Genomic DNA, 108,028 nt, shown 5'->3' with positions numbered 1-108,028 from the left:
CGGGGGTCGCCGCCGAGGCTCATGTTCCCACGGCGGGCCTTTACCAGGCGTTGCGGGTCACACCTTCGACGCCCGCGATCACCTGCTCGTACGTCCCTCCCTTCCCGTTCCTCGTCGAGGACACTGGACCGCGACCACCGAGGCCTGCCTTGGCCACCTTCCGTATGGTATCTGGACCAGCCCCGCCGCGGTGCAGCGAACGGTGGGTCCCGTAGTGCCTGTTGCCTTTCGTCGCGCCCTGCCGTATCCGTCAGTCGCGCGTTAGAAGCCGTACAGGGACCACCCCCTTCGACGTCCATCGGTGCTATCAGAATGTTCACGCCCCCCGTGTCGACCACGTACACCCGGTCACCAACTCCCAGCGCTCGCGCCGTGGTCCCCGGCTAGACGTGACGGTTTGTCGTTAAATTTTACTACCCGTATCATGAATATTCCCCAGAAAAGTTTTATGCGAGCGGCCGCCGGTGCCGGGATCGATCCGGTCCAGCCCAGGGAACGGCGCAGTCAGTTGATACTGCATGGCGTCACAGCTTCAACCCGCGGTCCTGGCCACGCTCGCGCCACCGCCGGTCGGCCGCCAGGCAAGCGGGCCTGACAGGTCGGTCAGCGCGCGCAGAGAAGGCTCGAGTTGCAGCGCGGAGTCGTAAGCTCCGCTTCACTGCCCGCACGTAGCGGGGAGGCACAGCGCCGGGGCCGCGAAGTCCCCGCGGACGCGCAGTCTCCTTGAGCAATCACCAGGTCAGCGTCCCGGCACTGCGTCGGACCGCCCCGCGTGCCGGACCCGCAGCCTGCCCGCTCGGCCGTGCAGGGCGGCGACCGCCCGCCACGACGCCCACCGAGCAGCAGCGCGGCCGCCGCGACCGGAGGCCGTGAACCGTCCGTACATCCGACAACCTCCCCTCGTCGGCCGCTCCGTGCCCACCTGTGCACCCGTCTCCCGAGGGTGACGTCGTCATCTCCGTACAAGCAGAGTCGAGTTGAAATACACCTCCCTCAGCGGAGAGGGTACGCGCACAGAGCGGCGTTACCACTCACGCATCAACCGCGCAGAGCGACCGCGTCGCCCGCTGTTCGTCTAACCAGCGCGACGCCTGGCCGCCCACGACCGACCCACGTAGCACATCGGTATGACGCGACCGGGCATCTCTCGAAAAAGACACGGGGATGCTGCCGCCATGGTGACCCCAGTAGTACGCGCCGCATGAGAGCGGCCGGCTCTCGACCAGGCGAGGCTACCGTACCGGGCGCCCGCGGTCGACGACGGCGTGCGGCCATCCTTCCTCAGTCGAAACGGTGGCGATGCGCATCTACCTCCAGCTGGCGGGACCGAGGAGCTTCGCCCCTGAGACAGGCGCGAGAGAAGAACGGTCCCAGCTCTGTGACGGGCCGTGTGGAGCGAGATCCAGATGGACAGGCGTCCGCTCAGAGGACCACAGGATAGTGCGGGTCGATGTACGGTGACCGTCCGGCGAAGGCTCGCCCGCCGACTCCCGGTGTAGCCCTGGGTAGTGCGGGCCCTCGATGGCAGCTCGCGAGGGCGGGGACTTAGTGGTGCGCGCAGGCCGAGCGGTGCAGCATGATCGTCGGCCAGCTCCGCGTGCCTAGCGGCCCGGCCCGCTCACCTTCTCCACCACCAGGTATCATAAACAGGGGCAGCAGCGTAGTTGGCTTGTTGCTGTACTTGTTTCTACGCCCACCTGCGATCCTCGGGACTAGCTGCCTGGATGGCCGGCGTGGCGAGCGCGAGCTGCGAGCAGCTCGTCCCGCTCGTAGGAGTGGCGATCTCATGCGGCAGGTGGCAGCTGTAGTTGGCAGCCGCTGAGTCTGCTGCAGCAGCGGCGCACCGTGATCCGGACGCCGTCGCCGCCGGGCGCGGGACCAGGCCCGGATGGTATGATGGTACGAGTGTCGCGGGTCCAGCTCGCATCCGGCGCTCGCGACGAGTTGGATAGAACCAACCGCGACGGCGACGAAGGTCTTGTGTTAGCTGCCGACGATCGCACGTCCGCGCGCAGTGTTCACCGGCCGCCGCCGTGTGAGCCAGGTCTTGCCCACCCGGCACGTGCGGCTCTCGTCCGCGGATCTCGTACTGCTCTCGAGTCCCGACTCGACGTTCACCAGTGGCATGTGCTTGCCAGTCGTAGCGCGTAGTACGCCAGCCGCCGGTCCACGAAGACGCCGCCGCGGGCGGAATGCTGAGGATGAGTCGGGCGTAGCCGTCGTCGGCGACCATCATGCGCGACTTCGCGCACGCCCGGCCGAAGGACTGTTAGTCGAGGGTCTCGCGCGTCCTCTGGTCACGCGGATCAGGTCTCTCCTTCGCAGGGGCGGTCCGCGAGCGAAGACCGGCGCGCCGCGAGATCCTCCTCGGCGCCGCGTGGTAACGGCTTCAGTGTTCGATCCGCACGTGTCCCTGGGGTCCGCACGAACGATGACCCGGCGTCTTCTGCGTCCGTCACGGCGCCCGCTCGTGATGTCACCCCGGGCGCGCGGGCGCGGCGCGGCAGAGCGGGCGCGCGGAGGCGAGGGTGAGGTGCGAGCGGGGCGAGACGGTGAGGTCTTGACGCCGCGCTGAGCGGATGGTGCGGAGACGCATCCACGGTGACGCCCCGTCACACACCAGTTTCCCCCTCGGCGTGAGCGCTGCCGTACTCCTCCGGCAGGCCCGGCGCCGCAGGCATCGCAGCACCCGCGGCGGGCCGGGGCAGTGCGTGAACACGCGTCCGCTGCTTTTGTCGCTCCGTGCCAGCAGTGGCGCGCCACTGTCGTACCGCCCCCGCGGGTGTCACCCGGTCGGTGGCGCGTGTCGATCATCGCGCAGCTGGGCAGCCGGTACAACTCGGCGGGCGATCGCAGACGCCCAGTTACGAAGACACTCCTGCGGATGTAGTTGCTCACCACCGTAAGACGGCCTACGGCCTGACTGAGAGGAGCGAACGGCATCCGGACGCGTCAGCGTCTTCGGCACCAGCTCCGTACGACCTGACCTTCCCGGCTTCCCCTCTGGTCACCACAAGGAAGGTGCACCTGAGTGTCCGTGGTCAACGAGCTCGATCTGGTTCCGCGACGGCGATTCCCACGTCGACTGGCTGCACGCAACGCGTAGCATCACTGGACGAAAGTTGGGCTGGCCGAGACAGAACGGCGAGCTCGGCCGGTCTACGGCGTGCAGGATGGCGCTCCTGGCCGAGCGCCGGACGGCCGCTGCGGCACACTCGCCCAGATCGCCCATGTGTAACTCGTACACCCTGCGCACCCGACCGCGGACTCCCGCCGGGCATGCTCGCGTCTCGCGTGGTAACGTCGCCGCAGCTGGATCGACGATGGCGCTCGCCCCGTGCCATGCGCTCTGTTCCATGCCAGCGTCGCCTGACGGGAAGAGCTCCTCCTGCCAGCTGTACACCAGCGCATAGTGCCGACCTGTTCCTCGGGTCCACATCGTTCACCATCGCCTAGCTACGCCACCTGCTCTACCGCACCATGCATGGTCGCGCTAGCATGCCGTCTGGCCTCGATCGTGTTGGGACGACTCACTACCTGGGCCCGGCGAGCAGGGACCGCCACGTCTACGACTGAACCACGTGCGAGCGAGGTTCTTGAGACGTCACCGAACAACTCTCCCGCACGCGCCTACGAGTTCCCCACCTAGCGCGTGCGCCGGCGGACTCCCTCCTTCGAACTACAGCCGTCTCCGACGTGGAGCCTGCTCTCGACTACCGGCACCACCCGCCATCAAGCGCACGGTTGGCGTTTAGCTGCAGCGTCGGGCTGATCGGCGCAGACGGTCGACGGGAGGTTGGTGATCTTGGCCGCGGACAAACCGCGATGCCATGGCAGCAATGCGGAGACACCTAGGCCCCTCAAGGCCACCACCCTCGCCGTCCGGAGTGTTGATGGGGAGCGAGTACGGACTGTGGGGTACGCGCTGTGCACCCGCGCTTGTCCGTCCGCGCCAGGGCAGGCGACGCGCAACCATCGTCGTCACTCGCGATCCGCAGTGGCCGGGCGTGAGGGTGCGGAGCGCGCCGGACGGCGGTCCGTCCGGAGGCCCTGGCGAGTGCGGCCCGAGACCTCTCCATCTGCTTCCGCCGATTCACTTGCCCACCTTCCTCACGACCGACATCGGCACTGGGTGATCGCGGCGGCATGCGCTCTACACGCGCCACCCTCTGTGCCGCTACGCCACGGTCGCCGCTCGGTTACGCTGATATCGACCTGCGTCGATGCAGGCGAGCACGCACACAGCTCTCCTGAACTGAGCCACGCCTGGCTCGGCGTCGCGTGACGAGGGACTGGCAGGTACCCGGTTCGAGGGGCACTGCGCGTACCGCGTGCTCCGGTACAAATACTCCGGTAACACCCGATCGTCGGGCTACGTGAGTCGAGCCTTCCGGACCTCCGGACGGTGGGCCGTCCGGCATCACAGCTGCCGGACGGGACCGCACTCCGATCCTCCCACCGTCGAGGTACGGTGCGCGGCTGCCTGGTGGGGAACTCCTTGTGACTTTCCTGGGACTTCCCTGAGGCTCGGCCGACGGCGGGAAGAAGACGACGAGGGCCGTCAGGGGCCTGCGGTGACCAGGTCGGCGGGTATTCGGGCGACCCGCACGAAGAGGGCCGCTGCTGGGCGAGGGCCGGTCGCCCGGGGCACAGGCGCGCAGGGTTGTCCGGGTCGGTGACGGTGGCGGTCGGTGCGCAGGACGGAGGCGGCGGCCTCGCGCAGCCAGCGGGGTGGGTTCTCGGCCCCGGCGAACGCGGCCAGGCGGGCAGCGAAGTGCTGCTCCGGGTCGTCGAGGAGCTCCTCGTAGGGAGAGGGCCATCCGCCGGTCGGTCGGGCCAGGTGGGTCAGCTCGTCGACGCCCATGGACGACGAGCCGGGACCAGAACCCGGCGAACGCGGGCCAGCGGGAACGGGGTGCGCACATCACGAGCTCGCAGTCCACGTCACCGGCGCGAGGTGGGCGAGGTGGCCGGGGAGTGAGGTGATGTGCTCGGGGCCGAGCTCGAAGGGGGAGCTCAGGCCGAGCAGGGTCATCGCCTGGTGTGCGCAGCAGGAGCGTGCGGAAGCGATGTGACGGTGCTCATCGGACAGCGCGACGGCACGGGCCCGGGAGCGCTGGCAGAGGTGCACGAAGCGGCCTCGGGGAACATGGCGCGCAGGGCGGGGAGGAAGGCGAGCGAGGCGCCCGAGCGCTCGTGAACACCACCGAGGGTGTCTCGCTCGGCACGCTGCCGCAGTTCCTCGAGAGAGCACGCGGTACTGCCCGGGCAGCGGGCGGGCCGGCCAGGTGGGCACGGCGGCGGCCAGTTCGTCCGTGCAGCGCGTCGGGGTCGGCGGTGAGGGCGGGCAGGGTCATGTGGAGACGGTGGGGCACGCCGGTCCCGGGCCCGGAAGCGCCCGCTGCCGTACGGGTAGAGCAGTTCCGCATGGGGTACGGGGAGGCCGCGATGGCGTCGAGGGGGCGGACGGGCCCGCCCAGGACCTCCCAGAACTCGCAGGCCGTCGACCGTCCGGCCGCCGAAGCCGAGGGTGCCCCGGCAGGCGAGGGAGGTGAAGAGCTCGTTCAGGCTCAGCACGTCGGGGTGGGCCTGGAGGGCACGGAGGAGCATGGTCGACCCGCACCGGCCCGGTCCCCACGACGAAGGTGATGCTCACATGTCCCTCATGCAGCCGAATGTCGTGCGCCGATCGCGGCATGACCGTACGTCGGCCACGGGGCGGCGGAGATCACGGGCGGTGGGCCGGTAGCGGGCCGGTAAGCCCCGGACGGCGGGCCGTCGGGTCCGGTGAGGAGGGTTCAGATTCACCCGAACGGACGGCCCGGCAGGACGGTCCCGCACGTGGAGGGCCGCCCGCCGGCGAGCGAGCGGACGGCCACGGTGTCACGGCGTACACTACCCGCATGTGGCGTGGGCGCCCCCGTTTGGGGAGCAGCGAGTCGCTGACCCAGCCGTAGGTCACTGTCGTGGGAGTTGTACAGGTAGGTCCAGTGGAGCCGCTGTCGTTGCGGTGTAACACCAGTACACGAGCGTGTCCTGGTTGTCGGCCCAGCCCTTGACGGCACAGCTGGTGCTCGAACCCGATCGCATGTTGGCGGCGACACCGGCGGTCATCGTGACAAGTGGTGCCGTCGCGGTACGCACCGGCCTGACCGCACGAGGCGGTCGCCGAAGCGTCCCCACGCCGACGGCCAGACCGGCCGAGCACGGCCAGCAGCAGGCTCGTCGCCGCGGCGGCGATCCTCGCGCGTCCTGTCAATCGCATCTCTGATTCCTCCCCGTCCCACGCACTCCTTGGCGTGGACACGCAAGAATGATGGAGACCGCGACCCTCGTCAGGTAGTCCAACTCGGTCAAATCACACGCCTTTCCGGCCAGCGGAGCCGCTGTCACCAGTCCCTCGGCATTCGCCCTGCGGCAGACCCTCGTCGGCAGTTGCCGCACGGTGGCCGAGCTGTCGCACATCCAGGGGAACGCCGTACCCCGTCGGCATCGCGGACGTCGAGGTCGGCTGGTGGATCGGGTGATCAGGCGCGGGTGGCGCCGCCGTCGGCGGACGGGCTTCGCGCCCTGCCTGCAGGTTGGTCAAGTGTGCTTCCTGGGAATGGAGTTGTGCACATCGACGTTCAGGCGTCACCCCGCGCGGGGGTTTCGGGCTCCGGGTCTTGACCGTCCGTCGGGCGGCGGAGACCGTGGGTCGTATGGTGGGGGATTCCTTGGCCCGGGGTGGTTGGGCGTCGGGCGTGCTGGGGCCATTTCGTGCTGAGCCTGGGAGCGGTGACCGGTCTGGTGCTTGGTGGCGCCTGGGTGTTGAAGGTGGCCGACCGGTGGAGCGGTGGGAATCCGCCGGTCCTGTTCGTGGTCGCGGTGGCGCTCTGGATCGGTCTGGCGCGGTGCGTCTACGTGAGCCTCCGGGAGGTGGAGTCCCACGACGTGGTGGTCTTCCTGGTCCGGGCGGTCGGCGTGGTCGCCGTGCTCGGAGGTGTGGTCTTCACGCTGCTGAGCCTGTTCTGGTGGGACCGCCAGGTGCTCCACGACCGGGGGGGTCACCCTGACCGGTGTGGTCGGCCGGCACTGGGAGGTCGGGACCGGGGCGGGCCTGGACCCGGGGCCGATCCCCTACTACGACGTGGTCGGCCCCGACCGGCGCGAGCGGTGGGCCTTCTGGTCGGCGGAGGCCAAGGACCGGCCGGGGATCGGCACCCCCGTCACCATCACCGTCGACCCCGAGGAGGAGGCCCAGCCGCAGCTGGGCGGTCGCCCGGGTGCACCGCCCTGGCAGGTGGCCACGGTCGCCCGCGACGTCGCCCTCGTCAGTGCACTGGTCGTGGCCGCTTCGGGAGCCGCTGCCCGGCGATGAACGGCTCGGTGCCGGTCGTGTGTCGCGAGGACGTCCGAGCCGCGCTCGGCGGCCGGGCGGCGGCCGGGCGGCTGACGGGCGGTCACCCTCCCCGGACCCGGGGGCCCGTCGGGGTCGAAGCTGCGCTTCCTCGCCGCCGGCTCCGGAGCTTCTTCGAGCGCCGCCTCACGCTGACCACGACCTGGAAGCCGCCGTGGTCGACCTACCTGCCGTTGGCGGAGGGGTACCTGCGGCAGCGGCCCGAGCTCCCCGGCCTGCTGATCAGCCATCACCTGCGGGTGGAGGAAGCGGGATCGGCCTTCCGCCTGGCCGGGTCGAAGCACCCCGGCAGGCGCAAGGTCGTCCTCTCCGCCGAGCTCTGACCGACCCGTCACCGGTGGCTCGGCGCAGCGCGGCGCAGCACGGTGCGGGCCCGGCCGTCGGTCGGCCGGGCCCGCGCCGGAGAGCACGCCGGGGGCGCTCCTGAGGGAGGGTCAGACGGCGAGGACCTGGCCCGGGTAGATCAGGTTCGGGTCGGAGCCGACGACCTGGGCGTTCGCGGCGTAGAGGGCCTCGGTGCTGGTGCCGTTGGCGGCGGCGATGCCGCCGAGGGTGTCGCCGCTCTGCACGGTGTAGCTGCCGTCGGAGGCGGTGCCGGTGGAGGACGAGGTGCTGCTCTTCGAGGAGCTGCTGCCGGTGCCGGCGGAGGTGCCGGCGGAGGTGGAGGAGCTGGTGGCGGAGGAGCTGGTGTCCACGTTCGCGGCGGTGCCGCCCGAGGTCAGCCCGGCCACGCCGCTGCACACCGGCCAGGCGCCGGGGCCCTGGACGGCGAGGACGTTCTCGGCGATGTCGATCTGCTGGGCGCGGGTGGCCTGGTCGGCGCTGGGCGCGTACTGGGTGCCGCCGAACTCCGCCCAGGTGGACGGGGTGAACTGGAGTCCGCCGTAGAAGCCGTTGCCGGTGTTGGCGCTCCAGTCACCACTGGACTCGCACTGCGCGACCTTGTCCCAGGTGGAGGTGGTGGCGGCCGAGGCCGAGGTGGCCGTGGCGAGTCCGGCGAACGGGAGCACCGCGACGGCCAGGGCGGCCATGCCGAGACGGGCGCGCTTGGTGCGCTTGGTGACGGTGGGGGCGGTGGCGGCGGACTCGGCGGCGGCGTGACGGGTGCTCATGCGGATCCTCTCGGACGCCCCGGGCAGGCAGGCGGAACCAGGCCCCGGGGAGGGGCCGGTCCGTCCGACTAGGTCGTCGCGGTCGGTCCGGTAGGCGTCTGGCGTACCGGCTCCGACCCGCTCACCCCGGCCTGCGGCGCCGGGGTGAGCCGGTGCGCCGTGCCTCGGGGGTGAACCCGGGAAGTGCTCGTTGCACTGGTTTCGAAGCTAGGAGCGAGCTGGTGCGATCTCCAAGGGTCTCGGAGAAGTCCCAGCTCAGCGCGGTATTACCGCTGGTATCGATCACGCCGGGAGCTGATTCGCGGTCACCGTCCGGCTCCCGGGCGGCCCGCAGCAGGGCGGATTCGTGGCCCCGGTCACATCCGGGCCGCTGTGAGCCCGGGCACACGGCCACCACAGCGCTGCCCTGCGGCCACCCTGCGCGTACGTCGCGCCCCGGATGCTCATCCGCCGTTTACGGCGGGGGTGTTGGCGGCCACAGAGATGAGCGCGGCGTTAGGCACTGTCCTGGCGATCACAAGCGGAGCCAGATCAGCAGCGCCGCGGCGGTCACAGTGCCGAGGTAGACGTAGGCGCGCTTGTCGTATCTGGTCGCGACCGCGCGGAAGTTCTTCAGCTTGTTGATGGCCCGCTCAACGGTGTTGCGCTTCTCGTAGCGCTCCTTGTCGAAGCCGGGTGGTCGGCCACCGACGCGTCCGCGCCGGATGCGGCCGGCCGCCTGGTCGGCCTTCTCCGGGATGACGTGGCGGATCCCGCGTCTGCGCAGGTAGGCGCGGGTTTGGCGGTTGCTGTAGCCCTTGTCGGCGCTGACGCTGTCGGGTGTCGTGCGGGGTCAGCCGGTGGCCAGGCGGGGCACTCTGATCCGGGCCATGACGGCCTCGAACTGGGTGCAGTCGGCCTGCTGACCGGGTGTCAGGACCAGTGACAGGATCCGGCATCGGCCGTCCGCGCTCAGGTGGACCTTGGTCGTGAAGCCGCCGCGTGAGCGGCCGAGCGCCTCACCTCCCGCACCACCTCCACCAGCAGGGCGACCAGGTCCGCCCGGATCCGAGCGGACCTGACCGCTTGAGCGGAGCCCCCCTTGACTCGCGAGGACGGAGGAGGTGGTGCGTGCCGGGCGCCGGCCGCATGCTGATGCGCGCGGACCGAGGTCGAGTCCACCGACACGTCCCAGTCGATGTCCCCTGCGGCGTCCGCCTCGGCCTGCACCCGTTGGAGCAGCCGCTCCCAGGTGCCGTCCGCCGACCAGCGGCGATGCCGCTCGTGAACGGTCTTCCACGGCCCGTACCGTTCCGGCAGGTCACGCCACTGCACACCGGTGCGGATCCGGTACAGAACCCCGTTCACCACCTGCCGGTGATTCCGCCACCGGCCACAACGCCCGTTGCTCACCGGCAGGAGCGGCTCGAGCCGCTCCCACTGAGCATCCGTCAGATCACCCCTATGTCCCACAGTCCTATCAACGACTCAACTGATCGACAGGACACTGCCTAGCGGACACGGGTGGAGGGGGCGTCTTCGTCGTCCTCGTCGGGCAGGTGGACGTCGACCACGTTGATGTTCACCTCGACGACCTGAAGACCCGTCATGCGCTACACCGCGCCGACCACTTCCTCCCGGACCTCGGCGGCGATCTCGGCGATCGACACGCCGTACTCCACCACCAGGCTCCTCGGTTCCCACGTCATCGCCCGGGTCGGCCGCCGAGGCGGGTGGGGGAGGGCCTGAGCGCCGTCCGCTGCGAGCCGCGGTGGGCCGGCTTCCCAGTCGACGAGTTCGGCGCGTAGCTCGCGAAGGAGCAGGGGCGCGGTCAGAGCGGCCTCGGGCCCGCTCGACGATCCGCTGCCCGTGTCGGCGAATGCCCGGGAGCGGGCGGTGCGGACGGTGTCGTGTATGGCGGCCGGGGTCAGGGCCGTGGCGGCGGTGAGGAAGGAGAGGGGCTCGTCGGGGCCAGTGGTACCTGTGGGAGGGGTGGGTGGCGTCGCGCCTCAGGTGTCACCTTCTAGGTGACATGGCTGTTTGTCATCGGATGGATGACATGCTACAAAAGTCTCAGGTGAAGCGCACTGGCTGCCCAAGCCCGACCACCTGGAGGTGTTTTCCGATGCTGATGCGCACCGACCCCTTCCGTGAGCTGGACCGGCTCACCCAGCAGTTCATCAACTCGACCGGCACCTGGTCGCGTCCGACCCCGATGCCGCTGGACGCCTACCGTGCCGGTGACGAGTACGTGATCTGCTTCGACCTGCCCGGGGTGGACCCGGGAGCGATCGACATCGACGTCGAGCGCAACATGCTGACCGTCAAGGCCGAGCGCCGTCCCCGCCGTGAGGGCGAGGGCGTGAAGTGGGAGCTCGCCGAGCGCCCGCTCGGCGTCTTCTCGCGGCAGATCATGCTCTCCGACACCCTCGACCCCGAGGGGATCAGCGCCGACTACGACGCCGGCGTGCTCACCCTGAAGATCCCGGTCGCGGAGAAGGCCAAGCCCCGCAAGATCACCATCGGTCACAGCGCCGGCCGCAAGCAGATCCGGGCCTAGCCTCCGAAGCTGTTCCGCGCCGCCTCAATTCCCCCCGGGGGCGGCGCGGAACACCCCTCAACTCACGCCTCCCTGACCAGACGTGAACGGCCGCGGCCACGGCCCGGCAGAGGGAGAAGAGCGATGCCGCAGCGCACTTCCGCGCCCGCACCGCTGAGGTCCGGTGGCGAGATCGACCTCGCCACCGCCCCCGCACTGCGCCGCGCCCTGACCGACGCCCTGCGTGAGCACCACGTCGTCGTGCTCGACCTCTCGCAGGTCACCTTCATGGACTGTGTCGGCCTCGGCGCGCAGGTCGCGGCCGCGGGCGACGCTCACCGGCAGGGAAGGCGGCTCGTCCTGCGCGCGCCGGCAGCCCGCGTGAGCCGGCTGCTGCGTCTGACCGGCACCGACCGGACCCTGGCGGTCGAGCCCTGACCGGGCCGACCCCTCAACCGCCCCTGAATACCCAGCAGGAGAGGTCATGACCCTGCGATGGAGCGCGTTCTTGGACGAGGTCCGAGTACGCGGCGAATACGACACCCCCGAGGAGGCCGAGCGCGCCGCCCGGGTCGTGATGGGCCTGCTCGGCGCCCACCTGGCGGGCGAGGTCCGCGCCCACCTGGCCGCCCGGCTGCCGGTCACCCTGACCCTGGTGCTGCTGAATCCGCTGCAGGCGGTCGAGCCGCTCACCCCCGAGCGGTTCGTGCGCGCCACCGCCGCCTGGATCGAGGGCGCCACCGAAGCCACCGCCCTGTGGGACGTCGGCGCGGTGCTCAGCACCGTCGCCGACGCCGCCGGCGACCAGCTCACCGAACGCGTCCTGCTCCAACTCCCGCCCGGCTACGACCTGCTCTTTGGCCGGCCCCAGCCCGGTCACCGCCCCTGACCGCTCCGTCCGCCGTTCCAGGAGGGCCACCGCCATGAACCGGCACCGCCACCTCATCGAGCAGATCCGCGCCAACGGCCACTATCCCACCAGCCAGGAAGCCGAGAGCGTCCTCGCGGCCGTCCTGAGTGTTCTCGGCGGCCAGCTCACAGGCGACGAACGCAGCGCGCTGGCAGCGGTCCTGCCCGAGTGCGACCGCGCTCTGTTCGTTTCCCAGATTCCCATGCCCGAGGCGGTCACCGGGGCCGGCTTCGTCGAAGTCGTCGCCCGCACCCTGGGCACCACCCACGCCACCGCCCGCTGGGACACCTCCTCGGTCCTGGCCGCCCTCGCCGACCTCGCCGGTGACCGGCTCACTGACCGCGTCCTCGCCCACCTGCCGAGCGGCTACGCGCTGCTGTTCGGCAGGGCCGACCTCGCGGCCGCGGCCTGAGCCCCTGCCTCTGCCGCCGCCCGGCGGGCGCCGGGCGGCGGCAGAGGACGTCGTGGAGCACGCGGTGCCCGCGCTGATGGAGAACCCGGAGTGCATCGCTGTCCTGGACGCGCTGGATGCCGACGGCGACGGCAAGTGCACGGTCGGAGACCTGTAGCGGGGCCCTGGACTGACGCTCCCCGAGTGCTGAGCCCCGGTCGTCTACCGGGAGCGCCGCGGCCTGCCGCGCCCACGCCCGCGCTGGCCCGCGCCGAGGGCGGAGCTGAGTGCGGGCAGGTCGGCGAGGGTGGCCTGTTCTGCGAAGCGTGCCAGGAGCCGGCGCAGCGTCCGTTCGTCGTGGTCGTGGACGGCCTCAGCGAGGGCGGCCAGCAGGGACTCACCCGTATGGGGGCGGGCATGCGTCCTGCCGACCTGCCCCTGGCCTCCTCCACCGTTCACCCTCCCGCGCATTGTCCCAGCTCACGTGAGGCGCCTTCCGCCCCGCACGCGGGCCGAAGACTATCTCCCACCCGAACACCGAAAAATCTATGCTGGCCGGAGTAGACATTGGCACGGGGTGTGGTTAGTGTTTCTCTCGTAGCCAGAAGTCAGAAAGGCCCGCCAGACACGAACTGGCGGGAGCAGTAAGGAAGTTCGCAAGTCTCGGCACGGTTGTGGGGTTCTGGAGCCAGGGTTGGTGCAGTACGGCGACAGGACCGGCGGCCGGGCCGGGCAGCCCGCAGTGATCAGGGGCTGCCACCAGCGGTACCGCAGTTGGTGAAGAAGCAGTACGGGCAGTACCGAGCTGCACGCCGGGCAGGTGGGTGTGCTGCAGGAGATGCGGTACGGCAGCGGAGTTCCGGAGCCACGGCAGGTGCAGGACGGTGACGGGACTGGCAGCCGTACCAGGTGGCCCGCAGTGATCAGGGGCCACCGGAAGGCGGTACCGCGGCAAGCGCAGGTGCAGTCGATTCGCAGTCACCAGTGGTTGCAGGAGGCAGGATCTCAGCAAAGGCGCCGGACTGCGGGCGCGCGTGCTGGGAAGTCCGTGCAGTGGGGTTCCAAGCCGAGCAGGACATGTAGGACGGGCGACGGGGCTGGCTGCCGGACGAGGTGGTGGGCCGGGATGGCCACCACAGCAGTACAGGCAGGTACGCAGTATCAGCAGGTGGCAGTACAGCAGTTCGCAGGATGTCAGTTGACGCAGAGGAAGAACGGAGGGCGCTAGCACCATCAGGATCGCCCGGCCCGTGAGATGAGCAGTCCTCGTCCGGGCGGACACCGCAGACCCCTCAGCTACGAAGGACGGTGGTTTCCGGTCACGCATACGCGATCCCCGCAGTCATCCTCTTCGGAGGAGCCGCGGACACAAGGACCGGCCCAGGGCCGGTAGATGGTGAAGTTCCCCTTCGGGGCCCCGGAGCCGCAATGGCGCCGGGGCCCCTCCACGCGTTCCCGAACAGGTAACAGAGAGAGGTGCAGTGACCACGACCACCAACCGGCCGGACACCCCCGACAGCGTCAGTTCCTTCGACGACGACGACTACCCCGCCTACACCATGGGCCGCGCCGCCGCGATGACCGGCACCACCGCCGGCTTCCTACGCTCCCTCGGCGAACAGGGCCTCATCACCCCACTGCGCTCCGACGGCGGACACCGCCGCTTCTCCCGCTACCAACTGCGGCTCGCGATGCGCGCCCGCGACCTCGTCGACCAAGGCACCGCCATCGACGCCGCCTGCCGCATCATCATCCTCGAGGACCAGCTCGAAGAAGCCCTGCGCATCAACGAACAACTCCGCCGAGCCCAGCACGGCCAGGAACCCGACGCCGACACCTGACCCACCTGACGATCCAGCGAGACCGGCCCGCGGTGAGCGACACGTGCCCACCGCCGGCCGCGCAGAACTCCATCTGCCGCACCGCCCCGGGTGACGCCGCTGCCCGCAGGAAGCTGCTGGAGCGGGCGTAGCGCCCGGAGGCAGGGCGGAGGCTGTCGGCGGGTGGTGGCGGGGGTGGGTTCAGAGGCTGAGGAGGCCGATGGCGTGGCCGTCGTGGTCGACGACCGGCCACACGGTCAGGCCCCGGGCGCGCATGGCGGCGGCTGCGGTGGTGGCGGGCATGTCGGCGGCGGCGAAAGGGCCTTGGCCGAGGACGAGGTCGCGTACCGGGGTCCGTGCGGCGGACCTGGAGCCGGCCCGGAAGGGGGCGAGGTGGGCGCGGGTCAGCAGGCCCGCGCAGCGGCCCTCGTCGTCGCGGACCAGCAGGTGGTCGGCGCCGGAGCCGTGCAGGATGTGGATCGCGACGTCGATCATGACGTCGTCGCTGATCTGGAGCTCGGGGCCGGTCATCAGGTCGCGGACCGTGGTGGTGGCGGGACGTTCGAGGGCGACGGTCATGGGCGGACTCCTTGGTGGTCGCTTCCGCCGGGGGCCGGCGGCGTGGGGGTGCTGACGGCGGCGTGTTCCGCCGGGGCGGGCCCGCACCGCTGGGTGGCGGTCGGGCCCGTCACCGGGACCTAGGCGGCGAGGGTGACGCGTCGGGGCGCCCGGCGGCGGCCGGAGGAGCCCTGGCCGACGCGTCCCGCGGTGGTCGCGCCGGCGGCGCCGACGGCTTGGGTGGGGCGCCTGCGCCGGTTGCGGCTCTTGGCCGCGCTGCGGCTCGGACGCTCGACGGCGGGGACGGCGATCACGGTGGGGATGCCGGTGGGCACCCGGGCGCCGGTGATGCGGGCCAGGTCCTCGTCGCCTGCGCTGACCCGGGTGGTGACGGGGGTGATGGCGGCGGTGGTCATCATCCGGTCCATCGCGCGGCGCTGGTTGGGCAGCACCAGGGTGACGACGGTGCCGGACTCGCCGGCCCGGGCGGTGCGCCCGCCGCGGTGGAGGTAGTCCTTGTGGTCGGTGGGCGGGTCGAGGTTGACGACCAGGTCGAGGCCGTCGATGTGGATGCCGCGGGCGGCGACGTTGGTGGCGATCAGCGCGGTCACCGCTCCGGTGCGGAACTGCTCCAGGGTGCGGGTGCGCTGCGGTTGGGACTTGCCGCCGTGCAGGGCTGCGGCCTTGACGCCGTTGGCGAGGAGGTCCCGGACCAGGCGGTCCGCGCCGTGCTTGGTGTCGGCGAACATGATCACCCCGCCGTCGCGCGAGGCGATGTGGGCGATGGTGGCGTCCTTGTCGTGGCGCTGGACGTGCAGAACGTGGTGCTCCATGGTGCTGACCGCCCCGGCCGAAGGATCCACCGAGTGGGTGACCGGGTCCTTGAGGAAGCGCCGCACCAGGCGGTCGACGTTGCGGTCCAGCGTGGCGGAGAACAGCATGGTCTGGCCGCCCTCGGCGACCTGGTCGAGGAGCTCGGTGACCTGCGGCAGGAAGCCCATGTCGGCCATCTGGTCCGCCTCGTCCAGCACCGTGACCGCGACCCGGTCCAGCCGGCAGTCGCCTCGCTGGATCAGGTCCTTGAGCCGGCCCGGGGTGGCCACCACCACCTCCGCGCCGTGCCTCAGGGCGTGGGCCTGGCGGCCGATCGACATCCCGCCCACCACGGCCGCCATCCGCAGCCGCACCGCGTGGGCGAACGGGGTCAGCGCCTCGGTCACCTGCTGCGCCAGTTCACGGGTGGGCACCAGGACCAGCGCGAGTGGACGGCGCGGCTCGGCCCGCGCCCCGGCGGTGCGGGCCAGCACGGCGAGACCGAACGCGATGGTCTTGCCGGACCCGGTGCGGCCCCGGCCGAGCACGTCACGTCCTGCCAGTGAGTTCGGGAGGGTGGCGGCCTGGATCGGGAACGGGGCCGTGACGCCCTGGGCGGTCAGCACCGACAGCAGGGCCATCGGCAGCGCCAGGTCCTCGAAGGCCTCCACCGGCGGCAGCGGCGGAGTGGTGCTCACCGGCATCGCGAACTCCCCGTGCACGGCGACACCCTGACGGCCCGTCGGGCCGGACGGACGCCGGCCCGCGCCGGAGGGCCGGTCGCCGTAGAAGGAGCTGCCGCCGGAGCGGGAGGAGGCCGAGGTCCGGGAGCCGGCGTTCTGGTACGGGGAGCGGCTGGAGTGGTTCATGCGGGAGACCTTCCTGGGGCGGCACGTCGCGCGGCGGCTCCGCAGCGCGAGGCGCCGGCTGGAGACCGTGGGGAACGGGCCGAACGTGTGGGGCGGGGCGTGGACGGTGAGACCGTGCGGCACGTCACCTCAGGCCGGCGCTCACCGCGCAGGGCGGGAGCAGCGATCCTCGCACCGTGAGATCTCACGGCAGGGCGGCGATCCGGACGCGGCGCTGTTCGTCTCGCGTGGGGAGGCCGCCGGTGGCGGAGCCAGGAGGCCGAAGCGGCCGGGGGCTGTACGTGGTGGAGCAATGCCGAAGGGCCCGCACCGGGCAACGTGTACGCGGTGCGGGCCCCTCGCTGCTGGGCGGGTGCCGTGGCAGATGTACTACAGCGGGCGAATGTTCTCGGCCTGCGGGCCCTTCTGGCCCTGCGTGACGTCGAACTCGACCTTCTGGCCCTCGAGCAGCTCACGGAAGCCGTTGGCGTTGATGTTCGAGTAGTGGGCGAAGACGTCAGCGCCGCCACCGTCCTGCTCGATGAAGCCGAAGCCCTTTTCCGAGTTGAACCACTTCACAGTGCCATTAGCCATAAAGAAATCTCCTTCAAGGGGCTGTCCGGAGCGTGCACCGTGCTCGCTCCGAGTCGCCGCGATGAGCACCCACCCGGGGAAGAGCCGGGAAACAGAAAATGCGCCTGCGATACATCAGCAGGCGCACACAAAGTTCATGGGAACCACTACTGCAACTAAGGCGACTGTAGCAGGGTCAGACCCCCAGCGGGCGGAATTTCCACCCCTGGTTTCGCGCCTGCCCTTCACGCGCCCTGTCGACCGCAAGGTCACAGGGCCTTCAACATGCCACGCCAGAAGGATGGTTGGGCGTGCATCGCACCTCATGCGCGTGCCGGCTACCTGTCCGCCCTGCAGGGCGAATCACCCGACCGCCGGACACCGCCGCATCCAGAGGGGCGACGCGAAGTCCACCGGAACCGCCGCCGATCATGGCGGGGCGGTGCGCACGAAATTTCCGCCGCAGTCCGCAGGGAGATTTCACGAAGAGGGCACGTGCCCACGATCTTCGGCGCGTGCTGCAAGAAACGCCGAACTATGCAGCAGTGCGCTGCGTCCTGCCCGCCAGCCCCTCGAAGGCCCGGATAGAAGCGCCACCACGACCAGTACGGCCTCGGCCGTGCCATCGGGGTCGCAGGCGGTGGCGACATCGCGGTGCTCGTCGACTTCGGATCGCGCCGCGAACGCATCACTCCACCCTCTGTCGAGATGTCCGAACTCCGAGGCAGGAGGCGTCAGGTCGTCCGCTGTGAACACCGCAGCCCGTACCGTGCATCGAGTGGACGGTGCGGGCCGACGCGCTCTCCGGGGCATGCGGCATGCCGCCATCGAGTCCATCTGCGCGGTGCTCTCCCGCCAGGGGTCGGCCCCACCCTCCAGGCCCGCCGTCCCGCCGACGCCGCCGGGCGGACCGAGTCCAGCGGCATCTGCGGACCGCCACCGCGTAGGGCCGGACGCGTGTCCGGCGAAGGCACCCGCCGGGTTCGCCGCCCAGAGCTGTGGGGACACGGACGCGATGTTCTATCCTGTCCGCCATGTCGAACCCAGACAGGCTGCTCGTCGACATCGCCGCGATGGTGGAGTCCGAGCACAGCAACCAGATGTCCCTGACCGTGGTGGTTCCCGGAGCTGTGATCACCGGCAGGCTCGCACCGGTGACCCTGTGGTGGGAACGTGTGGCGGAGGTCCTCCAGGCGTCGGAGCACCTGAAGCCGTTCGCCGCCCTCTTCGCACCGTCCGCCGACGGCCCGCCCGTACAGCCCACCCACCTCCACCTCCACCGGGCGAAGATCCTTCAGGGTGACTTCGCGCTGCCTCACACCGGCGGCATGTACCGCATCGCCATCGAGGACATCAGCAGTTGGACCATCGGCGACCTCGGCTACTCCGACGCCCCGTAGCCGCGGCAGGCCGGCCGAGAGGCCCCGATCCGCGGACCCGCCGCGGCGCGAGTGGCCGGCCCGCGCCGACGGGCGCGACGCTCGCACCGCGGTCTCCGCTGGGCCCTCGGCCTCGTCCTTCACCGTGGCAGCGGCCGAGGCCCGGCAGAGAGTAGCCTGGGCATCACCGAAGGCACTTCGCATGCCGGCACCGGACACTGGCGTCGTCTCCGGCGAACGGCTATCCCGGAGTCGGCCTCGAGCCGGGTTCGGAGACAGGTCTTCGGTCATGACTGCTCTACCCGATCGTGCGACGACGTCTGCCATTCCAGAGTCCCGTCTGCGGCTGTCCATGGCGCCGATCGGCGTGAGGGCCGGACGGCTGGACGGGGCCTGGTGGCCCCGGTCTCGTGACCTTCTTCTCGAACTCCCTTCCCTGGCAGCCGAGATCGACAAGCGGTGGGGCCGGATCACCCGGATCACCGTGAACCCCGCACAGTGGCCCCTCGTCCCGCGGCGGATCCCGGTCGCGGGCCACACCGTCCACGCGGGCTGGTTCACCGCCGAGCAGGACGAGCACACGATCATGGTCTGCTCGTACGCACCCCGCCGGCTGAACCTCCTCGTCGTCCCGCCGCAGACGGATGCCGCCGTCGCCACCCGGCTGATGGCCGAGGCCGCCGACCCTGCGAGCACCAGGACCGCGAGCGAGCTGCTCGCGGCGGCGCGGGCCGCGGACGGGGCGGGGGCGGACGCCCGTGCCGACTTCCTGCCGTCGGCGGACGCGCCCCCCGACGGCATTGGCGAGGACGACCGGCGAGCCGCTCCCGTCCGGGGCCGGGCCACCTCCTGGCCGGCACCCGCGTAGGTCGACCCCGCCACCCCGCGAGAGCAGCTCGCAGACCTCAGCGAGGACGAGGACGAAGGCCTCGGCGACTCGGAGGAGCGGGATGACGATCACACCGATGAGCACAGCGGGCGCTACCGTCAACGCTTCACCCAGCTGGTGCTCGACGCCGCAACCGCCTCGAACACCTCAGGCTCGGCCGGTGCCACCGCAGTCGCGCAGGACCACCTAGGGCCTACCGTGCACGCGATCGGCGCCGGCGCGCAGTACCCGCTTCCCCTCGCTCAACTGACCGACCGTGGGCGCCTCGGCCGGTCGTCCATCACGCCGAGCAGTCGCCGCGCGGAGTTCCGAGGACCTGCCGCGAGGACGTCCTCGGCTACGGTCCGGTTCGACTCCAAGCCACCGGTCAGCAGGTGCGCCAGGGCCGTGCCGATCGTGACCACGCTTGCGCCGTTGGGGTCGAGTACGAGCCCGAGGCCGGAGCGTTCGACGTCGTGGGCGATCGCGAACTGGTCGCTGGAGAACGGGAGGACGAGCGCGGGCACACCCGCTGCGAGGCACTCGGTGAAGGAGTTGTTGCCGCCGTGGTGGACCATGGCGGCGCAGTGGCCGAGGAGGGCCTGCTGCGGGACGGTGTCGGCGAGGTGGAGCCGTGCCGGGGAGGCCGCGGCGAGGACCGGGCTCCGGGAGAGTTCGGGCACCCGGTCGCCGGCCGCGACGATCACGGACGCGTCGGTGTGGGTCAGCACCGCTTCGGCGACGGCGGTGAGGACGTCGTGGCGGGCGGACAGGAATGTGCCGAAGGCGACCAGCACCACGGGCCGACCGCCCGAGGCCAGCCTGGCGACGACGGCCTGCCAGGTCTCGTCCAGTCCCGGTCGGGGGAGCGTCTCGGTGCAGTGGCCCGCGTAGATCGCGGCGGGCCCGGCGGGAGCGGCCGGCAGGTCCGGCAGGCGCGGGTAGTTGAAGACGACGGCCCGTGAGGAGCAGAGCGCGAAAGCTCGCTCCACCTCGGGCAGGTGGGGTGCGTGCCTGTCGGCGACCTCACGGAACGCGGCGGTGAAGGCCCGGTCGTTGTCCTCCGCTGCTGTTCGCAGCACCTCGATGTCCTCGAGAGGCGGGCGCAGAGCCGCGGGCCAGGCCCAGGGGAGCCCGAAGTAGGCGTTTGGCCGGGTCGGGAGGTAGCTGGGGTGGCCGGGGCAGAACGTCGCGTAGGGCAGTTCGAGGCAGTGCATGGCCAGGGTCACGGGGTAGCTGAGCTGGTCGACCAGGTACCAGTCCGGTGCGAGCCGTCGGTCCGTCGCGCGTACGGCCTCCAGGACGAGGTCGGGGTCGGGGAGCATGTCCGCCGCCCGGTGACGCGCCTGGGTGAGCAGCGTGGGGATCGCCCCGTCGCGGGTCGCGTCGAGGAACTCCCGCAGCCGGGCGCTCTCCGACCCTGCCTGCACGGTCCGCTCGGCGACACCGGTGTTGGCATTGCGGGTGACGGTGAGCTCGGCGAAGCCCAGGCCGTGCCGGTCGGCCAGGTCGGCGAAGGCCGGTGCGCACGCCAGGGTCACCTCGGCGCCCTCCTCGCGCAGGGCCGCGCCGAGGACGCTCAGGGGCGCGGCGTGCGAGCGGAACGGGGGGCTGACCACGACGACTCGGGGCACGTCATCCTCCAGGCTCGGCGGCATCGGCGACGCCCGGTGGATCGACCGGGCGTGCCGCTCCCGATCGTGGCACGTGGAGACGGGCGTGCACACACCGCCGGACCCGGTCCCATCCTTTCGGCCCGGCGGCGTCGAAGGGGAGGTGATGGCCGACGACGGAAGGACGTCCCCATGGCGCACCACCCGTTCGCCCCTGTGCGAGGGAACAGGCCGGCCGAACCCGATGCGCTCGCCGCATGGCGCCTCCACCACGCGGATCCGGCAGCGGAGGAACCGCCCGGAGACGACCTCCTGGCGCTTCTCGCACGGGCCGAGTACGGCCACCGCCCCAGTCCGGAGGGCGAGGGGGTGCTGCCACCGGAGGACCTCCTGACGGCGCAGTTGCGGCGCGTCGCCCGGGCCGGGGTTCCGGCCGATCCGTGGTGGCTGGTGCAGGTGTCGCGCGGGGGAGCGCTGCAGCGCAGCGCGCTGGCGCAGGCCTGGGACGTGACGGTGCGGTCGGGGCTCGGCGGTGAGGCCGCGGCCGCACTGCGCAGCCGCCTCCTGTCCGGCCCGCCCGCGCCGGAGTGGGCTCACCTGCTCGATCTGGCCGAGTCGCACGGCCTGTCGCCCCTGACCGCGGCGGAGTGCGCGGCGGCGGCCCACAGCCGTGACCGGCCGGTCCGGCAGGCCGCTTGGCGGTACCTGTCGGGCCTGCGGGACGGCGCGGCCGTGCTGCCCGAACGGAGCCGTACCCCGGCCGACCGCCACGAGGCGCTGCTGCTCTCCGCGGCCTGGCACCGGTCCGCGCCCGGTCACCCCGCCGGGGAGGAGTTCCGCCGCGCCGTCGAGGGGCTGCCCGCCGTGCGACCGGCGGGGACGGTGGTGGCCCAGAGCATGATGCTCGGCCGCCTGGAGGAGCCGGGTGCGGGCCCGAGCGGCGGGATGAGCGTCCTGGTGCGTGCGCTCGGCGACGCACTGACCGCCACGGGCCGGATCGCGCGGGGTCCTGACCCTGGCCACTGCGGGCGGCGGCGACCTGTCCCAGGGGCTGGTGAGCCGCCTGGGCCCGGAGCACTGGCTCCTGCGGATCCCGGTGCCCGGGGCCGCGGCCGATCCGGGCAGCGGGCCCGAGGCGCGGGCCGCCCTGGCCTGGTGGACCACTCGCCTGCTGGCACTTGAGGGCGCGCGCCCCGGGGTCGTGCACGCCCGCTTCGCCGACGACGCCTCGCTGGCCGTCGCGGACGCGGCCCGGCGCAGCGGGGCGCGCTTCGCGTTCACCGTCACCCCCGATCCGCACCGGACGATGGGGGAGCGGCACCGGGGCGTCGGGAAGGCGCCGTGCACGGAGCCCGCGGCGGCCCTGCGCGCCGACCTGCACCGGGTCTTCGCCGCCGACCTGCTCGCCGAGCGCTGCGATCTGCTGGTCACCATTCCCGGGCCCGAAGGGGGCCGGGAGTTGATGACCCACTACCCGCACCTCGTGCGTGCCCGCGGCGCCCGGCCGGTGGTCTCACCGCCGGAGGGCATTCCCCCGTTCGTCCCGGCCGACGGGGACGGGGACCTCGGCGAGCAATTTCTGCGCAGGCTCTTCGGCGGGGCCGGGGGCGAGGGTGGGCTCGGCCCGGAGGCCCGCGGCAGGCGGCTGTTCCTGACGGTGGGGCGGCTGCACCCGGTCAAGCAGCAGGACCGGTTGGTCGAGGCGTGGATCGAGGCCGGCCTGCACCACCGGACCGCCCTGCTGCTGGTGGGCGGATCGGCCCGTTCGGGCACCGCGGTGGAACGGGAGATGCGCGAACGCATCGCCAAGCTGCTCTCGGCGGACCCTGCCGCCCGGCGCACCCTGGCGTGCTGGCCGGCGCTGCCCAACCGTCAGGTGCGGGTGCTGGAGCGGACGTTGGCCGGAGCGCGGGGCGAGGGGACGTGCGTCTACGTGTGCCCGAGCGCCAAGGAGGAGTTCGGCCTGGCCGTCCTGGAGGCGATGGACGCGGGGCTGCCCGTGGCGGGGCCGCAGCGCGGCGGCGTCCCGCACTACGTCGAGGACGGGGTCAACGGCTTCCTGCTGCCCACGCACTCGACCTCCGCCCTCGCCGGACGACTGGCCGAGCTCGCCGTGACGCCGCCCCAGGCGTTGGCCCGCGTCGCCGCAGCCGGAGCGGCGACGGTGCGCGAGCGGTACTCGGTCGCGGGAATGGCGAGCGAGCTCGCGCACGCGTACGAGCGACTGGATGTGGAGTCGCCGCGCCGGTGACGGTGTCGTCGGCGCGGCTGCAGCGGTGAGGTGCGTCGATCGCCGGCCTCGTCGCTTGCGCGCTGACCGTCCGTCAGCCGGCCGGTCGGGCTGGGCAGTGCGCGCCCGGTGTGGTGGGTGGTCACGGGCCCGGGAGACGCGGACCGGACGGGGGCCACTGGCCGGCGATCTGTCGCCGCAGGGCTGCGAGGCGTGCGGCGTGGGCGTCGAGAGAGGCGAGGGCGTGGTCGGTCTCGGCCTGGACGTGAGCTCGCAGGTCGTCGAGCCGTCGTGCGAGCTGGTTCCAGCGGTCGCGCTGGTCGCGCGTGTCAGGAGCGTCGTCGGTTGCTGTCATGGCGCAGTCGGTCGGTGTGGTGGGCGAGGTCGGCGAGGCGGGTGGCGAGGTCGGGGTGGGCCGTGCCCAGGTGAGGTTCCAGATCGGCCAGGGGAGCGAGGAGGTCGGCCGAGTCGGCGGCCGCCAGCGCGGTGCGTAGGTCGCTCTGGGCTCGGTGTGCCTCGCGGGGCAGATCGGTGAGGGCGGTGAGGTGGGCGGCGAGGACGCGCAGGTCGGCTGCGTTGGTGCGGGCCCAGTCGCTGACGGTGCGGTCGGCGGCGCGGCGGTCGCGCGTGGCCTTGACGCGTTCGGCGCCGGTGGAGTGATCGCTGCGCGTTCCGGGTCGTAGGCGCAGGTAACGGTTCTCTGCCGCCTGGCGACTGGCGACGCCCATCGGCGGGGCCAGGTCGGCCCAGGTCGCGCCGGCGGTCCGGGCGGTCTCCACGAGGCCGGCTTCCCAGCCCGCGAGTTCGGTGCGCAGTTCACGCAGCAGGAGGAGGGCGGCCAGGGCGGGTTCGGGCCCGGTCTCCGGTGCGGGGTGCGGGGCGGGGGGAGCCGGTGCGTGGGCGGTGCGGACGGCGTCGTCTATGGCGGCCAGAGCCGCCGCGGCGGCGATGAAGGAGGCCGGTCCGCCGGGGGACCTCGCGCCCTTCGGGCTGGGGGCCGGTGTCTCGTGCATGGATGTCACTTTCTTGGCGACGGTGCTTTTTGTCATCGGACGGATGACATGTTAGAACAGTTCCAGGTGAAGCGCACTGGCTGCCCAAGCCCGACCACCTGGAGGTGTTTTCCGATGCTGATGCGCACCGACCCCTTCCGTGAGCTGGACCGGCTCACCCAGCAGTTCATCAACTCGACCGGCACCTGGTCGCGTCCGACCCCGATGCCGCTGGACGCCTACCGTGCCGGTGACGAGTACGTGATCTGCTTCGACCTGCCCGGGGTGGACCCGGGAGCGATCGACATCGACGTCGAGCGCAACATGCTGACCGTCAAGGCCGAGCGCCGTCCCCGCCGTGAGGGCGAGGGCGTGAAGTGGGAGCTCGCCGAGCGCCCGCTCGGCGTCTTCTCGCGGCAGATCATGCTCTCCGACACCCTCGACCCCGAGGGGATCAGCGCCGACTACGACGCCGGCGTGCTCACCCTGAAGATCCCGGTCGCGGAGAAGGCCAAGCCCCGCAAGATCGCCATCAACAGCAGCGCGAGCCCCAAGCAGATCCGGGCCTAGCCTCCGAAGCTGTTCCGCGCCGCCTCAATTCCCCCCGGGGGCGGCGCGGAACACCCCTCGGCCGGGTCGTCACGCTCGACCTCGCACGCGCATGGCCGGTGCCGTGCACCAGCGCGGCGAGTTGACTTGAGCGCGCCCGTACGTCGGCCCCGGCGCTGGGTGGCAGGATCGGCGGCCGCCCCGACGGGCAACGGATTCCGAGGAACAGCGGGAGGGGCCATGCCCCTGCGGTGGAGCGCGTTCCTGGACGAGGTCCGAGTGCGTGGCGCATCGGCCGTCCCGGACCGTCCCACCGCCCCTGACCCCACCCACCAACGAGCCGCCCCGTCACGGCCACTACCGGAGAGAGCTCGCCATGACCAGGCACCGCCGCCTCATCCAGCGGATTCGCGTCACCGGCCGGTACCCCAGCGACCAGGAAGCCGAGAGCGCCCTCGCGGCCGTCCTGAGTGTTCTCGGCGGCCAGCTCACCGGTGACGAACGCTGCGCGCTCGCCGCCGCCCTGCCCGAAAGCGACCGCGCGCAGTTCGCGGCCCGGATTCCGCTGCCCGAACCCGTCGCCGGCCCCGCGTTCGTCGAATCCGTCGCCCGCATCCTCAACACCACCGTCGCCAGCGCCCGTTGGGACGCCTCCGCCGTCCTCTCGGCTCTGACCGACCTCGCCGGGGACCAGCTCACCGACCGCCTCCTGGCCCAGCTGCCCGGCGGCTACGCGCTGCTCTTCGGCCGCGCCGACCTGGCCGCCGCCTGAGCGAACCCGCTCGTGCAAGACGCCCCCGAGACCCGAAACCTGAGCCGCGATCGTGACTCCCGCCGAACTCCAGCGCCTCCTGCTCACCCACCTGCCGGCGATCGAGGGGGTGGAGTCGGCCAGGGCCTGGCCGGGGCGGACCTTCGGGTTGGTGGTCAGGCTCGGCGGGGCGGGGGCGGTGTTCTGGATGATCACCGGCGCATCCGGCACCGCCCCGACCCGCAAGGACGCCGAGCGGCTGCCCCCGCAGCCGACGCCCGCGCTCGCGGGACCAAGGGTGGCGACCGCCCAGGTGGAACAGGCGCTGCTGACGGCCCTGGCCGCCGGGGACACCGACGACCAGGTCATCCGCGCCGACCGCTACAGCACCCGCCCCGCTCCGCCCGCCGTCCGCTACGGCTTCACCGCCGACTGCGCGGACGGCTGGCGCCTGTTCGTCGCCTGCGTCGGCACCGCCGGGCGGGGCGAGGACCTCACCGCCGAGCGCCACTTCCACCCCGCCCAGGAGGTCTAGCGGACGAAGGGTGACGACGGACCCGGCACGCACCGCGGCCGTGGGGTCCGGAACCACACTGTGGTTCCGGACCCCACGGCCGGGAGGAGCCAGTGGACGCCGAGTCAGCGTCGCGAGCGGCGGCCGAGTTCGGCGCCGCCGAGTACCAGTGCCAGTACGAAGATCACCGCGCCGATCACCAGGAGCCAGAGCATCCCCTTGATCAGCGCACCCGCGAAGCCCAGGACCACGGCCACCAGGATGAGGAACAGGATCAGCGCCATGTGCCCACCTCCCTCGGCGACGTGACCGCCCGGGTCACCGGTCGAACACGCCCTTGATCTTGTCGATGCCTTCCTGCACCTTGTCCTTCGCCTCGTCGACGGCCTGTTTCACCTTCGACTCGGCCTGATCGGCCTGGCCCTCGCCCTTGAGCCGGTCGTCCCCGCTCACCTCGCCCGCCTTCTCCTTGGCCGTACCAAGGACCTCCTGGGCCTTGTGCTGCACCTTGTCGGACATCTCGCTCATGGCCGTACCTTTCCTCGGGAATCGGTGACGCCTCGCCGTGAAGGCGTGAACACCGAGCGTCACACACTGGCTGTTCGTCCGCGACCCGGCATCCGTGCCGTGCCGGTGCGGACGGTGGGCTAGCTGCCGAGAGGGGTCTTCGCGGCGGCAGGCGGCTCCTCGTAGGTGGCCAGGGCCAGGCCGAGGCCGAAGAAGGTGGGCGCCCACTCGCCGACGAAGATGCCCCAGCGGTCGGCCCTCTCCACGCCCGCGTTCTCCGCCTTCATCGACACGACCCAGCTCAGGAGGGACAGGCCGACTGAGCCGAGCGCCGCGGTGTAGGCGTGTTCGCTGGTGAGGCCGATCTCGTGGAGCTTGCGGACGACAGACATGGCGATCACTCCGTTCTTCGAGGGAATCCCCCGAGTTCAGGGTGTGCGCTGCGCCGGAGACGGGTCAGTTGCATCGCTTCCGCACTGCATCGGGTGCGCGAGCCGGACGGTGCGGAGCATCCGGTCCGGGGGCGCGGCGCCGGCCGCGTCCCCGGGCACGTCGCGGACCGATCAGCTCGTCGCGTCGTCCTGATCCCCGTCGAGGTAGGCGCGGTAGGCGGCGGCGACGTTGGCGAGGTAGTGGATGGCGCCTGCTCGTTCGCGCTCGCCGAGGCCGTCGGCCGCCCGGTGCAGGAGTGCCAGGAGCGGCGCCAGTTCGCCCATCACGTGGCCGAGGCCGCTGGGTGTCGCGTCCAGGACCTGGCGTCTGCCATCGCTGGGGTGGGAGGTGCGGCTGAGGTGGCCCTCGGCGACGAGGCGGTTGACCGACTGGGTGCCCGCGGCGCTGGTGACGCCCAGGCGCCGGGCCAGCTCGGCCGGCCCGATCGGAGCTCCGGCCGAGGACGCCATCACCACGTGTTCGACGGCTTCGACGTTGGTCAGTGGCATTCCCAGGCGCTCGGCCAGGGTGGTCCGGGCCAGTTGCGTGAGGGTGAGCACCTCGCGCAACGCGCCGGACAGGTCGTCCGCCCCTCCGTCGCCTGGCGGGCTTGGCGGGGTAGCGCTGGTGCGATCCGGATCGCCGTCGGCTCCGAAGACGGGGTGTTGCGCCATGACCGACATTCTGACACGGTGAAAGTAGCTAAGTAACTTAACTACCCTGTGAGGGTCCATCCCGTGTTCCCGCGTCCATCCGGCTCACTCCAGCGGCCAGCCCCTCCCCGATTCCCGGCCCGGCCGCGTACCAGTGCCTGGCTCGTACTCCTGCTCACCCTGCTCGGACTCGCCGCCGCCTTCGCACTCGGCCCCGCCGACGCCACCACCACCGAGGCCACCGGCACCGGCCTTCCCGCCGAGTCCCAGTCCGCCCGGGCCGCGGCCATCGTCAAGACCCTCCCCTCCGGTGCCGCGGCACCCGCCATCGTCGTCTACAGCAACACCGACTCCGGCCCCCTGACGGACACTCAGCAGGCCTGGATCGGCGCACGCGCCGAGGCGCTCGGCAAGCTCGGCCTGGCCCCCGACGCAGCCCGACCGGAAACCGTCCAGGGCAAGGTCGCCACCGTCGCCGTCCTGCTGCGCACCGACGCGGGCGACGAGCAGAACACCCAGGCCGTCGACCGGATCCGCGAGCTCGCCTCCGCCGACCTCCCCGCTCCCCTGAAAGCCGAGGTGACCGGGGCGCCGGCCTTCAGGGCCGACGTCGCGCAGATCTTCGCCGGAGCCGACACCAACCTCCTGCTCGCCACGGCCGCGGTCGTCGCCGTGCTCCTGCTGGTCACCTACCGCAGCCCGATCCTCTGGCTGGTCCCCCTGCTGGTGGTGGGAGCCGGAGACCGCGTGGCGGGAATCCTGGTCGGCGCCCTCGCACCGCACGCGGGCGTGGACGTCGACGCCTCGGCCGCCGGGATCCTGTCCGTCCTGGTCTTCGGCGCGGGCACCGACTACGCACTCCTGCTGGTCTCCCGCTACCGGGACGAACTCCACCTCACCGAGGACCGGTTCACCGCGATGGCCCGGGCGTGGCGCGGCACCGCGCCAGCCGTGCTCGCCAGCGGCACCACCGTCGTGCTCAGCCTGCTGACCCTCCTCGCGGCCGAGCTCACCGGCAACCGCGGCCTGGGCTTCGCCGGAGCCGTCGGGATCGTCACGGCCGTCTTCTTCGGCCTCGTCGTCCTGCCCGCCGCCCTCGTCCTGCCGGGACGCTGGCTGTTCTGGCCGCTCGTCCCCAAGGTCGGAGAACCGCTCACCGCCGACCGCAACGGCCTGTGGTCACGCATCGGGGCCGCCGTCGCCAAGCGCCCCGCCCGGACAGCCGTCGCCGGCACCGCGGTGCTGCTCGCCCTCGCCGCCGGAGCACTCGGAGTGCAGACCGGCCTCTCCCAGGCCGACGCCTTCCGCAAGACCCCCGACGCCGTCCTCGGCCAGCGCACCCTCGCCGCCGTCCAGCCCGCCGGCACCGCAGCACCCCTGACCGTCATCGCCGACCCGGCCGCCGCGGACCAGGTCATCACAGCGGCGCGCTCCGTACCCGGCGTCGCCTCCGTCACCCCCGCCGCCACCACCGACCGCTACGCCACCGCCCAAGCGGTCCTCACCGCCGAACCCGGCACCGGCGAGTCCGACCGCACCATCGAGCGCCTGCGCTCAGCCCTCGCCCAACTGCCCGCCGCCAACGCCCTCGTCGGCGGAGAGACCGCCGAAGCCTTCGACACCGCACGCGCCAACGAGCACGACACCCGCACCGTCGTCCCCCTGGTCCTCGGCATCGTCCTTCTCGTCCTCGCGGTACTGCTCCGCGCGATCGTGGCGCCCCTGCTGCTCATCGCCACCGTCATCGCCTCCTACTTCGCCGCACTCGGCGCCAGTTGGATCCTCTTCCGCACCGTCTACGACTTCCCCGCCCTGGACACCAACGTCCCGCTGCTCTCCTTCCTCTTCCTCGTCGCGCTCGGCGTCGACTACAACATCTTCCTCATCGCCCGCACCCGCGAGGACACCCTCGGCGGCCACGACACCCGAAGCGCCGTCCTGCGGGCCCTGGCATCCACCGGCGGGGTCATCACCAGCGCCGGCATCCTGCTGGCCGCGGTCTTCGCCGTCCTCGGAGTCCTTCCCCTGATCACGCTCACCCAGATCGGCGTCATCGTCGGCGTCGGCGTACTCCTCGACACCCTCCTGGTCCGCACCGTCCTGGTGCCCGCCCTCGTCCTGCTGACCGGGCGTCACTTCTGGTGGCCGAGCCGCCCCGAAACCTCGGCCCCCAGCATCCCGCAACCACCACACTGACCGACCACTGCGCCCCGTGCCCGGGTCCGCCCCCGGCCGGACGGACCCGGGCCGCGCCGGCTGACCCGCACTCAGATCGCCCCGGTTGACGCGCCTATGACCTGATATCACCTGATTCATCGGGCTTCCGGGTGAGAATCGCCTGGTGCCTCTCGACTCCCCGCTCGGCTTCCCCCGTGCCCTGCCCGCGTTGCTGATCGCCGCCTCCGCCCTGGCCGCCGCGGCCGCGCCCGCCGTGCCCCCGGCGGGCCGTGCGGTGCCGACGGCCGGGCCGGGCGGTTCGGTGGTGACGGTGCGCACCGGCGGGGACCGCATCCGCGACCTGGTGGAGACCCCGCTGGCGGGGGTGCGGCTGGGCCTGTACGCGGCCGTGGACTCGGCCGCTCCGGTGGACCCGGCCTGGGGCGTGTGCACGGCCGACGCCGACGGGGACTGTTCCTTCAGCGTGCCGGACACCGGCGCCGGCGGAGCGAACGCCGGGGCGCGGTACTGGGTGCGGCAGCTCCCGGACGGGGTCCCGGCGGGCTGGTTCACCAACCCCGCGCTGCGGACCGGGCCGGGCAGCGGCAGTGACTCGACCGCCTCGCCGTACGCCTTCCGAACGCCCGCGCTTGCCGCCGGGCGGACCTACTCCTCGCTGGACACCGGCCCGGACGGCTTCATGGCCAGCGACACCTTCGGCACCAACTACACCGCCTCCGGAGGGGTCTGGCAGTCCTCCCGGACCAACCCGTTGCCGGCGGTGGGCTGCGGACTGGACGTCGCGGTGGTGCTCGACCTGTCCGCCTCGGTGGGCAGCGCGCTGCCCCAGCTGAAGGCCGCCACCGACACCTTCACCGACGCGCTCACCGGGACGCCGTCCCGCATGGCGCTGTTCTCCTTCGACCAGGCGTCCCCCGCCTCCAGCGTGGCCGACAACCACCCCGAGCTGCGGCCGGTCTCCACCAAGGCCGGGGCGGACGCCTTCAAGGCGCTCTACGCGCCCTGGGCGCTCGGCAAGGGCACCAACTGGGACCAAGGCCTGGGCGCGGTGGCCGCCGCCGCGCAGCGGTACGAGGTGGTGGTGGTGATCACCGACGGGAACCCGACCCGGTTCGGGGAAGGGGCCGAGGGCGACGGGTCCAGGACCCACTTCCGGGACGTGGAGAACGGCGTCTTCGCGGCCAACGCCGTCAAGGCGACCGGCGCCCGGGTGATCGCGCTCGGCGTCGGCAAGGGCGTCGAGGGCGTCTCCGGCCTCAACCTGCGCGCCCTGTCCGGCCCGACGCTCTACGACGGCACCAACCTGACGCGCGCCGACCACTTCCAGACCGCCGACTTCGAGGCGGCCGGACGGGACCTGCACGACCTGGCGCTGACCCGCTGCCAGGGGAGCCTCTCGGTGGTCAAGCAGATCGTCCCGGCCGGCAACCGGGGCGAGGACGTCACTGGATCCGTCAACGCCGGTGCGGGCTGGACCTTCACCGCCACCACCGACGACCCTGGCATCGGCGGCCTGCCCGACACCAAGGCCACCTCCGACGACGGCACCGGCTCGGTCGCCTTCCAGCCGGTCTTCACCACGACCACCAGCGGCGCGGTGAGCATCGCCGAAGTCCAGCAGCCGGGGCACGAACTGGTGACCCAGGGCGGCCACAACGCGGTGTGCACCAACCTCAACACCGGGCAGGCCGTCCCCGTCGCCGACGGTCCGACCGGGGGCGCCGCGTTCACCGTCACGGTGCCCAGCACCCAGGCCGTCAGTTGCCTGGTGCACAACAGGCCCGTCCTGGCGGCCGATGTCACGGTGACCAAGCAGTGGCTGGTGGACGGCGTGCGCTTCCCCGACGGGCGCCAGCCCGAGGGCCTCGCCGCCATCCTCACCCTCACCGGACCCGACGGGGCCGGCGCCACCCCACAGCCCTGGGGCCGTCCCCGGCCGGGCTACCGGGTCGGCGACCGGGCCACCGTCTCCGAGAGCACCACGGTGACCCGCCCCGGCTGCGCCCTGGTCTCCTCCCGCCTCAGCGGACTCGACGGCGCGACGGTGGACCGAGCCCTGCCGTACACCGCCGAACTGACGGATGATCACCTCACGGCGGAGGTCACCAACGAGGTCGAGTGCGCGGAGGCCCCCGCGCCCCCGCCCGGCCCCGGAGAGCCCGCACCGGATCCGTCTCCCTCGCTGCCGGGGCCCGGGCCGTCGGACGGCCCCGTACCCCCGCCCGGCACCACCGGCCCCGTGACCACCCTCCCCGCGACCGGGGCGCAGGGTCTCACGGGCCTGCTCGGCTGGGCTGCGGGAGCGAGCGCTCTGGGCACGACCGTCCTCGCCGTGGCCGCCGCCCGCCGTCGCCGGAGCCGGTGACCGCCGCCGGCGCCGGCGCTTCGCAGAGCACCTCGAGTGACGACCCGGCCGCCGCACCGGCCGACTGGTCCGCGCCCGCGCCCCTAGCGGTGACGGGCCCCCGACGGAGGAGGCACGACCATGTTCCCCACCCATCTGCAGGCCGGGCTGGACCGGATCCGCTCCGGCCTCGAGGACCTCTACCGTGACCTCCACACCCATCCGGAGCTCTCCTTCGAAGAGCACCGCACGGCCGCCCTGGTCGCCGGCCGGCTGCGGGGGCTGCGCGGCTGGGAGGTGGTCGAGGGCGTCGGAGGCACCGGCGTCGTCGCCCGCCTCGACAACGGACCGGGCCCCGTGGTGATGCTCCGCGCCGACATGGACGCGCTGCCGGTGGAGGAGCGCACCGGACTGCCGTACGCCTCCACCGTCCGTGTGACCGGCCCCGACGGCCGCACCACTCCCGTCGCGCACGCCTGCGGCCACGACATGCACGTCACCTGCCTGCTGGGCGCCCTCGACCTGCTCGACTCCGACCGCGCCGCCTGGCGGGGCACCGTGCTCGCCGTCTTCCAGCCCGCCGAGGAGCTCGGCAAGGGCGCCCGGGCCATGGTCGAGGACGGGCTGTTCCGATGCTTCCCGAAGCCGGACGTCCTGCTGGCCCAGCACCTCGCTCCCGCGCCCGCCGGCTGGATCGGGCTCTCCGAAGGAGCCGCCCTGGCCGCCAGCGACGGTCTGAGGATCACCCTGCACGGCCGGGGCGGCCACGGCTCCCGGCCCGAGACGACCGTCGACCCGGTGGTGATGGCGGCCACCACCGTCCTGCGCCTGCAGACCATCGTCTCCCGGACCGTCGCCGCCACCGAGGCCGCCGTGGTCACCGTCGGTGCGGTCCACGCCGGGACGGCGGGCAACGTCATCGCGGACCGTGCCGAGCTGCTGCTGTCGGTGCGCAGCTTCACCGAGCCCGTGCGCCGCCGGGCCCTGGACGGCATCGCCCGGATCGCCGAGGCGGAGGCCGCCGCCTCGGCGGCACCCCGTCCACCCGAGGTGGAGGTGCAGCACTCGTTCCCCGCCGTGGTGAACTCTCCGGCGGCCGTGGCACGGCTGCGCGAGGCCTTCGCCGCGGTGTTCGGGGCCGAGCGTCTGCTGGACCCTGGGCCGCAGCCCGGCAGTGAGGACGCCTCCGAACTCGTCAAGGCCGCCGGTGCCGCCTGCGGCTACTGGTTCTTCGGGGGGAGCGACCCCGCCGCGTTCGCGGGCCGGTCGCTGGAGGAGGCCCTGGCCGGGTTGCCGTCCAACCACTCGCCCGCGTTCGCTCCCGTCATCCAGCCGACGCTGGACACCGGTGTGGCGGCCATGGTGCTCGGAGCGCTGGCCTTCCTCGGGGCGCCGGACTGAGGAGCCCCGGCCCCGTCGCGCGGGTCGGTCAACGGCTGCGTCGTCCGGTGGCGGAGCCGTGGCCCGGCGTCTGCTCGCGCATCGCCGCTTCGAGGCGTCGCAGCATCGTCTCGTCGGCGGTGAGTTCGAGGACCGTCAGCAGGGTTTCGACGAGCTCCGCGTCCGCGGCGGCGACGGCGAGGCGCAAGCGCTCGACCAGGTCGTCGGCGGGTGGCTGCGGCGCGCGGTGGGGGCTCACCGGACACCCCGGGGAGCCGCGGAGGCGCGGGCCGAGGGTTCGCCGTGCGGGCCGTGCGGGGTCAGCACGGCCGTCCCGTCGACGAGTGCGTCCAGAACGGCTCCGACCCAGCGGTGCAGGTCGGCTCCGGGCGGGAGCGTGGGAGCGGTGCCGGCCACGGCCCGGCCGGCGAAGCCGGTGTCGAGGTGGGGCAGGCGTGCGTCCAGGACCGCGACGCCCCGCCCCGCGTGTTCGGCGCGTGCCGTGTCCAGCCAGGCCGACAGCGCGGCCTTCGATGCCCGGTAGGCGGCGGTGCCCACGAGCGGGTGGTCGACGATCACGCCGGTGATCGCCCCGGCGGAGCGGCCAGGGCCGAGCAGGGGGAGCGCGCCTGCGAGTACCGCCATGGGGGCGAGGGCGTTGACGGTCATCAGGTGCTCCTCCACCTCCGGACCCAGCTGGGCACAGGCGCCGAACGCCACCGCGCCGATGGCCACCAGGACGGAGTCCAGGCCGCCCAGCCGCTCGGACGCGTTCGCCGCCAAAGCACGGCAGGCCTCCAGGTCGTAGGCGTCGAAGACGTCACCGGTGCCGGCACGGGCTCGTCCGGCTGCCTGTGCGAGACGCTGGGGGTCACGCCCGGCGACCGCCACGTGCGCGCCCCGTGCGGCGGCTGCCGCTGCCAGTTCGCCGCCGATGACGCCGGACGCTCCGACCACCAGGAGCTTCAGGTTCTTGATCTCCACGAGAACGACCTCCGGTGTTCCGTGCGAGGAGCCGGGCCGACCGGCCCGGCTCCTCGGAGTCACGTCGCGGCGCGCACGGGGCCGGCGTGCGCTGCACGCTGATCATGGATTCCTCCCACCCGTGCCGGACGGCCGGCTGCCGGTCCGTTGTGGTTCGAACCGGAAGGCACTGGCGGATTGCCTCGCCCGGGACCGTCGCGTACCGCGCTGCGGCGGATCAGTCGACGGTCTGCCACCTGCCGAAGCGCACGGGTACGCCGGGTGAGTAGAGGACACTGGTGGGTGCTCCTCGTACCGTGATGCCCGCAGCGCGGACCAGGCCGTCGGAGAGGCCACCGAGGCGTGCCTCGTACAGCGGCCAGGCCGGATGGTCGGTGGGCAGGTAGACGGTGCGGCCGCCGACCCGGGTGTGCAGGCCCCAGCGCGCGGTCAGGAAGTCGGCCAGCGGGCCGGGGGCCAGGAGCTGCTTCCCGGTGCGCGCGGTCAGCACACAACCGGTCCCGGCGGGCGACGGAGGGTGGGCCCGGGTGGCCATGAAGTAGGAGTCGCCGTCGACGCTCAGGTGGGTGGAGGACCAGCGGTAGGGCAGGGACAGCGTCGCGCGGGCTGCCAGGACGGCTGCCAGCCGAGGACACTCCAGGGACCGGAAGACGACGCCGCGCCGTCCCTGCCGGTCGACGGAGTAGAGCCTGACGTTCACCTCCGGGAACGTCCCCAGGTAGGGCAGGCCCGGGCCCCGGCCGAGGCCGAGGCGCTCCATCCGGAACGGCACGAGACCGACCCAGCTGGTTCCGTTCCACACGTCGGGCCGCACGTGCGGTGGCAGCAGCGGTGCGACGGCCGCCGGGTTCACGGGCCAGTGGACGAAGAGCAGGTGGCGCCAGAACTGTGACAGCACGGGGCGGTGCACGGGCCTCGTCGTCCGTGGTGTGACCGGCTCGATGATCATCGTTCCTCCTGCTCGCCGTCGGGCTGCCAGGTTGCCTCCGCTGTCGTGGTGAGCGGGATGTGCATCGGTGATGCATCACCAGGTCGGCGGTCGGCGCTGCACGCCCGACGTGCCGCACGGGCAGCGGTGGCGGGGACCTCGCGCCCCTGGCCACCAGGCGTTGCACAAACGCTGCAAGTGCGCCTGGGGAGCGGAAACGATGCACGGTGACGGTGTGAATCTTCGAACCCGTGCCCTCCGCGCCAGCCACTCGGGCACCGAGTGGGCGTCCGAGCCATTGCCGGTGCTGCTGCAGCGCGTGGCCGAGGGAGATCGGGGTGCGTTCGAGGGTGTTTACGAAGCGATCTCCGGGGCGGTGTACGGCGTCGCGCTGCGCACCCTGCGCGACAGGGCGCAGGCCGAGGAGGTGGCACAGGAGGTGCTGCTCGAGATCTGGCGGACGGCGTCCGCGTACCGCCCCGAACGCGGCTCCGTCACCACCTGGGCGCTGACCATCGCGCACCGCCGGGCGGTGGACCGGGTGCGTTCGGTCAGGGCCGCGGGCGAGCGGGACGACCGGGCCGCCCGACAGGACCCCGCGGACAGCGAGCCCCTGGAAGACCGCGTGCTGGGCTCCCTCGAGCAGGCCCGGGTGCGCACCGCACTGCGCGGCCTCAGCGAGGTCCAGCGCGAGGCCGTGGTCCTGGCCTACTACGGCGGCTACACCCAGCGGGAGATCGCCGATCTGACCCACGTCCCGCTCGGCACCGTGAAGACCCGCATCCGCGACGGGCTGATACGGCTGCGCAACGCGATGGGACTGGCCACCGTCCAGCCCGACGACGCATCCCGGCGGGCCGAGGTGGACGCGAGCCGTCTGCGACGGGCAGGAGGAGAGCGATGACCGATCAGCGCGCCGTACGCGAGTCGGTGTGGGACTACCCGAGGCCACCGGCCGTCGAGACCGCTTCCGGCCGGGTGGTCGAGGTCTGGTTCGCCGACCGGCTGATCGCCTCGACCAGGTCCGCGATGAGAGTGCTGGAGACGAGCCACCCACCGGTCTTCTACATCCCCGCCGCCGATGTCGCCGTCGACCTCCTCACCCCCTCCGGCGGGGCGAGCGTGTGTGAGTGGAAAGGTCTGGCCTGCTACTGGGACCTGTCGGTGGGGGAGCGCCGTGCGGCCCGTGCGGCCTGGAGCTACCCGCAACCGCTGCCGGGCTACCGGGAGCTGCGCGGCGCCTTCGCCTTCTACCCCGGCCAGGTGGACCGCTGCACCGTGGACGGCGAGACGGTCCGGCCGCAGGACGGCGCCTTCTACGGAGGCTGGATCACCAGCGAGATCTCCGGCCCCTTCAAAGGAGCCCCCGGGACATCGCACTGGTGATCCCTGACCGGAGCGGGAGCACCCGGCCCGCGCCTGCCGCACGTCACACGGTCACGCATCCAGCTCCGCGTCGAGGAGGTACCCGCGATGACGCCCTCATCGCCCGTCCGTGAAACCCCCGTCCTCTCGCCCGGGCCCGACTCGGTCGAGGAGGCGGGCTTGCCGACCGGTGCGGTCGCGCAGACCCTCGGCGTGTCACCGACCACCGTCCGTTCCTGGGAGCGCCGTTACGGCATCGGTCCGGCCCACCGCGAAGCGGGCCACCACCGCCGGTGGAGCCCTCGTGACATCGCGGTGCTGGAGACGATGTGTCACCTCACCGCCCGTGGCGTCCCGCCCGCCGAGGCCGCCAGGGCCGCGCTGGCCGGCCGCGACGCGGAGGACCGTGACGCCCCCGCGTCAGGGAGGGAGCCCGCCCCCGCAGCGGAGCACCCCGGCGCCGGCGCCAGCGGCGGCCGGGCCCTGCGGGTGGGGACGGTGCGCCCCGAATGCCGGGGGCTGGCCCGGGCGGCGGTGCGCCTCGACGCGGCGGAGACCGTCAGGATCCTGCGCGAGTCCATCGCGGCGCTCGGCGTCATCGAGGCCTGGACCGAGGTGATGATGCCGGCCCTGCGCGCTGCCGGCCGCAAGTGGGCCGTGGACGGCGAGCAGTACGTCGAGGTCGAGCACCTGCTGTCCTGGCACGTCTCCAGCGTCCTGCGCGAGGCGGCGATCGCCGCACTCCCGGCCACCTCCACCCGCCCGGTGCTGCTGGCCGCGGGGCCCGGTGAGCAGCACACCCTTCCGCTGGAGGCCACCGCGGCGGCGCTGACCGAACGGGCCATCCCCTTCCGCATGCTGGGTGGTGCCGTTCCGCCCCGCGCCCTGCTCGACGCCGTCCACCGGATCGGCCCCGGCGTCGTGATGATCTGGTCCCAGGACCACCGCACCGCCGACCGGGAGCTCGCCCGCCAGGTCGCCGCCGCGACCTGGGGGCCGCGCGGCTCCCGCACCGGTTCCCTCGTGGTGACGGCCGGGCCCGGCTGGGTCCGCCAGGGACCACCGCCGGGCACCTTCTGCCCCCGTACCCTGCAGGCCGCCGTCGACCTGCTCGAGGGCGCGGCCAGGAAGCCGGGCCACCCCGTGCCTCGCTGACGGTGGGGCGAGCAGTCGGAACACCCGAGCCGCTGCGCTGTCCGCGACGTCCTGCACCACCTGGTCGGTGCTGCCTGCCTGCCGAGCTGAACCGCAGCTTCGACATCGGCGGCCCCGACGTCCTCACCTACGAGAGATGATGCGGCGTCACTCCCGCGCCACCGGGGCTGCACCGGCGCCTCGTCGTCCCGATCCCCGTCCTGACGCTCCGTCTGTCCTCTGCCAGAGCGCGCTTCGGATCAGCCGCTCCTGTCCCGCCATCACCCCCCAAGACCGCTGCGCGAACGCTGCAACGAGCTTCGCGGTGCGTCGCACGTGACCGTAGGAGGCGGAGGTGGAAAGCCATGACGCATCCCCTGAACGACTGGGAGGCGACGCTCGCGGACGAGATCGAGCGTGTCCTGGCCGCCAGTGACCCCGGGCTGAACCGGATGCTGCGGCGACGCACCACCCGGGCGAGATTGTGGCTGTGGCGGCCGCGCGCCCTCGCCCTGCTGGTGACGCTGGCGGCCGTCCTGACCTTCGCCTCGGTGGTGACCGCCTGCACGGTCAGCCCCTGGGCCGCCGTCGCAGCCGCACCCGCAACCCTGGCCCTCGGCGCCGCCTGGCGGCGGCTCGGCGGCCTCTGCCTCTTCTGACACGTTCCCCGAGGAGCGACCATGTCCGCTGACCAGCCCGTGACCCCGAAGCCCGCCCTCGGCCCGGTCCCCACCGAGACGCCCGAATGCGAGGCATCGACCACCCACGCGATCTCGGTGCCCGAGCGCGTGGAGCTCCACGACGCCTGGCCGGGGTGGATCCCGGTGGCCGTGATCCTCCTGATGGCGCTCACGCTCGCCGCCTTCGCGATCGGACGCGTCGCGGGATGACGCCGCCCTACCCTTCGGCCCCCTCCGCCGGAGGCACTGCGCACCTCACCGCCGTCCCGCGTCTCACCGGTTGTCACAGACGGCTCGGCGAGGCCTTGTTCGCCCGGATCGCCGGGCCCGACGGCCCCGCGGTACGGGAGCGGATCCACCACGCCCCTGGACCGCGTCGGTTCGGCCCGGGCCGGGCGATCCGGGTGGTGCACGGCGACGCGGCGATGTTCGCGGGGGGACTCGCGGCCCTGCTGCTCCAGTCCCTGCACCCGGCGGCCATGGCCGCGGTGGCCGGCCACTCCGGCTACCTCGGCGACCCCTGGGGCAGGCTCCAACGGACCAGCACCTTCCTCGCCGTCACCACCTTCGGCACCGACGACGACGCCCGGGCCGCGATCGCCCGGGTCCGCGCCGTCCACTCCCGCATCCGCGGGACGACGCCCGCGGGCCTCGCCTACCGGGCCGACGACCCCCACCTGCTCGCCTGGGTGCACGCCGCCGAGACCGACTGCTTCCTGCGCGCCCACCAGCGCTACGGCGCAGCCCCGCTGGACGCGGCCGGATGCGAGGCGTACGTGGCCGACATGGCCGAGATCGCCGCCGACCTCGGCGTCACCGACCCGCCCCGCACCCGCACCACCCTGGCGGAGCTGCTCCGGAGCTACGACCCCGAACTCGCCGCCACCGCCGACGCCGAACGGGCAGCCCGGTTCCTGCTGCTCCGCCCGCCGATCCCGCTCCTGGCCCGTCCCGCCCATGGCGCGCTCGCCGTGGCGGCCCTCGCGCTGCTCGAACCCCGCCACCGGCGCCTGCTGGGCCTGCCGACCGCCGCGGCCTTCGACGCGGCGGCCGGCCCGCTGGGCACGGCGGTGGTGCGGGCGGTCCGCTGGCTCCTGCCACCGCCCGGCGGCACTCGCTGAGCAGCTCGGCCCTCGACCCGTGACGGGCTTGCACAGCGCCTGCGTGCCGGTGCACGCCCAAGGAGCACGAGGCCCTGAGGGGGTGTCAGTCCAAGGCGCCGTTGATGGTGGCCTTGGGGATCGCGATGCCCGGGACGTGGTAGGCCTCGAGGATCTTGCGATAGGAACCGTCGTCCATCAGCGACTGCAGTGCCGCCTGGATCGACTCCTTCAGGCCCGGCACGTCCTTGGAGACGCCGATGCCGATCGGGGATGCGCTCGTGGGGCCGACCGCCTCCTTTCCTCGCACGGTGTCGAAGGCCGCGCCGCCCTCGGCGGTGTCCGCCACGTAGGCAGCGGTCACCTCGTCGAGGAAGTCAGCGGAGACCTTCCCCGCCCGCAGCGCGAGCTGGGCCTCGGAGTCCTTGGAGAAGGCGAGGACCGTGATGGCGGGCTTGCCCTCCTGCTTGCAGAGCTCTTGGCGCTGCTCGAGGATCCGCTGGTGGTTGGTGCCGGTCTGCACCGAGACGCTCTTGCCGCACACGTCGGTGACGACCTTGATGTTCTCCGGGTTGCCCTTCTTCACGAGCCAGCCCGGGCCGGCGTTGATGTAGTCGACGAAGTCGACGGCCTGCTGCCGCTCCTTCTTGTCGGTCATCGCCGACATGACTGCGTCGAACTTGCCGGCTTGGACCGCGGGCAGGAGCCCGTCGAACTTCTGCCCGGTGAACTCGAACTTGACGCCGAGCCGGGCGCCGATGGCCCGTCCGAGGTCGTAGTCGATGCCGGTGATCTCCTTGCTGCCCTCGGACACGTACATCTCGAACGGCGGGTAGGGCAGGTCGGTGGCGACGCGGACCTTGCCGGCCTGCTTGACGGACTGCGGCACTCTGGCCGCCAGGGCGGCATCCGCGCTCACGGGGACTCCCTTGACCGTGGTGAAGGGAGGCATGGAGGGGTTTGCCGGGCTCTGCGAGGGCGTCGAGCCGCATCCGGTCAGTACGAGCAGGCAGGCGGCGGAGGCGGTTGCGGCGACGGGGTTGAGCCACCGGGCGGGGCGCAGGCGAGTCATCGTGGGGGAGCCCTTCGTCAGTCACTGGATCGGCCGAAACAGAAATTACACACTTGCCTGTATCTGCCGATCTGTATGAACGGTTACGTTTTGACAACGTGCATGATTGGCGGCTCAGGCTCGACGAAATGCGCAAAAGCGGACTTAGCATCCTCCTTTGGCGTTACATATAGCGCTAGCAATGACTCGACTGTAACGTTCAGTACTGCCTCTGGTTCACGCCCTCCGACCTTGGGATCCCCATGCCTTCACGACCCTCCGGCGCGGTACGCACCCCTGGCGGCACTCCGGTCCGTACCGAAGCCGACCTGCTCGGCACCCGCGAACTTGCGGCGCGCAGCTACAGCGGCAGCCACACCCTGCGCGCCGTCGAGAACTTCCCGCTCACCGGCATGCCGGTCGCCGCCCACCCCGAACTCGTGAGCGCGATCGCCATGGTCAAGCAGGCGGCCGCGCTCGCCAACCAGGACCTCGGTGAGCTCGACCTCGAGCGATGCGCCGCGATCGTGCGCGCCTGCGAAGAGATCCGCGCCGGAGCGCTCCATGACCACTTCCAGGTGGACGTCCTCCAGGGCGGGGCCGGTACCTCCACCAACATGAACGCCAACGAGGTCATCGCCAACCGGGCCCTCGAGCACCTCGGCGAGCCACTTGGCACCTACGCGCGCCTGAGCCCGACCGACCACGTCAACCTCGGCCAGAGCACCAACGACGCCTACCCCACCGCGGTGAAGCTCGCCCTCCACACCGGCGTCGAGAACCTCGCCGGTGCCATGCACGTGCTCGCCGACGCCTTCAACGAGCGGGCCCAAGCCTTCCACGACGTCGTCAAACTCGGCCGTACCCAGCTGCAGGACGCGGTGCCCATGACCCTCGGCCAGGAGTTCGGGGCCTTCGGCACCGGCATCCGCGACGACATCGCGACCCTCGAGCGCGCCGCGCAGGGGTTGTGTGAGGTCAACATGGGCGGCACCGCGATCGGCACCGGCCTCAACGCCCACCCTGGCTTCGCGCACGCATGCGCCCAGCATCTCGCCCGCCTGAGCGGACTGCCCATACGGCCCGCACGCGACCTCATCGAAGCCACCCAGGGAGTCGGCGCCTTCCTCGACGTCTCCAGCGCCCAGCGCCGATTCGCCCTGCGCCTGGTCAAGATCTGCAACGACCTGCGCCTGCTCGCCTCCGGCCCCCACGCGGGACTGGCTGAGATCGCACTGCCCGAGATGCAGGCCGGCTCCAGCATCATGCCCGGCAAGGTGAACCCCGTGATCCCGGAAGCCGTCACCCAGGTGTGCTTCGAAGCCATCGGGGCCGACACCACCGTCGCCCTCGCCGCTCAAGCCGGCCAGCTCCAGCTCAACGCCTTCGAGCCGCTCATCGCCCACAGCCTGCTCACCGCGCTGCGCTACCTGAGGGCTGCCTGCCTGCTGCTGGCAGACCGCTGTGTCAGCGGCATCCACGCCGCCGAGGAGCGCGCCCTCGCCTATGCCAGCGGATCCGCAGTCCTGGCAACCGCGCTCAACCCGGCCGTGGGCTACCGCCAGGCCACCTCCATCGCCCGCCAGGCGGCCCTGGAGCGCCGTCCGGTCCGCGAGGTGGCCGGCGAGGCCCAAGTACTGCCCCCCGATGTCCTTGACGACCTCCTCAACCCCCGCAACCTCGTCGGCGGCCGACCGGCTGCATCAGGACCCCAGTGATCGACCAGCCCATTTGGTGCAGAAGCGATGCAACTGGGTCACGCCACCTCGGCGGCAGAGGATCGAATCACGAACCGATCCCTGCACCGACCCGAACGGAGCGAGGCCATGAAACTTCGCGACGAACTCCCCGTCGACCACCGGCTCGCCCAGGTCTACCGCTGGAGTGCAAGCTTGTGCGGCGTCGCGCTCCTGGTCTTCGGCTGTCTCGGCCTGGCGGACGGACTGGCCTTCTTCAGCACCAACGGTGAGCGCATCGCCGGACTGTCCAGCAACGGACTGCTGAGCTGGATCTCGATCGCCACCGCCGTGGTCCTGATCGCCGGCGCCGTCAAGGGCGGAAACACGGCCTCGACGGTCAACATCACGGTGGGCACGCTCTTCGTCTTGAGCGGCTTCGTGAACCTCGCACTGCTCGACTCCGGAGCCAACATCCTCGACTTCCGGATCCCCAACGTCATCTTCAGCTTCGTGATGGGCCTCGCGATCGCCACCTTCGGTATGTACGGGCGCGTCAGCGGCAAGCTGCCGCTCGACAACCCCTACTGGCGCCAGCGTCACCCCAACGCCACTGCCAGCCGACAGGTGGCGGCGGGGATGCTCGCTGCCGTGCAGGACGTCACCCCTACGGGACTTTCGAGCCGGCCCGGCTGACACAGCAGGGCACGCAGAAGGCCGGAGCCCTTCGGGTGGGCGCTGTGAAGCACCCACCCGAAGGCCTCCGGCCGGACTCGTCACGGGAGCCGACTGCAGCCGCCGCAGACTCGGACCTCGCCATCCGCCCGGCAGGCCGGCCGCCTTCGCCGCTCCGCGGACTCCGGCTCCCTGGCGTGGCCGCCGCGGCACGGCGGCTTCGTTCCCCGTTGTGCCGTGAGCCGATGAAGCGCCGTCAGTAGACGTACAGGTGGGTGGTGAGGTTGGCGAACGTCACGGTGGTGCCGCTCTTCCAGGCCTTGAAGTCGGTGCCCTTGGTGAGGTCGGCCTCGAAGCGGGGGCCGCTCTCGTAGCTGATGCCGTACTGGGTGGTGCTGCGGCCGGCGTTGACCAGCTCGGTGGCCATCTTGACCATCTGGTACGGGTGGGCGGTGGCGGGCTTGGGGGAGGAGAAGACGTCGGTCCAGCGGGTGCCGACGGTGCCGGTGGTGGGCGCGTAGCCGGCCTTGGTGCTGGTGGTGGTCCAGGCGGCGGGGTTGTAGGTGTCGCCGCTGGTCAGGTAGGACCACTTGACGTTGTCGGCGGACCAGTAGCCGCTGTGGGTGGACACGGTCGCGGTGCGCAGGTCGAGGACGGAGACGCCGTTGGTGCCGACCACGGTCGCGTTCTCGGTGGCGGTGCCGGGGCTGTTGACGACGAGGGCGGTGTCCTCGTCGATGCCGAAGGCGCGGTTGTGGCCGGTGTCGGCGGCGAGGCGGACCATGCGGCCCTGGCGGCCGCGGGCGGCGAAGTGGGTGTCGATCAGGCCGGTGGTGAAGAAGTTGAAGCCGCCGGCGGGGCGGTAGGTGAGGTCGTCGGGGTAGCTGGTGTTGACGGTGGTGTAGGAGCCGTAGCGCAGGGCGTCCCAGCTCTCCCCGCCGGTGACCATGTCGCGCCCGTTGGTGATGGTGGTGCCGGCGCTGGTGCCCATGACGGCCGCGCCGGCGGCCCACTTGGCGCGGATCGCGGCCAGGGCGGGGGTGTCGGAGTTGTCGCTCTTCATGAGGGTGGTGACCAGGCGGCTCTGGTCGCCGCCGCCGAAGAAGAAGCCGGTCATGGTGTTGATCTGGTCGACGACGGCCTGGCTGGAGCTGTTGGCGAGGTGGTCGAGGTCGATGGGGATCCACTGGGCGTCGGCCGCGCCGTAGCTGTTCTTGAGCAGGTCGGCGTAGTAGGTGCCGTTGCAGACGGAGTTGGAGCAGGTCGCGGGGTCGTTCGCGTTGGGGTCGTTGGCGGGGACGTCGGAGGCGGCGGTGACGATGCCGATCCGGGCAGAGGCGCCGCCGGCCTTGGTGACGAAGGTGCCGTAGACGGCCGAGTTGGTGGCGGCCACCGCGCCGCCGGCCAGGACGAGGGTGCCCGGGGTGGCGCCGGCCGCGTGCGCGATGCCGGCGGGCGCCGTGAGGGCGGCTGCGAGCAGAGCGGTGCCGAGCAGGGCGGCGGGCCGTCGGATGGTGCGGATGGCGATGCTCAAGGGGGCTCCTGTGGGGGAGGCCGCGCCCGCTGGGGGCGGGCGGCGGCAGAGGAGGACGACCGGGCGTGGGGGCCGGGCCGGATAAGAGCGCCCAGACGAGAGGGAAGCTTGCAAGGCGCAGGAACGGAACATACATACACAGTTGAACTTTCGAAAGATGTAACGCGAGATCCAAGGGAAAGCTTGGCCATCTGATGGCTCATCAGCGAACCTCCCGCCGGAGGGCCGCTGTTACCGATTCGTATCCCTCGTTACATCTATCTTTCATGACGTCACACCTGTAACGTCCTGGCGAGCGGCGCAGCCCCACTGGCGCCGTCCCAGGTTCCCGAAAGGTTGCGCCGTGAACTCCTCTCTCTCCCGTAGACCGGTCCAGCTGGCCGTCGCCACCGTGTGCGCCGCGCTCCTGCTCACTGCCTGCGGATCGGCCGGTGACGCCGCCGGATCCGCTGCGGTGTCCATCGCCCCGGTCACCGTCGCCGGTGTCACCATCGCCCGGGACGGCGCCCTGCACGACGCTCTCCCGGCATCGGTGAAGAAGGCAGGCAAGGTCCGGGTGGCCACCGACGTCCCCTACCCGCCGTTCGAGATGTACGTCGCCGAGGGCAAGAGCGAGATGACCGGCCTCGACCACGACCTCGGCCAGGCCCTCGGTGCCAAGCTCGGCGTGAGGTTCGAGTTCCAGGCGCAGAAGTTCGACGGCATCGTCCCCGCCATCCAGGCCGGCAAGTACGACGCCGCGATCAGCGCCATCACCGACAACAAGGAACGCGAGCAGGTCGTCGACTTCGTCACCTACTCCAACTCCGGCACCGGCATCATGGTGGCCAAGGGCAACCCGGAGAAGATCGTCACCCTCGACGACCTGTGCGGGAAGAAGGCCGCCGTCCAGACCGGCACCAACCAGCAGAAGCTGCTGACCAAGCACCAGGACGCCTGCAAGGCCGCCGGCAAGCCCGCCATCGACATCCAGGCCTTCCCGAAGGACTCCGACGCCCAACTCGCCCTGCGCTCCGGCAAGGTCGTCGCCGACGTCCTGACCAAGCCCGCGGCCGGCTGGACCGCCAAGACCGCTGACAACGGCACCGCCTTCCAGCTCGTCGACGACCCGGCCGCCACCGGCGGCTACAACGCCTCCCCCAACGGGATCGCGATCTCCAAGAGCCTGCCCGAGCTCACCGACGCCGTGCAGAAGGCCCTGCAGCAGCTGATCGACGACGGCTCCCTCGCCAAGATCTACGACACCTACGGCGTCGCGTCCATCGCCGTCCCCAAGGCCGTCAAGAACGGCGCGGTGGACTGACCCATGAGTGCCACCCCGAAGCTCGCGGCGGGCGCCGACCGCAGCACCGTATCCGACGCCTCAGCCGATGAGCTGATCGCCGTTCCCGTGCGGCACTGGGGCCGCTGGGCCACCGCCGCCCTCGCCCTGGTCTCGCTGGCCGGCCTGCTCGGCTCCCTCGCCAAGAACCCCAACCTCCACTGGGACGTCGTCGGCCACTACCTGTTCGCCGACCTCATCTTCGACGGCCTGGTCACCACCCTGTGGCTCACCGCCGCCGCCATGGCGATGGGGCTCGCCCTCGGCACGCTCGTCGCCGTCATGCGGCTGTCCACCAACCCCGTGCTGTACGGCCTGTCCACCCTGTTCGTCTGGCTCTTCCGCGGCACCCCGCTGCTGGTGCAGATCATCTTCTGGGCCTACGCCGCCGCCCTCTACAAGCACGTGATGATCGGCATCCCGTTCACCAGCGTCACCTTCGTCGAGTTCGACACCAACAGCCTGCTCACGCCCTCCATCGCCGCCCTGCTGGCGCTGGGCCTCAACGAGGCGGCCTACGCGTCCGAGATCGTCCGGGCCGGCATCCAGTCGGTCGACCCCGGCCAGGCCGAAGCGGCCCACTCCCTCGGAATGAAGCCCGCTCTGACGATGCGTCGGATCGTCCTGCCCCAGGCGATGAAGGTCATCATCCCGCCGATGGGCAACGAGACCATCAACATGCTCAAGACCACCGCGTACGTCTCCGTCATCGCCGCGCACGACCTGATGTCGAACATCCAGGACGTCTACGCCCAGAACTACCAGGTCATCCCGATGCTGGTGGTCGCCGCCCTGTGGTACCTGGCCCTGACCACCGTGCTGTCCGTCCCCCAGGCCTGGCTGGAGCGCCGCTACGGCCGCGGCACCACCCGCTCCGCGCACGTCTCCCCGCTGCGCCGCATGTTCACCGGCATCACCACCGTGCTGCCCGCCACCCGCAACCGGAAGGGCTGACCGCGCATGTCCCGGCCCATGGTGCACGCCCAGGGCGTGCGCAAGCACTTCGGCCGCCTCGAGGTCCTCAAGGGCATCGACCTGACCGTCGAACAAGGCCAGGTGTGCTGCCTGCTCGGCCCCTCCGGCTCCGGCAAGTCCACCTTCCTGCGCTGCATCAACCACCTCGAGAAGGTCGACGCCGGCCGCCTCACCGTCGACGGCGACCTCGTCGGGTACCGGCAGTCCGGCAACCGCCTGCACGAGCTGCGCGAGAGCGAGGTCGCCGAACGCCGCCGCGACATCGGCATGGTCTTCCAGCGCTTCAACCTCTTCCCGCACCTCACCGCCCTCGAGAACGTCATCGAAGCACCGGTACGCGTAGCACGGGTCCCGGCCGCGACGGCGCGGGCCGAGGCGCAGCTGCTCCTGGAGCGCGTCGGCCTCGCCGACCGCGCCGGCCACTACCCGGCCCAGCTCTCCGGCGGCCAGCAGCAGCGCGTCGCGATCGCCCGCGCGCTGGCCATGAAGCCCAAGCTCATGCTCTTCGACGAGCCCACCTCGGCCCTCGACCCCGAACTCGTCGGCGACGTCCTGGACGTGATGCGCGACCTCGCCGCCGACGGCATGACCATGGTCGTGGTCACCCACGAGATCGGCTTCGCCCGCGAGGTCGCCGACACCGCCGTGTTCATGGACGAAGGCGTCGTCGTCGAGGCGGGCGACCCCCGCAAGGTCCTCACCGACCCCGACCAGGAGCGCACCAAGGCGTTCCTCTCCAAGGTCCTGTGAGCGCCCCCGCCCAGGCGGGCCCGTTCACCGCCACCCGGCTGCTGCCGCTCGCACAGGACCTGACGGACCAGTACCTGATGGACCTCGCCGATCTCGTCTCGATCGACTCCGGCTCCTACAGCGCCCACGGCGTCAACCGCGTCGCCGACTGGGTCGAGGGACGTCTCGACGGCCTCGGCTTCGAGGTCCAGCGGGTGAGCGCCGGGCCCCCCGCACCCGGAGATCGGCGACGTGGTGGTCGCCCGGCGCACCGGGAGCGTTCCCGGCGGCCGCCGGATCCTGCTCGCCGGGCACATGGACACCGTCTTCGAGGACGGCACCGCCGCCGCCCGGCCCTTCCGCATCGACGGCACCCTCGCCCACGGGCCCGGCGTCAGCGACGACAAGGGCGGCCTGCTGGCGGGCATCACCGCACTCGAGGTGCTGCTGCGCGCGGGGTGGGAGGAGTTCGGCGAGGTCGTCCTGCTGGCCACCCCGGACGAGGAGATCGGATCTCCGGCCAGCCGCCCGGTCACCGAGGCGGTCGCCGCCGGCACGGACCACGCCCTCGCGCTGGAGTGCGCCCGCGAGAACGGTGACCTCGTCGTCGAACGCAAGGGCGTCGCGGACTTCGAGCTCACCGTCACCGGCCGCGCCGCCCACGCGGGCATCGAACCCGAACGCGGCGCCAACGCCGCCCTCGCCGCCGCCCACCTGGTCGTCGGCCTCCAGGCCCTCAACGACCGCTGGGAGGGCGTGACCGTCAACGTAGGCGTCGTCCGCGCCGGAACCCGCGCCAACATCATCTGCCCCGAGGCAGAACTGCGCATCGAGGTACGGGCCACCAGCACCGACGGACTCCACCGCGCGGCCGAAGCCGTCCGAAGCCTGGCCCGGCACCCGGCCGTCCCCGGCACCACCACCTCCGTCCAGCAGCTCGACCTCTGCCTCCCGATGGAGTACACCCCCGCGGCCAGGTCGATGTACGCCGTCGCCCGGACCGCCGCCGCCGAACTCGGCCTGGACCTGGGCGGGGCCTCCACCGGCGGGGTGGGCGACGCCAACCTGATCGCCGGCGTCGGCGTCCCCACCCTCGACGGCCTCGGGCCCGTCGGCGGAGCCGACCACTCGCCGGAGGAGTGGCTGGACGTCTCCACCGTCCCCACCCGGATCGCCGTCCTCGCCGCCACCATCGCCGCCCTCGCCCACGCCGCCTGACCCACCGTCAGACCGGCCCGCGAGCCTGCCCCGAACGGGGGCCGGGTTAGCCCTGACAGCCGCACCCGGCCCCTTCTCCCACGTCTCGTCAGGAGTCCAGCTTGTCCAGCAACAGAGCCCTGAGAGCCACCACCGTCCTGGCCGCGGCCTGCCTGCTCGCCGCCGCCGCGCCGACCGCCTCCGCAACCCCCCACCGGCAGACCGGAACGCTCATCCTCGTCGGCGGCGGCCTCAAGGACGCCCGGATCTACCGGGAGATCATCGCCAAGGCCGGCGGCACCACCCGCGCCCGCATCGGCGTCCTGACCGCGGCCTCCGTCCCCGAGAGCCAGGACCCGCACGCCAGCGACCCCGAAACCTGCTCCAACTCCCGCTGCAACGGCCTCTACTACGCCGACCTCTTCAAGTCCTACGGCGCGGCCGACGCCCAGTGGATCCCCGTCGACATCGAACACACCGGTGCGGCCGACGATGACGCCGTGGTCGCCCAGGTCAACGGCATGACCGGATTCTTCTTCGGCGGCGGCGACCAGTACCGTTACGTCACCAGCCTCCTGCACGGCGACGCCCAGACCGACTCCAAGGTGCTGGCCGCCATCCGCGCCAAGCTCGCGGCCGGAGCGGTCGTCGCGGGCACCAGCGCCGGCGCCCAGATTGCCTCCGGACCGGACATGGTCACCGGCGGCGACAGCCATCCCGCCCTGCGCGACGGCAGCGCACCCGGCTACTTCGAGGACCCCACCCGCCTCGGCTACCTGCCCGCCGGCGGCTTCGGCCTGCTGGCCTCCGGCCTCCTCGACACCCACACCGGCACCTACGGACGCGAAGGCCGGGCCATCCGCCTCGCTGCGGACACCCACCACGACCGGGTGTTCGCCCTCGACGAGGACACCGCCATCGAGGTCGAGAACCCCGGCACGCACGCGGAGGCGATCCGCGTCCTCGGCACCCACGGCGTCTCGGTGCTGGACCTGCGCCACGCCCGCGCCGCCACCGGGCCCGGCGGATGGCGGATCAGCGGCGTCGCCTACGGCTACCTCACCGACGGGGACGCGTACGACCCCCGCACCCGGCGCACCACCCCCGCCCCGGGCAAGCGGCCGCTCGCCCCCACCGTCAGCGCGCCGGTCCCGGCCAACGGCGACGTCTTCTCCTCCGAGGCCAACTCGGCGGGCACCCCGTACTCCTTCTCCCGCACCGCGCGCGCCCTCACCGCCACCACGGCCCAGCGCACCGCGACGGCCACCACCTGGGAGGGCGACCCGCAGTTCCGGGTCACCTTCACCAGGACCGGCGCCACCCGCGCCCACACCACCGACGGCACCACCACCGCCACCCTCACCGACCTGCGGGTGGACATCACCCCCGCCTGACCCCGCGGCGCCGGGCCCCGGTCACCCCGAGGGCCCGGCAGCGCGGGCCCGAACCGATATCGTTTCCGCAGGACCCACCCGAAAGGACCAGCCACCATGCCGGCCGCCGCCCCGATCGCCGAGCAGATCCGTACCCGGCTCGGCGAGTGCAGCCCCGCCGAACGCAAGGTCGCCCGCGTCCTGCTCGCCAACTGGCCCGCCGCCGGCTTCGAGACCGTCGCCACCCTCGCGGAGCGCGCCACGGTCAGCGCCCCCACCGTCCTGCGCCTGGTCACCCGCCTCGGCTACCGCGGCTTCCCCGACTTCCAAGCCGCGCTGCGCACCGAACTCGACGACCGCAACGCCTCCCCCCTCACCCTCTACAACGCCGCAGGGGAGCAGGCCACCGGCGCCGAAGGCGGCCTGCTGCAACGCGCCTCGACCGCCTTCACCGCCGCCGTCGGCCGCACCCTCAGCGAACTGCCCCAGCACGACCTCGACCGGGCCGTCGAACTGCTGGCCGACCCCAAGCGGCGCATCACCCTCGCCGGCGGACGCTTCACCCACCTCCTCGCCCAGTACCTGGGCCTGCACCTGATGCAGCTGCGCGACGAGGTCCGCTTCCTGCCCGACCGCGACGTCGAGCGCACCGCCGTCCTGGCCGCCCTCGGCCGCCGCGACGTCCTGGTCGTCTTCGACCACCGCCGCTACGAACCCGACAAGGTCGCCATCGCCCAGCTCACCCAGGAACACGGTGGCCGCGTCATCCTCTTCACCGACACCTGGCTCTCACCCGTCGCCGCCCACGCCGAGGTCGTCCTCCCCGCCCAGGTCACCTCCCCCTCGCCGTACGACAGCCTCGCCCCCACCCTCGCCGTCACCGAAACCGTCATCGCCGGCCTCCTGACCGCCCTGGGCGAGCAAGGACACCAGCACATGCAGCACCGCGAGGACATCGCCAAGACCCTCGGCCTCTACTGACAGGCACTGCGCTCCCTGAGCCCCGGCACTCTGCCGCGCCGAGCACCGCCGGAGGGTGTCCGTCACGCTCATCTCGATCACCGCCTGGAGGGGGCCGGAGCCGAGCGGAGGGGCGGCCACGGGCGGAGTCGTCGAACAGCTCCAGCAGTCCGGCGACCTCGTGGGGTCCTCGGAGAGGTGACGGAAGGTCATGTGCCGGACGACGGCGCCCTCGCCCGAGGGCGGGAACGTCGTTGGGGGAGGCGCGGGCCCACGCCGTGCGTACGGGAGGCGATCCGGGGCACCTGCGCCCCGGCGCCGTCCCCACGGCACTGCACACCGTCGAGGTCCCCACCACCGGGCCGAGCACCCGGTAGGACGCTGCCGCCTCCTTCGTCTCCGGCCGGGCGCGCGGCGGGCCTGCCCCGACCGCGGGCTGCCCGGCCGGTGTGGACGGCGTCCTGGTGGAAGCCGTCGCGGAGCATGTCGTTGACGGGGGCGTGGGTGCGGTTGACCGGGATCTGGGCGAAGTTGGGGCCGCCGAGGCGGGTGATCTGGGTGTCGAGGTAGGAGAACAGCCGGCCCGCCAGCAACGGGTCGTCGGTGACGTCGATGCCAGCGACCAGGTGGCCGGGGTGGAAGGCGACCTGCTGGGTCTCGGCGAAGTTGTTCGCCGGGTTGGCCGTCAGCGTCATCAGGCCGAGTGCCTGGACCGGGGCGAGCTCCTCGGGGACGAGTTTGGTGGGGTCCAGCAGGTCGATCCCCGCGAAGGTCTGCTCGGCGGTGTCGGGGAAGACCTGCACGCCGAGCTCCCACTGCGGGAACGCCCCGGCCTCGATCGCGTCGGCTAGGTCGCGTCGGTGGAAGTCCGGGTCCATGCCGCTGATCAGCTGGGCCTCCTCCCACACCAGTGAGTGCACGCCCGCCTTGGGCTTCCAGTGGAACTTCATCGCGATCGCTTCGGCGAGGTGAAGGGGTACCCGGGCAAGCGGCTCCCGGCACCGGAGCTGCCGAACGTGGCGCTGAAGCCGCGTGGCAACCGCAGCTGACCCGCGGACTTCTGTGTCGGCGGTCGACTTGATTCCGGTCGCATCGCAGGTTCCTGGCAAGTGCGGCGACTGGGTCTCCGGTGTGCTCGGGGGCTCCCCGCCTGCGGACAAGGCACTGCGTGCGCAGCTCACCCGTATCGCACGTGTGGCAGTCTGCGGCACGGTCTAGTCGGATCGATGCTGACCTTTTGCTGACTTTCCTGACGACCCGTCAGTCTCGCCTCGATGGCTGTGGGAGCTCTGTTCCTCCCGGTGATCGGCCGGACCACGGCGGCCCGACCTCGCCCTGCGCCTGCCCCGCTCCGGCGCCGTCATACCTGTCGGCGCGTCCGGGGCCGGGCCGGGGAGCCGGCTGTGGGTTCCGGCCAACCCGGCGAGGCGGTTTCGGTACTCGTGGAAGCGGGGCAGGCCAGCCGAGCTGAGGGAACAGATGGATGCGCTCCCACGGGCCACTTCGAAAGATGGTCCGATTATCCAGGGGCCCCAATGCCCCCTACTGCGCAGTCTCTTGACACCTCGCCCGGTCCTCCCGATTGTTGGGAGCGCTCCCACAGTTCTGCCCTCCTCATCCCCCACCCGCAGGAGTCGACAGATGTCACCCCCGACCACCCGCCTGCCCGCGTTCGGCGCGGCCCTGGCGCTGCTCGCCGCCGGACTCTCCACCGCCGTCGCCGTCCCGGCCTCGGCCGCCACCGTCCAGTGCGGCGTGGACTACTCCGTCAACGACTGGGGCTCCGGCTTCACCGCCAACGTCAAGGTCAACAACCTCGGCACGGCCCCGGTCGACGGCTGGACGCTCAGCTACGCCTACACCGGCAACCAGACCCTCTCCGGCACCGGCTGGAACGGCACCTGGAGCCAGAGCGGCAAGAACGTCACCGTCACCGCGCCCGCCTGGGCCGCCAGTATCCCGGCCGGGGGCAACGCCACGGCGGGTGCCAACTTCGCCTACAGCGGCACCAACGCGGCGCCCACCGCCTTCAGCGTCAACGGCACCCCCTGCACCGGAGCCCATCAACCCCCAGTCACCACCCTCACCAGCCCGGCTCCCGGGGCGAGTTACGCGGCCGGGGCCGCCGTCCCGCTGGCGGCCACCGCGACCGCGAGCGACGGGGCGACGGTCAGCAAGGTGGAGTTCTACGACAACACCACCCTGCTCGCCACCGACACCACCGCCCCGTACTCGTACAGCTGGACCGGTGCCGCCTCCGGCAGCCACTCGGTCTACGCCAAGGCGTACGACTCCACCGGTGCGAGCAGCGAGTCCGCACCGGCGGGCATCACCGTCGCCGCCGGACCGTCCGTCAGTGCCACCCCGGCGAGTCTCTCGGTGACCCAGGGCGGGACGGGCACCGTGGCGGTCAAGCTCTCCGCCCAGCCCGCCGCCAACGTCACCGTGACCACCGCGCGGACCTCGGGCAACTCCGGACTGTCCGTCAGCGGCGGCGCGAGCCTGACCTTCACGCCCGCCAACTGGGCCACCGCGCAGACCGTCACGGTCGCCGCCGACGCCTCCTCCACCGGTGCGGCGACCTTCACCGCGACGGCCGGCGGCCACACCGCCGCCACCGTCACGGTCACCGAGCTGGCCGCCGGGACGGGCGTCTACAACGACCGCTTCCTCCAGCTCCACGCCAAGCTCAAGGACCCGGCCAACGGGTACTTCTCGCCCGAGGGCATCCCCTACCACTCGGTGGAGACCCTGCTGGTCGAGGCTCCGGACCACGGCCACCAGACCACCTCGGAGGCGTACAGCTACCTGATCTGGCTGGAGGCCCAGTACGGCCGGATCACCAAGGACTGGTCGAAGTTCAACGCGGCGTGGGCGCTGATGGAGACGTACATGATCCCCACCCACGCGGACCAGCCGACCACCGGCTCCTACAACGCCGCCAAGCCGGCGACCTACGCCCCCGAGATGCCGCTGCCCTCCGACTACCCGGCGCCGCTGAACACCTCGGTGACGGCGGGTCAGGACCCGATCGCCGCCGAGCTCTCCGCCGCCTACGGCACCAGTGACATCTACGGCATGCACTGGCTCCAGGACGTCGACAACGTCTACGGCTACGGCAACGCGCCCGGCACGTGCGAGGCCGGTCCGAGCGACACCGGCCCGTCCTACATCAACACCTACCAGCGCGGCGCCCAGGAGTCGGTCTGGGAGACCATCCCGCAGCCGACCTGCGACAAGTTCGCCTACGGCGGCAAGAACGGCTACCTGGACCTGTTCGTCAAGGACAACTCCTACGCCAAGCAGTGGAAGTTCACCGACGCCCCCGACGCCGACGCGCGCGCCGTCCAGGCCGCCTACTGGGCCGACACCTGGGCCAAGGCCCAGGGCAACGGCGGCCAGGTCTCGGCCACCGTCGCCAAGGCCGGGAAGATGGGGGACTACCTGCGCTACTCCTTCTTCGACAAGTACTTCAAGAAGATCGGGAACTGCGTCGGCCCCTCCACCTGCCCGGCCGGCACCGGCAAGGACTCCTCGCACTACCTGCTCTCCTGGTACTACGCCTGGGGCGGTGCCTACGACACCTCGGCCGGCTGGTCCTGGCGGATCGGCGACGGTGCCGCACACGGTGGCTACCAGAACCCGATGGCGGCCTACGCGCTGACCACCGACCCCGCACTGGCCCCCAAGTCGGCCACCGGCAAGGCGGACTGGGCCACCAGCCTGACCCGGCAGGTGGAGTTCGTGCAGTGGCTGCAGTCCGCCGAGGGCGCCATCGCCGGCGGTGCGACCAACAGCTGGGAGGGCAGCTACGCCAGCCCGCCCGCGGGGACGCCGACCTTCTACGGGATGTTCTACGACGAGGCGCCGGTCTACCACGACCCGCCGAGCAACCAGTGGTTCGGCTTCCAGACCTGGGGCCTGGAGCGGGTCGCCGAGTACTACTACGCCAGCGGTGACGCCAAGGCCAAGGCCGTCCTGGACAAGTGGGTGACCTGGGCGCTCGGCAAGACCACCTTCAACGCCGACGGCACCTACAAGATCCCGTCCACCCTGTCCTGGAGCGGCAAGCCGGACACCTGGAACGCCGCCGCACCCGGTGCCAACACCGGCCTGCACGTGAGCGTCGTCGACTACACCAACGACGTCGGCGTGGCCGGCTCCTACGCCAAGCTGCTCTCCTACTACGCGGCCAAGTCCGGCAACGCGGCGGCCAAGTCGGCGGCGCAGAAGCTGCTGGACGGGATGTGGGCCAACCACCGGGACGCCAAGGGCGTCTCGGTGGCGGAGACCAGGACGGACTACAGCCGCTTCAAGGACGCCGTCTCGGTGCCCTCCGGCTGGACCGGCACCATGCCCAACGGTGACCCGGTGAACGGCTCCTCCACCTTCCTCTCGATCCGTTCCTTCTACAAGAACGACCCCGACTTCGCCAAGGTCCAGGCCTACCTGGACGGCGGCCCGGCCCCGGTCTTCAGCTACCACCGGTTCTGGGCCCAGGCGGACGTCGCCACCGCGATGGCCACCTACGGCGAACTCTTCGGCTGACCGCCGCCGGCCCGGCCCCGCCCCTCCGGAAGGAGGGGCGGGGCCGGGCCTTTTCGCCGGACCGGTGGCCCGCCGGGAGGGCGTCCGGGCTCCCGCCGGCCGGTGCCGGAGCACGGAGCGGCTGCCCCGCCGGTCTGTGAGCGTGAACAACAACTAGACTCGTGCGAACGCCATCAGGACCGCCAACCAGGCCGCCGGCACCGCCGAGGGGGACGTACGTGGGAATCGACAGCGCCGAGGCACGGCAGCCCGTGATGGCCGACGTGGCGAAGTTGGCGGGCGTCTCGCACCAGACCGTGTCGCGGGTGCTCAACGACGCCCCGCACGTACGGCCCGATACCCGGGAGAAGGTGCTGGCGGCCATCCGCGAGTTGGACTACCGGCCGAACTCGGCGGCCCGGGCGCTGGTCACCAAGCGGTCCCAGACCCTGGGCGTGGTGAGCTTCGACTCCACCCTCTACGGCCCGGCCTCGATGCTGGACGGGATCGAGCGGGCCGCCCGCAACGCCGGGTACTTCGTGAGCGTAGCGAGCCTGCGCTCGCTGGACAGCCGCTCCGTGCAGGAGGCGGTGGACCGGCTGCGGGACCAGGGAGTGGAGGGCGTGGTGGTGATCGCCCCGCAGATCTCCGCGGTGAGCTCGGTGTCCCGGCTCTCCACCTCGGTGCCGGTGGTGGCGGTCGGGTCCGGCCGGCAGAGCCGGGTGCCGATGGTCTCGGTGGACAACCGGCGCGGCGCCGCGGAGGCCACCCGCCACCTGCTGGACCTGGGCCATCCGACGGTGCACCACGTGGCGGGGCCGGGCGGCTGGCTGGAGAGCCAGGACCGGGAGGGGGGGTGGCGCGAGGTGCTGGAGGCGGCCGGCGCCCGGGTGCCGGAGGTGCGCAGCGGCGACTGGAGCGCCCGGTCCGGGTACCAGGCCGGGCTGAGACTGGCCGAGGAGCCCGGGGTGACCGCGGTGTTCTGCGGGAACGACCACATGGCGCTGGGGCTGCTGCGGGCGATGCACGAGGCCGGCCGGGCGGTGCCGGGTGACGTCTCGGTGGTCGGGTTCGACGACGTGCACGAGGCGGCGTACTTCACCCCGCCGCTCACCACCGTCCGGCAGGACTTCGCCGAACTCGGCCGCCGGGCACTGGAGTTGCTGGTCGAGCAGGTGTCCGGAGTGGAGATCAGCGCCCGTGACCACGTGCTGATCTCGCCGGAGCTGGTGCTCCGACGGAGCAGCGGGCCGGCCCCGCGCCACTGATCCCGGACTGATCCGGGGCTGAGCCCGGGCTGAGCCCTGCCGGGCCGCCGGCCCGGCGCCCGCGGGGCCCGGTCAAGATTGGGTAACGCCGTACGAGCCTCTTGTGGCAGTGAATTGTTAGCGTTAACAATTCACCTCAGCGAAACACGGCGCGTGGGCGCGCCGCCCGCTTCCCCCACCGGAGAGGAACCCGAACATGTCCAAGAGAGCTGCGGTGGCCCTGGTCGCCACCGCGATGGCCGTCGCCCTCACCGCCTGCGGCTCCGGCGGGTCCGGCGGCGGGTCGAAGGACGCGGCGGGCGGCGGTTCCGGAGCGCTCACCGTCGGCTTCTCCCAGGTCGGCGCCGAGAGCGGCTGGCGCACCGCCAACACCAAGTCGGTGCAGGACGCCGCGAAGAAGGCCGGCGTGACGCTCAAGTTCTCCGACGCGCAGCAGAAGCAGGAGAACCAGATCAAGGCGATCCGCTCCTTCATCCAGCAGAAGGTGGACGTCATCGCCTTCTCGCCGGTGGTCGAGTCCGGTTGGGACACCGTGCTCAAGGAGGCCAAGGACGCCAAGATCCCGGTGGTGCTCACCGACCGCGCGGTGGACTCCAAGGACGAGTCGCTCTACGCCACCTTCCTCGGCTCGGACTTCGTCGAGGAGGGCAAGAAGGCCGGCGACTGGCTGGTGAAGGAGTACCAGGGCAAGGCCGAGCCGGTGAACATCGTCGAGCTCCAGGGCACCACCGGCTCCGCCCCGGCCAACGACCGCAAGGCCGGCTTCGGCGACGTCATCAAGGGCGACGCCAAGTTCAAGGTGGTCGCCTCGCAGACCGGTGACTTCACTCGGGCCAAGGGCAAGGAGGTCATGCAGGCCTTCCTGAAGTCCCAGCCGAAGATCGACGTGCTCTACGCGCACAACGACGACATGGCCCTCGGCGCGATCCAGGCGATCGAGGAGGCCGGCAAGAAGCCGGGCAAGGACATCAAGATCATCTCGGTCGACGGCGTCAAGGACGCGTTCACCGCGATGGCCGACGGCAAGATCAACGTCGTGGTCGAGTGCAACCCGCTGCTCGGCGACCAGCTGATGGAGCTGGTGAAGAAGGTCAAGGCGGGCCAGCCGGTCGAGCGCCGGATCAAGACGGTCGAGGGCGTCTTCACTCAGGACCAGGCCGCCGCCGCGCTGCCGTCCCGTCAGTACTGACGCACCGCCAGTACCGACACGACGACGGAGCCCGGTGTGCGGGCGGCCCTCGGCGGAGGGCCGCCCGCACACCGACCACGAGAGAGGGAGGGACGGGATGCACGCGCAACCGGTCCTGGAAGTACGGGGAATCCGCAAGGAGTTCCCGGGCGTGGTGGCACTGGACGGGGTCGACCTGCGGCTCTTCCCCGGCGAGGTGCACGCGCTGATGGGTGAGAACGGCGCGGGCAAGTCCACTCTGATCAAGGTGCTCACCGGTGTCTACGAGAGCGACGGCGGCGAGGTCCGCCTGGCCGGGCGGGCGGTCCGGATCGGCGGGCCGCTCCAGGCCCAGCAGGCCGGGATCTCCACCGTCTACCAGGAGGTCAACCTCTGCCCGAACCTCTCGGTCGCGGAGAACATCTTCATCGGCCGCGAGCCGCGCCGCTTCGGGCTGATCCAGTGGGCCGAACTCCGGCGCCGGGCCGCCGAGTCGGTGGCCGCGCTGGACCTGGACATCGACGTCACCGCCCCGCTGAGCAGCTACTCGATCGCCGTCCAGCAGCTGGTCGCCATCGTCCGCGCGGTGGACGTCTCCGCCAAGGTGCTGATCCTGGACGAGCCGACCTCCAGCCTGGACCGCGACGAGGTGCGTCAACTCTTCGCGGTGATGCGGCGGTTGCGCGACCAGGGGGTGGCGATCCTGTTCGTCTCGCACTTCCTGGACCAGATCTACGAGATCTCCGACCGGATGACCATCCTGCGCGGCGGCCGGCACGAGGGCGAGTACCTCACCAGCGAGTTGAGCCAGGTGGCGCTGGTCGCCCGGATGATCGGCGGCGAGCTCACCGGCCTGGCCGAACTGGCCGGGGCCACCCGGACCGAGCCCACCGGGACCTCCTTCCTGCGCGCCCAGGGCCTGGCCCGCCGCGGCGCGGTGGAGCCGTACGACCTGTCCATCCGGCCCGGTGAAGTGGTCGGCCTGGCAGGCCTGTTGGGCTCCGGACGGACCGAGGCGGCCCGGCTGCTGTTCGGCGCCGACCAGAGTGACCAGGGCAGCGTGAAGATCAACGGCGAGCCAGCCGCGCTGCGCAGCCCACGGGCCGCGATCGGCCACGGAATCGCCTTCTGCTCGGAGAACCGCAAGACCGAGGGCCTGGTCGGCGACCTGACGGTGCGGGAGAACATCGTGCTGGCCCTCCAGGCCGCCCGCGGCTGGACCCGCCCGCTCTCTCGCTCTGCCCAGGACGAGCTGGCGATCCGCTGGATCCGCGCCCTGGACATCCGCCCGAACAACCCCGAGGCGCTGATCCGCAACCTCAGCGGGGGCAACCAGCAGAAGGTGCTGCTGGCCCGGTGGCTGATCACCGACCCCAAGCTGCTGATCCTCGACGAGCCCACCCGTGGCATCGACATCGGCGCCAAGACCGAGATCCAGAAGCTGGTGGCCAAGCTGGCCGGTGACGGCATGTCGGTCCTGTTCATCTCCGCCGAGCTGGAGGAGGTGCTGCGCCTCAGCCACCGGGTCGGGGTGCTGCGTGACCACCGGCTGGTGGCCGAGCTGCGCAACGACGGCACGCTCACCCCGGAGCGGATCATGGAGACCATCGCGAGCGGAGCCACGTCGTGAGCCTGAACCGCATCACCCGACACCGTCTCTTCTGGCCGGCCGCCGTGCTGCTCGCGCTGCTGCTCGCCAACCTGGCGTTCACCCCGGACTTCTTCGCGATCCGGATCAAGGACGGCCACCTCTACGGCAGCCTGATCGACATCCTGCACTTCGGCTCGCCGCTGATCCTGGTGGCGCTCGGCATGACCCTGGTGATCGCCACCGGCGGCATCGACCTCTCGGTCGGCTCCACCGTCGCGATCGCCGGCGCGCTGGCCTGTCTGCACATCAGCCAGGCAGCCGACCCGGGCAGTCCGGGCACGGTGCTCACGGCCGTGGGCATCGCCCTCGGCGTGGCGGTGCTGCTCGGTGGGGTCAACGGCCTGCTGGTGGCCAGGATCGGGGTCCAGCCGATCATCGCCACCCTGATCCTGATGGTGGCCGGGCGCGGCGTCGCCCAGCTCATCACGGACGGTCAGATCATCACCATCACCAGCGAGCCGTACAAGCTGATCGGCGGCGGCTACTGGCTCACCGTGCCGTTCTCGATCCTGCTGGCCGGTGCCGTGGTCCCTGCTGGCCTCGGCGCTCACCCGGCGCACCGCGCTCGGACTGCTGCTGGAGTCGGTCGGAGGCAACCCCGGTGGCCAGCCGCCTGGTCGGCATCCGGGCGGCCCGGCTGGTCGGGCTGGTCTACGTGGTCAGCGCGCTCTGCGCGGCCCTGGCCGGACTGATGATCAGCTCCAATGTCTCCAGCGCCGACGGCAACAACGCACGGGCTCTGGATCGAACTGGACGCGATCCTGGCCGTGGTGGTCGGCGGCACCTCGCTGAACGGCGGCCGCTTCTCGCTCGGCGGTACGGTGCTCGGCGCCCTCGTCATCCAGACCCTGTCCACCACCGTCTACACCATCGGCATCCCGCCGGAGAACCACCCTGGTCTTCAAGGCCGTCGTGGTGATCACCGTCTGCCTGGTCCAGTCGCCCGCCTTCCGGGCCAAGGCCGCCCGACGGCGCTCCCGCGCCAAGCACGGCGCCCGCCGGTGGCGTCCGAGAAGTTGGAGGTCGGAGCATGAGCACCGTCCTGAACACCATTTCCCGGCGCGGCCGGGGTCAACTCCCGTCCTGGTCACCTCGGTGCTGCTGGTGGTGATGTTCGCCGTCGGCTCGGTGAACTACCAGGGCTTCTTCTCCGGGCAGGTGCTGCTCAACCTGCTGATCGACAACGGCTTCCTGCTGGTGGTCGCGGTCGGCATGACCTTCGTGATCCTGACCGGCGGCATCGACCTCTCGGTCGGTGCGATGGTCGCCCTCTCCACCATGGTCTCCGCCTGGCTGGTCCAGACGCACGGCTGGCCGCCGCTGGTGGTGATCCCGCTGGTGCTGGCGATCGGCACCGGAGCCGGCCTGGCGATGGGCTGGGTGATCCAGAACTTCGAGATCCAGCCGTTCATCGTGACGCTGGCGGGCATGTTCCTGGCCCGGGGCCTCTGCTACACGATCAGCATCGACTCCATCTCGATCACCGACCCGACGTACACCGCGATGGCCCAGACCAAGATCCCGCTGGGCGAGCTGTTCGTCTCGCCGAGCGTGCTGATCGCGGTGCTGGTGGTGGTGGCGGCGTTCACCGTGCTGCACCACACCAAGTTCGGCCGCAACGTCTACGCGCTCGGCGGCAGCGAGCAGTCCTCGCTGCTGATGGGCCTCCCGGTGGCCCGCACCAAGATCGCGGTCTACGGGGTGAGCGGCTTCTGCTCGGCGCTCGGCGGCGTGCTGATGACCTTCTACATGCTGTCGGGCTACGGACTGCACGCGGTGGGGCTGGAGTTGGACGCGATCGCCGCGGTGGTGATCGGCGGCACCCTGCTCACCGGCGGCTCCGGCTACCTGCTGGGCACCGTGCTCGGCGTGCTGGTGCTCGGCCTGATCCAGACCGTGATCACCTTCCAGGGCACGCTCAGCTCCTGGTGGACCAAGATCGTGATCGGCGCGCTGCTGTTCGTCTTCATCCTGCTCCAGCGCCTGATGACGGCCCGCCGCCGGGTGTAGCCGACGCGGCGTCAGACTCCGCACGCTGGGCCGGCCCCCCGCTTCGGCCCGCCCAGGACGAGCGGCCCCGTCCCCCCACGGGACGGGCAGACCGGCCGCCGGCCCGCAACGCCGCGGACCCCTCCCGGCGGCCGGTACCAGAAACCTCGCAACGAACGAAGGACGTGAACGTGCCACCAACCACCGACTCCCCGGAGCGCTACGTCGTCGGCGTCGACTTCGGCACCCTCTCCGGCCGCGCGCCGTGGTGGTGCGGGTCAGTGACGGCGAGGAGCTCGGCACCGGCGTCCACGAGTACCCGCACGGCGTGATCGAGCACCGACTCCCCGGCACCGGCGAGCAGTTGCCGCCCGACTGGGCGCTCCAGCACCCCGAGGACTGGCGCCAGGTGCTGCGCACCGCGGTCCCCGCCGCGCTCGCCGCCAGCGGCGTCGACCCGGCCGCCCGTGATCGGCATCGCCACCGACTTCACCGCCTGCACCGTGCTGCCGGTCACCGCCGACGGCACCCCGCTGGCGCAGACCGCGCTCGCCGACCGCCCGCACGCCTGGCCCAAGCTGTGGAAGCACCACGCCGCGCAGATCCACGCCGACCGGATCAACGAACTCGCCCACCAGCGCGGCGAGAAGTGGATCGGCCGCTACGGCGGCAAGATCTCCGCCGAGTGGCAGTACGCCAAGGCCCTCCAGCTGCTGGAGGAGGACCCGGGCGTCTACGCGGCCACCGAGCGGTGGATCGAGGCCGCCGACTGGATCGTCTGGCAGCTCACCGGCACCGAGAGCCGCAATACCTGCACCGCCGGCTACAAGGGCGTGTACCAGGACGGCAGTTACCCCTCCGAGGAGTACCTCGCCGCCCTCAACCCCGAGTTCGCCGACTTCGCCCGCACCCGCCTGGAGCACCCGCTCGCCCACCTCGGCTCCCGGGTGGGCAACCTGACCGCCGAGGCCGCCGCCTGGACCGGCCTGCCGGAGGGCATCGCGGTCGCCGCCGGGAACGTCGACGCCCACGTCGCCGCCCCCGCCGCGCAGGCCGTGGAGAACGGCCAGCTGCTGGCCATCATGGGCACCTCCACCTGCCACGTCGTCAACGGCGCCACCCTGGCCGACGTCCCCGGCATCTGCGGCGTGGTCGAGGGCGGCATCGTCGAGGGCGCCTACGGCTACGAGGCCGGGCAGAGCGCCGTCGGCGACATCTTCGCCTGGTGGCTGCGCCAGGGCCTGCCCGCCGACTATCTCGCCGAGGCCGAGGCCACCGGCGAGGACGCCCACCAGCTGCTCACCCGAAAGGCGGCCGGCCAGCCCGTCGGCGGACACGGCCTGGTCGCCCTCGACTGGCTCAACGGCAACCGCTCCACCCTGGTGGACCACCACCTCTCCGGCGTGATCGTCGGCCTCACCCTGGCCACCCGCCCCGAGGACGTCTACCGGGCCCTGCTGGAGGCCACCGCCTTCGGCACCCGCACCATCGTCGAGGCGCTGGAGCGGGGCGGCGTCCCCGTCACCGAGTTCATCGTCACCGGCGGGCTCAAGAAGAACGCCCTGCTGATGCAGATCTACGCCGACGTGCTGCGCCGCCCGGTCTCGCTCGCGGTCTCCACCCAGGGCCCCGCCGTCGGCTCCGCCATCCACGCCGCCGTCGCGGCCGGCGCCCACCCGGACGTGCGCACCGCCGCCGCCGCGATGGGCCGGGTGGAGCGCGCCGCGTACCGGCCCGACCCGGCCCGGGCCGACGCCTACGACGAGCTGTTCGCCGAGTACCGCGAACTGCACGAGCACTTCGGCACGGCGGCGGACAAGCAGCTGCACCGCCTGCGCCGCATCCGGAACACCGCCCTGACCCAGAACTGTGAGGCATCGTGAGCGACCTGATCGACCTGATCCGCCGTCAGGTCAGTCACCTGCACCAGGAGTTGGTGCGGTACGACCTGGTGGTCTGGACGGCCGGCAACGTGTCCGCCCGGGTGCCCGGCGAGGACCTGATGGTGATCAAGCCCAGCGGCGTCTCCTACGATGAGCTGTCGCCGGAGAACATGATCCTCTGTGACCTGGACGGCGTCGTTGTCGAGGGCGCCCACTCGCCCTCCTCCGACACCGCCGCCCACGCCTACGTCTACCGCCACCTGCCCGAGGTCGGGGGAGTGGTGCACACCCACTCCACCTACGCCTGCGCCTGGGCCGCCCGCGGCGAGGCCGTCCCCTGCGTGCTGACCGCGATGGCCGACGAGTTCGGCGCCGAGATCCCGATCGGCCCGTTCGCCCTGATCGGCGACGACTCGATCGGCCGCGGCATCGTCGACACCCTGCGCGGCCACCGCTCGCCCGCCGTCCTGATGAAGAGCCACGGCGTCTTCACCATCGGCAAGGACGCCAAGGCCGCCGTCAAGGCCGCCGTGATGTGCGAGGACGTCGCCCGCACCGTGCACATCTCCCGCCAGCTCGGCGAACCGCTGCCGATCGCCCAGGCGGACATCGACAGCCTCAACTTCCGCTACCAGAACGTGTACGGCCAGCAGCCGGCCACCGCCGCCAAGGAGACCCACGCATGAAGTCGATCGAAGGCCGCGAGGTCTGGTTCCTGACCGGCAGTCAGGGCCTGTACGGCGAGGAGACCCTGCGCCAGGTCGCCGAGCAGTCCCGGCGGATCGCCGAGCAGCTCGACGGCAACCCCGAGGTGCCCGTCACGGTGGTCTGGAAGCCCGTGCTCACCGACGCCCCGGCGATCCGCCGGATCTGCCTGGAGGCCAACGCGGCCGACGAGTGCATCGGCCTGATCGCCTGGATGCACACCTTCTCCCCGGCCAAGATGTGGATCGCCGGCCTGGACGCGCTGCGCAAGCCGCTGCTCCACCTGCACACCCAGGCCAACGTCCGACTGCCCTGGTCCACCATCGACATGGACTTCATGAACCTGAACCAGGCCGCCCACGGCGACCGCGAGTTCGGCTACATCCAGTCCCGCCTCGGCGTCGCCCGCAAGACCGTGGCCGGCCACGTCAGCGACCCCACCGTGGCCACCCGGATCGCCTCCTGGGCCCGTGCCGCCACCGGCCGCGCCGAGATGGCGACCCTCAAGCTGGCCCGCTTCGGCGACAACATGCGCGACGTGGCCGTGACCGAGGGCGACAAGGTCGAGGCCCAGCTCCGCTTCGGCGTCTCGGTCAACACCTACGGCGTCAACGACCTGGTCGAGGTGGTCGACGCCGCCGACGAGGCCACCGTCACCGAGCTCGTCAAGGAGTACGAGGACGGCTACCGCCTCGCCCCCGCCCTGCGTCCGGGTGGCGAGCGGCACGAGTCCCTGCGCTACGCCGCCCGGATCGAGGCCGGTCTGCGCACCTTCCTCACCGAGGGCGGCTTCCGCGCCTTCACCACCAACTTCGAGGACCTCGGCGGCCTGCGCCAGCTCCCCGGCCTGGCGGTCCAGCGCCTGATGGCCGACGGCTACGGCTTCGGCGGCGAGGGCGACTGGAAGACCTCGGTCCTGCTGCGCACCCTCAAGGCGATGGCCACCGGCCTGCCCGGCGGCACCTCCTTCATGGAGGACTACACCTACCACCTGGAGCCCGGGCGGGAGTTGATCCTCGGCGCGCACATGCTGGAGGTCTGCCCCTCCATCGCCTCCGCCACCCCGTCCTGCGAGGTCCATCCGCTCGGCATCGGCGGCCGCGAGGACCCGGTCCGCCTGGTCTTCGACGCGGCCCCCGGCCCGGCCGTGGTGGTCGGCCTGGCCGACCTGGGCGACCGCTTCCGCCTGGTAGCCAACCAGATCGACGTGGTCGACCCGGCCGAGCCGCTGCCCGCACTCCCGGTCGCCCGCGCGGTCTGGCAGCCCCGGCCCAACTTCCACACCTCCGCCGAGGCCTGGCTGGCCGCCGGGGCCCCGCACCACACGGTGCTCTCCTCCGCGCTCGGCGCCGAGCAGCTCGACGACCTGGCGGAGATGCTCAGCACCGAGCTGGTCCTGATCGACTCCGACACCACGATCCGCCAGTTCACCCGCGAGCTCCGCTGGAACCAGGCCTACCACCGCCTGGCCCAGGGCTTCTGACCCGGCAATCGGGGCGGGGCGGAAGGGCAGCGCCTCAGGGGCGCGAGGAACTGCGCGCGGGGGAACGGCACGTGCTGCAACTGGCTCGCGTGCCCCGATTTAGCGCTGGTCCGCCTTCCGAATCGCGCAGTTCCTCGCGCCCCTGAAGGCCCCTTCGGGGCCCCGGGGTGGCCACCGTCCAGGTCATCCACACCCACGGGGCGGTACCGGGCACCGGTGCCGCCCCACCGTCGTTCCACGAAAGGGAGCACCCAGTCATGACCGGCGACCTGACCATCCACCGGTACCCCGCGGGCGAGCTGCGGGACGGGAGAGGCATCGACCGCTGGGTGTTCGGCACCCCGGGCGGCGTCACCGCCGAGGTGCTCAGCCTGGGCGCCCGGCTGCAGTCGCTGCACGCGCCGGACCGGGCCGGACAGCGCGCCAACGTGGTGCTCGGCGGCGGCTCGGTCGCCGAACTCCTGGGCGAGGCCGCCTACTTCGGCGCCACCGTGGGCCGCTACGGCAACCGGATCGCGGGCGGCGAACTGCCGCTGGACGGCGTCGTGCACAGGCTGGCCACCCAGTCCACCGGCCACACCCTGCACGGCGGCCCGGACGGCTTCGCCACCCGGCTCTGGCACGGCGAGGAGCTGCGCGTGGGCCAGCGGACCGGCGTCCGGCTGACCCTGCACAGTCCCGCCGGTGACCAGGGCTTCCCCGGCGCGCTCGACGTGACGGTGACCTACCTGCTCGACCGGGGCGGCGAGTTGACCATCACCTACCGGGCCGAGACCGACGCCCCGACGGTGGTCAACCTCACCAACCACGCCTACTTCAACCTCGGCGGAGAGGGCAGCGGGCCGGTCCTGGACCACCTGCTGCGGGTCGAGGCGGACGCCTACCTCCCGGTCGACAAGACCCTGATCCCGCTCGGGGCGCCGGAGCCGGTCGAGGGCCTGCCCTTCGACCTCACCACCGCGGCCGGCCTCGGCGGCCGGATCTCCGCACCCCACCCCCAGCTCTGGCTGGCCGGGGACGGCTTCGACCACACCTGGGTGCTCCGCCCCGGCCCCGGACTGCGGCTGGCCGCCACCCTCCACCACCCCGCCAGCGGACGCCGCCTGGACTGCCTCACCACCGAGCCCGGCATCCAGGTCTACACCGGCAACCACTTCGACGGCTCGCTCACCGGCCCCGGCGGCACCCGCTACCGGGCCTACGCCGGCATCGCCCTGGAGACCCAGCACTTCCCCGACTCCCCGCACGTCCCGGACTACCCCTCGACCGTCCTGCGCCCGGGCGAGGTCTACGAGTCGACCACGGCCTACCGCTTCTCAGTGGAGTGACACATGATCAGGAACCGCCTGCTCGCGGCGGCCGCCACCACCCTGGCCGCCGCCCTGCTGCCGGTCGCGCCCGCCCGGGCCGCCGAGCCCGGCTCGCCGGCTGTCTCGTACGGCAACACGCTGATCGAGAAGCGCGCCGACGCGCAGATCTACAAGCACAGCGACGGCTTCTACTACTTCACCGCGACCGCCCCCGAGTACGACCGGATCGTGCTGCGCCGCGCGACCACCATCCAGGGTCTGGCCACCGCGCCCGAGACGGTGATCTGGACCAAGCACGCCACCGGTGAGATGGGGGCGCACATCTGGGCGCCGGAGATCCACTTCATCGACGGCAAGTGGTACGTCTACTTCGCCGCCGGCAGCACCACCGACATCTGGAAGATCCGGATGTACGTGCTGGAGACCTCGGCCGCCAACCCCCTCACCGGGAGCTGGACCGAGAAGGGCCGGATCGCCACCCCGGTGGACAGCTTCGCGCTGGACGCCACCACCTTCACGGTGAACGGCACCCGGTACCTGAGCTGGGCCCAGCAGGACCCGGCGATCAACACCAACTCCAACGTCTACATCGCCAAGTTGAGCAACCCGTGGACCCTGGCGGGCGCCCCGGTGCGGCTCACCGTGCCGACGCTGGCCTGGGAGACCGTCGGCTACAAGGTCAACGAGGGCCCGGCGGTGATCCAGCACGGCGGCAAGGTCTTCCTGAGCTACTCGGCCTCCGCCACCGACAGCAACTACTGCCTGGGCCTGCTCAGCGCCCCGGCCTCCGCCGACCTGCTGGACCCGGCCTCCTGGACCAAGAGCGCCACCCCCGTCTTCAAGAGCAACGCGGGCACCGGCCAGTACGGCCCCGGGCACAACCAGTTCACCGTGTCCGAGGACGGCAAGAGCGACATCCTGGTCTACCACGACCGCGGCTACAAGGACATCAGCGGCGACCCGCTGAACGACCCCAACCGCCGTACCCGGGTGCAGAAGCTCTACTGGAACGCCGACGGCACCCCCAACTTCGGCATCCCGGTGGCCGACGGCGCCACTCCCGTCCGGTTCTCCTCCTACAACTACCCGGACCGCTACATCCGGCACTGGGAGTACCGGGCCCGGATCGACCCGGACGTGACCAACCTGGCCGACTCCCAGTTCCGCACCGTCCCCGGCCTCTCCGGCTCCGGCACCGTCTCGCTGGAGTCCGCCAACTTCCCCGGCTACTACCTGCGTTCGCGCCCCAACGGCGAGGTCTGGGTGGAGAAGAGCGACGGCTCCACGGCGTTCAAGGACAGCGCCAGCTTCCGCCGGCGGGCCGGCCTGGCCGACTCCGCCGCCGTCAGCTACGAGTCCTACGCCCTGCCCGGCCGGTACGTGCGGTACCACGACTACCTGCTGCGGGTCCAAGCCGTGGCCACGACGGTCGACAAGGCCGACGCGACCTTCCGCCAGCAGTAGACCCACCCCACCCCCGGTCCGGCCGTGATCTGACACCAGGTCACGGCCGGACCCGTACCACGAGGAGCACCCCCACATGTCCGAGTTCCGCCACCTCGCCGTAGCCGCGGCCCTCGCCCTGGCCGGCAGCGCCCTGCCGGCCGGCGCCGCCGAGGCCGCCGCACCCCCGGCCGGGAGCGCCACCCGCTACACCATGGCGGCGTTCACCAACAGCAGCGAATCCAACATGAACGTCTACGAGTCCCCGGACGCCACCGGCTACCGGACCGTCAAGTCCTCGGCGTACGTGCCGCCGTCCGGCCTGATCCGGGACCCGAGCGTCATCAAGCGCACCGACGGCACGTACTACCTCACCTACACCACCGGCTGGTCCGGCAACACCATCGGCTTCGCCACCAGCGCCGACCGGGTGAACTGGACCTTCCTCGGCAACCACACCATCCCGCTGGCCGGCCTCCAGCGCACCTGGGCCCCCGAGTGGCACGTCGACTCCGACGGCAGCGTCAACGTGGTCGTCTCGCTCTCCACCTCCGCCTCGGGCGCCGACTTCCTGCCCTACCGGCTGACCGCCACCAACGCGGCGCTCACCGGCTGGAGTTCGCCCACCCCGCTGGCCGGGATCACCGGAAACCACATCGACACCTTCGTGGTGAAGTTCGGCTCGACCTACCACGCCATCACCAAGAACGAGACCACCAAGTACCTGGAGCACGCCACCGCCAGCAGCCTCGGCGGCCCCTACACCTTCACCGGCACCGGGAACTGGGCCGGCTGGGGCAACTGGGTCGAGGGCCCGGCGCTGGTCAAGCTCGACAACGGCGGCTGGCGGATCTACTACGACGCCTACAGCGCCCACAAGTACTACTACAGCGACAGCTACGACGGCCTCGCCACCTGGACCGCCCCCACCGAGCTGCCCGGCCTCAGCGGCGTCGCCCGCCACTTCACCGTGCTCCGGGAGACCGTCTCCGGCGGCGCCACCCTCCCGGTCAACACCGCCCGTTCCCTGCGGTCCGTCAACTACCCCGGCCGCTACGTGAGCTCCGACGGCACGCTGCCCACCGTCGACGCCTCCAGCAGCGCCGCAGCCAAGCAGGCCGCCACCTTCACCGTGGTCCCGGGCCTCGCCGACCCCAACTGCTACTCGCTGCGCGCCGCCGACGGCCGCTACCTGCGCCACTGGGACTTCGTCCCGCGCCTGGACGCCGACGACTCCAGCGCCGTCTTCAAGGGCGATGCCACCTACTGCGCCCGCCCCGGCTCCGCGGCCGGCTCGGTCTCCCTGGAGTCCTACAACTACCCGGGCCGTTACCTCCGCCACTACGACTACAAGCTCCGCCTGGACGTCTACCAGGACAACGACACCTTCCGCGCCGACAGCTCCTTCCAGGACGTCAACCCCTGGGGCTGAGAACGCCGAACGGCCCGGCTCCCCTCCAGGGGGAGCCGGGCCGTTCTGTCTGTCGGAGCGTCAGGAACCGACCTTGCGCTTGTTGTAGACGTCGAAGCCGACCGCCGCCAGCAGCACCAGGCCCTTGATCACCTGCTGGTAGTCGGTGCCGACGCCCACCAGGGACATGCCGTTGTTCAGCACGCCGAGCACCAGACCGCCGATGATCGCGCCGAGCACCGTGCCGACGCCGCCGCTGGCCGAGGCGCCGCCGATGAAGGCGGCCGCGATGGCCTCCAGCTCGAAGTTGATGCCGGCCTGCGGGGTGCCCGCGTTGAGCCGGGCGGCGAAGACCAGGCCGGCCAGTGCGGCCAGCACGCCCATGTTGACGAAGGCGAGGAAGACCACCCGCTTGCTCTTCACACCGGAGAGCTTGGCCGCCGCCTCGTTGCCGCCGATCGCGTAGGTGTGGCGGCCGAGGATCGAGTTGCGCATCAGGTAGCCGAAGCCGACCAGCAGCGCGCCGAGGATCAGCAGCACGATCGGCACGCCGTGGTAGCTGGCCAGCAGCATGGTGAAGGCCAGGACCGCCACCGCGATCGCCGCGAGCTTGACCGCGAACAGCCCGAACGGCAGCAGCTCCAGCCCGTACGAGGCGGCCTGACGACGGCCCCGGATCTCCTGGAGGACCGCGACGGCCAGCACGGCCGCGCCGATCAGCAGGGTCAGGTTGTGGTAGTTGGTGTGCGGGCCGACCTCCGGCAGGAAGCCGCTGCTGATCTTCTGGAACCCGGACGGGAACGGGGCCACCGACTGGCCCTGGAGCAGGATCTGGGTGCCGCCGCGGAAGAGCAGCATGCCGGCCAGCGTCACGATGAACGAGGGGATGCCGATGTAGGCGATCCAGAAGCCCTGCCAGGCACCGGCCAGCGCGCCGATCAGCAGCGCGGCCACCAGGGCGACCGGCCAGGACACCTGGTGCTTGACCATCATCACGGCCGAGGCCGCGCCGACGAAGGCAGCCAGCGAGCCGACCGAGAGGTCGATGTGCCCGGCGATGATGACGATCATCATCCCGATCGCGAGGATCAGGATGTAGCCGTTCTGCTGGATCAGGTTGGTGATGTTCAGCGGCTGGAGCAGGATGCCGTCGGTCCAGATCTGGAACAGCAGGACGATCAGCACCAGGGCGCCCAGCATCCCGTACTGGCGGACGTTGCCCCGCAGGGCCCGGGTCAACAGCCCTACCGTGTCCGGCCGTTCGGCCTTCCCCGGGGTTCGGGGCGTCTCGGTGGTCATCTGGGCCATGCCTTACACCTGCTCGTCTCGTCGGTCCGCGGTCTGGGTCATCAGCCGCATCAGGGATTCCTGGGTCGCCTCGGCCCGGTCCACCTCACCGGTGATCCGGCCCTCGGCCATGGTGTAGATCCGGTCGCAGAGGCCGAGCAGCTCGGGCAGCTCCGAGGAGATCACCAGCACCGCCCGGCCCTGCTCGGCGAGTTCGGCGATCACGGTGTAGATCTCCGCCTTGGCGCCGATGTCGATGCCGCGGGTGGGCTCGTCCAGGATCAGCACCTCGGGCTCGGTGAAGATCCACTTGCTCAGCACCACCTTCTGCTGGTTGCCGCCGCTGAGCTTGCCGGTCTCCGCGAAGACCGAGGGGGCCTTGATGTTCATCGACGCGCGGTACCGCTCGGCGACCCGGGTCTCCTCGTGCCGGTTCACCCAGCCGCGCTTGGCGACCTTGCCGAGGGCGCTCAGCGAGATGTTCCGGCTGATGTCCTCCGCCAGGTTCAGGCCGAGGTGCTTGCGGTCCTCGGTGACGTAGGCGAGGCCGTGGCCGATCGCCTCGGGCACCGTCCGGGTGCGGATCTCCTGACCGTCCAGCAGCACCCGGCCGCCGTCGTAGCGGCCGTAGGAGCGGCCGAAGACGCTCATCGCCAGCTCGGTGCGGCCGGCTCCCATCAGCCCGGCGATGCCGACGATCTCGCCGCGGCGCACGTTGACCGAGACGTCGTCGACCACCTTGCGCTGGTGGTCGATGGGGTGACGGACCGTCCACTCCTCGATCGCGAGCGCGACCTCGCCGATCGACGGGGTGCGGTCGGGGTAACGGTGCTCCAGGTCGCGGCCGACCATGCCGCGGATGATCCTGTCCTCCGTGATGCCCTCGACCGGGATGGTCTCGATGGTCTGCCCGTCCCGCAGGATCGTCACCGAGTCCGCCACCCGGGCGATCTCGTTGAGCTTGTGCGAGATGACGATGCAGGCGATGCCCCGGGCCTTGAGCTCGAGGATCAGGTCGAGCAGCTTGCGGCTGTCCTCGTCGTTGAGCGCGGCGGTCGGCTCGTCCAGGATCAGCAGCCTGACGTCCTTGGCCAGCGCCTTGGCGATCTCGACCAGCTGCTGCTTGCCCACGCCGATGTCGGCGACCCGGGTGTTGGGGTTCTCGGGCAGGCCCACCTGCCGCAGCAGCTCGGTGGCGTGGGTCAGGGTCCGGTGCCAGTCGATCCGGCCGAAGCGCGAGTGCTCGTTGCCGAGGAAGACGTTCTCGGCGATCGACAGGTAGGGCACCAGGGCGAGCTCCTGATGGATGATCACGATGCCGCGCCGCTCGCTGGCCCGGATGTCGCGGAACTCGCAGGTCTCGCCCTCGAACAGGATCTCGCCCTGGTAGGAGCCGTGCGGGTAGACGCCGCTGAGCACCTTCATCAGGGTCGACTTGCCGGCGCCGTTCTCCCCGCAGATCGCGTGCACCTCGCCGGGGGCCACGGTGAGGTTGACGTCGGACAGTGCCCGGACGCCGGGGAAGGTCTTGGTGATCGAACGCATCTCGAGGATGGGTCCGGCCATGGTGGTGGTTCCGTTCGCCGGGGCGGCCCCGGGCCCGTTGGGGCGGGCCCGGGGCCACCGGTTCGGGTGGGTCGGCTACTTGACCTGGTCGGCGGTGTACTGGCCGCCGTCGATCAGCACCTTCCGGTAGTTCTCCTTGTCCACGCTCACCGGCTGGAGCAGGTACGCGGGCACGGTCTTGGCCCCGTTGTCGTACTGGCTGGTGTCGTTGACCTCCGGCTTGCCGCCGGTCAGCACCGCGTCGCCCATCTGCACGGCCACCTTGGCGAGCTCGCGGGTGTCCTTGTAGACGGTCTGGGTCTGCTCGCCCGCGATGATCGACTTCACCGAGGCCAGCTCGCCGTCCTGGCCGGTGACCACGGGCAGCGCCTTGCCGCCGGTGCCGTAGCCGACGCCCTTGAGCGAGGAGATGATGCCGATCGAGATGCCGTCGTAGGGCGAGAGCACCGCGTCCACCCGGGCGGTGGTGTAGGCCTTGCTGAGCAGATTGTCCATCCGGGACTGGGCGACGCCGCCGTCCCAACGCAGGGTGGCGACCTGGTTGAAGGCGGTCTGGCCGCTCTGCACCACGAGCTTCTTGTCGTCCAGGTACGGCTTGAGCACGCTCATGGCGCCGTTGAAGAAGAAGGTGGCGTTGTTGTCGTCGGGGGAGCCGGCGAACAGCTCGAGGTTGAACGGGCCCGCGCCGTTCTTCAGGCCGAGCTTGTCGACGATGTAACTGCCCTGCAGGACACCGACCTTGAAGTTGTCGAAGGTGGCGTAGTAGTCGACGTTCTTGGTGCCGCGGATCAGCCGGTCGTAGGAGATCACCGGAATCTTGGCGTCGGCGGCCTTCTGCAGCACGTTGGAGAGCGAGGAGCCGTCGATGGCGGCGACCACCAGGAGCTTGGCCCCCTTGGTGATCATGTTCTCCAGCTGGGAGACCTGGTTCTCCACCACGTTGTCGCCGTACTGGAGGTCGGTCTTGTAGCCCTTGGCCTGGAACTCCTTGGCGATGTTGTTGCCGTCGTTGATCCAGCGCTCGGAGGACTTGGTAGGCATCGCGATGCCGACCAGGCCGCCTTTGGCCCCGTCGCCCTTGGCCGGGGCGTCGCCGACGCCGTTGGCACTCTGACCGCAGGCGGCCAGGGTCAGGGAGAGGCCCGCAGCCGCGAGACCGATCGAGAGCTTTCGCACAGTTCCTCCAGGAGTGGTCCGCGCCGTTGTGGTGGCGGAGCGGTACCTGAGTGTTAACGCTCACAGGAGGGTCGTCAAGAGTTCAACAGGTCACCGTTGCGTCTCGTGGGGGCGGCTTGACGCGATGATTGTTAGCGTTAACAATTCCTTCTCGTGGACTGCCCGGCCGCCGGAGGTGCCCCCGGCGGCCGGGCGGGTCTTACAACTCCCGGACGGTGAAGGCCGGGTGGAGCCGCCGGGTGTGGTCGACCGGCCGGACCGGACCGGTCAGGCGCAGCGGCACGGCGAATCGGACGTCGGTGCTGGAGGCCGAGATCCGCAGCTCCAGCGCGCCCGGCTCGACGATCCGGCGGCCGTCCCGGCCGGTGAAGGAGGCCAGGTCGGCGGGGAGCCGGACCTCCACCCGGTGGCGGGCCCCCGGCTCGGCGGCTATCCGCCGGTAGCCGACCAGCCGCTGCACCGGCTGGACCACCGAGGCCACCGGGTCGTGCAGGTAGAGCTGGACGGTCTCGCCGCCGGACCGCCCACCGGTGTTGCGCAGCTCGAAGGCGAACGCGAACTCGCCGTCCGTCCCCGCATCCGCCGTCTCCATGGTCAGCCCCGACCAGGCGAACTCGGTGTAGCCGAGCCCGTGCCCGAAGCCGTAGGCCGGGGTCGGGTCGGTGCTGGAGACCTCGCCCGCCTGGGCCAGCCGGGCGGCCAGGTAGGTCGAGGGCTGGACACCCGGGTGGGCGGGGACGGAGACGGGGAGCCGCCCGGAGGGGTTGACCCGCCCGCTCAGCACCCCGGCCAGCGCCTGGGTGCCGGCCTCGCCGGGGAAGAAGCACTGCACGATCGCGGCCGCCTCGGTGACGGCCCGTCCGAGTGCGTACGGCCGCCCGGCCAGCAGGGTGAGCACCACCGGCGTGCCGGAGTCCAGCAGCTCGTCGAGCAGCCGCTGCTGCAGTCCGGGGAGTTCGAGGGTCGGCGCGTCGCAGCCCTCGCCGCTGGTGCCCCGGCCGAACAGACCGGCCCGGTCGCCGAGGGCGAGCACCACGACCTCGGCCTCCCGGGCGGCCAGCACCGCCTCGGCGATACCGCCCGGGTCCGTGCCGTCGACCGTCACCCCGCGCACCACCCGCAGCTCGCTGTCGGGGAACTCCTTCTCCAAGGCCTCGCGCAGGGTGGGCAGTTCGATGCCGAGCGGGACCTGCGGATGCTGGCCGCCGACGTGCACCGGGAAGGCGTAGCAGCCGAGCACGGCGGTCGGCTCGTCCGCGTTCGGCCCGATCAGGGCGATCCGCCGGGGCCGGGCGAGCGGCAGTGAGCCGTCGTTGCGCAGCAGCACCACGGCCCGTTCGGCGAGCTCGGCGGCCAGCGCCCGGTTGGCGGGCGGGTCGAGGTCGACCGATCCGCGCAGCTTCTGAGGGGTGCTCAGGTCGGCGCCGGCCAGGATCTCCGGCACCGGGTTCCAGTCGGCGTCCAGCAGGCCGAGCCGGACCTTCTGGACCAGTACCCGGCGCAGCGCCCGGTCGATCAGCTGCTCCGGGACGGCGCCGCTGCCGACGGCGTCCAGCAGCGGCTGCCCGAAGGTCTTCACGGTGGGCAGCTCGACGTCGACCCCCGCTGGCCAGGGCCAGCCCGGCGGCGTCGGACCAGTCCTCGGCCACGCCGTGCAGCACCTTGAGGAAGGCGATGCCGAAGTAGTCGGCCACCAGGGTGCCGGTGAAGCCCCAGGTGTCCCGGAGCAGTCCGGTGAGCAGGGCCTCGTCGGCGGCGGACGGCAGCCCGTCGGTGTCGGTGTAGGCGTGCATCACCGAGCGCGGGCGGCCCTCGCGGACGGCCATCTCGAAGGGGGGCAGGATGACGTCGGCCCGTTCGCGCGGCCCCATGCTCACCGCGCGAGGTTGCGCCCGGCGCGGGAGGCCGAGTAGCCGGCGAAGTGCTTGAGGGTGGCGACGATCCCGGCGGACTCCAGGCCCTGGACGTAGGCGGTGGCGACGGTGCCGACCAGGTAGGGGTCCTCGCCGATGGTCTCCTCGACCCGGCCCCAGCGGGCGTCGCGGACCACGTCGAGCACCGGGGCCAGGCCCTGGTGCACGCCGACGGCCCGCAGGTCGCGGCCGATCGCGGCGGCCATCTCCCGGACCAGGTCCGGGTCGAAGGCGGCGCCCCAGGAGAGCGGCACGGGGTAGGCGGTGGCGCCCCAGGCGGCGAAGCCGGCCAGGCACTCCTCGTGGGCGAGGGCCGGGATGCCGAAGCGGTTGGCGGCCGTGATCAGCTGCTGGCTGCGCAGCAGCGAGAGCGCGCCGAGCGCCGGGTCGACCGGGGCGGTGCCGAACGGCGGGTCAGCTGGCCGAGCCCGTGCGGGAGCAGCTCGTCCAGGTCGGGCGGCGCCTCCATCTCGTGCTGGTGCGGGGCGACTTCGCCACCCTCGTCGCTGGCGCCGACCCAGACACCGACCAGCTGGGCGGTTTTTTTCGCGCAGGGTCATCGCCGCGATCAGGGCGTCGGCCCGGTCCTCCGCGGAGCGCGAGGTGTCGTGCCAGGCGGGCGCGGGATTCTGACGGTGGTTCACTTTCCTCCGATGCCCATCAGCCCCTGGACCAGGGCGCGACGGGCGAACAGGTAGACGACGAAGATGGGGAGCACGGACAGCACCACGGCGCTGAGCAGGCCGGGGACGTCCACGCCGTGCTCGGTCTGGAAACTCGTACAGACCGAGCGTGATGACCTTGGTGGAGTCGGACTGGGTGAGGATCAGCGGGAACAAGAAGCCGTTCCACGCCTGGAGGGCGGCGAAGACCACGATGGAGGAGAGACCACCCTTGGACAGCGGCAGCACCAGCTGGCGGAACAACCCTGGCCGGGGTGGCTCCGTCGAGGGCCATCGCCTCGTACAGCTCGGGGCTGATGTCGCGCATCGCGCCGGTCAGCACCAGGGTGCACACCGGGAGGCAGAACGCGGCGGTCGGCAGGATGACGCCGATCAGGTGGTCGTACAGGCCGGTCTTGCTGATCAGGTAGAACATCGGCACGATCACCGCCTGGGCGGGGATCGCCAGGCCGAGCAGGAAGAGCCGGAACACCCAGCCGGTGGCCCGGCCGCGGGCGCGGACGACGGCGTAGGAGAGTGGCGGGACGAGCAGCAGGACGAGGGCGACCACGCTCGCGGTGACCACCAGGGTGTTGAGGAAGTCCTGGCCGAAGCCGTTGGACAGGTCGGTCAGGTAGTTCTGGAAGGTCCACTGGCGGGGCAGGCTGAGCGGCCCCTCGGTGGAGTAGTCGGAGCGGGTCCGGACGGTGGCGATCAGCAGCACGTACAGCGGCAGGCCGACCAGCGCAAGCCAGACCAGGGAGCCGAGGCCGGCCAGGTGGTTGGGGGCGTCGACGGGGCATCAGATCCCCTCCGCGGTGGAGCGCATCTCGTCGTAGCCGGTGAACCGGACCACCGCGAGCGAGATCAGGGTGGCGACCACCACCAGGACCAGGGCGATGGCCGAGCCGGCGCCGAAGTCGAAGCCCTTGAAGGCCTTCTGGTACATGTAGTAGGCACTCACGGTGCTGTCGGTGCCGGGGCCGCCCTGGGTGAGGATCAGCACGGTGTCGAATGTGGTCAGGGCCGCCGACCACCATCAGGACCGTCGAGGTGATGACGGTGTTGCGCAGCTGAGGCAGCGTCACGTGGAGGAACTGCCGCGCCCGGCCCGCCCCGTCGATGGCGGCGGCCTGGTAGAGCACCCGCGGGATGGCCCGGGCGCCGCCCTGGTAGATCAGCGCGTGCAGCGGGGTGAACTGCCAGACGCCGACGAAGGCCAGCACGCCGATCGCCCCGCTCCGGGTGCCGAGCAGGTTGCCGTCCCCGAACAGCCAGGTGAGCTGGGACGGCACGCCGAAGTTGGGGTCGAGCACGGCCCGCCACACCACCGAGACGGCGGTCGCGGAGAGCAGCAGCGGGACGAAGTAGATCGCCGAGAGCACGGCCCGGTTGCGCTGGTGGCCGGCCGCCCAGACCCCGAGCAGGATGCTGACCGGGGTCTGGGCCGCCACGCCGAGCGCGGTGAGCAGCAGGGTGGTCCAGATCGACTGGATCATCACCGGGTCGTGCACCAGCGCGGTCCAGTTGTCCAGACCGTTGAAGGTCGGTTCGTTGATGCCGTTCCAGCTGGTGAAGGAGAGCACGGCGACCAGCAGCAGCGGCACCAGCGCGAACAGGGCGAAGAAGACGGCGGCGGGCGCCGCCCAGGCGAAGCCGGGGCGGGTCACCCCCACGCCTTTCTGCTGGGCCGTCATGAGGTCGGCAGGGCCTGCATGGCCTTGACGAAGCCGTCCGCGTCGAGCTTGCCGTTGAAGAACTGCTGGATGGCGGTCTGCAGCGGCGTCATGGCGCTCGGCGGGTAGGCCTGGTCCCAGGAGAGCTGGAACGAGGGGGCAGCCTTGACCAGCTCGAACTGGTACTTGGAGTACTCCGGGCTGGCGGCGGTGTCGAGGAAGTTGACGGTGTTGGTGGTGGTCGGCAGGTTGCCGACGGCGAGCTGCGCCTTCACGAACTCGTCCGAGTACATCAGCTTGAGGAAGGCCGCGGCGGCCTCGGGGTGCTTGGTCTTCTTCAGCACCGAGTAGAAGTTGTTGGTGTTGCCGACCACGGCGGTCGCCTCGCCCTTGCCGCCGGTGACGGAGGGGAAGCCGGTGTAGCCGAGGCCGTTCTTCACGAAGTCGGGGTTGGCGTCCTGCTGGGTCGAGTAGTACCAGGAGCCCATCAGCTCGAAGGCCGCCTTGCCCTTGGCGACCAGCGCGGGGGAGCCGCCGTCGGTGAACTTGACCGAGTCGAAGTTGGTGCCGAAGGCGCCCGTGTCGGTCAGCTCCCGCAGGGCGGCCAGCGCCTTGCGGCTGTCCTCGCCCGCCCAGGCCGCCTTGTCGCCCTCGACGGCCTTCTGGAACAGGCCGGGCCCGGCGACCCGGTCGTAGAGGTACTCGAACCACATCAGGGTGGGCCACTTGTCGGCGCCGCCGAGCGCGATCGGGGTGATGCCCTTGGCCTTCAAGGCCTTGGTGGTGGTGAGCAGTTCGTCCCAGGTCTTCGGCGGGGTGAGGCCGGCGTCGGCGAGCACCTTCTTGTTGTGGAACAGCAGCACCGGCTGGGTACCGCGCATCGGGACGCCGTACGGCTTGCCGTCCACCACCGCCGAGTTGAACACCGACGGCAGGAAGTTGGTCTTCAGCCCGGGGTCCTTGGCGATGAACTCGTCCAGCGGGAGCAGCAGGTCCGCCTTGACGAACGGCTGGATGGAGCCGCCGCCCCAGTTGAAGAAGACGTCGGGGGCCTGCGGGGTGTTGATGACGGTTTGCAGCTTCTGCTGGTAGTCCGCGCCGGGGACGGTGTCCAGGACGACCTTGACCGGGGAGGTCTTGTTGAAGGTGTCGACGAGCTGCTTCTCGACCTTGTTGGTGGCGTCGCCGTAGACCATCACGTGGATCGTCCCGGAGTCCCCGCCGGAGGCGCCGCCGCCGGATCCGCAGGCGGCCGTCATGGCCAGAAGAAGCACGGTGGCCGCGGTGGTCGCGACGAATCTGGAGCCCATACCTTGCCCTCGGTTTCGAATGTTTCGAGTGGATTACCGAATGTTGTGGGAAACCTAGGCCCGTGCTGACCACCCGTCAAGGGGTCCGGCGGGATCCGATCGGAGCCTGCCGAGGGCTAGTATTCGGGCCGTACACAGGCTGACAACGGCGTTCGCCCAGCAGGGGCGGTACAGGAGGAAGTCGTGACCAGAGCAGCCACGCTCGCCGAGATCGCGCAAGAAGCGGGGGTGTCCGCCCCGACTGTTTCGAAAGTCCTGAACGGCCGGGCCGACGTCGCCCCGGCCACCCGGGAGCGGGTGGAGGACCTGCTCCGGCGGCACGGCTACCGGCGGCGGCGCGGCACCGCCCAGGCCGCCCCGCTGCTGGAGCTGGTCTTCCACGAACTGGAGAGCGTCTGGGCGATGGAGGTGATCCGCGGGGTGGAGAACGTGGCCCGGGAGGAGGGCCTGGGCATAGTGCTCTCCGAGTCCTCCGGCCGGCTCAGCCCCGGCCAGTCCTGGGTGGACGGCGTGCTCGCCCGGCGTCCCACCGGTGTCCTGCTGGTGCTCTCCGGCCTGGACCGCGCCCAGCAGCAGCAACTGGCGGGCCGGGACATCCCGTTCGTGGTGCTGGACCCGGCGGGCGACCCCGGCCAGGGGGTGCCGGCGGTCGGCACCACCAACTGGGACGGCGGCCTGGAGGCCACCCGCCACCTGGCCGACCTCGGCCACCGCCGGATCGCCCTGATCGGCGGACCGCGCCGGATGATGTGCAGCCGGGCCCGCGCCGACGGGTACCGGGCGGCGCTCGACATGGCGGGCCTCGCGTACGACCCGGAGCTGGTCCGCGAGGGCGACTTCCACCACGAGTCCGGGCGTCGGCTCGGCCTCGAACTGCTCGGCCTGCCGGATCGGCCGACCGCCGTCTTCGCCGGCAACGACCTGCAGGCGCTCGGTCTGTACGAGGCCGCCCGGGAGCTGGGCCTGCGCATCCCGGAGGACCTCAGCGTGGTCGGTTTCGACGACCTTTCGCTGGCCCGCTGGGTCGGCCCGCCGCTGACCACGGTGCGCCAGCCGCTGACCGAGATGGCCGAGGTGGCGACCCGGATGGTGATCGACCTGGCCCGGGGCGGGCAGCCGGGCACGCTCCGGGTGGACCTGGCCACCAGCCTGGTCGAGCGCAGCAGCACCGCCCCGCCCCGGTCGGCCGGACAGCCTGACGAGGTGCGCGCGAACGGTTGACGGGGGGACGGACCGGCCCTAGGGTCACCGATCGGAATCGGGCCGAGCAGCGAAACTTTCGAAGCCTCCGCCTTCGCCGCTCCGTCCGAGGACGTTCCATGCCCCACCGCACGTCCAGCTCTTTCCCCCACCCGAGAAGAGAAGGGACCACGCTGGTGCCCGTCCGTACGCTCCGCGACCCCCGCCCCGAGCACTCCCGCCCCAGGCACGCCCGACGCCGCGCCCTGGGCGCCGCGGCCGCCGCCGTCACCGCCGCCGCCCTGGCGGCGGCCGCCCTGCTGCCGGCCGGCCAGGCCGGCGCGGCGGGGCCGAGCCTGCGCGGCCTCGCAGAGTCGAAGGGGATCTACTTCGGTACCGCGATCTCCCAGTTCGACCTGGGCAACGCCACCATCACCGGCCTGGCGAGCAGCCAGTTCGGTGTGCTGACCCCCACCAACGAGATGAAGTGGGACACCGTCGAGTCCTCGCCGGGCAGCTTCAACTTCGGCCCCGGCGACCGGCTGCTCTCCTTCGCCCAGGCCAACTCCATGAAGACGCGCGGCCACACGCTGGTCTGGCACAGCCAACTCCCTTCCTGGGTGAGCAACCTGCCGAACAGCCAGGTGCAGGGCGCGATGCGCAACCACATCACCCACCACGGCGACCCACTACAAGGGCAAGCTCTACGCCTGGGACGTGGTGAACGAGATGTTCAACGAGGACGGCAGCTACCGGAACTCCGCCTTCTACCGCGCGATGGGCACCGGCTTCGTGGCCGACGCGCTGCGCACCGCCAGGGCTGCCGACCCCGGGGTGAAGCTCTACCTGAACGACTACAACACCGAGGGCCTGAACGCGAAGAGCGACGCCATGTACAACCTGGCGAAGTCGCTCAAGGCCCAGGGGGTCCCGCTGGACGGCATCGGGTTCCAGGGGCACTTCATCCTGGGCCAGATCCCGTCGAGCCTGAAGGCCAACCTGGAGCGGTTCACCGCGCTCGGCCTCGAGGTCGCCATCACCGAGCTGGACGTCCGTATGCAACTGCCGGCGGACAGTGCGAAGTTGGCCCAGCAGGGACGTGACTTCGCGAGTGTGACCAATACCTGCCTGGCCGTCAAGGGCTGCGCCGGCATCAGCCAGTGGGCCGTCGGCGATCCGGACTCCTGGGTCCCCGGCACCTTCCCCGGCGAGGGCGCCGCCACCCTGTACGACAACAACTACCAGCCGAAGCCCGCCTACACCGCCACGGTGAACGCCCTCGGCGCCGCCACCTCCAGCCCCTCGCCGTCCAACTCGCCGAGCCCGAGCCCGAGCCCGAGCTCCAGCCCGAGCCCGAGTTCGAGCCCCAGCCCCACCCCGACCCCCACCCCGACCGGGGGAGCGGGCTGCAAGGTGACCAGTGAGATCAACGCCTGGAACACCGGTCTGACCGAGAACCTCACCGTCACCAACACCGGGGGCCACCACCGTCAACGGCTGGGCGCTGTCCTTCGCCCTGCCCGGCGGCCAGACCGTCACCAACAGCTGGAACGCGACGGTCAGCCCCGCCGCCGGCCAGGTGACCGCCAAGAACCTCGGCTACAACGCCACCATCGCCCCCGGCGGCTCGGTCTCCTTCGGCTTCCAGGCCACCCACTCCGGGAACGCCGCCCCGGCCGGCCAGTTCAGCCTCAACGGCATGGCCTGCACCACCGCCTGACGGCCCCGCAGCGCCACCGTCCTACCCTCCGCCCCGTCGCCCCTGCGGTGGGGCGGAGTCATTGCAGTCATCGGATCGGCTGCCGCGCCTGATCCTCGCGGCTGGCGTGGAGGCTGCCGAGCAGGGAGAACGCCTCGGCGCTGGGACTTTCCGGCTGGTTCCGGTACACGACTAGGTCGTTTCTTTCGGATCATCGCGCTGACCAGATGAAGATGGCGGCGAGGTGGAGTCCGGCGAGGTAGATGGTGGCGGTCTTGTCGTAGCGGGTGGCCAGGCCGCGCCACTGCTTGAGCTTGTTGATGCACCGCTCGACGGTGTTGCGGCGCTTGTAGGTGTCGTAATCGCATGCGGGTGGTCTGCCTCCGCGTCGGCCGAGGCGTTTGCGGTTGGCGACCTGGTCGGCGGGTTGCGGGATGACGGCCCGGATGCCGCGCCTTCTCAGGTGGGCGCGGATCGCGCGGGAGGAGTAGGCCTTGTCCGCCAGGACCGCCTCCGGCGTGGTTCTCGGTCTGCCGACGGGTCGGGGGACGCGGATGCGGGCCATGACGTGTTCGAACTCCGGTGCGTCGCCGGCCTGTCCGGGGGTGAGGACGAAGGCGAGCGGCCGGCAGTTGCCGTCAGCGGCGAGGTGGATCTTCGTGGTCAGCCCGCCGCGGGAGCGTCCGAGGGCATGGTGGTGGGGCTCGTCGGCCGGAGCCCCTTTTGACGGGCTCCGGCCGCGTGCTGGTGAGCGCGCACGACGGTGGAGTCGACCGCGACGACCCAGTCCAGGTCGCCGTCGGCGTCCGCCTGGGCGAGCAGAGCGGTGAAGACCTTCTCCCAGGTGCCGTCGAGCGCCCACATCCGCAGGCGGTTGTGGGCGCCCTTCCAGGACCCGAACCGCTCGGGCAGGTCCGCCCAAGGCGTCCCGGTGCGGTACTTGAACGCGATCGCGTCGATCACCTGCCGGTGATCACGCCACCTCCCACCCCGCTTCGGTGCCCGGTCCGGCAGCAACGGCTCGATCCGCGCCCACTGGGCATCAGTCAACGACACATCAGATCCAACGATCCGATGATCTGAAAGAAACGGCCTAGCTGCTGGCCGGGCGCGCCGCACGCCTCGAAGGTCTGGTAGGTCAGGGCCGGGCGTCCCGCCTCGGAGTGGATCAGGTTCTTGGCGGCGGAGCTCTTCCCGTGGACGGTGTGCGAGGACCACAGGCGGGCGAACTCCTCGCTCGTGGCCGAGAGTTCACGCACCAGAGACCGGAGGCGGCGGTATTCCGGGTAGAGGTCACTCGCCCGGCGCAGTCCCGCGACGACGCTCCCGGTGGTCTCGGTCCGGTCCGTGAAGAGGTCGCGGGCGGCGGGATCGAGGAAGGTCATCCGGGCGAGGTTGTCGGCCGGCCGGAACGGTGAGAACAGGGCGTGGACCAGGGTGTTGGAGGCGAGCAGGTCCATCGCGGGGTTGAGGACGAACGCCGGGGTGCCCGTCCAGGCGTCCAGCAGCTGGCGCAGCGCTGCGCCGACGTGCTCCTGCGGCTGCGCCGGCCGGCCGCCGGGCGGGGCATCCGCGAGCCGGAAGAGGTGTGCGCGCTCCTCTCCCTCCAGGCGCAGGGCCGCACTGATCGCGTCCAGGACCTGGGGGAGGGGCCGCGCTCGCGGCCCTGTTCGAGGCGGCCGTAGTAGTCGCTGTTCATGCCGGCCAGGACGGCGACCTCCTCGCGCCGAAGACCCGTTACCCGCCGGGCGCCGCAGGAGGTCAGACCCACGTCGGCCGGCCGCAGGCGGCCGTGGTGGGCGCGCAGGAAGTCCCCGAGATCGTTGTCGTCACCCTCTCACCCCAGGGTCCGTCGCCAGGCCGTGCCTGGGTGCGGCGCACCCAGGCACGGACCGTCCTGGCTGCCTCCCTCGGACTCCCACAGGCTGGCCGAGGCCCGGGACAGGGCCGCACCGGAGCAAAGCCGACCCAGGGAGACGACGATGACGAAGATCACCAAGACCGTGGCGATCACGGGGGCGAGCAGTGGGATCGGCGCGGCGGCCGCGCGCAGGCTCGCCGCGGACGGACACCACGTGATGCTCGGCGCACGCCGCACCGACCGGCTCGGGCAGCTGGCGCAGAGATCAGCGCCCGGGGCGGCGCCGCGGCTCACCGGGTGCTGGACGTCACCGACGCGGCGGACGTACGGGCGTTCGTCGAGGCCACCCGGTCCGAGTTCGGCGGGATCGACGCCCTGGTGAACAACGCGGGGGTGATGCCCCTCTCGCCGCTGGACGCGCTGAGGACCGAGGGGTGGGACCACACGATCGACGTGAACGTACGCGGCGTCCTGCACGGCATCGCCGCCGCCCTCCCGGCGATGCGCGCCCGGGGCCACGGACACATCGTCAACATCTCGTCGGTCGGCGCGTACGAGGTGTCCCCGACCGCCGCCGTGTACTGTGCCACGAAGTTCGCCGTCCGCGCCATCACCGAGGGCCTGCGCCAGGAAGCGGCCGCCACGCTCCAGGTCACGCTCGTCTCCCCGGGCGTGACGGAGTCCGAGCTCGCCGACGGCATCACCGACCCCACGGCGCGGCAGGCCATGGCGACGTACCGCTCGGTCACGCTCCCCGCCGAGGCCGTCGCCGACGCCATCGCCTACGCGATCTCCCAGCCGCCCACGGTCGACCTGAACGAGGCGATCGTCCGTCCCGCCGCCCGCGCCCGGTAGGGCGGCCACAACAGGGAAATCCTCACTTCGCCTGCCAGGGTGCGAAGTTGACGCTCTGCCTGGTTGGGAAACTCATTGCGGCGAGAGCGTTGACGGCGCTGCGCTCTCCCGCCACGATGGTGGCTGCGCTGGGGCGCCCAGTGGATTGTTAACGCTCACAGTACCTCACAGCCACCCCTCTGGAGACCCTGTGTTCCGATTCCGCACGCCCCTGTCACGCCTCTGGGGTGTGGTCGCCGCGGTCGGCCTCGCCGTGGGCCTGAGCCTTCAGGCCGCCCCCCCAGGCCAGTGCCGCCTCGCTGACGCAGATCACCGACTTCGGGACCAACCCGACCGGTCTGCAGATGCACCTCTACGTGCCGGCCACCGCCAAGGCCAACCCCCCGATCCTGCTGGCCCTGCACGGCTGTCAGGGCTCGGGGCCCTACCTGCACTCCAGCCAGGACTTCTCCTCGCTGGCCGACCCGGTACGGCTTCCTCGTCATCTACCCCTCGACCAACCCCGGCGGGAGCTGCTGGGACGTCTCCTCCGACCAAGCGCTGACCCGCAACGGCGGCAGCGATCCGGTCGGGCTGATGTCGATGATCACCTACGCCCAGCAGCGCCACGGCGGCAACCCCAACGCCGTCTACGTCACCGGCCAGTCCTCCGGCGCGATGATGACCAACGTGATGCTCGCCGACTACCCCGACGTCTTCAAGGCGGGCGCGTCGTTCATGGGGGTGCCCTACCGCTGCTTCTACACCGGCACCGTCCGCGGCTGGAACTCGGCCTGCGCCCAGGGCCAGGTCAACCGGACCGCGCAGCAGTGGGGCGGTTCGGTCCGTACCTCGGGCTACCCCGGGTACACCGGCCCGCGCCCGCGCGTGCAGCTGTGGCACGGGACCAACGACACCATCCTGAGCCACAACAACCTCGGCGAAGCGGTCGAGCAGTGGACCGACGTCCTCGGCGTGAGCCAGACGCCCTCCACGACGGACAGCCCCGTGACCAACTGGACCCGCACCCGGTACAGGACCAGCGCCGGCACCACCCAGGTCGAGGCCTACAGCCTGGCCGCTTCGGGGCACGAACTGCCGGTCAAGGGCTCCACGATGGCCGCCGAGGCGATCCGCTTCATGGGCCTGGACGCGACCGCCCCCCGGCGGCACCACCGGCGCGTTGCGCGCGGTGGGCGCGGGCAAGTGCCTGACCGACGCCAGCACGGCGTTGGGCACGCAGCAGCAGATCAACACCTGCAACGGCGGTGCCAAACCAGACCTGGACGCGCACCGCGTCCAACCAGCTGACCGTCACCGTCGTGCGGCAGCACGCTCTGCCTGGACGCCAACGCTCACGGCACCACCAACGGCACCAAGGCGGTCGCCTGGACCTGCAACGGCCAGGCCAACCAGCAGTGGCTGCTGAACGCGAACCGGCACCGTCACCGGGGTGCAGTCGGGTCTCTGCCTGGACGTGGCCGGCCTGGGCCACCACCGAGGGCACGCAGGTCCAGCTGTGGGCCTGCAGCGGCGGCGGCAACCAGCAGTGGGACCTGGCGTGACGCCGCGAGCGCACCGGGTCCTGAGGACGGCCGAATCCCCGGAGCGGGCGTGCTCCGGGGATTCGGCACGTCATGGTCACGTGCGCAGCGAGTCAGTTGCGGCGACGGGCGGCGAGGAGGACCCAGGACCGCACCGGAGAGCACGAGACCGGCCGCTGCGCCCGCGGGCCCCGCGAGGCCGGTGGCACCGGTCTCGGGGAGTGCCGGTCCCTGTTCGGTCGGCCGCGGCGAAGCCGTCGGAACGGCGGTCGGCGTCGGCGTCGGTGTCGGGAGGGGCGTAGGCGTGGGGCTCGGTGACGGTGTCGGGTGACGGCGGCGGGGGGTTTCTGTCGGGTGTTGGTGACGGTGCAGGTGGCGCCACCCGCCGGGAGGTCGAGGGCGAAGCCGTCGGTGGAGTTGGTGGCGGTCGCGCCCTGGCAGGAGACCGTGCTGAGCGACCAGCCCTCCGGGAGCGCCTCGGTGACGGTGTGTCGGCCGGGCGCGAGGTACGTCGTCCCGACGTTGACCGGAGTGTCCGGCCGGGTGGTGCTGGCCGTGCCGAGGGTGGTGCCGTCCTCGGCGGTGAAGCCGAACGGTCCGCCCGCGCCGCCGGTGGTCTGCTTGAGCAGGGTGAGCGGGGGCGACGGTGTCGCTCGGCGCGTCGGTGTAGACGCAGGTGACGGTGTCGGCGGCGGCCAGGGTGACGGAGGCCCGGGGGCCCGAAGTCGTAGTCGTGCTGGTGCCGTTGGCGGAGGTGCAGGCGAGGTCGGTCATGGTCCAGCCGGCGGGCACCTGCTCCTGCACCGTCCACGGTTGCCCGGTCTCGGCGCTCGGTGCCCGACGGAAGGACTGCTCGCCGTCGGCACCGGGGGCCGGCGGTCAACTGGAAGAGGCCGCCGGGGTTGTAGGAGAGGTCGCCGTCGAAGGCGAACGGCCGTGCCGCGGCGGTGCCCAGCACGTGCTTGCGCACCACGACGGTCCCCGGCTCGGCGGGTTGGCGGACGGCGTAGTAGTAGCAGAAGACGTGGCTGGAGCCGGTCGGGTAGGCGGCCCGGTCCACGTTGTCGGCGCGCTGGTTGTCCACGGCGCAGCGCAACGTCGCGAACGAGTAGGTGTTGCCGAGCAGTTGCTGGTTGAGCGGGTCGGTGGGAGCGCCGCCCTGGATCTGCAGGCGGCGGTTCCGGGCGACCGCGATCAGGCTGTCGTCCAGGTCCACGGTGACCGCTCCCGCCAGGATGCGGCCGGTGTCGTTGCGGTTGGCGTCCAACTCGGGCACGGAGGCGAGGGTGGTGGCCCGGGTGAGCCCGTCCGGTGCGGGGGTGACGGTGGACAGGCCCTGCACCTCGCCGCCGATGCCGCTGCCCAGGCTGAACCGCCAGCCGGTCAGCGGCGTGCAGTTCGGGTCGTTGGCGGCCTCGACGTCCGGGGCCACGGGCTGGCCCTCGGAGTAGACCGAGTCCTTGCCGAGGTTCTGCAGGGACTGCATGTTGTCGTCCCGCTGCCGGTTGGCCATCACGTCGGAGTAGCTCGCGCAGACCCGGGCCACCAGGGTCAGCTTGAGGTCGCCGGTGGCTCTCGGCGCGGCGGCGGCCGGGTCCGCGCCCAGCGAGGCCACGGCCGCGAGGGCCGCCGCCGCACACCTCAGGGCGGCGCCGTGCAGGGGTGTCATGCGCATCAGCCTGGCCGCTCGGCGGCTGACGCATGATCAGACCGGGCTGCGCCGTGGCGCGTTCCACTCGATCGGCCCCGTGGCTTCGGCCCCGCCAGGCCGGCTCAGCGGGCCGCCAGGACCAGCGCCAGGGCGATCAGGGCGGGAACGGTCTGCACGAAGACGATCTTCCGGCTGGACGTGACGGCACCGTAGGCGCCGACCACGGCGACGGACACCAGGAAGAACACCTTCGCCTGGAACCCCACGGGGTCGGAGGCGACGGCACCCCACACCAGGCCTGCGGCGAGGACGCCGTTGTACAGGCCCTGGTTGCCCGCGAGCGTCTTGGTCGCGGCGGCGAACTCGGCGGTGGTGCCGAAGGAGGACCTGGCCTTCGGGCCGGTCCACAGGAACATCTCCAGGACCAGGATGTAGGCGTGCACGGCCGCGATGAGCAGGACCGCGACGGTGGCGGTGATCGACATGGGGCCAGGCTCGCACAGGAGGGCCGCCGTCGCCCTGAGGCGGCCGACGGCCCGTCACCGGCGTGGCGGGACCCCGGCCGAGGTGTGGCCGGGGTCCCTCGGAGTGGCGCGCGCCGGTCAGCGCTGGAGGGTCAGGACCCCGGACGCCACGGCAGTTGGTCGTAGGGGCCGCTCGCGTTCGGGGCCTTGCCCTGGTACAGGAGCTGCAGGTTGCAGGGGTCGATGGTCATGGTCTGGTCGGGGTTGCTGCGGACCAGGTCACCGTGGCTGATGTCGTTGGTCCAGCCGGCGCCGCTGTTGGCCTTGCCCGCGAAGGGGCTGCCCTCGGTGGCCGCCTGCGGGGTCCAGGAGCCGTTCAGGCTGGTGGCCGTGAAGGAGCGGAAGTAGCGGCCGCCCGATCCCTGGGCCTCGACGATCATGAGGTACTGGTTCTGGCCCTTGACCTTGTACACCTGCGGGGCCTCGAACAGGTTGGCCGCCGTGTCGCTCATGATCGTGGTGTACGAGGAGCCGAAGCTGCCCGGGAAGTTCCCGATCGGCATGCTCGCCCGGTAGATCTTGCCGTTGTCACCGGCGAAGAACAGGTACATGTTCTGGTCGTCGGCGATCAGCGTCTGGTCGATCGGGCCGGTCCCGGAGCCGGAGATGCTGCCGGTGAACAGCGGCTGCGGCGCGGACCAGCCATTGGGGTTGGTCGGGTCGCTGGAGGTGCGGTAGATGAACGGCCACTGGCCCCACTGGTAGGCCAGCACCCAGATGTTCTTCGGAGCGAAGTAGAACAGGGTGGGCGCCACCGCGGCCTGGCTCATCCCGGTCTGGCCTGCCGACGCCATGTCGGACCAGTTGGTGAAGGGACTGAAGGCCATCGAGCCGTACGTGGACCCGTTCACGTTCGAGGCGTAGACCAGGTGCTTGCCGTTCACCGTCACCGTGGTGAAGTCCTTCACCGCGGCCCAGCCGTTGGCCGGCTGCGCCAGCGCACCCGTCGAGGACCACCGGTACGAGGACGGGAGGGCGCAGGTGCCGCCGGTCGGCGTCGGGGTGGGCGTCGGGGTCGGCGTGCCGGTCAGGCCGGTCCACTTCTGGTTGCCGCCGCCGTTGCAGGTCCAGAGCTGCACCGCCGTGCCGTTGGCCGTGCCGCCGCCGGAGACGTCCAGACAGAGGCCGGACTCGACGCCGACCACGGTGCCGTCGTTGTTCACCCGCCACTGCTGGTTCGCTCCGCCGCTGCAGGCCCAGATCTGCACCCGGGTGCCGGCGGTGGTCGCGTGGTTGGGGACGTCCAGGCACTTGGTGCCGTACACGGTGAGCTGGTTGGTGGACGTCGCCGTCCACTGCTGGTTCGCCCCGCCCGAGCAGTCGTAGATCTGCAGGGCCGCGCCGTCGGCCTGACTGGCGCCCTGGACGTCCAGGCACCGGTTGGAGCCGGTGCCGCGCAGGGGGCCGCTGGTGGCGGCCTGGGCCGGGGCGGCGACGAGCATCGCCGCCAGGGTCGCCACGGCGACGACCGCGGCGGCGAACGCCGCGGACAGCTGTCGGCGGCTGGAAACTCCGTGTGTGCATGGGACCTTCTCTGTGGGTGGGGGAGCTGCGATCCGAGTCTGTTAGCGCTAACATTTTCGAGCGCGCAGAGCCGCTGAGCTCGTGACGAGGGAGGGTCGGTGCGGGGGTCAGCTCGTGGTGCAGGAGACCGTCGGCCAGGCGGAGCTGCCGTTCTTCAGGATGGTCATGCCCCAGTTGTCGCCCGCGCCGTTGGGGGTGGCGACGAGGGTCTGGGCGTCGGGGTAGGTGGCGTTGACGTTCCAGGTCGAGCCGACCTTCTCCGGGGAGGGGACCTTCACGGTCACCTTCCAGGCGCTCGATCCGGTGACCGAGACGTTCAGGTTGTAGCGGTCGCCCCACGAATCGCCGGCGGAGAGCGCCGCGGTGCAGCCGCCGCCGGGCGGGTTGCCGCCGGTGGTGCCGAGGGTGATGTTCGAGCTGCCGCTGCTCTGGTAACCCTCGGTGGCCATGATCTCGTAGTTCATGGTGCCGAGTCTCATCCCGGCCCGGGCCCAGGCGTCGAAGTGGTTCCCGACGGTGATGGTCCCGCCGGTCCGCCGGGTCTGACGGACGCTCCAGTACTGGTTGAAGGTCTTGATGCCTTCGATGGAAGGCGCGTTGTAACGCGTCGTCTGGTAGATGTCGTACGTCCCGCCGTCGCTGGTGACGGTGCCCTTGTACGTCCCGGAGGGCCGGTACGAGCCGTAGTTCTCGACGATGTAGTACTCGACCAGCGGGTTGGTGCTCCAGCCGTACAGCGCCAGGTACGCGTTGCCGTTGGTGCTCCAAGTCCCGGAGTACGTCACGGGGTTGCGCGATCCGGTGCGCCAGCCCTTGCCGGCCACGAAGTTGCCGACCTTGCTCCAGGAGGTGCCGTAGTTGCCGCCGCCGTTCAGCGACATCGAGGACGCTCCGACGCCGTCGCTCCAGAACGAGTAGAAGTACCCGCCGTCGGTGCCGGTCCGGTTGGTGGTGACGGTCGCGGCCTCGGCGGTGCCGGGCAGGGCCAGGACGACCGCGAGGGCCGGGGCGAGGACGCGCACCGCGCTGACGGTCCGTCGGGCGCGGCAGGGGGTGCGGCTCTTGGGGTGGGGAGAGTTCACGAGGGTGTTCCGTCCTGCGGGTGGGGTGGGGGTGGGTGCGGCCCCGCGCCACCGACGACCGCATGGGGGTGGGTCGGACGGACGGTGTCGCGCAGCGCCGCACGGAGCCGACGGGTCGTCAACATCGTTGGGGGCGATGCCGATGGGTGGGTGCGACCTTGTCGACGGCGCCAGTGTTGGGCCACGCTCGACGGGCTGTCAACACTTTCGACTGGAGCGGCGACAGATTCGCTCGCGCTCGGATCCGGCTTGTCCGGCAAAAACCCTGTTCCGTGGCACGGGTGACGCGGAAGACGGCGATTCGATCGTCAGATGACCTACTGCGCCCCGAATTTGAGCGAAATGATGGAGCTCATTGGGCGAAAGTTTCGGCGACTCGGCTCGGATGGAGCGGTGCTCGCTCCCCGGCCGGCACGGGTCAGGTGGACGTCCTGATCCGGGGCTGAAGTGGTCGGGTGAAGAGCCCGTCCGGAGAGCCGGGCCGCGCCGTCGCTGCGGCCCGGCTCCCCGGTGCTCAGCGGGCGCCGAGGAGGTGTTCGAGGGCGAGCTGGTCGAGCTGTTCGAAGGCCATGCCCCGGGAGGCCGCGGCGTCCATGTCGAAGTCCTCGAAGGCCGAGCGGTCCGCCAGCAGGCCGGCCAGGCCGTCTTCGGCGGTGGGGAGGGCGAGTTCGAGGAGGCGGGAAGCGGCGAGGGCGGCCTGCACCTCGGGGTCGGAGCGGAAGGCGCGGGAACGCTCGGCCAGCAGAAGGTAGTTGCGCATGCAGGCGGCCGCCGAGGCCCAGACGCCGTCGAAGTCCTCGGTGCGGGGCGGCTTGAAGTCGAAGTGCTTCGGGCCGTCGTAGCCGGCGTTCTCCAACAGGTCGACCAGCCAGAAGGCCTGCCGCAGGTCACCCGCGCCGAAGCGGAAGTCTTGGTCGTACTTGATGCCGGACTGGCCGTTCAGGTCGATGTGGAACAGCTTCCCGTGCCACAGCGCCTGGGCGATGCCGTGCGGGAAGTTCAGCCCGGCCATCTGCTCGTGGCCGACCTCCGGATTGAGGCCGACCCGGTCCGGGCGCTCCAACTCGTTGATGAAGGCCAGGGCGTGACCGACCGTCGGCAGCAGGATGTCGCCGCGCGGCTCGTTCGGCTTGGGCTCGATCGCGAAGCGCAGGTCGTAGCCCTGCACCTCAACGTACTCACCCAGCAGGTCGAAGGCCTCCTTCAGCCGGTCCAACGCCACCCGCACGTCCTTGGCCGCGCCCGACTCGGTGCCCTCCCGGCCGCCCCAGGCGACGTAGGTGGTGGCGCCGAGCTCGGCCGCGAGGTCGATGTTGCGGATCGTCTTGCGCAGCGCGTAGCGGCGCACGTCGCGGTCGTTGGCGGTGAACGCGCCGTCCTTGAAGACCGGGTGGGTGAAGAGGTTGGTGGTGGCCATCGGCACCTTCAGCCCGGTGGCATCCAGGGCAGCGCGGAAGCGCTTGACGGTCTGCTCGCGCTCGGCCTCGCCAGCGCCGAACGGGATCAGGTCGTCGTCGTGGAAGGTAACGCCGTGGGCGCCGAGGGCGGCCAGCCGCTGGACGGTCTCGACCGGGTCGAGCGCGGGCCGGGTGGCGTCGCCGAACGGGTCGCGCCCCTGCCAGCCGACGGTCCACAGACCGAAGGTGAAGCGGTGCGCGGGGGTGGGGACGAGCGGGTCGATGGACATCAAAGGGCTCCGGATCGGTGCGGGGGGGTGTTTGTTATGGCTCTCAACAAATTAGTATGTCGCAACGCCAGAAGGAACCCCCCGGAGGAACGCATGGCTCAGCAGCGCGTCGTGATCGGCGTGGACAGCTCGACGCAGTCCACCAAGGCCATCGCCGTCGACATCGACACGGGCACCGTGGTCGGAGAGGGCCGGGCCGGACACACCGTCAGCTCGGGAACCGGCCGCGAGAGCGACCCCGAGCAGTGGTGGCGGGCACTCGGCGAGGCCGCCGCCGCCACCGGCTGGGCCGACCGCGCGGCCGCCGTCTCGATCGCCGGCCAGCAGCACGGACTGGTCACCCTCGACGCGGCCGGGGCGCCGGTCCGTCCGGCGCTGCTCTGGAACGACGTCCGCTCCGCACCCCAGGCGGCCGAGCTGCGGGACGGGTTCGGCCCCGAGGAGCTCGCCCGCCGGACCGGCAGTGTCCCGACCGCCGCCTTCACCGCCGCCAAGTGGGCGTGGCTGCGCGCCAACGAGCCCGCCGCCGCCGACCGGGCCGCCGCCGTCCGCCTGCCGCACGACTACCTGACGGAGCGTCTGACCGGCGAGGCCGTCACCGACCGCGGCGACGCCTCCGGCACCGGCTGGTGGGGGCCGGACGGCTACGACAAGGACCTGCTGGCCCGGATCGGCCTCGACCCGGGCCAGCTGCCGCAGGTCCTCCCGCCGGGCGCCCGGGTGGGCGTGGTCCGCCCCGGGACGCCGCTGCGCGAAGGCGCGTTGGTGGCCACCGGCACCGGCGACAACATGGCCGCGGCCCTCGGCCTGGGCCTGGAGCCGGGCCGCCCGGTGCTCAGTCTCGGCACCTCCGGCACCGTCTACGCCGTCGGCCGGAACAGGCCCGCCGACCCCACCGGTACCGTCGCGGGCTTCGCCGACGCCCTCGGCGCCTGGCTGCCGCTGGCCTGCACCCTCAACTGCACCCTGGCCGTCGACCGGATCGCGGCCCTGCTGGGCCGCGGCCGGGAGGATGTCGAGGACGGGGGCACCGCCGTCGTCCTGCCCTACCTGGACGGTGAGCGCACCCCGGACCTCCCGGCCGCCTCCGGCCTGGTCCACGGCCTGCGCCACGACACCACGCCGGGGCAGCTGCTCCAGGCCGCCTACGACGGCGCGGCCCACGCCCTGCTGACCGCGCTCGACTCCGTGCTGCGCGCGGGCGGTAACGACCCGTCGGGCGAGGAGCCGCTGCTGCTGATCGGCGGCGGCGCCCGGGGCCGGGCCTGGCAGCGGACCGTGCTGCGGCTCTCCGGCCGGGCGGTCCTGGTCCCCGAGGCCCAGGAGCTGGTGGCCCTCGGCGCCGCCGCCCAGGCCGCCGCGCTGCTCACCGGCGAACCGGCCGACGCGGTCGCCCGCCGCTGGCGCACGGCGGAGGGACCGCTGATCGAACCGGTGGCGCAGGACCACGACGCCCTGGCTCGGATCGGGGATACCCTGCGTCGGGCCGGGGCCTTGCAAGGTGCCCCGGCCGGGGACCGGTAGGAAGGGCGGCACGTGGCAGCGGTCGGCAGGACGGGCATGGGCGCGGAGAACGGGCCGGCCTGGCAACAGGACATGCGGCGGCAGAACCTCGCGGTGGTCCTCGGCACGGTCGCCGCGCACACCCCGCTCTCCCGCGCCGACGTGGCCGGGCGGGTCGGGCTGACCAGGGCGGCCGTCTCCTCGCTGGTCGACGAGCTGATCGCCCGCGGCACGCTGACCGAGGGCGTGGCCACCGCCAGCGGACGGGTCGGGCGGCCCGGCCGGGCACTGGCGCTGAACGGCGAGGGCCCGGCCGGCCTCGGCCTGGAGATCGGGGTCGCCCACCTCGGCGCCTGCGTGGTGGACCTGCGCGGCGAGCCCCGGGTCTGGTGCCGGACCGAGCGGCCCAACGCGGGGCTGCCGGCCGGGGAGGTCCTGGCGCGGGCCGCCGCGTTGGCCGCCGAGGCGGAGGCCGAGGCGGCCGCCCTCGGACTGCGGGTCGAGGGCCGGGTGCTGGCCGTTCCCGGTGTGGTCCCGAACGAGCCCGACGGCCTGGTCGAGCGCGCGCCCAACCTCGGCTGGCACACCGTCAGGATCGCAGACCACTGGCCCGACCCGGACACCGTGCCCGAGCCGGAGAACGAGGCCAACCTCGGTGCGCTGGCCGAGTACTGGAGCGCGGAGGAGAGCGCCGAGACCTTCGTGCACGTCTCCGCCGAGGCCGGGATCGGCGCCGCCTTGGTCCTCGACGGCCGCCTGTTCCGCGGGGCCCGGGGCTTCGCCGGAGAGCTCGGCCACGTGCCGGTCCACCCGGACGGCCCCGGCTGCGTCTGCGGCTCCCGGGGCTGCCTGGAGCAGTACGCGGGCGAGGCGGCGGTCCTGCGGGAGGCGGGCCTCGCGCCCACCGACCTCGCGGGGGCCGACCGGGGCGACCCGGTGGTCCTGCTGGCTGAGCGGGCCAGGGCGGGCCACCCGCCGACCGTACGGGCGCTGGAGCGCGCGGGCCGGGCCCTCGGCCTGGCCCTGGCGTCCGCCGTCGAACTCATCGACCCGGACGGCCTGGTACTCGGCGGCACCTATGCGGAGCTCGCCGAGTGGCTGCTGCCGGCCGTCCGCGCCGAGCTGGCCGACCGGGTCACCGTGCGCCCGTGGGAGCCGGAGGCGCTGCGGCCCTCCGCCCTCGGGCGGCGCGGGCCGCTGCTGGGCGCGGCGCTGACCACGGTGCACCGGATCATGGCGGACCCCACCCTGCTGTCCGCCGACTGACCCCCCGGTGTGGCAGGGCTGCCACTCGCGCTGTTGCATCGGATGAATGTGCGGTGACGGCGGCGCGGGACGGTGCCGTCGTGCTCCACCTGCCGGAGGGCGCGGACCGTACGGTCCTGACCGACCCGGCCGGCGAGGTGATCGCCCGCGCCTGTGACGTCCGCCGGGAGTTCGCGTTCCCGCTCCGGGCCGGCGGCCGGTACCGGCTCTCGTTCGAGGGGTGACGCCGCGCGGGGCCGGCCGTCCTCGGACGACCGGCCCCGCGGGGTGCTGACGGGCGATCAGCAGGTGCTGTTGGTCTGGGTCAGCAGGCCCATCCGGTAGGGGAGCTTGATGTAGTCACCGGAGGCGCTCGGGTCGAGGCCCTGGTAGACGTACTGCAGCTTGCAGGGGTTGATCGGCAGGGTTTGGTCGTTGCCCGAGCGGACCAGCTCGCCGTGGCTGAAGTCCTGGGTCCAGGCGGTGCCGGAGAAGGTGACGTTGTTCCGGCCGGCGAACGGCTCGCCCTCGGTGGCGGCCAGCGGGGTCCAGGTACCGGTGAGGCTCGGGGCCGTCCAGGAGCGGAAGTAGCGGCGGCCGGTGCTGCCGATCGCCTCGACCACCATCAGGTACTCGTCCTTGCCCTGGACCTTGTAGACGTTGGACGCCTCGAACAGGTTGTTGGGGGTGTCGGACATGATCATCTGGGTGTTGCCGTAGCCGTTCGGGAAGTTCGCCAGGGTGGTCTGGGCCCGGTACATGTGGCCGTTGTCGTCGGCGAAGAACAGGAAGCAGTTGGCGGCGTCACAGATCGTCCAGAAGTCGATCCAGGTGCCGTTGCCCTTGTTCTGGGTCACGATCGCGGGCTCGGTGGAGATGAAGGTCTTCGGCGCGGTCCACAGCGCCGGGTTGCTCGGGTCGGTGCTGGTCGAGTAGGACGGCGGCCCGGTCTGGAAGACCATGTACCAGAGGTTCTGCGGCGCGAAGTAGAAGACCTGCGGCGCGGCCCGGTAGCCCTTGCCGATGCCGGAGCCGGTGTCCAGGTAGGTCGGGGTCGCGGCGGCGGCCTGGGACCAGTCGGAGAAGGTGAACTGCTCCAGGTTCCAGCCCGCGGTGCCGCTGGCGGTGGTCGCGTAGACGATCCACTTGTCGTTGTGGCGGATCACCGAGAAGTCCTTGATCGCCGCGATGTCCGGGTGTGCGGAGTCGGGCTTCGGCCCGGCCAGTACACCGCTGGAGCTCCATCGGAAGGTGGACGGCAGCGAGCCGCCGCCGCTGCCGCCGCCGCCGACGTCGCCGACCGGGACGAGCTGCCACTGCTGGTTGGTCCCGCCCCAGTCGGCGTACTGGACCACCTTGCCGCCGTCGGCGGTGGAGGCACCCTGCACCTCCAGGGCCTTGCTGCTGTGCTTGTTGATCAGGCGCACGTGGCCGTCGGGGGAGTCGGCCAGCCGGAACTGCTGGTTGGCCGCGTTCAGGTCGGACCACTGGACGACGTCGGCGCCGTCGGCGGAGGACCAGTTGTAGTTGTCCAGCACCTTGCCGGACGTGCGGTTCTGCAGGCGGAAGTAGCCGCTGCCGGAGTCCAGGAACCGCCACTGCTGCACGGAGGCGTTGGTGCGCGTCCACTGCACGACCGAAGCGCCGTTGCCCGTACCGCCGTTGTAGTCGTCCAGGGCCTTGCCGCTGTTGCGGTTGACCAGGACGTACCACTTGGCGGTGTCGACCGTGGCGGCCGCGGCGGTGGTGGTGTTGACCGAGACCAGGAAGCCGGCCAGGAAGACCACCGAGAGCACGGCGGCCAGGCGCGAGCGCCAACCACGTGCGTTCATGTGCACTCTCCTACGGGTGGGGTGGGGAGCGCCGGAGAGGTTATTGTTAACGCTAACAACTTGAACGGTGAATTTCCGGCGTGTGGCAGGGAGGTAATCAGGGCCTGCTGGGGCTGTCAAGACCTCGCGCAGGAATCCGTCTGCACCTGACCACCTGCCAAGATGCTTGACCGTATGGGAAGTTCAGGCGCGGATCGGCGGCGGCGTAGCGGAGTGGGCGACCGGGTCGGAGGGCCCGGCCGGCCGTTCGGTTTGAGAGCGCTAACAGACCGTCAGCTCTCCCCGGGCCGCCAGCTGACCTCGGCGACGACTGGCGGGACGGTGAGTATCGCCGCGCGGTCCGCCTCCCAGCGGTCGATCGGCCGGGCGTCGGTGGAGCGGTATCGGCGCCGGTTGGCGATCTGCAGCCAGGCCGTCAGCTGGGTGTTGAAATCGTCGGGGCCGGTGAAGACGCGGTCTACCGGCGGAGCGGGACGACCCCGCCGCCGGGGCCACGCAGTTCGGACTCGCCGCAGCGGCTTGGCAGCGGATCGGCCGTCCGTTCGAGGCCGCCCGGTGCACCGACTCGGCCACCCGGTCGGGCGCGGCCGCCGCAGTGAACTCTCGCCCCGCGAACGCCAGGTGGCCGAAACTCCTCGCCTGCGGGTGCGACCAACCAGGAGATCGCCCGGGCCCAGGTGCTGTCGCCGCGCACCGTCGAGCGGTACGCGGCGCAGGTCCTCCGGAAGCTCGGGGTGAGCCGGACGAACGTCGGACACCCGCTGTACAGGGAGACCTGACGGCCCGGCCGGGTCCGCGCGCGGCCAGTGCGCTCGGTGGGCCGCCAGCACCTGTGCCAGCGCGGCCAGAGCCGGAAGGGTCCAGACGAAGATGACCTTCCGGCTGGCCGTGGCGGCACCGTACGCGCCGACCACGGCCACACGCATCAGGAAGAACACCTCCGCCTGGAAACCCCCTGGGTCGGACGCGACGGCACTCCACACCAGGCCCGCGGCGAGGAAGCCGTCGTACAGCCCCTGATTGGCGGCGGGCGTCTTCGTCGCGGCGGCGAATTCCTCGGTGGTCCCGAAGGCCGCTCGGGCTTCCGCGCCGGCCCACAGGAACATCTCCAGGACCATGGTGCAGGCGTGCACGGCGGCGATGAAGGACCGCGACGGTGGTGATGATCGACATGGCCAAGGCCCGCACTGGGCTTGATCCGCTTTGACGGACACCCCTGATCAGGGGCCTTGATCCCGGAGGGATGATGTCCGTCATGGGGAGCATGGGGAAGAAGAAGCCGCGTCCTCGCCGCTCGTTCACGCCGGAGTTCAAGGCTGAGATCGTCGGGCTGTGCCGGCAAGGCGACCGCTCGGTCGGCCAGGTGGCGAAGGACTTCGACCTGACCGAGACCGCGGTGCGGGCCTGGGTGAACCAGGCTCAGACCGACGCCGGCGAACGCGACGGCCTGACCAGCGACGAGCGCGAGGAACTGGCCCGGTTGCGGCGGGAGAACCGGCGCCTGCGCGAGGACGTCGACATTCTCCGTCGTGCAACGGCTTTCTTCGCGAAGGAGACCCGGTGACGGTGCACCCGTTCATCGAGGCGGAGAAGCGGGCAGGCCGCAACGTCAAACGGGCGTGCGAGCTGTTGAAGGTCTCCCGAGCCGCCTTCTACGCCCGCCGCACCGCAACTCCCGGTCCCCGCAAGGTCCGTGACGCCGAACTCACCGAGAGGATCACCGAGGTTCCGGGGAATCGCGCGGCAGCTACGGCGCCCCGCGCGTCCACGCCGTATTCCAGCGCCAAGGTGAGCGGTGCGGCCGGCGCCGCATCGCGCGCCTGATGCGCCAGGCCGGCCTGGCAGGGCTGCACCGACGGCGGCGGCAGCGCACCACCGTCCCCGGCCCGCACGCCGCCGCCCGGCCCGACCTGGTCCTGCGGGACTTCGAACCCAACCCGTGGGCCACCGACACACGTTGGTGCGGCGACATCACCTACATCCCGACCGAGGAGGGCTGGCTCTACCTGGCCACCGTCATCGACATCGCCTCCCGCCGCGTGGTCGGCTGGGCCACCGCCGACCACCTGCGGACCGAACTCGTCGCCGATGCCCTGCGCACCGCCTGCCACCAGCGTCGGCCCGCCGGACACGTGATCTTCCACTCCGATCGCGGCTGCCAGTACACCAGTAGCGAATTCGCCGGCTTGGCAAGCGAGTTCGGCATCCGCCTGTCCGTGGGTCGTACCGGGCAGTGCTGGGACAACGCCCTCGCCGAGTCCTTCTTCGCCACCCTCAAACGGGAGTTGACCGACCACCGGACCTGGCCCAGCCGGGCAGCGGCCCACTCCGCGATCTTCGAGTGGATCGAAAGCTGGTACAACATACACAGGCTGCACAGCAGCCTCGGCTACCGCAGCCCCGCCGAGTACGAGACCGTCCTCGCAGCCTGACCACCACACCGCAGGTGTCCGTCAAAGCGGAGCAAGCTCACACCGACTGTCCGGGGCAACAGCAATCCTGCCCGGAGCTTCCAGGCCAGACACTACGACGCACACGCACGTCGGTGGCCGGCCTCCTGTCCCGCGCTGCGCTCCCAGCACATTCGACGCGCCACGCCCTGGCAAGCAAACGCCGCGCCCGGCCCAGCCAGCCTCGCCACGCCCCGGACGGAGTTGCCATCGCGTCCGGCGCCGGGTCGGAGCTACACCTGCTACCCGATGAGTGACGGCGCCGTCGGAGGCGACAACCGCACCGCCCGCCGCATCCGCCTGTTCAAGAACACCACCTGCCAGGGCTACGCCACCGCCGTCATCGAGCCCGGCTACTCCTGGCACGACCGCAGCAGCGTCTACCTGTCCTTCGCCACCGTCTGACCCAGCCCGGCGCCGCGGACCCGGCCTCGCGTCGTGCGCCGGCGTCGGGTGCGGGCACCCGAAGGGCTCCGGGTGCCCGCAGGCATCGGTCAGGCGACGTCGAGCCAGAACTTCTCGTGCTCGCCGCCGATGGCGTTGGTCTGGCAGTTCACGGTGCCGCCCGGGCCGGTCTCGGCGGTGACGCCGCTGCCGGTCACCAGGCGCAGGCAGATGCCGGGGAAGGCCTGGGAGGCGAGGGAGAAGGACCCGTCGGGCTGGGCGATCAGGAGGAACTTCTCCCACGGGCCCAGCCCGAACTGACAGTTGACCGTGCCGCCACCGGCCATGGTGGAGGGGACGCCGTTGCCGTCCATGCGCAGGAACACGTTCGCGGACACCGCCGACTCGAAGGAGAACGAGCCGTCCGCGTTGGCGTGGACCTTGAAGGCCGTCAGCGGACCGGGCCCGTACTGGCAGTTGACCTTGCCGCCACCGTTGTCCGTCGCGGTGCTCACGCCCGCGCCGTCCAGCCGCAGGAAGACGTTGTGGAAGAACGTCGACTGGATGCCGATCGGCTTGCCACCGAGCTTGGTCAGGTCGGCTGCTGACAGTGCCATGAGGGATGTCTCCTTCTGCCCGCATGTGCCGCGGACGCGGTCGGGTCGCCGCCCAGGGGTCCCTGGTGGCGCACGCTGCCGGGGCCGCTCCGGACACCGGCTCCGGCACGGCGCCGCCCACGGGCGGCAGGGCTCACGGGGCGCCGGCCGGGTCCGCCGCAGTCCCGCATATGACAGCGACACGTAGCATCAGCGCGGTCACCCGCCGCTGTCGACGGTGCCTGCGGGACGAGCAGCCGGAACCAGCCACGATCCCCAACCACCCCACCAGTAAAGGCAGTTGACTGCCATATCCGCCTAGGTTCTGTCCGGCGGATCGGGTCTGGTCCATAGGCGGATCGAGGCGACGGTGACGGTCCCGTGGAAGACGTAGGCCCGTTTGTCGTAGCGGGTGGCGACGGCGCGGAAGGTCTTGAGGCGGTTGATGGTGCGCTCGACTTCGTTCCGGCGCCGGTAGGTGTCCGCGTCGAAGACGGGTGGCCGGCCTCCTTTGCTGCCGCGGCGCCGGCGGTTCGCCCGCTGGTCCCGGGGTTCGGCGATGGTGTGCTTGATGTGGCGTCTGCGCAGGTAGGTGCGGTTGCGGCGGGAACTGTAGGCCTTGTCCCCGCTGACGTGGTCGGGCCGCGTGCGTGGACGCCCGCCGCCCGGCCGTGGGACGCGGATGCGCTCCAGGACGGCGACGAGCCGCGGTGCGTCGCCCCACTGACCCGGTGTCACCAGCAGGGACAGGGGGCGGCGTCCGCCTTCGCCGGCCAGGTGGATCTTCGTTGTCAGCCCGCCCCGGGAGCGTCCGAGACCCTCGTCGGGGCGGTGCTGCCGGGGCGTTGATCTTTTTTCGGGATCCGCGGTTCCCGGTGGGGCGCCCCGGCGGCGTGCTGATGGGCGCGGCACGAGGTCGAATCCACGCCCACCAGGCTCCAGTCCACGCGGCCCTGAGCGTCGGCGTCGGCCTGGACCGACTGGAGGATCCGGTCCCAGGTGCCGTCCGCGCACCACTGCCGGTGTGAAGTAGGCCGCCGGCGAGGTGCTCGTGGCGCGAGTCCTTTTCCGACGGCCCCTTCCCGAACGGTGCGGGCTAGTTTCCCAGCACACCGCTCTCCAGTGACGCTTTTCGAGTGGACGAGGGAGCCCGTCCTGCGTGGATTCCGTTGTGACATGCTTGGCAGACCACCAGGGTCTTTCGCCTGCGCGACGCCATAATCAGCGCCCACACTGGACGGGTAGGCCGACCCGGCTTGTTCAGGTCTGCGAGCCTGCGGATATGGTGGACTGAGCTTGCTCCGCTTTGACGGACACCTGCGGTGTGGTGGTCAGGCTGCGAGGACGGTCTCGTACTCGGCGGGGCTGCGGTAGCCGAGGCTGCTGTGCAGCCTGTGTATGTTGTACCAGCTTTCGATCCACTCGAAGATCGCGGAGTGGGCCGCTGCCCGGCTGGGCCAGGTCCGGTGGTCGGTCAACTCCCGTTTGAGGGTGGCGAAGAAGGACTCGGCGAGGGCGTTGTCCCAGCACTGCCCGGTACGACCCACGGACAGGCGGATGCCGAACTCGCTTGCCAAGCCGGCGAATTCGCTACTGGTGTACTGGCAGCCGCGATCGGAGTGGAAGATCACGTGTCCGGCGGGCCGACGCTGGTGGCAGGCGGTGCGCAGGGCATCGGCGACGAGTTCGGTCCGCAGGTGGTCGGCGGTGGCCCAGCCGACCACGCGGCGGGAGGCGATGTCGATGACGGTGGCCAGGTAGAGCCAGCCCTCCTCGGTCGGGATGTAGGTGATGTCGCCGCACCAACGTGTGTCGGTGGCCCACGGGTTGGGTTCGAAGTCCCGCAGGACCAGGTCGGGCCGGGCGGCGGCGTGCGGGCCGGGGACGGTGGTGCGCTGCCGCCGCCGTCGGTGCAGCCCTGCCAGGCCGGCCTGGCGCATCAGGCGCGCGATGCGGCGCCGGCCGCACCGCTCACCTTGGCGCTGGAATACGGCGTGGACGCGCGGGGCGCCGTAGCTGCCGCGCGATTCCCCGGAACCTCGGTGATCCTCTCGGTGAGTTCGGCGTCACGGACCTTGCGGGGACCGGGAGTTGCGGTGCGGCGGGCGTAGAAGGCGGCTCGGGAGACCTTCAACAGCTCGCACGCCCGTTTGACGTTGCGGCCTGCCCGCTTCTCCGCCTCGATGAACGGGTGCACCGTCACCGGGTCTCCTTCGCGAAGAAAGCCGTTGCACGACGGAGAATGTCGACGTCCTCGCGCAGGCGCCGGTTCTCCCGCCGCAACCGGGCCAGTTCCTCGCGCTCGTCGCTGGTCAGGCCGTCGCGTTCGCCGGCGTCGGTCTGAGCCTGGTTCACCCAGGCCCGCACCGCGGTCTCGGTCAGGTCGAAGTCCTTCGCCACCTGGCCGACCGAGCGGTCGCCTTGCCGGCACAGCCCGACGATCTCAGCCTTGAACTCCGGCGTGAACGAGCGGCGAGGACGCGGCTTCTTCTTCCCCATGCTCCCCATGACGGACATCATCCCTCCGGGATCAAGGCCCCTGATCAGGGGTGTCCGTCAAAGCGGATCAAGCCCAGCCCGGCCCGGCGCAGCCGACGGCTGTGCGACCGACGCCGCGCACCTTCGGCGTCTTGAGGACGTCCACCGGGCGGGCCCACAGTCTCCGGGCCGACCTCGCCGCCGCCGTCGGCCCGGATCACCCGAGCACGCTACAGGTGGACGCACTGCTCGCGGACCTCGCCTGGCTGTCCGGTGGCCACAGCCTGGCGGTGGCGCGGTGGACCTCGGTGGCCCTCGCCCGGGCAGGAACGGAGGGCTCTGACAGTCCCCAGGCACGCTTCGCCGCTCGGCAGGCCGCAGCAGCCTGGAAGCACGTGCCCGACGCGAGTGCCGCCGACGTGGGCCGTCCGCTGTTGGCGATGCTCCTTCAGATCGCGCCCTTGCCCGAGGTCAACCCGATCGTCCGCACTGTCCGCCGGCGTGTCGAAGAGCTGGACTGACCGAATCCGCAAGTGACTGTCGTCGTCATGGCCTGGGGCCGAGGCCGTGGGCGTTCGGGCTCACCCGCCGGTCAACGTGCCTCTGCGCATTGCGGGTTCGTGCATCGTCCAGGGGTCCACGATTCCAACCGTCGGCCGTCCGCGTCGGTGACGGTGCCGGCGTGGTCGGGCTCGACGGCTGAGTTGCACCGGGGGCACGTCATGTCTTTCGGCTTCCTCGTGCCAGTGCGGCGCTCGGCCATGTCATGTCTCCTTGCTGGGCCCAGGGCATGCCTGAGTCGGTGGAACGGGTGCGAGCTCCCAAGGTGCACCTAGGAGTAGACGATGGCAGAGCTCGGGTGGCGCATCGGTGCGGCGCCAGGCTCCTTCCGTTGAATCCGGTGCGCTGTTGAATCGGATTTCGGGGTGGAGCAGGGGTGAGGTCTGCTCGGTGACGTAGCGGAGCTTGCCGAGGCCGCGGATGTCGGGCTCGCCTCGTCGGGAGATGGCGGGCAGAATCCGACGGCGGGTCAGCTCCAGGGGGACATGCTGATTGTCGCAGTCGGCGGGCCAGGCCGTAGGTGACCGCGCCGAGCATCGCTCCGCCCAGGGCGAAGGCGACCGCCGCACCGGCAATGGCCGACAGCTCCACCGAGAAGGTGGAGCCGAGGACGTCGTGCGCCGGAGTCGCTGTCTGAGGACCGGGGCCGGGGTCGCGGGGCAAGTCCGAGAACACCGGGGGTGGGGACCCCGGCCACGAGGAGACCTCCGGGCGGCGGGCGTCGGTTCCACCGTGGCGGGACGCCCACGGCCGTGTCGCCGGCAGTGCGGTGGCCGCTCCGGGACGGTCCGGAGCGGCCACCTGGCGAAGGCCGCCGCGGTCAGCGGGTGGTGTACCCACCGTTCGCGAACAGGGTCTGTCCGGTGATCCACCCGCCCTCGGTGGCGAGGAAGGTGACGATGGGGACGATGTCCTCGATCTTCGTGAGTTCGTTGCCGAGGGCCTGGGACTTGTGGAAGGCGACCCGCTCGGGAGTCTCCTGTCCGTAGAAGAACGGGGTGTCCATCGGCCCGGGCGCGATGTTGTTCACCGAGATCCCTCGTGCCGCGAACTCCTTCGCGGCCGCCCTGGTGAAGTGCTCCACCGGTGCCTTGAGCCCGGCGTAGGTGGAGTACCCGTCGGTGAAGGCGGCCAGTAGGGAGGTGACGATGGTGATCAGCCTGCCGCCGTCGTTGAGCTGTCGGCCGGCCTCGCGGATGAAGAAGTAGGCCGCCTTGGCGTTGACGTCCGACATCCGGTCGTACTCCGCCTCGGTGGTGTCCACAATCGGCTTGCGCAGGACCATGCCGGCGGTGTTCACCGCTACGTCGATCCCGCCGAACCTCTCCTTCACCACGGCGAACACCCGCTCCACCTCGGCCACGTCGGACAGGTCGGCCTGCACCGCGAGGGCTTCACCCCCGGCCCGCTCCACTGCCTCGACGGTGGCCTCCGCGTCGGCCTTGGCCGCGTCCGAGTGGAAGTGCACTCCCACCTTCGCCCCGTCGGCCCCCACCGTCCGGCTGATCAGTCCGCCGAGGTTCTTCGCGCCCGCGCCGACCAGGACGACCTTGCCGGCAAGGCTCTTGTTGTCGCTCATGATGCTCGTTCCTCCGCTGTCGGGTGTCGGGGAGTGCCCCCGGACGCCTGCGGTGTTGATCGTCACATATGGGCTGGATTGTCCGGAATGTCCATGCGCGGATCGGCTCCGGAAACAGGACCAAGGTCCCGCCGGACCCCCGCCGAACTGCGGGCCCGGCGGGCCCGTCCGGCCTCCGGCCCCCGCCGGTCGGCGGGGTGGTCACCCGTCCGCCCCGTTCCGGCGGTGACGGGTGGCCGGCGCTGCCTACGGTCGGAGGGCACGCCCGGCGCACCCGGGGAGTGGAGCGACGGCGAGAGGCAGGGCCCTGCGGTGGATCCGGTGACCGAGTCCCTCGGTGAACTCCTGGGGCGGTTGAGCGCCCTGAAGGGCGGCGAGGTCGCCTCCTACATCCCGCAGCTGGCCAAGGCGGACCCGGACGACTTCGGGATCGCGATCACCAGCATGGCCGGCCGTCGCTACAAGGTGGGGAAGGCCGACACGCCCTTCACCATCCAGTCGGTCTCCAAGCCCTTCGTCTACGCGCTGGCGCTCTCCGACCTGGGCCCGGAGGAGATGCTCCGGCGGGTCGGTGCCGAGCCCAGCGGCGAGGCGTTCAACGCGATCAGCCTGGAGCCGCACACCGGGCGGCCGGCCAACCCGATGGTCAACGCCGGCGCGATCGCCACCACCGCCCTGGTGCGGGCGGCCGACCCCGGAGCCCGGTCGGCCCGGATCCTGGACCGGCTGTCGGCGTTCGCGGGCCGCCGCCTGGACCACGACGAGGAGGTGTACGCCTCCGAGTCCGCCAGCGGTGACCGCAACCGCGCGCTCGCCTACCTGATGCGGGCGGCCGGATCACTGGTGGACGACCCGTACGCGGTGACCGACACCTACTTCCGCCAGTGCGCCGTCCGGGTCACCGCGGCCGACCTCGCGGTGATGGCCGCGACGCTGGCCACCGGGGGGCTCAACCCCGTCACCGGCGAACGGGTCGTCAGCCAGCTGGTGGCGACCCGGACGCTGGCCGTGATGGCCACCTGCGGAATGTACGACGGTGCCGGGGAGTGGCTGTTGAACGTCGGGCTGCCGGCCAAGAGCGGTGTGGGCGGGCGGGCTGATCGCGTGCAGCCCGGGCCGCTTCGGCGTCGCCGTCTACAGTCCGCCGCTGGACGCGGAGGGCAACTCCGTCCGGGGCGTGGCGGCGCTGACCGAGATGTCCTCGCGGTACGCGCTGCACCTCATGCACGTCCCGGTGCACATGACCGCCACCGTGACCGACACGGTGCGCGCGGCGCGCTCCGGCCGTGAACACGATCCCGCGCGGACCGCCGTCCTGGACGCGCGGCCCATCGTGGTGATCGGCGCCCAGGGAGACCTGGAGTTCACCGAGACCGAGCAACTGCTGGCAGCGGTGGAGCGGGCCGCCGAGGCCGCTCCCGGCGCGATCGTGCTCGACCTCACGGCGGTCACCGCCGTCGGGGCGGGCCCCGCGACCATGGTCGAGGGGACCTTGAAGGACCTCGAACGACGCGGTCTGCGGGTCGCCGTCGCCGTCCAGCAACCGTTCCTGGACCAGGTCGACGGCCCTCCCGGCCGATGGACGGCCACGCGCGACGAGGCGGTGGCCTGGTGCGAGGACCGGCTCCTGGAGGACGCGGGCTGACGGTGCGTCGGCAGTGCGGGTGCGGGTGCGGGACGCGGAGAGCGGGAGGCGGCCGGTGGTTCAGGACGGTGCACCACAACCGATGTGACGACCCGTCAACCGATCGGCCCTGCAGGCCGCCCCGCAGGAGGCCGGTTCCGTGGTGATTGCGTAGGCGGGCCCGCTGGCCACGGACGTGCGCAGGCCGGAGGCCCTCAGCCGGGCCGCGACGGCCAGTGCCTCCCCGGCCCCGGGTGCCAGGAAGACGCAGGTCGAACCGGCTCCGCACACCAGCGCCGCCAGTGCCCCGGCCTCCAGGCCGGCGTCCAGGGTCCGCCGTAGCAGGGGGAGGAGGGAGAGGGCGGCCGGCTGCAGGTCGTTGGTGAGGCGACGGGCCAGTGCCTTGACGTCGCCCCGCTGCAGGGCGGCGAGCAGCCTGTCGTCGGCACGGTCCGGACTCCCCTCGGAGCCGCGTGGTGGCCGGACCTTCCCGGCTGCCCGGAGCTCGTCCCAGCGGCGGAACACCTCGGGGGAGCGAAGCGGGCGGTCCGCCGGAGCCAGCACCCAGTGGGTGTCCGTGCCCACCGCGACCGGCACCAGCCGGTCTCCCCGGCCGGTGGCCAGCGCCGCGCCGCCGTGCAGTCCGAACGGCACCTCGGTGCCCAGGGTGCGGGCCAGCCGGGTCAGGACGGAGGGCAGGGTCGCGGTGCCCCACAGGAGGTCGCAGGCGAGCAGGGCGGCGGCGCCGA

85 protein-coding genes and 20 pseudogenes are annotated in these 108,028 nt (G+C 71.6%); 60 read left to right on the top strand and 45 right to left on the bottom strand.

Translation table 11 applies throughout. The features are described from left to right. Window positions 1–4,561 precede the first annotated feature (4,561 nt). The gene (locus ABD946_RS36005; RefSeq protein WP_345289890.1) at window positions 4,562–4,864 is read right to left on the bottom strand and encodes a hypothetical protein; all 303 of its coding nucleotides are present in this window, start codon (window positions 4,862–4,864) and stop codon (window positions 4,562–4,564) included. Window positions 4,865–7,060: 2,196 nt separating this feature from the next. Between ABD946_RS36005 and ABD946_RS36000 the strand changes: the two genes are divergently transcribed. Beyond that, complete coding sequence (locus tag ABD946_RS36000; protein WP_345289889.1) at window positions 7,061–7,360, top strand: hypothetical protein; 300 nt, start codon at window positions 7,061–7,063, stop codon at window positions 7,358–7,360. A gap of 8 nt (window positions 7,361–7,368) precedes the next feature. Then, window positions 7,369–7,722, top strand: coding sequence for a hypothetical protein (locus tag ABD946_RS35995; protein WP_345289887.1), 354 nt, complete (start codon window positions 7,369–7,371; stop codon window positions 7,720–7,722). Between the two features lie 111 nt (window positions 7,723–7,833). On the opposite strand, the gene ABD946_RS35990 is transcribed toward ABD946_RS35995, so the two are convergent. The 3 genes and pseudogenes from ABD946_RS35990 to ABD946_RS35980 all read right to left on the bottom strand — a co-directional run. Continuing rightward, window positions 7,834–8,511, bottom strand: a complete 678-nt coding sequence (locus tag ABD946_RS35990) for a LysM peptidoglycan-binding domain-containing protein (protein ID WP_345289886.1) — start codon at window positions 8,509–8,511, stop codon at window positions 7,834–7,836. Window positions 8,512–9,025: 514 nt separating this feature from the next. Continuing rightward, window positions 9,026–9,963 (bottom strand): annotated as a pseudogene (locus tag ABD946_RS35985) (IS5 family transposase). 38 nt (window positions 9,964–10,001) lie between these two features. After that, a pseudogene (locus ABD946_RS35980) lies at window positions 10,002–10,172 on the bottom strand (Asp23/Gls24 family envelope stress response protein); the annotation flags it as partial. 443 nt (window positions 10,173–10,615) lie between these two features. Here ABD946_RS35980 and ABD946_RS35975 point away from each other — a divergent pair. From ABD946_RS35975 to ABD946_RS35955, 5 genes are all read left to right on the top strand, one after another. Beyond that, complete coding sequence (locus tag ABD946_RS35975) at window positions 10,616–11,050, top strand: Hsp20/alpha crystallin family protein (RefSeq protein WP_345289885.1); 435 nt, start codon at window positions 10,616–10,618, stop codon at window positions 11,048–11,050. Between the two features lie 123 nt (window positions 11,051–11,173). Next, on the top strand, window positions 11,174–11,467 hold the full coding sequence (locus ABD946_RS35970; RefSeq protein ID WP_345289884.1) for an STAS domain-containing protein: 294 nt from the start codon (window positions 11,174–11,176) through the stop codon (window positions 11,465–11,467). 46 nt (window positions 11,468–11,513) lie between these two features. Continuing rightward, window positions 11,514–11,918, top strand: a complete 405-nt coding sequence (locus ABD946_RS35965) for a DUF2267 domain-containing protein (protein WP_345289883.1) — start codon at window positions 11,514–11,516, stop codon at window positions 11,916–11,918. A gap of 34 nt (window positions 11,919–11,952) precedes the next feature. After that, window positions 11,953–12,351 (top strand): DUF2267 domain-containing protein, encoded by a 399-nt coding sequence (locus tag ABD946_RS35960; RefSeq protein ID WP_345289881.1) that lies wholly within the window; start codon window positions 11,953–11,955, stop codon window positions 12,349–12,351. Between the two features lie 1,538 nt (window positions 12,352–13,889). After that, a complete protein-coding gene (locus tag ABD946_RS35955) occupies window positions 13,890–14,171 on the top strand; it encodes a helix-turn-helix domain-containing protein (RefSeq protein WP_345289901.1) in 282 nt (93 codons plus the stop codon). Between the two features lie 180 nt (window positions 14,172–14,351). Here ABD946_RS35955 and ABD946_RS35950 read toward each other — a convergent pair whose 3' ends face one another. The 3 genes from ABD946_RS35950 to ABD946_RS35940 form a co-directional block, all read right to left on the bottom strand. Continuing rightward, entirely contained in the window at window positions 14,352–14,729 is a 378-nt protein-coding gene (locus ABD946_RS35950; protein WP_345289880.1) for a CBS domain-containing protein, read from the bottom strand. A gap of 119 nt (window positions 14,730–14,848) precedes the next feature. Further along, window positions 14,849–16,390, bottom strand: coding sequence for a DEAD/DEAH box helicase (locus ABD946_RS35945; protein WP_345289879.1), 1,542 nt, complete (start codon window positions 16,388–16,390; stop codon window positions 14,849–14,851). Between the two features lie 369 nt (window positions 16,391–16,759). After that, a complete protein-coding gene (locus ABD946_RS35940) occupies window positions 16,760–16,963 on the bottom strand; it encodes a cold-shock protein (protein ID WP_280697877.1) in 204 nt (67 codons plus the stop codon). Window positions 16,964–17,976: 1,013 nt separating this feature from the next. On the opposite strand from ABD946_RS35940, the gene ABD946_RS35935 reads away from it, so the two are divergent. Both ABD946_RS35935 and ABD946_RS35930 read left to right on the top strand, forming a co-directional pair. After that, the gene (locus ABD946_RS35935; RefSeq protein WP_345289877.1) at window positions 17,977–18,342 is read left to right on the top strand and encodes a hypothetical protein; all 366 of its coding nucleotides are present in this window, start codon (window positions 17,977–17,979) and stop codon (window positions 18,340–18,342) included. Window positions 18,343–18,673: 331 nt separating this feature from the next. Further along, complete coding sequence (locus ABD946_RS35930) at window positions 18,674–19,189, top strand: DUF5994 family protein (protein ID WP_345289875.1); 516 nt, start codon at window positions 18,674–18,676, stop codon at window positions 19,187–19,189. A 263-nt stretch (window positions 19,190–19,452) separates the two neighbouring features. Here the strand turns inward: ABD946_RS35930 and ABD946_RS35925 are convergent, their stop codons facing one another. Then, the gene (locus ABD946_RS35925; protein WP_345289874.1) at window positions 19,453–20,823 is read right to left on the bottom strand and encodes a glycosyltransferase; all 1,371 of its coding nucleotides are present in this window, start codon (window positions 20,821–20,823) and stop codon (window positions 19,453–19,455) included. Window positions 20,824–21,171: 348 nt separating this feature from the next. Here ABD946_RS35925 and ABD946_RS35920 point away from each other — a divergent pair, with 348 nt between their 5' ends. Next, a complete protein-coding gene (locus ABD946_RS35920; protein WP_345289873.1) occupies window positions 21,172–21,984 on the top strand; it encodes a hypothetical protein in 813 nt (270 codons plus the stop codon). Continuing rightward, the gene (locus tag ABD946_RS35915; RefSeq protein WP_345289899.1) at window positions 21,866–23,053 is read left to right on the top strand and encodes a glycosyltransferase; all 1,188 of its coding nucleotides are present in this window, start codon (window positions 21,866–21,868) and stop codon (window positions 23,051–23,053) included. Before ABD946_RS35920 ends, ABD946_RS35915 begins: the two co-directional genes overlap by 119 nt. Window positions 23,054–23,361: 308 nt before the next feature. On the opposite strand, the gene ABD946_RS35910 is transcribed toward ABD946_RS35915, so the two are convergent. Further along, entirely contained in the window at window positions 23,362–24,045 is a 684-nt protein-coding gene (locus tag ABD946_RS35910) for a hypothetical protein (RefSeq protein WP_345289872.1), read from the bottom strand. Between the two features lie 114 nt (window positions 24,046–24,159). Here ABD946_RS35910 and ABD946_RS35905 point away from each other — a divergent pair, with 114 nt between their 5' ends. The 3 genes from ABD946_RS35905 (at window position 24,160) to ABD946_RS35895 (ending at window position 25,859) form a co-directional block, all read left to right on the top strand. Beyond that, window positions 24,160–24,594 (top strand): Hsp20/alpha crystallin family protein, encoded by a 435-nt coding sequence (locus ABD946_RS35905; protein WP_345289871.1) that lies wholly within the window; start codon window positions 24,160–24,162, stop codon window positions 24,592–24,594. A gap of 355 nt (window positions 24,595–24,949) precedes the next feature. Next, window positions 24,950–25,345 carry a DUF2267 domain-containing protein gene (locus ABD946_RS35900; RefSeq protein WP_345289870.1) on the top strand — a complete coding sequence of 132 codons (396 nt, stop codon included), beginning with the start codon at window positions 24,950–24,952 and terminating at the stop codon, window positions 25,343–25,345. 52 nt (window positions 25,346–25,397) lie between these two features. Continuing rightward, window positions 25,398–25,859, top strand: a complete 462-nt coding sequence (locus ABD946_RS35895) for a hypothetical protein (protein WP_345289869.1) — start codon at window positions 25,398–25,400, stop codon at window positions 25,857–25,859. 104 nt (window positions 25,860–25,963) lie between these two features. Here ABD946_RS35895 and ABD946_RS35890 read toward each other — a convergent pair whose 3' ends face one another. From ABD946_RS35890 to ABD946_RS35875, 4 genes are all read right to left on the bottom strand, one after another. After that, on the bottom strand, window positions 25,964–26,122 hold the full coding sequence (locus ABD946_RS35890; protein ID WP_345289867.1) for a hypothetical protein: 159 nt from the start codon (window positions 26,120–26,122) through the stop codon (window positions 25,964–25,966). Between the two features lie 34 nt (window positions 26,123–26,156). After that, window positions 26,157–26,366, bottom strand: coding sequence for a CsbD family protein (locus ABD946_RS35885; protein WP_345289866.1), 210 nt, complete (start codon window positions 26,364–26,366; stop codon window positions 26,157–26,159). A 119-nt stretch (window positions 26,367–26,485) separates the two neighbouring features. After that, window positions 26,486–26,737 (bottom strand): hypothetical protein, encoded by a 252-nt coding sequence (locus tag ABD946_RS35880; protein ID WP_345289865.1) that lies wholly within the window; start codon window positions 26,735–26,737, stop codon window positions 26,486–26,488. Window positions 26,738–26,908: 171 nt separating this feature from the next. Next, a complete protein-coding gene (locus tag ABD946_RS35875; protein ID WP_345289864.1) occupies window positions 26,909–27,451 on the bottom strand; it encodes a MarR family winged helix-turn-helix transcriptional regulator in 543 nt (180 codons plus the stop codon). 63 nt (window positions 27,452–27,514) lie between these two features. Between ABD946_RS35875 and ABD946_RS35870 the strand changes: the two genes are divergently transcribed. The 3 genes from ABD946_RS35870 (at window position 27,515) to ABD946_RS35860 (ending at window position 33,353) form a co-directional block, all read left to right on the top strand. Beyond that, on the top strand, window positions 27,515–29,626 hold the full coding sequence (locus ABD946_RS35870; protein ID WP_345289863.1) for an MMPL family transporter: 2,112 nt from the start codon (window positions 27,515–27,517) through the stop codon (window positions 29,624–29,626). Window positions 29,627–29,771: 145 nt separating this feature from the next. Then, window positions 29,772–31,973, top strand: a complete 2,202-nt coding sequence (locus ABD946_RS35865; protein ID WP_345289861.1) for a vWA domain-containing protein — start codon at window positions 29,772–29,774, stop codon at window positions 31,971–31,973. A 120-nt stretch (window positions 31,974–32,093) separates the two neighbouring features. Further along, a complete protein-coding gene (locus ABD946_RS35860; protein WP_345289860.1) occupies window positions 32,094–33,353 on the top strand; it encodes an amidohydrolase in 1,260 nt (419 codons plus the stop codon). Between the two features lie 28 nt (window positions 33,354–33,381). On the opposite strand, the gene ABD946_RS35855 is transcribed toward ABD946_RS35860, so the two are convergent. The 3 genes from ABD946_RS35855 to ABD946_RS35845 form a co-directional block, all read right to left on the bottom strand. Beyond that, on the bottom strand, window positions 33,382–33,591 hold the full coding sequence (locus tag ABD946_RS35855; protein ID WP_345289859.1) for a hypothetical protein: 210 nt from the start codon (window positions 33,589–33,591) through the stop codon (window positions 33,382–33,384). Further along, window positions 33,588–34,316, bottom strand: a complete 729-nt coding sequence (locus ABD946_RS35850) for an SDR family NAD(P)-dependent oxidoreductase (protein WP_345289858.1) — start codon at window positions 34,314–34,316, stop codon at window positions 33,588–33,590. The genes ABD946_RS35855 and ABD946_RS35850 overlap by 4 nt, the downstream gene beginning before the upstream one ends. A gap of 217 nt (window positions 34,317–34,533) precedes the next feature. Then, on the bottom strand, window positions 34,534–35,265 hold the full coding sequence (locus ABD946_RS35845) for a YqjF family protein (RefSeq protein ID WP_345289857.1): 732 nt from the start codon (window positions 35,263–35,265) through the stop codon (window positions 34,534–34,536). A gap of 199 nt (window positions 35,266–35,464) precedes the next feature. Between ABD946_RS35845 and sigK the strand changes: the two genes are divergently transcribed. The 6 genes from sigK (at window position 35,465) to ABD946_RS35815 (ending at window position 39,544) form a co-directional block, all read left to right on the top strand. Beyond that, the gene (gene sigK, locus ABD946_RS35840) at window positions 35,465–36,148 is read left to right on the top strand and encodes an ECF RNA polymerase sigma factor SigK (protein WP_380150442.1); all 684 of its coding nucleotides are present in this window, start codon (window positions 35,465–35,467) and stop codon (window positions 36,146–36,148) included. After that, the gene (locus ABD946_RS35835) at window positions 36,145–36,630 is read left to right on the top strand and encodes a DUF427 domain-containing protein (protein ID WP_345289855.1); all 486 of its coding nucleotides are present in this window, start codon (window positions 36,145–36,147) and stop codon (window positions 36,628–36,630) included. Before sigK ends, ABD946_RS35835 begins: the two co-directional genes overlap by 4 nt. 87 nt (window positions 36,631–36,717) lie before the next feature. Beyond that, window positions 36,718–37,764, top strand: a complete 1,047-nt coding sequence (locus tag ABD946_RS35830; RefSeq protein WP_345289854.1) for a MerR family transcriptional regulator — start codon at window positions 36,718–36,720, stop codon at window positions 37,762–37,764. A 344-nt stretch (window positions 37,765–38,108) separates the two neighbouring features. After that, complete coding sequence (locus ABD946_RS35825) at window positions 38,109–38,402, top strand: DUF3040 domain-containing protein (RefSeq protein WP_345289853.1); 294 nt, start codon at window positions 38,109–38,111, stop codon at window positions 38,400–38,402. Between the two features lie 21 nt (window positions 38,403–38,423). Then, window positions 38,424–38,633, top strand: coding sequence for a hypothetical protein (locus tag ABD946_RS35820; RefSeq protein WP_345289852.1), 210 nt, complete (start codon window positions 38,424–38,426; stop codon window positions 38,631–38,633). A 95-nt stretch (window positions 38,634–38,728) separates the two neighbouring features. Next, complete coding sequence (locus ABD946_RS35815) at window positions 38,729–39,544, top strand: oxygenase MpaB family protein (RefSeq protein WP_345289851.1); 816 nt, start codon at window positions 38,729–38,731, stop codon at window positions 39,542–39,544. Window positions 39,545–39,629: 85 nt separating this feature from the next. Here ABD946_RS35815 and ABD946_RS35810 read toward each other — a convergent pair whose 3' ends face one another. Next, window positions 39,630–40,442 (bottom strand): ABC transporter substrate-binding protein, encoded by an 813-nt coding sequence (locus ABD946_RS35810; protein ID WP_345289849.1) that lies wholly within the window; start codon window positions 40,440–40,442, stop codon window positions 39,630–39,632. 395 nt (window positions 40,443–40,837) lie between these two features. Here ABD946_RS35810 and ABD946_RS35805 point away from each other — a divergent pair, with 395 nt between their 5' ends. Then, window positions 40,838–42,292, top strand: a complete 1,455-nt coding sequence (locus ABD946_RS35805) for an aspartate ammonia-lyase (RefSeq protein WP_345289848.1) — start codon at window positions 40,838–40,840, stop codon at window positions 42,290–42,292. Window positions 42,293–42,400: 108 nt separating this feature from the next. Beyond that, window positions 42,401–42,946, top strand: coding sequence for a DUF4383 domain-containing protein (locus ABD946_RS35800; RefSeq protein ID WP_345289898.1), 546 nt, complete (start codon window positions 42,401–42,403; stop codon window positions 42,944–42,946). Window positions 42,947–43,181: 235 nt separating this feature from the next. Here ABD946_RS35800 and ABD946_RS35795 read toward each other — a convergent pair whose 3' ends face one another. Then, window positions 43,182–44,459: a cyanophycinase gene (locus tag ABD946_RS35795; RefSeq protein ID WP_345289847.1), complete on the bottom strand. Its 1,278-nt coding sequence runs from the start codon at window positions 44,457–44,459 to the stop codon at window positions 43,182–43,184. A 343-nt stretch (window positions 44,460–44,802) separates the two neighbouring features. Between ABD946_RS35795 and ABD946_RS35790 the strand changes: the two genes are divergently transcribed. The 6 genes from ABD946_RS35790 (at window position 44,803) to ABD946_RS35765 (ending at window position 51,035) form a co-directional block, all read left to right on the top strand. Further along, entirely contained in the window at window positions 44,803–45,762 is a 960-nt protein-coding gene (locus ABD946_RS35790; protein WP_345289846.1) for an ABC transporter substrate-binding protein, read from the top strand. Window positions 45,763–45,765: 3 nt separating this feature from the next. Then, the gene (locus tag ABD946_RS35785; RefSeq protein WP_345289845.1) at window positions 45,766–46,734 is read left to right on the top strand and encodes an amino acid ABC transporter permease; all 969 of its coding nucleotides are present in this window, start codon (window positions 45,766–45,768) and stop codon (window positions 46,732–46,734) included. A gap of 6 nt (window positions 46,735–46,740) precedes the next feature. After that, window positions 46,741–47,505: an amino acid ABC transporter ATP-binding protein gene (locus ABD946_RS35780; RefSeq protein WP_345289843.1), complete on the top strand. Its 765-nt coding sequence runs from the start codon at window positions 46,741–46,743 to the stop codon at window positions 47,503–47,505. A gap of 231 nt (window positions 47,506–47,736) precedes the next feature. Further along, window positions 47,737–48,702 (top strand): M20/M25/M40 family metallo-hydrolase, encoded by a 966-nt coding sequence (locus tag ABD946_RS35775; RefSeq protein WP_345289842.1) that lies wholly within the window; start codon window positions 47,737–47,739, stop codon window positions 48,700–48,702. 101 nt (window positions 48,703–48,803) lie between these two features. After that, on the top strand, window positions 48,804–50,075 hold the full coding sequence (locus ABD946_RS35770; protein WP_345289841.1) for a cyanophycinase: 1,272 nt from the start codon (window positions 48,804–48,806) through the stop codon (window positions 50,073–50,075). A 96-nt stretch (window positions 50,076–50,171) separates the two neighbouring features. Next, the gene (locus ABD946_RS35765; RefSeq protein ID WP_345289840.1) at window positions 50,172–51,035 is read left to right on the top strand and encodes a MurR/RpiR family transcriptional regulator; all 864 of its coding nucleotides are present in this window, start codon (window positions 50,172–50,174) and stop codon (window positions 51,033–51,035) included. A 344-nt stretch (window positions 51,036–51,379) separates the two neighbouring features. Here the strand turns inward: ABD946_RS35765 and ABD946_RS35760 are convergent. Further along, window positions 51,380–51,964 (bottom strand): annotated as a pseudogene (locus ABD946_RS35760) (catalase); the annotation flags it as partial. 691 nt (window positions 51,965–52,655) lie between these two features. On the opposite strand from ABD946_RS35760, the gene ABD946_RS35755 reads away from it, so the two are divergent. The 12 genes and pseudogenes from ABD946_RS35755 to ABD946_RS35700 all read left to right on the top strand — a co-directional run bounded on the left by ABD946_RS35755 (window position 52,656) and on the right by ABD946_RS35700 (window position 69,873). Further along, the gene (locus tag ABD946_RS35755; RefSeq protein WP_345289838.1) at window positions 52,656–55,562 is read left to right on the top strand and encodes a glycoside hydrolase family 48 protein; all 2,907 of its coding nucleotides are present in this window, start codon (window positions 52,656–52,658) and stop codon (window positions 55,560–55,562) included. Window positions 55,563–55,786: 224 nt separating this feature from the next. Beyond that, the gene (locus ABD946_RS35750; protein ID WP_425558788.1) at window positions 55,787–56,809 is read left to right on the top strand and encodes a LacI family DNA-binding transcriptional regulator; all 1,023 of its coding nucleotides are present in this window, start codon (window positions 55,787–55,789) and stop codon (window positions 56,807–56,809) included. A 196-nt stretch (window positions 56,810–57,005) separates the two neighbouring features. Next, a complete protein-coding gene (locus ABD946_RS35745; protein ID WP_345289836.1) occupies window positions 57,006–57,998 on the top strand; it encodes an ABC transporter substrate-binding protein in 993 nt (330 codons plus the stop codon). 97 nt (window positions 57,999–58,095) lie between these two features. After that, window positions 58,096–59,607 (top strand): sugar ABC transporter ATP-binding protein, encoded by a 1,512-nt coding sequence (locus tag ABD946_RS35740; protein WP_345289835.1) that lies wholly within the window; start codon window positions 58,096–58,098, stop codon window positions 59,605–59,607. Next, window positions 59,604–60,624: pseudogene (locus ABD946_RS35735) on the top strand (ABC transporter permease); the annotation flags it as partial. The gene ABD946_RS35740 and the pseudogene ABD946_RS35735, both read left to right, overlap by 4 nt. Window positions 60,625–60,711: 87 nt before the next feature. Then, on the top strand, window positions 60,712–61,638 hold the full coding sequence (gene yjfF / locus ABD946_RS35730) for a galactofuranose ABC transporter, permease protein YjfF (RefSeq protein ID WP_345289897.1): 927 nt from the start codon (window positions 60,712–60,714) through the stop codon (window positions 61,636–61,638). Between the two features lie 164 nt (window positions 61,639–61,802). Next, a pseudogene (locus tag ABD946_RS35725) lies at window positions 61,803–63,500 on the top strand (ribulokinase). Beyond that, window positions 63,497–64,186, top strand: a complete 690-nt coding sequence (locus ABD946_RS35720; RefSeq protein ID WP_345287922.1) for an L-ribulose-5-phosphate 4-epimerase — start codon at window positions 63,497–63,499, stop codon at window positions 64,184–64,186. Before ABD946_RS35725 ends, ABD946_RS35720 begins: the two are co-directional and overlap by 4 nt. Next, window positions 64,183–65,688: an L-arabinose isomerase gene (gene araA / locus ABD946_RS35715; protein WP_345287920.1), complete on the top strand. Its 1,506-nt coding sequence runs from the start codon at window positions 64,183–64,185 to the stop codon at window positions 65,686–65,688. The genes ABD946_RS35720 and araA overlap by 4 nt, the downstream gene beginning before the upstream one ends. Before the next feature lie 257 nt (window positions 65,689–65,945). Further along, window positions 65,946–67,016 (top strand): aldose epimerase family protein, encoded by a 1,071-nt coding sequence (locus ABD946_RS35710; RefSeq protein ID WP_345287919.1) that lies wholly within the window; start codon window positions 65,946–65,948, stop codon window positions 67,014–67,016. A gap of 3 nt (window positions 67,017–67,019) precedes the next feature. Further along, a complete protein-coding gene (locus tag ABD946_RS35705; protein ID WP_345287917.1) occupies window positions 67,020–68,462 on the top strand; it encodes a family 43 glycosylhydrolase in 1,443 nt (480 codons plus the stop codon). Window positions 68,463–68,538: 76 nt separating this feature from the next. Beyond that, window positions 68,539–69,873, top strand: a complete 1,335-nt coding sequence (locus ABD946_RS35700; protein WP_345287915.1) for a glycoside hydrolase family 43 protein — start codon at window positions 68,539–68,541, stop codon at window positions 69,871–69,873. Window positions 69,874–69,933: 60 nt separating this feature from the next. Here ABD946_RS35700 and mmsB read toward each other — a convergent pair whose 3' ends face one another. The 7 genes and pseudogenes from mmsB to ABD946_RS35665 form a co-directional block, all read right to left on the bottom strand. Continuing rightward, window positions 69,934–71,151: a multiple monosaccharide ABC transporter permease gene (gene mmsB / locus ABD946_RS35695; protein ID WP_345287970.1), complete on the bottom strand. Its 1,218-nt coding sequence runs from the start codon at window positions 71,149–71,151 to the stop codon at window positions 69,934–69,936. Window positions 71,152–71,163: 12 nt separating this feature from the next. After that, window positions 71,164–72,705 (bottom strand): multiple monosaccharide ABC transporter ATP-binding protein, encoded by a 1,542-nt coding sequence (gene mmsA, locus ABD946_RS35690; protein WP_345287913.1) that lies wholly within the window; start codon window positions 72,703–72,705, stop codon window positions 71,164–71,166. A 75-nt stretch (window positions 72,706–72,780) separates the two neighbouring features. After that, on the bottom strand, window positions 72,781–73,881 hold the full coding sequence (gene chvE / locus ABD946_RS35685) for a multiple monosaccharide ABC transporter substrate-binding protein (protein WP_345287912.1): 1,101 nt from the start codon (window positions 73,879–73,881) through the stop codon (window positions 72,781–72,783). Window positions 73,882–74,080: 199 nt separating this feature from the next. Next, window positions 74,081–76,354, bottom strand: a pseudogene (locus ABD946_RS35680) (beta-xylosidase/alpha-l-arabinosidase). 80 nt (window positions 76,355–76,434) lie between these two features. Further along, a pseudogene (locus tag ABD946_RS35675) lies at window positions 76,435–77,234 on the bottom strand (carbohydrate ABC transporter permease). Between the two features lie 24 nt (window positions 77,235–77,258). After that, window positions 77,259–78,153, bottom strand: a pseudogene (locus tag ABD946_RS35670) (carbohydrate ABC transporter permease). Further along, window positions 78,150–79,442, bottom strand: coding sequence for an ABC transporter substrate-binding protein (locus tag ABD946_RS35665; protein ID WP_345289833.1), 1,293 nt, complete (start codon window positions 79,440–79,442; stop codon window positions 78,150–78,152). The pseudogene ABD946_RS35670 and the gene ABD946_RS35665 overlap by 4 nt, the downstream one beginning before the upstream one ends. A gap of 183 nt (window positions 79,443–79,625) precedes the next feature. Between ABD946_RS35665 and ABD946_RS35660 the strand changes: the two genes are divergently transcribed. The 3 genes and pseudogenes from ABD946_RS35660 to ABD946_RS43185 all read left to right on the top strand — a co-directional run bounded on the left by ABD946_RS35660 (window position 79,626) and on the right by ABD946_RS43185 (window position 82,433). Beyond that, window positions 79,626–80,663: a LacI family DNA-binding transcriptional regulator gene (locus ABD946_RS35660; protein ID WP_345289832.1), complete on the top strand. Its 1,038-nt coding sequence runs from the start codon at window positions 79,626–79,628 to the stop codon at window positions 80,661–80,663. Window positions 80,664–80,761: 98 nt separating this feature from the next. Further along, window positions 80,762–81,259 (top strand): annotated as a pseudogene (locus ABD946_RS35655) (endo-1,4-beta-xylanase); the annotation flags it as partial. A gap of 79 nt (window positions 81,260–81,338) precedes the next feature. Beyond that, window positions 81,339–82,433 (top strand): endo-1,4-beta-xylanase, encoded by a 1,095-nt coding sequence (locus tag ABD946_RS43185; RefSeq protein ID WP_425558784.1) that lies wholly within the window; start codon window positions 81,339–81,341, stop codon window positions 82,431–82,433. Window positions 82,434–82,531: 98 nt separating this feature from the next. On the opposite strand, the gene ABD946_RS35640 is transcribed toward ABD946_RS43185, so the two are convergent. The 3 genes and pseudogenes from ABD946_RS35640 to ABD946_RS35630 form a co-directional block, all read right to left on the bottom strand. Then, window positions 82,532–83,391 (bottom strand): IS5 family transposase gene (locus tag ABD946_RS35640; protein WP_425558645.1). Its coding sequence is split into 2 segments (ribosomal slippage): window positions 82,532–83,034 and window positions 83,034–83,391, totalling 861 coding nucleotides; the frame shifts between segments, so codons are not numbered across the junction. Beyond that, a complete protein-coding gene (locus tag ABD946_RS35635; RefSeq protein WP_345287968.1) occupies window positions 83,367–83,825 on the bottom strand; it encodes an MmyB family transcriptional regulator in 459 nt (152 codons plus the stop codon). The genes ABD946_RS35640 and ABD946_RS35635 overlap by 25 nt, the downstream gene beginning before the upstream one ends. Before the next feature lie 176 nt (window positions 83,826–84,001). After that, window positions 84,002–84,091: pseudogene (locus tag ABD946_RS35630) on the bottom strand (transcriptional regulator); the annotation flags it as partial. Between the two features lie 211 nt (window positions 84,092–84,302). Here ABD946_RS35630 and ABD946_RS35625 point away from each other — a divergent pair. The 3 genes and pseudogenes from ABD946_RS35625 to ABD946_RS43180 all read left to right on the top strand — a co-directional run bounded on the left by ABD946_RS35625 (window position 84,303) and on the right by ABD946_RS43180 (window position 86,890). Beyond that, window positions 84,303–85,036, top strand: a pseudogene (locus ABD946_RS35625) (SDR family oxidoreductase). Window positions 85,037–85,519: 483 nt separating this feature from the next. Beyond that, entirely contained in the window at window positions 85,520–86,326 is an 807-nt protein-coding gene (locus ABD946_RS35620; protein ID WP_345289895.1) for an extracellular catalytic domain type 1 short-chain-length polyhydroxyalkanoate depolymerase, read from the top strand. A 30-nt stretch (window positions 86,327–86,356) separates the two neighbouring features. Beyond that, window positions 86,357–86,890, top strand: coding sequence for a hypothetical protein (locus tag ABD946_RS43180; protein WP_425558787.1), 534 nt, complete (start codon window positions 86,357–86,359; stop codon window positions 86,888–86,890). Window positions 86,891–86,969: 79 nt separating this feature from the next. On the opposite strand, the pseudogene ABD946_RS43175 reads toward ABD946_RS43180, so the two are convergent. From ABD946_RS43175 to xylA, 6 genes and pseudogenes are all read right to left on the bottom strand, one after another. Continuing rightward, window positions 86,970–87,188: pseudogene (locus tag ABD946_RS43175) on the bottom strand (prealbumin-like fold domain-containing protein); the annotation flags it as partial. 88 nt (window positions 87,189–87,276) lie between these two features. Continuing rightward, window positions 87,277–87,351, bottom strand: a pseudogene (locus tag ABD946_RS43170) (hypothetical protein); the annotation flags it as partial. 981 nt (window positions 87,352–88,332) lie between these two features. Next, window positions 88,333–88,695 carry a DUF1304 domain-containing protein gene (locus ABD946_RS35610; RefSeq protein WP_345287903.1) on the bottom strand — a complete coding sequence of 121 codons (363 nt, stop codon included), beginning with the start codon at window positions 88,693–88,695 and terminating at the stop codon, window positions 88,333–88,335. A 117-nt stretch (window positions 88,696–88,812) separates the two neighbouring features. Then, window positions 88,813–90,176 (bottom strand): annotated as a pseudogene (locus ABD946_RS35605) (non-reducing end alpha-L-arabinofuranosidase family hydrolase). Window positions 90,177–90,365: 189 nt separating this feature from the next. Continuing rightward, window positions 90,366–91,340, bottom strand: coding sequence for a glycoside hydrolase family 11 protein (locus ABD946_RS35600; RefSeq protein ID WP_380150144.1), 975 nt, complete (start codon window positions 91,338–91,340; stop codon window positions 90,366–90,368). Between the two features lie 514 nt (window positions 91,341–91,854). Beyond that, window positions 91,855–93,027: a xylose isomerase gene (gene xylA, locus ABD946_RS35595; protein WP_345289829.1), complete on the bottom strand. Its 1,173-nt coding sequence runs from the start codon at window positions 93,025–93,027 to the stop codon at window positions 91,855–91,857. A 93-nt stretch (window positions 93,028–93,120) separates the two neighbouring features. Between xylA and xylB the strand changes: the two genes are divergently transcribed. The 3 genes from xylB to ABD946_RS35580 are packed head-to-tail and all read left to right on the top strand — an operon-like array spanning window position 93,121 to window position 96,020. Beyond that, window positions 93,121–94,551, top strand: a complete 1,431-nt coding sequence (gene xylB, locus ABD946_RS35590; RefSeq protein WP_345287899.1) for a xylulokinase — start codon at window positions 93,121–93,123, stop codon at window positions 94,549–94,551. A 36-nt stretch (window positions 94,552–94,587) separates the two neighbouring features. Continuing rightward, a complete protein-coding gene (locus tag ABD946_RS35585) occupies window positions 94,588–95,796 on the top strand; it encodes an ROK family transcriptional regulator (protein ID WP_345287962.1) in 1,209 nt (402 codons plus the stop codon). 53 nt (window positions 95,797–95,849) lie between these two features. Further along, the gene (locus tag ABD946_RS35580) at window positions 95,850–96,020 is read left to right on the top strand and encodes a hypothetical protein (RefSeq protein WP_345287897.1); all 171 of its coding nucleotides are present in this window, start codon (window positions 95,850–95,852) and stop codon (window positions 96,018–96,020) included. A 57-nt stretch (window positions 96,021–96,077) separates the two neighbouring features. On the opposite strand, the gene ABD946_RS35575 is transcribed toward ABD946_RS35580, so the two are convergent. After that, the gene (locus ABD946_RS35575; protein WP_345287895.1) at window positions 96,078–97,607 is read right to left on the bottom strand and encodes a non-reducing end alpha-L-arabinofuranosidase family hydrolase; all 1,530 of its coding nucleotides are present in this window, start codon (window positions 97,605–97,607) and stop codon (window positions 96,078–96,080) included. A gap of 272 nt (window positions 97,608–97,879) precedes the next feature. Then, complete coding sequence (locus ABD946_RS35570; protein ID WP_345287894.1) at window positions 97,880–98,740, bottom strand: DUF1304 domain-containing protein; 861 nt, start codon at window positions 98,738–98,740, stop codon at window positions 97,880–97,882. Between the two features lie 131 nt (window positions 98,741–98,871). On the opposite strand from ABD946_RS35570, the gene ABD946_RS35565 reads away from it, so the two are divergent. The 4 genes and pseudogenes from ABD946_RS35565 to ABD946_RS35550 all read left to right on the top strand — a co-directional run bounded on the left by ABD946_RS35565 (window position 98,872) and on the right by ABD946_RS35550 (window position 100,462). Then, entirely contained in the window at window positions 98,872–99,171 is a 300-nt protein-coding gene (locus ABD946_RS35565) for a transposase (RefSeq protein WP_425558707.1), read from the top strand. Then, window positions 99,168–99,431, top strand: a complete 264-nt coding sequence (locus tag ABD946_RS35560) for a hypothetical protein (RefSeq protein ID WP_345287890.1) — start codon at window positions 99,168–99,170, stop codon at window positions 99,429–99,431. Before ABD946_RS35565 ends, ABD946_RS35560 begins: the two co-directional genes overlap by 4 nt. Then, a pseudogene (locus ABD946_RS35555) lies at window positions 99,401–100,039 on the top strand (IS3 family transposase); the annotation flags it as partial. The gene ABD946_RS35560 and the pseudogene ABD946_RS35555, both read left to right, overlap by 31 nt. Before the next feature lie 267 nt (window positions 100,040–100,306). Next, window positions 100,307–100,462, top strand: coding sequence for a hypothetical protein (locus ABD946_RS35550; RefSeq protein WP_345287893.1), 156 nt, complete (start codon window positions 100,307–100,309; stop codon window positions 100,460–100,462). Between the two features lie 89 nt (window positions 100,463–100,551). Here the strand turns inward: ABD946_RS35550 and ABD946_RS35545 are convergent, their stop codons facing one another. From ABD946_RS35545 to ABD946_RS35520, 6 genes and pseudogenes are all read right to left on the bottom strand, one after another. Further along, complete coding sequence (locus ABD946_RS35545) at window positions 100,552–101,058, bottom strand: fascin domain-containing protein (protein ID WP_345287892.1); 507 nt, start codon at window positions 101,056–101,058, stop codon at window positions 100,552–100,554. Between the two features lie 297 nt (window positions 101,059–101,355). Continuing rightward, window positions 101,356–102,062 (bottom strand): annotated as a pseudogene (locus ABD946_RS35540) (IS5 family transposase); the annotation flags it as partial. Between the two features lie 71 nt (window positions 102,063–102,133). Continuing rightward, window positions 102,134–102,301: an HNH endonuclease gene (locus ABD946_RS35535; protein WP_425558711.1), complete on the bottom strand. Its 168-nt coding sequence runs from the start codon at window positions 102,299–102,301 to the stop codon at window positions 102,134–102,136. Window positions 102,302–102,368: 67 nt separating this feature from the next. After that, window positions 102,369–103,007: pseudogene (locus ABD946_RS35530) on the bottom strand (IS3 family transposase); the annotation flags it as partial. Further along, entirely contained in the window at window positions 102,977–103,240 is a 264-nt protein-coding gene (locus tag ABD946_RS35525) for a hypothetical protein (protein ID WP_345287890.1), read from the bottom strand. The pseudogene ABD946_RS35530 and the gene ABD946_RS35525, both read right to left, overlap by 31 nt. Continuing rightward, complete coding sequence (locus ABD946_RS35520) at window positions 103,237–103,536, bottom strand: transposase (RefSeq protein WP_425558707.1); 300 nt, start codon at window positions 103,534–103,536, stop codon at window positions 103,237–103,239. The genes ABD946_RS35525 and ABD946_RS35520 overlap by 4 nt, the downstream gene beginning before the upstream one ends. Before the next feature lie 215 nt (window positions 103,537–103,751). Here ABD946_RS35520 and ABD946_RS35515 point away from each other — a divergent pair, with 215 nt between their 5' ends. Continuing rightward, window positions 103,752–104,036, top strand: a complete 285-nt coding sequence (locus ABD946_RS35515; RefSeq protein ID WP_345287888.1) for a hypothetical protein — start codon at window positions 103,752–103,754, stop codon at window positions 104,034–104,036. 860 nt (window positions 104,037–104,896) lie between these two features. Here ABD946_RS35515 and ABD946_RS35510 read toward each other — a convergent pair. Further along, a complete protein-coding gene (locus ABD946_RS35510) occupies window positions 104,897–105,655 on the bottom strand; it encodes an SDR family oxidoreductase (RefSeq protein WP_345287886.1) in 759 nt (252 codons plus the stop codon). 87 nt (window positions 105,656–105,742) lie between these two features. Here ABD946_RS35510 and glsA point away from each other — a divergent pair. The 3 genes and pseudogenes from glsA to ABD946_RS35495 form a co-directional block, all read left to right on the top strand. Continuing rightward, window positions 105,743–106,711 (top strand): annotated as a pseudogene (glsA, locus tag ABD946_RS35505) (glutaminase A); the annotation flags it as partial. A gap of 25 nt (window positions 106,712–106,736) precedes the next feature. Further along, window positions 106,737–106,826: pseudogene (locus ABD946_RS35500) on the top strand (glutaminase); the annotation flags it as partial. A gap of 81 nt (window positions 106,827–106,907) precedes the next feature. Continuing rightward, window positions 106,908–107,300, top strand: coding sequence for an STAS domain-containing protein (locus ABD946_RS35495; protein ID WP_345289892.1), 393 nt, complete (start codon window positions 106,908–106,910; stop codon window positions 107,298–107,300). Window positions 107,301–107,360: 60 nt separating this feature from the next. Here the strand turns inward: ABD946_RS35495 and ABD946_RS35490 are convergent. After that, window positions 107,361–108,028: pseudogene (locus ABD946_RS35490) on the bottom strand (hypothetical protein); the annotation flags it as partial.

The sequence above is a fragment of the Kitasatospora albolonga genome, from assembly GCF_039535905.1.
Classification (GTDB): Bacteria; Actinomycetota; Actinomycetes; order Streptomycetales; family Streptomycetaceae; genus Kitasatospora; species Kitasatospora albolonga.
This window is presented reverse-complemented; position numbering and strand designations above follow the sequence as displayed.

Excerpts from the sequence above, each read along its gene's own strand:
- ABD946_RS36005 (WP_345289890.1), bottom strand. The coding sequence starts at position 4,864 with ATGGGCGTCGACGAGCTGACCCACCTGGCCCGACCGACCGGCGGATGG.
- ABD946_RS35990 (WP_345289886.1), bottom strand. The coding sequence starts at position 8,511 with ATGAGCACCCGTCACGCCGCCGCCGAGTCCGCCGCCACCGCCCCCACC.
- ABD946_RS35975 (WP_345289885.1), top strand. The coding sequence starts at position 10,616 with ATGCTGATGCGCACCGACCCCTTCCGTGAGCTGGACCGGCTCACCCAG.
- ABD946_RS35970 (WP_345289884.1), top strand. The coding sequence starts at position 11,174 with ATGCCGCAGCGCACTTCCGCGCCCGCACCGCTGAGGTCCGGTGGCGAG.
- ABD946_RS35965 (WP_345289883.1), top strand. The coding sequence starts at position 11,514 with ATGACCCTGCGATGGAGCGCGTTCTTGGACGAGGTCCGAGTACGCGGC.
- ABD946_RS35960 (WP_345289881.1), top strand. The coding sequence starts at position 11,953 with ATGAACCGGCACCGCCACCTCATCGAGCAGATCCGCGCCAACGGCCAC.
- ABD946_RS35955 (WP_345289901.1), top strand. The coding sequence starts at position 13,890 with ATGGGCCGCGCCGCCGCGATGACCGGCACCACCGCCGGCTTCCTACGC.
- ABD946_RS35950 (WP_345289880.1), bottom strand. The coding sequence starts at position 14,729 with ATGACCGTCGCCCTCGAACGTCCCGCCACCACCACGGTCCGCGACCTG.
- ABD946_RS35945 (WP_345289879.1), bottom strand. The coding sequence starts at position 16,390 with ATGAACCACTCCAGCCGCTCCCCGTACCAGAACGCCGGCTCCCGGACC.
- ABD946_RS35940 (WP_280697877.1), bottom strand. The coding sequence starts at position 16,963 with ATGGCTAATGGCACTGTGAAGTGGTTCAACTCGGAAAAGGGCTTCGGC.
- ABD946_RS35935 (WP_345289877.1), top strand. The coding sequence starts at position 17,977 with ATGTCGAACCCAGACAGGCTGCTCGTCGACATCGCCGCGATGGTGGAG.
- ABD946_RS35930 (WP_345289875.1), top strand. The coding sequence starts at position 18,674 with ATGGCGCCGATCGGCGTGAGGGCCGGACGGCTGGACGGGGCCTGGTGG.
- ABD946_RS35910 (WP_345289872.1), bottom strand. The coding sequence starts at position 24,045 with ATGCACGAGACACCGGCCCCCAGCCCGAAGGGCGCGAGGTCCCCCGGC.
- ABD946_RS35905 (WP_345289871.1), top strand. The coding sequence starts at position 24,160 with ATGCTGATGCGCACCGACCCCTTCCGTGAGCTGGACCGGCTCACCCAG.
- ABD946_RS35900 (WP_345289870.1), top strand. The coding sequence starts at position 24,950 with ATGACCAGGCACCGCCGCCTCATCCAGCGGATTCGCGTCACCGGCCGG.
- ABD946_RS35890 (WP_345289867.1), bottom strand. The coding sequence starts at position 26,122 with ATGGCGCTGATCCTGTTCCTCATCCTGGTGGCCGTGGTCCTGGGCTTC.
- ABD946_RS35885 (WP_345289866.1), bottom strand. The coding sequence starts at position 26,366 with ATGAGCGAGATGTCCGACAAGGTGCAGCACAAGGCCCAGGAGGTCCTT.
- ABD946_RS35880 (WP_345289865.1), bottom strand. The coding sequence starts at position 26,737 with ATGTCTGTCGTCCGCAAGCTCCACGAGATCGGCCTCACCAGCGAACAC.
- ABD946_RS35875 (WP_345289864.1), bottom strand. The coding sequence starts at position 27,451 with ATGGCGCAACACCCCGTCTTCGGAGCCGACGGCGATCCGGATCGCACC.
- ABD946_RS35860 (WP_345289860.1), top strand. The coding sequence starts at position 32,094 with ATGTTCCCCACCCATCTGCAGGCCGGGCTGGACCGGATCCGCTCCGGC.
- ABD946_RS35845 (WP_345289857.1), bottom strand. The coding sequence starts at position 35,265 with ATGATCATCGAGCCGGTCACACCACGGACGACGAGGCCCGTGCACCGC.
- sigK (WP_380150442.1), top strand. The coding sequence starts at position 35,465 with ATGCACGGTGACGGTGTGAATCTTCGAACCCGTGCCCTCCGCGCCAGC.
- ABD946_RS35835 (WP_345289855.1), top strand. The coding sequence starts at position 36,145 with ATGACCGATCAGCGCGCCGTACGCGAGTCGGTGTGGGACTACCCGAGG.
- ABD946_RS35830 (WP_345289854.1), top strand. The coding sequence starts at position 36,718 with ATGACGCCCTCATCGCCCGTCCGTGAAACCCCCGTCCTCTCGCCCGGG.
- ABD946_RS35825 (WP_345289853.1), top strand. The coding sequence starts at position 38,109 with ATGACGCATCCCCTGAACGACTGGGAGGCGACGCTCGCGGACGAGATC.
- ABD946_RS35820 (WP_345289852.1), top strand. The coding sequence starts at position 38,424 with ATGTCCGCTGACCAGCCCGTGACCCCGAAGCCCGCCCTCGGCCCGGTC.
- ABD946_RS35805 (WP_345289848.1), top strand. The coding sequence starts at position 40,838 with ATGCCTTCACGACCCTCCGGCGCGGTACGCACCCCTGGCGGCACTCCG.
- ABD946_RS35800 (WP_345289898.1), top strand. The coding sequence starts at position 42,401 with ATGAAACTTCGCGACGAACTCCCCGTCGACCACCGGCTCGCCCAGGTC.
- ABD946_RS35785 (WP_345289845.1), top strand. The coding sequence starts at position 45,766 with ATGAGTGCCACCCCGAAGCTCGCGGCGGGCGCCGACCGCAGCACCGTA.
- ABD946_RS35780 (WP_345289843.1), top strand. The coding sequence starts at position 46,741 with ATGTCCCGGCCCATGGTGCACGCCCAGGGCGTGCGCAAGCACTTCGGC.
- ABD946_RS35765 (WP_345289840.1), top strand. The coding sequence starts at position 50,172 with ATGCCGGCCGCCGCCCCGATCGCCGAGCAGATCCGTACCCGGCTCGGC.
- ABD946_RS35755 (WP_345289838.1), top strand. The coding sequence starts at position 52,656 with ATGTCACCCCCGACCACCCGCCTGCCCGCGTTCGGCGCGGCCCTGGCG.
- ABD946_RS35745 (WP_345289836.1), top strand. The coding sequence starts at position 57,006 with ATGTCCAAGAGAGCTGCGGTGGCCCTGGTCGCCACCGCGATGGCCGTC.
- ABD946_RS35740 (WP_345289835.1), top strand. The coding sequence starts at position 58,096 with ATGCACGCGCAACCGGTCCTGGAAGTACGGGGAATCCGCAAGGAGTTC.
- araA (WP_345287920.1), top strand. The coding sequence starts at position 64,183 with ATGAAGTCGATCGAAGGCCGCGAGGTCTGGTTCCTGACCGGCAGTCAG.
- ABD946_RS35710 (WP_345287919.1), top strand. The coding sequence starts at position 65,946 with ATGACCGGCGACCTGACCATCCACCGGTACCCCGCGGGCGAGCTGCGG.
- ABD946_RS35705 (WP_345287917.1), top strand. The coding sequence starts at position 67,020 with ATGATCAGGAACCGCCTGCTCGCGGCGGCCGCCACCACCCTGGCCGCC.
- ABD946_RS35700 (WP_345287915.1), top strand. The coding sequence starts at position 68,539 with ATGTCCGAGTTCCGCCACCTCGCCGTAGCCGCGGCCCTCGCCCTGGCC.
- mmsB (WP_345287970.1), bottom strand. The coding sequence starts at position 71,151 with ATGACCACCGAGACGCCCCGAACCCCGGGGAAGGCCGAACGGCCGGAC.
- mmsA (WP_345287913.1), bottom strand. The coding sequence starts at position 72,705 with ATGGCCGGACCCATCCTCGAGATGCGTTCGATCACCAAGACCTTCCCC.
- ABD946_RS35665 (WP_345289833.1), bottom strand. The coding sequence starts at position 79,442 with ATGGGCTCCAGATTCGTCGCGACCACCGCGGCCACCGTGCTTCTTCTG.
- ABD946_RS35610 (WP_345287903.1), bottom strand. The coding sequence starts at position 88,695 with ATGTCGATCACCGCCACCGTCGCGGTCCTGCTCATCGCGGCCGTGCAC.
- xylA (WP_345289829.1), bottom strand. The coding sequence starts at position 93,027 with ATGTCCATCGACCCGCTCGTCCCCACCCCCGCGCACCGCTTCACCTTC.
- xylB (WP_345287899.1), top strand. The coding sequence starts at position 93,121 with ATGGCTCAGCAGCGCGTCGTGATCGGCGTGGACAGCTCGACGCAGTCC.
- ABD946_RS35585 (WP_345287962.1), top strand. The coding sequence starts at position 94,588 with ATGGGCGCGGAGAACGGGCCGGCCTGGCAACAGGACATGCGGCGGCAG.
- ABD946_RS35575 (WP_345287895.1), bottom strand. The coding sequence starts at position 97,607 with ATGAACGCACGTGGTTGGCGCTCGCGCCTGGCCGCCGTGCTCTCGGTG.
- ABD946_RS35565 (WP_425558707.1), top strand. The coding sequence starts at position 98,872 with ATGGGGAAGAAGAAGCCGCGTCCTCGCCGCTCGTTCACGCCGGAGTTC.
- ABD946_RS35550 (WP_345287893.1), top strand. The coding sequence starts at position 100,307 with ATGAGTGACGGCGCCGTCGGAGGCGACAACCGCACCGCCCGCCGCATC.
- ABD946_RS35545 (WP_345287892.1), bottom strand. The coding sequence starts at position 101,058 with ATGGCACTGTCAGCAGCCGACCTGACCAAGCTCGGTGGCAAGCCGATC.
- ABD946_RS35520 (WP_425558707.1), bottom strand. The coding sequence starts at position 103,536 with ATGGGGAAGAAGAAGCCGCGTCCTCGCCGCTCGTTCACGCCGGAGTTC.
- ABD946_RS35510 (WP_345287886.1), bottom strand. The coding sequence starts at position 105,655 with ATGAGCGACAACAAGAGCCTTGCCGGCAAGGTCGTCCTGGTCGGCGCG.